The sequence below is a fragment of the Streptosporangium sp. NPDC000509 genome (genome assembly GCF_042898365.1).
Taxonomy (GTDB): domain Bacteria; phylum Actinomycetota; class Actinomycetes; order Streptosporangiales; family Streptosporangiaceae; genus Streptosporangium.
Genome location: NZ_JBIAYX010000001.1, coordinates 517,629 through 631,131 on the forward strand (window position 1 = coordinate 517,629; position 113,503 = coordinate 631,131).

The 113,503-nt window shown below is 70.4% G+C and carries 104 protein-coding genes and 1 riboswitch (1 of these 105 running past the window's edge); of the genes, 46 read left to right on the top strand and 58 right to left on the bottom strand.

Annotated elements, in window-relative coordinates; genetic code table 11:
• Positions 1–62 precede the first annotated feature (62 nt).
• Positions 63–1,070, top strand: a complete 1,008-nt coding sequence (locus ACFY3D_RS02020) for a LacI family DNA-binding transcriptional regulator (protein ID WP_389973682.1) — start codon at positions 63–65, stop codon at positions 1,068–1,070.
• A 121-nt stretch (positions 1,071–1,191) separates the two neighbouring features.
• On the opposite strand, the gene ACFY3D_RS02025 is transcribed toward ACFY3D_RS02020, so the two are convergent.
• Entirely contained in the window at positions 1,192–1,932 is a 741-nt protein-coding gene (locus ACFY3D_RS02025) for a lysophospholipid acyltransferase family protein (protein WP_350947499.1), read from the bottom strand.
• Positions 1,933–2,081: 149 nt separating this feature from the next.
• On the opposite strand from ACFY3D_RS02025, the gene ACFY3D_RS02030 reads away from it, so the two are divergent.
• Positions 2,082–2,846: an alpha/beta fold hydrolase gene (locus ACFY3D_RS02030; protein WP_362502170.1), complete on the top strand. Its 765-nt coding sequence runs from the start codon at positions 2,082–2,084 to the stop codon at positions 2,844–2,846.
• A gap of 66 nt (positions 2,847–2,912) precedes the next feature.
• Positions 2,913–3,389: a hypothetical protein gene (locus ACFY3D_RS02035; RefSeq protein WP_389973685.1), complete on the top strand. Its 477-nt coding sequence runs from the start codon at positions 2,913–2,915 to the stop codon at positions 3,387–3,389.
• Positions 3,390–3,459: 70 nt separating this feature from the next.
• On the opposite strand, the gene ACFY3D_RS02040 is transcribed toward ACFY3D_RS02035, so the two are convergent.
• The 7 genes from ACFY3D_RS02040 to ACFY3D_RS02070 all read right to left on the bottom strand — a co-directional run bounded on the left by ACFY3D_RS02040 (position 3,460) and on the right by ACFY3D_RS02070 (position 10,406).
• Positions 3,460–4,602, bottom strand: a complete 1,143-nt coding sequence (locus tag ACFY3D_RS02040) for a hypothetical protein (RefSeq protein ID WP_389973689.1) — start codon at positions 4,600–4,602, stop codon at positions 3,460–3,462.
• A gap of 119 nt (positions 4,603–4,721) precedes the next feature.
• Positions 4,722–5,570: an endonuclease/exonuclease/phosphatase family protein gene (locus ACFY3D_RS02045; protein ID WP_389973692.1), complete on the bottom strand. Its 849-nt coding sequence runs from the start codon at positions 5,568–5,570 to the stop codon at positions 4,722–4,724.
• A 124-nt stretch (positions 5,571–5,694) separates the two neighbouring features.
• Positions 5,695–6,639, bottom strand: coding sequence for an ROK family glucokinase (locus ACFY3D_RS02050; protein ID WP_350947494.1), 945 nt, complete (start codon positions 6,637–6,639; stop codon positions 5,695–5,697).
• 26 nt (positions 6,640–6,665) lie between these two features.
• Complete coding sequence (locus tag ACFY3D_RS02055; RefSeq protein ID WP_389973695.1) at positions 6,666–7,493, bottom strand: hypothetical protein; 828 nt, start codon at positions 7,491–7,493, stop codon at positions 6,666–6,668.
• 316 nt (positions 7,494–7,809) lie between these two features.
• Complete coding sequence (locus tag ACFY3D_RS02060; protein WP_389973698.1) at positions 7,810–8,982, bottom strand: ArsA family ATPase; 1,173 nt, start codon at positions 8,980–8,982, stop codon at positions 7,810–7,812.
• 61 nt (positions 8,983–9,043) lie between these two features.
• Positions 9,044–9,481: an SRPBCC family protein gene (locus ACFY3D_RS02065; RefSeq protein WP_389973702.1), complete on the bottom strand. Its 438-nt coding sequence runs from the start codon at positions 9,479–9,481 to the stop codon at positions 9,044–9,046.
• Positions 9,482–9,638: 157 nt separating this feature from the next.
• The gene (locus ACFY3D_RS02070; protein WP_389973705.1) at positions 9,639–10,406 is read right to left on the bottom strand and encodes a metallophosphoesterase; all 768 of its coding nucleotides are present in this window, start codon (positions 10,404–10,406) and stop codon (positions 9,639–9,641) included.
• 220 nt (positions 10,407–10,626) lie between these two features.
• Between ACFY3D_RS02070 and ACFY3D_RS02075 the strand changes: the two genes are divergently transcribed.
• Positions 10,627–12,420, top strand: a complete 1,794-nt coding sequence (locus ACFY3D_RS02075; RefSeq protein ID WP_389973708.1) for an AMP-dependent synthetase/ligase — start codon at positions 10,627–10,629, stop codon at positions 12,418–12,420.
• 244 nt (positions 12,421–12,664) lie between these two features.
• On the opposite strand, the gene ACFY3D_RS02080 is transcribed toward ACFY3D_RS02075, so the two are convergent.
• The 8 genes from ACFY3D_RS02080 to ACFY3D_RS02115 all read right to left on the bottom strand — a co-directional run bounded on the left by ACFY3D_RS02080 (position 12,665) and on the right by ACFY3D_RS02115 (position 21,602).
• Positions 12,665–13,789: a glycosyltransferase family 4 protein gene (locus ACFY3D_RS02080; RefSeq protein WP_389973711.1), complete on the bottom strand. Its 1,125-nt coding sequence runs from the start codon at positions 13,787–13,789 to the stop codon at positions 12,665–12,667.
• The gene (locus tag ACFY3D_RS02085) at positions 13,786–15,063 is read right to left on the bottom strand and encodes a M48 family metallopeptidase (RefSeq protein ID WP_389973714.1); all 1,278 of its coding nucleotides are present in this window, start codon (positions 15,061–15,063) and stop codon (positions 13,786–13,788) included. The genes ACFY3D_RS02080 and ACFY3D_RS02085 overlap by 4 nt, the downstream gene beginning before the upstream one ends.
• Positions 15,060–15,908: a hypothetical protein gene (locus ACFY3D_RS02090; RefSeq protein ID WP_389973717.1), complete on the bottom strand. Its 849-nt coding sequence runs from the start codon at positions 15,906–15,908 to the stop codon at positions 15,060–15,062. The genes ACFY3D_RS02085 and ACFY3D_RS02090 overlap by 4 nt, the downstream gene beginning before the upstream one ends.
• Positions 15,909–16,202: 294 nt before the next feature.
• Positions 16,203–16,775, bottom strand: a complete 573-nt coding sequence (locus tag ACFY3D_RS02095) for a C40 family peptidase (RefSeq protein ID WP_389973720.1) — start codon at positions 16,773–16,775, stop codon at positions 16,203–16,205.
• An 82-nt stretch (positions 16,776–16,857) separates the two neighbouring features.
• A riboswitch (cyclic di-AMP (ydaO/yuaA leader) is annotated at positions 16,858–17,017 on the bottom strand.
• Positions 17,018–17,354: 337 nt separating this feature from the next.
• Positions 17,355–18,053 carry a class I SAM-dependent methyltransferase gene (locus ACFY3D_RS02100; protein ID WP_362895676.1) on the bottom strand — a complete coding sequence of 233 codons (699 nt, stop codon included), beginning with the start codon at positions 18,051–18,053 and terminating at the stop codon, positions 17,355–17,357.
• A 232-nt stretch (positions 18,054–18,285) separates the two neighbouring features.
• Positions 18,286–19,236, bottom strand: coding sequence for an NlpC/P60 family protein (locus ACFY3D_RS02105; protein ID WP_389973723.1), 951 nt, complete (start codon positions 19,234–19,236; stop codon positions 18,286–18,288).
• A 310-nt stretch (positions 19,237–19,546) separates the two neighbouring features.
• Positions 19,547–20,179, bottom strand: a complete 633-nt coding sequence (locus ACFY3D_RS02110) for a hypothetical protein (protein ID WP_389973726.1) — start codon at positions 20,177–20,179, stop codon at positions 19,547–19,549.
• A gap of 100 nt (positions 20,180–20,279) precedes the next feature.
• Positions 20,280–21,602, bottom strand: coding sequence for an NYN domain-containing protein (locus ACFY3D_RS02115; protein ID WP_389973729.1), 1,323 nt, complete (start codon positions 21,600–21,602; stop codon positions 20,280–20,282).
• A gap of 178 nt (positions 21,603–21,780) precedes the next feature.
• On the opposite strand from ACFY3D_RS02115, the gene ACFY3D_RS02120 reads away from it, so the two are divergent.
• The 3 genes from ACFY3D_RS02120 to ACFY3D_RS02130 all read left to right on the top strand — a co-directional run bounded on the left by ACFY3D_RS02120 (position 21,781) and on the right by ACFY3D_RS02130 (position 25,181).
• Positions 21,781–22,911, top strand: a complete 1,131-nt coding sequence (locus ACFY3D_RS02120) for a phosphotransferase family protein (RefSeq protein ID WP_389973732.1) — start codon at positions 21,781–21,783, stop codon at positions 22,909–22,911.
• A 202-nt stretch (positions 22,912–23,113) separates the two neighbouring features.
• Entirely contained in the window at positions 23,114–24,838 is a 1,725-nt protein-coding gene (locus ACFY3D_RS02125) for a DEDD exonuclease domain-containing protein (protein WP_389973734.1), read from the top strand.
• Between the two features lie 55 nt (positions 24,839–24,893).
• Positions 24,894–25,181 (top strand): Lrp/AsnC ligand binding domain-containing protein, encoded by a 288-nt coding sequence (locus ACFY3D_RS02130; protein WP_350947478.1) that lies wholly within the window; start codon positions 24,894–24,896, stop codon positions 25,179–25,181.
• Positions 25,182–25,428: 247 nt separating this feature from the next.
• Here ACFY3D_RS02130 and ACFY3D_RS02135 read toward each other — a convergent pair whose 3' ends face one another.
• The 3 genes from ACFY3D_RS02135 to ACFY3D_RS02145 form a co-directional block, all read right to left on the bottom strand.
• Positions 25,429–26,379: a sensor histidine kinase gene (locus ACFY3D_RS02135; RefSeq protein ID WP_389973737.1), complete on the bottom strand. Its 951-nt coding sequence runs from the start codon at positions 26,377–26,379 to the stop codon at positions 25,429–25,431.
• 92 nt (positions 26,380–26,471) lie between these two features.
• A complete protein-coding gene (trpD, locus tag ACFY3D_RS02140; RefSeq protein WP_389973740.1) occupies positions 26,472–27,536 on the bottom strand; it encodes an anthranilate phosphoribosyltransferase in 1,065 nt (354 codons plus the stop codon).
• A gap of 30 nt (positions 27,537–27,566) precedes the next feature.
• Complete coding sequence (locus tag ACFY3D_RS02145; protein WP_350947507.1) at positions 27,567–27,965, bottom strand: hypothetical protein; 399 nt, start codon at positions 27,963–27,965, stop codon at positions 27,567–27,569.
• A 195-nt stretch (positions 27,966–28,160) separates the two neighbouring features.
• On the opposite strand from ACFY3D_RS02145, the gene ACFY3D_RS02150 reads away from it, so the two are divergent.
• Genes ACFY3D_RS02150 through ACFY3D_RS02165 form a run of 4 tightly spaced genes read left to right on the top strand, consistent with a single transcriptional unit; the run spans position 28,161 to position 32,407 of the window.
• Positions 28,161–28,778: a heme-copper oxidase subunit III gene (locus ACFY3D_RS02150; protein ID WP_350947475.1), complete on the top strand. Its 618-nt coding sequence runs from the start codon at positions 28,161–28,163 to the stop codon at positions 28,776–28,778.
• Positions 28,779–28,794: 16 nt separating this feature from the next.
• A complete protein-coding gene (locus ACFY3D_RS02155) occupies positions 28,795–29,610 on the top strand; it encodes a c-type cytochrome (RefSeq protein ID WP_350947474.1) in 816 nt (271 codons plus the stop codon).
• Positions 29,607–30,719, top strand: coding sequence for a Rieske 2Fe-2S domain-containing protein (locus tag ACFY3D_RS02160; protein ID WP_389973743.1), 1,113 nt, complete (start codon positions 29,607–29,609; stop codon positions 30,717–30,719). The genes ACFY3D_RS02155 and ACFY3D_RS02160 overlap by 4 nt, the downstream gene beginning before the upstream one ends.
• A complete protein-coding gene (locus ACFY3D_RS02165; protein ID WP_389973746.1) occupies positions 30,719–32,407 on the top strand; it encodes a cytochrome bc complex cytochrome b subunit in 1,689 nt (562 codons plus the stop codon). Before ACFY3D_RS02160 ends, ACFY3D_RS02165 begins: the two co-directional genes overlap by 1 nt.
• A 450-nt stretch (positions 32,408–32,857) precedes the next feature.
• Here ACFY3D_RS02165 and ACFY3D_RS02170 read toward each other — a convergent pair whose 3' ends face one another.
• The 4 genes from ACFY3D_RS02170 to coxB all read right to left on the bottom strand — a co-directional run bounded on the left by ACFY3D_RS02170 (position 32,858) and on the right by coxB (position 36,971).
• Positions 32,858–34,087 (bottom strand): Ig-like domain-containing protein, encoded by a 1,230-nt coding sequence (locus tag ACFY3D_RS02170; RefSeq protein WP_362895697.1) that lies wholly within the window; start codon positions 34,085–34,087, stop codon positions 32,858–32,860.
• Positions 34,088–34,246: 159 nt separating this feature from the next.
• Complete coding sequence (locus ACFY3D_RS02175) at positions 34,247–34,642, bottom strand: cytochrome c oxidase subunit 4 (protein ID WP_350947470.1); 396 nt, start codon at positions 34,640–34,642, stop codon at positions 34,247–34,249.
• Positions 34,639–36,300 (bottom strand): cytochrome c oxidase subunit I, encoded by a 1,662-nt coding sequence (gene ctaD, locus ACFY3D_RS02180; RefSeq protein WP_389973749.1) that lies wholly within the window; start codon positions 36,298–36,300, stop codon positions 34,639–34,641. The genes ACFY3D_RS02175 and ctaD overlap by 4 nt, the downstream gene beginning before the upstream one ends.
• Positions 36,297–36,971: a cytochrome c oxidase subunit II gene (gene coxB, locus ACFY3D_RS02185; protein WP_389973752.1), complete on the bottom strand. Its 675-nt coding sequence runs from the start codon at positions 36,969–36,971 to the stop codon at positions 36,297–36,299. Before coxB ends, ctaD begins: the two co-directional genes overlap by 4 nt.
• Before the next feature lie 295 nt (positions 36,972–37,266).
• Here coxB and ACFY3D_RS02190 point away from each other — a divergent pair, with 295 nt between their 5' ends.
• The 3 genes from ACFY3D_RS02190 (at position 37,267) to ACFY3D_RS02200 (ending at position 39,182) form a co-directional block, all read left to right on the top strand.
• The gene (locus ACFY3D_RS02190) at positions 37,267–38,403 is read left to right on the top strand and encodes a cysteine desulfurase family protein (RefSeq protein ID WP_389973755.1); all 1,137 of its coding nucleotides are present in this window, start codon (positions 37,267–37,269) and stop codon (positions 38,401–38,403) included.
• 25 nt (positions 38,404–38,428) lie between these two features.
• Positions 38,429–38,698 carry a sulfurtransferase TusA family protein gene (locus tag ACFY3D_RS02195; protein ID WP_389973758.1) on the top strand — a complete coding sequence of 90 codons (270 nt, stop codon included), beginning with the start codon at positions 38,429–38,431 and terminating at the stop codon, positions 38,696–38,698.
• Positions 38,699–38,759: 61 nt separating this feature from the next.
• Positions 38,760–39,182, top strand: coding sequence for a CBS domain-containing protein (locus tag ACFY3D_RS02200; RefSeq protein ID WP_362502106.1), 423 nt, complete (start codon positions 38,760–38,762; stop codon positions 39,180–39,182).
• Positions 39,183–39,480: 298 nt separating this feature from the next.
• Here ACFY3D_RS02200 and ACFY3D_RS02205 read toward each other — a convergent pair whose 3' ends face one another.
• Together ACFY3D_RS02205 and ACFY3D_RS02210 are read right to left on the bottom strand one after the other, a co-directional pair.
• On the bottom strand, positions 39,481–40,467 hold the full coding sequence (locus ACFY3D_RS02205; RefSeq protein WP_350947465.1) for a carbohydrate kinase family protein: 987 nt from the start codon (positions 40,465–40,467) through the stop codon (positions 39,481–39,483).
• Positions 40,468–40,677: 210 nt separating this feature from the next.
• The gene (locus ACFY3D_RS02210; protein ID WP_030910261.1) at positions 40,678–41,031 is read right to left on the bottom strand and encodes an iron-sulfur cluster assembly accessory protein; all 354 of its coding nucleotides are present in this window, start codon (positions 41,029–41,031) and stop codon (positions 40,678–40,680) included.
• 211 nt (positions 41,032–41,242) lie between these two features.
• On the opposite strand from ACFY3D_RS02210, the gene nadA reads away from it, so the two are divergent.
• Positions 41,243–42,397, top strand: a complete 1,155-nt coding sequence (nadA, locus tag ACFY3D_RS02215) for a quinolinate synthase NadA (protein WP_389973761.1) — start codon at positions 41,243–41,245, stop codon at positions 42,395–42,397.
• 209 nt (positions 42,398–42,606) lie between these two features.
• Here the strand turns inward: nadA and ACFY3D_RS02220 are convergent, their stop codons facing one another.
• The 7 genes from ACFY3D_RS02220 to ACFY3D_RS02250 all read right to left on the bottom strand — a co-directional run bounded on the left by ACFY3D_RS02220 (position 42,607) and on the right by ACFY3D_RS02250 (position 49,739).
• Positions 42,607–43,332, bottom strand: coding sequence for an SIMPL domain-containing protein (locus ACFY3D_RS02220; protein ID WP_389973764.1), 726 nt, complete (start codon positions 43,330–43,332; stop codon positions 42,607–42,609).
• A 134-nt stretch (positions 43,333–43,466) separates the two neighbouring features.
• Entirely contained in the window at positions 43,467–44,219 is a 753-nt protein-coding gene (locus tag ACFY3D_RS02225; RefSeq protein WP_389973768.1) for a maleylpyruvate isomerase family mycothiol-dependent enzyme, read from the bottom strand.
• 1 nt (position 44,220) lies between these two features.
• Positions 44,221–46,734: a protein kinase gene (locus ACFY3D_RS02230; RefSeq protein WP_389973771.1), complete on the bottom strand. Its 2,514-nt coding sequence runs from the start codon at positions 46,732–46,734 to the stop codon at positions 44,221–44,223.
• A 322-nt stretch (positions 46,735–47,056) separates the two neighbouring features.
• Positions 47,057–47,647: a hypothetical protein gene (locus ACFY3D_RS02235; protein WP_389973774.1), complete on the bottom strand. Its 591-nt coding sequence runs from the start codon at positions 47,645–47,647 to the stop codon at positions 47,057–47,059.
• Positions 47,648–47,703: 56 nt separating this feature from the next.
• Positions 47,704–48,609 carry a zinc metalloprotease HtpX gene (htpX, locus tag ACFY3D_RS02240; RefSeq protein ID WP_350947459.1) on the bottom strand — a complete coding sequence of 302 codons (906 nt, stop codon included), beginning with the start codon at positions 48,607–48,609 and terminating at the stop codon, positions 47,704–47,706.
• A gap of 9 nt (positions 48,610–48,618) precedes the next feature.
• Positions 48,619–48,897: a hypothetical protein gene (locus ACFY3D_RS02245; RefSeq protein ID WP_362895714.1), complete on the bottom strand. Its 279-nt coding sequence runs from the start codon at positions 48,895–48,897 to the stop codon at positions 48,619–48,621.
• On the bottom strand, positions 48,894–49,739 hold the full coding sequence (locus tag ACFY3D_RS02250) for a PspA/IM30 family protein (RefSeq protein WP_350947457.1): 846 nt from the start codon (positions 49,737–49,739) through the stop codon (positions 48,894–48,896). Before ACFY3D_RS02250 ends, ACFY3D_RS02245 begins: the two co-directional genes overlap by 4 nt.
• A gap of 148 nt (positions 49,740–49,887) precedes the next feature.
• Between ACFY3D_RS02250 and ACFY3D_RS02255 the strand changes: the two genes are divergently transcribed.
• Positions 49,888–50,496, top strand: coding sequence for a DUF3043 domain-containing protein (locus ACFY3D_RS02255; RefSeq protein WP_350947456.1), 609 nt, complete (start codon positions 49,888–49,890; stop codon positions 50,494–50,496).
• Between the two features lie 126 nt (positions 50,497–50,622).
• Here ACFY3D_RS02255 and ACFY3D_RS02260 read toward each other — a convergent pair whose 3' ends face one another.
• Complete coding sequence (locus ACFY3D_RS02260) at positions 50,623–52,044, bottom strand: SMI1/KNR4 family protein (RefSeq protein WP_389973777.1); 1,422 nt, start codon at positions 52,042–52,044, stop codon at positions 50,623–50,625.
• A gap of 55 nt (positions 52,045–52,099) precedes the next feature.
• On the opposite strand from ACFY3D_RS02260, the gene ACFY3D_RS02265 reads away from it, so the two are divergent.
• Positions 52,100–53,098 (top strand): aldo/keto reductase family protein, encoded by a 999-nt coding sequence (locus tag ACFY3D_RS02265; RefSeq protein ID WP_350947454.1) that lies wholly within the window; start codon positions 52,100–52,102, stop codon positions 53,096–53,098.
• A 90-nt stretch (positions 53,099–53,188) separates the two neighbouring features.
• Here the strand turns inward: ACFY3D_RS02265 and ACFY3D_RS02270 are convergent, their stop codons facing one another.
• Positions 53,189–53,395, bottom strand: a complete 207-nt coding sequence (locus ACFY3D_RS02270) for a hypothetical protein (protein ID WP_350947453.1) — start codon at positions 53,393–53,395, stop codon at positions 53,189–53,191.
• Positions 53,396–53,922: 527 nt separating this feature from the next.
• Here ACFY3D_RS02270 and ACFY3D_RS02275 point away from each other — a divergent pair.
• Both ACFY3D_RS02275 and ACFY3D_RS02280 read left to right on the top strand, forming a co-directional pair.
• Positions 53,923–54,975 (top strand): bifunctional adenosylcobinamide kinase/adenosylcobinamide-phosphate guanylyltransferase, encoded by a 1,053-nt coding sequence (locus ACFY3D_RS02275; RefSeq protein WP_389973780.1) that lies wholly within the window; start codon positions 53,923–53,925, stop codon positions 54,973–54,975.
• Positions 54,976–55,074: 99 nt separating this feature from the next.
• Positions 55,075–56,013 carry an adenosylcobinamide-GDP ribazoletransferase gene (locus tag ACFY3D_RS02280; RefSeq protein ID WP_389973783.1) on the top strand — a complete coding sequence of 313 codons (939 nt, stop codon included), beginning with the start codon at positions 55,075–55,077 and terminating at the stop codon, positions 56,011–56,013.
• Between the two features lie 151 nt (positions 56,014–56,164).
• Here the strand turns inward: ACFY3D_RS02280 and ACFY3D_RS02285 are convergent, their stop codons facing one another.
• The 3 genes from ACFY3D_RS02285 to ACFY3D_RS02295 all read right to left on the bottom strand — a co-directional run bounded on the left by ACFY3D_RS02285 (position 56,165) and on the right by ACFY3D_RS02295 (position 58,726).
• Positions 56,165–57,088: a CPBP family intramembrane glutamic endopeptidase gene (locus ACFY3D_RS02285; RefSeq protein ID WP_389973786.1), complete on the bottom strand. Its 924-nt coding sequence runs from the start codon at positions 57,086–57,088 to the stop codon at positions 56,165–56,167.
• 256 nt (positions 57,089–57,344) lie between these two features.
• Complete coding sequence (locus ACFY3D_RS02290; protein ID WP_389973789.1) at positions 57,345–58,340, bottom strand: DUF1648 domain-containing protein; 996 nt, start codon at positions 58,338–58,340, stop codon at positions 57,345–57,347.
• 38 nt (positions 58,341–58,378) lie between these two features.
• Positions 58,379–58,726: a GntR family transcriptional regulator gene (locus ACFY3D_RS02295; protein WP_350947448.1), complete on the bottom strand. Its 348-nt coding sequence runs from the start codon at positions 58,724–58,726 to the stop codon at positions 58,379–58,381.
• 90 nt (positions 58,727–58,816) lie between these two features.
• Between ACFY3D_RS02295 and ACFY3D_RS02300 the strand changes: the two genes are divergently transcribed.
• Positions 58,817–60,373, top strand: coding sequence for a leucyl aminopeptidase (locus ACFY3D_RS02300; RefSeq protein ID WP_389973792.1), 1,557 nt, complete (start codon positions 58,817–58,819; stop codon positions 60,371–60,373).
• Between the two features lie 66 nt (positions 60,374–60,439).
• Here ACFY3D_RS02300 and ACFY3D_RS02305 read toward each other — a convergent pair whose 3' ends face one another.
• The gene (locus tag ACFY3D_RS02305) at positions 60,440–60,571 is read right to left on the bottom strand and encodes a hypothetical protein (protein ID WP_389973795.1); all 132 of its coding nucleotides are present in this window, start codon (positions 60,569–60,571) and stop codon (positions 60,440–60,442) included.
• Positions 60,572–60,582: 11 nt separating this feature from the next.
• On the opposite strand from ACFY3D_RS02305, the gene lpdA reads away from it, so the two are divergent.
• From lpdA to ACFY3D_RS02345, 8 genes are all read left to right on the top strand, one after another.
• Positions 60,583–61,962 carry a dihydrolipoyl dehydrogenase gene (gene lpdA, locus ACFY3D_RS02310; RefSeq protein ID WP_389973798.1) on the top strand — a complete coding sequence of 460 codons (1,380 nt, stop codon included), beginning with the start codon at positions 60,583–60,585 and terminating at the stop codon, positions 61,960–61,962.
• A gap of 37 nt (positions 61,963–61,999) precedes the next feature.
• The gene (gene sucB / locus ACFY3D_RS02315; RefSeq protein ID WP_389973801.1) at positions 62,000–63,478 is read left to right on the top strand and encodes a 2-oxoglutarate dehydrogenase, E2 component, dihydrolipoamide succinyltransferase; all 1,479 of its coding nucleotides are present in this window, start codon (positions 62,000–62,002) and stop codon (positions 63,476–63,478) included.
• A gap of 155 nt (positions 63,479–63,633) precedes the next feature.
• Positions 63,634–64,530 carry a TIGR01777 family oxidoreductase gene (locus ACFY3D_RS02320; RefSeq protein WP_389973804.1) on the top strand — a complete coding sequence of 299 codons (897 nt, stop codon included), beginning with the start codon at positions 63,634–63,636 and terminating at the stop codon, positions 64,528–64,530.
• A gap of 49 nt (positions 64,531–64,579) precedes the next feature.
• Positions 64,580–65,317: a Type 1 glutamine amidotransferase-like domain-containing protein gene (locus ACFY3D_RS02325; protein ID WP_389973807.1), complete on the top strand. Its 738-nt coding sequence runs from the start codon at positions 64,580–64,582 to the stop codon at positions 65,315–65,317.
• 28 nt (positions 65,318–65,345) lie between these two features.
• Positions 65,346–66,023 carry a lipoyl(octanoyl) transferase LipB gene (lipB, locus tag ACFY3D_RS02330; RefSeq protein WP_389973810.1) on the top strand — a complete coding sequence of 226 codons (678 nt, stop codon included), beginning with the start codon at positions 65,346–65,348 and terminating at the stop codon, positions 66,021–66,023.
• Between the two features lie 130 nt (positions 66,024–66,153).
• Complete coding sequence (gene lipA / locus ACFY3D_RS02335; protein WP_350947440.1) at positions 66,154–67,083, top strand: lipoyl synthase; 930 nt, start codon at positions 66,154–66,156, stop codon at positions 67,081–67,083.
• Between the two features lie 199 nt (positions 67,084–67,282).
• Complete coding sequence (locus ACFY3D_RS02340; protein ID WP_350947439.1) at positions 67,283–67,963, top strand: DUF4191 domain-containing protein; 681 nt, start codon at positions 67,283–67,285, stop codon at positions 67,961–67,963.
• The gene (locus tag ACFY3D_RS02345) at positions 67,963–68,775 is read left to right on the top strand and encodes a class I SAM-dependent methyltransferase (RefSeq protein ID WP_350947438.1); all 813 of its coding nucleotides are present in this window, start codon (positions 67,963–67,965) and stop codon (positions 68,773–68,775) included. The genes ACFY3D_RS02340 and ACFY3D_RS02345 overlap by 1 nt, the downstream gene beginning before the upstream one ends.
• Positions 68,776–68,813: 38 nt before the next feature.
• On the opposite strand, the gene ACFY3D_RS02350 is transcribed toward ACFY3D_RS02345, so the two are convergent.
• From ACFY3D_RS02350 to ACFY3D_RS02365, 4 genes are all read right to left on the bottom strand, one after another.
• Entirely contained in the window at positions 68,814–69,941 is a 1,128-nt protein-coding gene (locus ACFY3D_RS02350) for a serine hydrolase domain-containing protein (protein WP_389769207.1), read from the bottom strand.
• A 160-nt stretch (positions 69,942–70,101) separates the two neighbouring features.
• Positions 70,102–70,389: a hypothetical protein gene (locus tag ACFY3D_RS02355; RefSeq protein WP_362502051.1), complete on the bottom strand. Its 288-nt coding sequence runs from the start codon at positions 70,387–70,389 to the stop codon at positions 70,102–70,104.
• The gene (locus tag ACFY3D_RS02360) at positions 70,389–71,435 is read right to left on the bottom strand and encodes an RNA polymerase subunit sigma-70 (protein WP_389973813.1); all 1,047 of its coding nucleotides are present in this window, start codon (positions 71,433–71,435) and stop codon (positions 70,389–70,391) included. The genes ACFY3D_RS02355 and ACFY3D_RS02360 overlap by 1 nt, the downstream gene beginning before the upstream one ends.
• A 164-nt stretch (positions 71,436–71,599) precedes the next feature.
• Positions 71,600–72,061, bottom strand: a complete 462-nt coding sequence (locus tag ACFY3D_RS02365) for an RDD family protein (RefSeq protein WP_350947434.1) — start codon at positions 72,059–72,061, stop codon at positions 71,600–71,602.
• Positions 72,062–72,187: 126 nt separating this feature from the next.
• On the opposite strand from ACFY3D_RS02365, the gene ACFY3D_RS02370 reads away from it, so the two are divergent.
• The 5 genes from ACFY3D_RS02370 to ACFY3D_RS02390 all read left to right on the top strand — a co-directional run bounded on the left by ACFY3D_RS02370 (position 72,188) and on the right by ACFY3D_RS02390 (position 77,244).
• On the top strand, positions 72,188–73,201 hold the full coding sequence (locus tag ACFY3D_RS02370; RefSeq protein WP_389973816.1) for a hypothetical protein: 1,014 nt from the start codon (positions 72,188–72,190) through the stop codon (positions 73,199–73,201).
• Between the two features lie 170 nt (positions 73,202–73,371).
• On the top strand, positions 73,372–74,796 hold the full coding sequence (gene glnA, locus ACFY3D_RS02375; RefSeq protein ID WP_350947432.1) for a type I glutamate--ammonia ligase: 1,425 nt from the start codon (positions 73,372–73,374) through the stop codon (positions 74,794–74,796).
• A gap of 406 nt (positions 74,797–75,202) precedes the next feature.
• Positions 75,203–75,406 carry a hypothetical protein gene (locus ACFY3D_RS02380; RefSeq protein WP_389769220.1) on the top strand — a complete coding sequence of 68 codons (204 nt, stop codon included), beginning with the start codon at positions 75,203–75,205 and terminating at the stop codon, positions 75,404–75,406.
• A 324-nt stretch (positions 75,407–75,730) separates the two neighbouring features.
• A complete protein-coding gene (locus ACFY3D_RS02385; RefSeq protein ID WP_389973819.1) occupies positions 75,731–76,264 on the top strand; it encodes a C40 family peptidase in 534 nt (177 codons plus the stop codon).
• Positions 76,265–76,407: 143 nt separating this feature from the next.
• Positions 76,408–77,244, top strand: a complete 837-nt coding sequence (locus tag ACFY3D_RS02390) for an LLM class flavin-dependent oxidoreductase (RefSeq protein WP_350947429.1) — start codon at positions 76,408–76,410, stop codon at positions 77,242–77,244.
• 24 nt (positions 77,245–77,268) lie between these two features.
• Here the strand turns inward: ACFY3D_RS02390 and ACFY3D_RS02395 are convergent, their stop codons facing one another.
• The 3 genes from ACFY3D_RS02395 to ACFY3D_RS02405 form a co-directional block, all read right to left on the bottom strand.
• Complete coding sequence (locus ACFY3D_RS02395; protein ID WP_389973823.1) at positions 77,269–78,489, bottom strand: hypothetical protein; 1,221 nt, start codon at positions 78,487–78,489, stop codon at positions 77,269–77,271.
• A gap of 284 nt (positions 78,490–78,773) precedes the next feature.
• Positions 78,774–81,755 carry a bifunctional [glutamine synthetase] adenylyltransferase/[glutamine synthetase]-adenylyl-L-tyrosine phosphorylase gene (locus tag ACFY3D_RS02400; RefSeq protein ID WP_389974353.1) on the bottom strand — a complete coding sequence of 994 codons (2,982 nt, stop codon included), beginning with the start codon at positions 81,753–81,755 and terminating at the stop codon, positions 78,774–78,776.
• A gap of 258 nt (positions 81,756–82,013) precedes the next feature.
• Entirely contained in the window at positions 82,014–82,724 is a 711-nt protein-coding gene (locus tag ACFY3D_RS02405) for a type 1 glutamine amidotransferase (protein ID WP_389973825.1), read from the bottom strand.
• Positions 82,725–82,962: 238 nt separating this feature from the next.
• Between ACFY3D_RS02405 and ACFY3D_RS02410 the strand changes: the two genes are divergently transcribed.
• On the top strand, positions 82,963–83,844 hold the full coding sequence (locus ACFY3D_RS02410) for an alpha/beta hydrolase (RefSeq protein WP_389973828.1): 882 nt from the start codon (positions 82,963–82,965) through the stop codon (positions 83,842–83,844).
• 35 nt (positions 83,845–83,879) lie between these two features.
• Here ACFY3D_RS02410 and ACFY3D_RS02415 read toward each other — a convergent pair whose 3' ends face one another.
• Positions 83,880–84,614: a hotdog fold domain-containing protein gene (locus ACFY3D_RS02415; RefSeq protein ID WP_350947425.1), complete on the bottom strand. Its 735-nt coding sequence runs from the start codon at positions 84,612–84,614 to the stop codon at positions 83,880–83,882.
• Between the two features lie 262 nt (positions 84,615–84,876).
• Complete coding sequence (gene glnA, locus ACFY3D_RS02420) at positions 84,877–86,238, bottom strand: type I glutamate--ammonia ligase (protein ID WP_350947424.1); 1,362 nt, start codon at positions 86,236–86,238, stop codon at positions 84,877–84,879.
• Positions 86,239–86,434: 196 nt separating this feature from the next.
• On the opposite strand from glnA (ACFY3D_RS02420), the gene ACFY3D_RS02425 reads away from it, so the two are divergent.
• The 9 genes from ACFY3D_RS02425 (at position 86,435) to ACFY3D_RS02465 (ending at position 98,767) form a co-directional block, all read left to right on the top strand.
• Positions 86,435–87,316 (top strand): hypothetical protein, encoded by an 882-nt coding sequence (locus ACFY3D_RS02425; protein ID WP_389973831.1) that lies wholly within the window; start codon positions 86,435–86,437, stop codon positions 87,314–87,316.
• Between the two features lie 35 nt (positions 87,317–87,351).
• Positions 87,352–87,897, top strand: coding sequence for an EF-hand domain-containing protein (locus ACFY3D_RS02430; RefSeq protein WP_350947422.1), 546 nt, complete (start codon positions 87,352–87,354; stop codon positions 87,895–87,897).
• Positions 87,898–88,046: 149 nt separating this feature from the next.
• Positions 88,047–88,994 carry a terpene synthase family protein gene (locus tag ACFY3D_RS02435; RefSeq protein WP_389973834.1) on the top strand — a complete coding sequence of 316 codons (948 nt, stop codon included), beginning with the start codon at positions 88,047–88,049 and terminating at the stop codon, positions 88,992–88,994.
• Positions 88,995–89,132: 138 nt separating this feature from the next.
• Positions 89,133–91,094, top strand: coding sequence for a histidine kinase (locus tag ACFY3D_RS02440; protein ID WP_389973837.1), 1,962 nt, complete (start codon positions 89,133–89,135; stop codon positions 91,092–91,094).
• An 85-nt stretch (positions 91,095–91,179) separates the two neighbouring features.
• The gene (locus tag ACFY3D_RS02445) at positions 91,180–92,655 is read left to right on the top strand and encodes a BTAD domain-containing putative transcriptional regulator (protein WP_389973840.1); all 1,476 of its coding nucleotides are present in this window, start codon (positions 91,180–91,182) and stop codon (positions 92,653–92,655) included.
• A gap of 2 nt (positions 92,656–92,657) precedes the next feature.
• Positions 92,658–94,787, top strand: a complete 2,130-nt coding sequence (locus ACFY3D_RS02450) for a histidine kinase (RefSeq protein WP_389973843.1) — start codon at positions 92,658–92,660, stop codon at positions 94,785–94,787.
• A gap of 60 nt (positions 94,788–94,847) precedes the next feature.
• Positions 94,848–95,870, top strand: a complete 1,023-nt coding sequence (locus ACFY3D_RS02455) for a TolB family protein (RefSeq protein WP_389973846.1) — start codon at positions 94,848–94,850, stop codon at positions 95,868–95,870.
• Positions 95,871–96,158: 288 nt separating this feature from the next.
• The gene (locus tag ACFY3D_RS02460) at positions 96,159–96,548 is read left to right on the top strand and encodes a hypothetical protein (protein WP_389973849.1); all 390 of its coding nucleotides are present in this window, start codon (positions 96,159–96,161) and stop codon (positions 96,546–96,548) included.
• Between the two features lie 434 nt (positions 96,549–96,982).
• Entirely contained in the window at positions 96,983–98,767 is a 1,785-nt protein-coding gene (locus ACFY3D_RS02465; protein WP_389973852.1) for an NAD+ synthase, read from the top strand.
• A 63-nt stretch (positions 98,768–98,830) separates the two neighbouring features.
• On the opposite strand, the gene ACFY3D_RS02470 is transcribed toward ACFY3D_RS02465, so the two are convergent.
• The 3 genes from ACFY3D_RS02470 to ACFY3D_RS02480 all read right to left on the bottom strand — a co-directional run bounded on the left by ACFY3D_RS02470 (position 98,831) and on the right by ACFY3D_RS02480 (position 102,340).
• The gene (locus tag ACFY3D_RS02470) at positions 98,831–99,457 is read right to left on the bottom strand and encodes a TetR/AcrR family transcriptional regulator (RefSeq protein ID WP_389973855.1); all 627 of its coding nucleotides are present in this window, start codon (positions 99,455–99,457) and stop codon (positions 98,831–98,833) included.
• Positions 99,458–99,464: 7 nt separating this feature from the next.
• Positions 99,465–101,027 (bottom strand): MFS transporter, encoded by a 1,563-nt coding sequence (locus ACFY3D_RS02475; protein ID WP_389973856.1) that lies wholly within the window; start codon positions 101,025–101,027, stop codon positions 99,465–99,467.
• 110 nt (positions 101,028–101,137) lie between these two features.
• Positions 101,138–102,340, bottom strand: a complete 1,203-nt coding sequence (locus ACFY3D_RS02480; RefSeq protein ID WP_389973859.1) for an MFS transporter — start codon at positions 102,338–102,340, stop codon at positions 101,138–101,140.
• Between the two features lie 327 nt (positions 102,341–102,667).
• Between ACFY3D_RS02480 and panB the strand changes: the two genes are divergently transcribed.
• Complete coding sequence (panB, locus tag ACFY3D_RS02485; protein WP_389973862.1) at positions 102,668–103,513, top strand: 3-methyl-2-oxobutanoate hydroxymethyltransferase; 846 nt, start codon at positions 102,668–102,670, stop codon at positions 103,511–103,513.
• Positions 103,514–103,781: 268 nt separating this feature from the next.
• Here the strand turns inward: panB and ACFY3D_RS02490 are convergent, their stop codons facing one another.
• The 3 genes from ACFY3D_RS02490 to npdG all read right to left on the bottom strand — a co-directional run bounded on the left by ACFY3D_RS02490 (position 103,782) and on the right by npdG (position 106,805).
• Positions 103,782–104,693: a threonine/serine dehydratase gene (locus ACFY3D_RS02490; RefSeq protein WP_389973864.1), complete on the bottom strand. Its 912-nt coding sequence runs from the start codon at positions 104,691–104,693 to the stop codon at positions 103,782–103,784.
• Between the two features lie 82 nt (positions 104,694–104,775).
• Positions 104,776–105,948, bottom strand: coding sequence for a trans-sulfuration enzyme family protein (locus ACFY3D_RS02495; RefSeq protein WP_389973867.1), 1,173 nt, complete (start codon positions 105,946–105,948; stop codon positions 104,776–104,778).
• A 179-nt stretch (positions 105,949–106,127) separates the two neighbouring features.
• Complete coding sequence (gene npdG / locus ACFY3D_RS02500; protein WP_389973870.1) at positions 106,128–106,805, bottom strand: NADPH-dependent F420 reductase; 678 nt, start codon at positions 106,803–106,805, stop codon at positions 106,128–106,130.
• 123 nt (positions 106,806–106,928) lie between these two features.
• On the opposite strand from npdG, the gene ACFY3D_RS02505 reads away from it, so the two are divergent.
• A complete protein-coding gene (locus ACFY3D_RS02505) occupies positions 106,929–107,507 on the top strand; it encodes a hypothetical protein (RefSeq protein WP_350947407.1) in 579 nt (192 codons plus the stop codon).
• 73 nt (positions 107,508–107,580) lie between these two features.
• Here the strand turns inward: ACFY3D_RS02505 and ACFY3D_RS02510 are convergent, their stop codons facing one another.
• The gene (locus tag ACFY3D_RS02510; RefSeq protein ID WP_350947406.1) at positions 107,581–107,769 is read right to left on the bottom strand and encodes a hypothetical protein; all 189 of its coding nucleotides are present in this window, start codon (positions 107,767–107,769) and stop codon (positions 107,581–107,583) included.
• A gap of 44 nt (positions 107,770–107,813) precedes the next feature.
• Here ACFY3D_RS02510 and map point away from each other — a divergent pair, with 44 nt between their 5' ends.
• Entirely contained in the window at positions 107,814–108,662 is an 849-nt protein-coding gene (map, locus tag ACFY3D_RS02515; protein WP_350947405.1) for a type I methionyl aminopeptidase, read from the top strand.
• Positions 108,663–108,789: 127 nt separating this feature from the next.
• Here the strand turns inward: map and ACFY3D_RS02520 are convergent, their stop codons facing one another.
• The 4 genes from ACFY3D_RS02520 to ACFY3D_RS02535 all read right to left on the bottom strand — a co-directional run.
• Entirely contained in the window at positions 108,790–109,203 is a 414-nt protein-coding gene (locus tag ACFY3D_RS02520; RefSeq protein ID WP_389973874.1) for a sensor histidine kinase, read from the bottom strand.
• A 178-nt stretch (positions 109,204–109,381) separates the two neighbouring features.
• The gene (locus ACFY3D_RS02525) at positions 109,382–111,424 is read right to left on the bottom strand and encodes a cytochrome c oxidase assembly protein (protein WP_389973877.1); all 2,043 of its coding nucleotides are present in this window, start codon (positions 111,422–111,424) and stop codon (positions 109,382–109,384) included.
• Positions 111,421–112,020: a copper resistance protein CopC gene (locus ACFY3D_RS02530; protein ID WP_389973881.1), complete on the bottom strand. Its 600-nt coding sequence runs from the start codon at positions 112,018–112,020 to the stop codon at positions 111,421–111,423. The genes ACFY3D_RS02525 and ACFY3D_RS02530 overlap by 4 nt, the downstream gene beginning before the upstream one ends.
• 233 nt (positions 112,021–112,253) lie before the next feature.
• On the bottom strand, positions 112,254–113,503 hold the 3' portion of the coding sequence (locus ACFY3D_RS02535) for a helix-turn-helix domain-containing protein (protein WP_389973884.1). It continues 43 nt past the right edge of the window; the window shows 1,250 of its 1,293 coding nt (coding positions 44–1,293); its start codon lies beyond the right edge, outside the window; the stop codon is at positions 112,254–112,256.

Here is a 113,503-nt window from a genome sequence, read left to right on the forward strand (position 1 = left end):
GTGGGACGAAAGTACCTGAACTCACTAGCGAACCGAAGGTTGTTACGTTTTAATCAGTGCACATGAGCTCGGTGAGCATTAAGGAAGTCGCGACACGCGCCGGGGTCTCCCCAGGAACGGTATCCAACGTGCTCAACTGGCCGGACAAGGTCGCCGAGTCCACCCGCGCCCGGGTCGAGGAGGCCATCCGCGACCTGGGCTTCGTCCGGCACGGTTCCGCCTCCAGCCTGCGCGCCGGGCACAGCCGCACCCTCGGCCTGTCGGTCATCGACATCGGCAACCCCTTCTTCACCGACGTGGCGGCGGGGGTCGAGGATGTGGCCAGCGAGCGCGGGTACGCGGTGATCCTGGGCAACTCCTCGGGCGAGTTCCTCAAGGAGGAGCGCAACCTCCTGGTCTTCGCCGAACAGCGGGTCCGCGGGGTGCTCATCACGCCCGCCGGGGCGAATTTGACCAAAATCGACCAGCTCAAGAAGCGTGGCATCAGCGTGGTCCTGGTGAGCCACCCCGCCGAACACGCCGACCAGTGCTCGGTCGCGGTCAACGACATCGCCGGCGGCTCGCTCGCGGTCTCCCACCTGCTCTCCACCGGAGCCGAGCGGATCGCCTACGTCAGCGGCCCGCACACCGTCCGCCAAGGCGCCGACCGCCTGATCGGCGCGGAGCGGGCGCTGACCGCCGCCGGCCGCGACCCCGGGGAGGCACTGCAGGAGATCACGATGAGTGCGATGAACACCAGGGCGGGGCAGCAGGCGGCGGAGAAGCTGATCTCCGAGGGGCGGCTGCCCGACGCCGTGTTCTGCGCGAACGACCTGCTCGCCCTGGGCATGTTGCGCGGGCTGCTCCAGGCGGGCGTACGGGTCCCCCAGGACGTCTCCCTCATCGGTTACGACGACATCGACTTCGCCTCGGCGTCGACGGTCTCGCTCAGCTCCATCCGGCAGCCGACCCACCGGCTGGGCCGGGTCGCCACCGAGCTGCTGCTGGACGAGTGCGACAACCCCGGCTCGCACGCCCATCAGCAGATCATGTTCCAACCCGAGCTGGTGATCCGCGAGTCGACCCGCTGACTCGCCTCACCGGTCACCCTGCCTCACCCTTTTGATCCTGATTCGCCGGTCACTCCGCCCAGCCCTCGGATCGGCTTCACCGCCCTTTGATCCCGCCGCACCGGTGACGCCGCCGGCCCGGTCAGGAGCGCTTGCGCGCCTCCTTCGCGGCCTGCCTGGCGGCCTCCTTCGCCTCCTTGGCGGCGCGGGCGGCCTCGACCTTGGCACTCGCGGCGTATTTGTCGACGTACTCCTGGCCGGAGAGCTCCATCAGCGCGTACATGATCTCGTCGGTGACGGCGCGCAGGACGAGGCGGTCCTCCTCCATCCCGTAGTAGCGGCTGAAGTCGAGCGGCTTGCCGAACTTCACCCCCGGGCGGATGCCCAGCTTGGGAAGGACGCTGCCCGGGGGCATCATCTCGAAGGTGTTGACCATCGCCCACGGGACGACCGGCACCCGCGCCTCCAGCGCGAGGCGGGCCACACCGGTCTTGCCCTTGTAGAGGCGGCCGTCATGGGAACGCGTACCCTCGGGATAGATGGCGAGCACGTTCCCCTCGCCGAGGATGCGCTTGCCGGTGCGCAACGCCGCCTCGCTCGCCTTGCCGCCGGAGCGGTCGATGGGCACGGTGCCGACGCCGCTGAAGAAGGCCTTGCTCAACCGCCCCTTGAGACCTCGCCCGGTGAAATAGTCGGACTTGCCGAGAGAGATCACCTTGCGCCGCAGGAACAGCGCCCCGAAGAAGTGGTCGGCGAACGACAGGTGGTTTCCGGCGAGGATCACCGGCCCTTGCTTCGGCACGTTCCCCACACCCTCCACCCAGGGGCGGAAAATCAGATGAAGTAAGGGCGAGAGGATGGCCTTCACCACCCAGTAGAACACTCGATGCTCCTTCGATTGACAGCCGAGAATCTGGAGTTATCCTCCCACTTCAGATCCCGGCCACCTACCCCACCGAACCACCCAAATCGACCTCTCGCAAAACATGTCCCAGTCGTGCGACGATCAGGCGAACCTTACTAGGAGCCGCGATGCCAGTCATGCCCGGTGCGGAGGCGTACCACCATGCGGGAGGACAGATCGGCGTCCTGCTCTGCCACGGATTCACCGGATCGCCGCAGTCGTTGCGTCCCTGGGGCGAATACCTTGCGGCGGCGGGCCTGACGGTGGCGCTGCCGAGGCTGCCCGGCCACGGCACCACCTGGCGGGAGATGGCCCGCACCGGCTGGGAGGACTGGTACGCCGAGCTGGACAAGGCCCTGGCGGACCTGCGCGGCAGCTGTGCCGAGGTCTTCGTGATGGGCCTTTCACTGGGCGGGTGCATGGCGCTGCGGCTCGCCGAGGTGCACGGCGACGGAATCAAGGGAGTGGTGGTCGTCAACCCGTCGATCGTCAACGACGTGCCACTGCTCAGACTGGCTCCCCTGCTCAAGTTCGTGGTCGCGTCGGTGCCGGGCGTGGCCGGGGACATCAAGAAGGAGGGGGCGGCCGAGCTCGGCTACACGCGTACACCGGTCAAGGCCGCGGCCACCCTCCTGCGGCTGTGGTCGCTGACCCGATCGGAGCTGGGTAAGATCACCCAACCCGTCCTGGTTTTCCATAGTCCGCAGGATCATGTTGTGAAACCGATGAGTGTGCGTATTCTGCGGGAGAGGCTGACCAAGGGGAATCTGAATGTGGTGGAGCTCGCCGACAGCTACCATGTCGCGACGCTTGACAACGACGCTGAACGGATCTTCGCGGGGAGCCTGGAGTTCATCACCTCGAACGCGTCTGTACCCTTGCAGAGAGACTGATCGCGAGCGGGGGATGCGCGGTCTTCGGGAGAAAGTGATCGACCGATGAGCAACGAGCCCAACTAGGTGACACCTCAAAGCGATGAGGACGAGGTCTGGCGTCAGATCGTCGCGTCCTTCAACGACACCGCCGAGCGCGACTCGGCAGATCAGCCGTGGCCGGACAGCGAGAACCTCCCGGCCGAGCCTCCGCGACGGGTGATCAAGCAATCGGACGAGGAAGACCTCCTGCGTGAGGACGATCCCGCCGACGAGGCCGAAACCGGCACGGAGCAGTCCGGCGGCGAGGACGAGGAGGGGCACTACGTGCCTCCGCCCCCGCCCCCGCTGCCCAAGACCGACGCCACCACCAAGATCGCATGGCTCGCGCTGTTCGGCGGCCCCGCCTACCTGCTGATCAGCGCCGCGCTCGGCTGGAACCTGCAGGGATGGATGCTCTTCACCGCGGTCGCGGCGTTCATCGGCGGCTTCGTGGCGCTGGTGGTCCGCATGGGTGACGGCCCGCCCAACGACTCCGGCTGGGACGACGGCGCGGTCATCTGAGCGGCCTGCTGCTCGGTGCGCCCCGAGTCCGCCATCGCTTGGCGCCCTGAGTCGGTGCGCCCCGAGTCCGCTACTGCTTGGTGCGCGCCGAGCCGGCACGCGCCGAGTTGCCGAAGCGCTCGATCACGTCGGTGTACTTGCCGGAGGCGTCGACCACGTGGCCGACGGTCCACACGGTGTCGGTGCCCGGCAGGTAGGCCACCGACTGGAGCCGCACCGTCCGGGGAGCGGCGGTCTCAGGGCCGCGCAGCGTCTTGACCTTGCGCCCGTCGTACCGGAGCAGGAAGGCCTCCCCCGGTCGATCCAGATCGACCCCGGAGATCCAGTAGCGGCCCTTGCGGTCGCCCGTCACCCCGTACAGCCGGACGTCTCCCTCGGGGAGGGAGACCCGAGACCACTTCTTGCCGTTCCACGACAGGGCGAGCGGGACGATCCCCCCGTTCTCCCGGTAGACGCCGCCGACGGCGAGGGCCCGCTTGGGGCCGTCGAGGTGGACGTCACGCAGGTAGCCGCCCGGAATCCGGGGGATCTTGTAGGTCTTCCAGCGCCCGCCGGACTGCTTCATGATCAACGGCTTGCCGCCGGTGTCGCCCACCGCCCACCCGTCGCTCTTGCCCGACAGCGCCACCCCGTACAGCGCGCCCTTGTCGGGAAGCTGGGTGAGCTTCCACTTCGAGCCGGTGCCGGTCACGACCATGGGCACCTTGTCGCGCCGCCCGACGGCGACCACCCGGCCCGGCACGGCCGCCACCCCGCCCAGCCAGTCGCCGGCGTGCAGCTTGTCGACGATGACCCTGTCGAAGGACGCCCCGTCTCCCCTCGCCAGGTAGGGGAGGCCGTCGTGCCCCTCGCCGACGGCCCACAGCTCGGTCGGCGAGGCCGCCGCGACCGAGCGCAGCGGCCCGGCGCCGGTCGGGTCGTTGCGGATGCCGACCTCGCTCCACGAGGAGCCGTCCCAGTGGGTGATCGCGCCCCGGCTCTGCCAGACGTCCCAGACACTCTGCTGGCCGACCGCCCACACGCTCGTGGCCGAGACCCCCACCACGTCGGACAGCGACCCGTCACTGCTCAGGCCCGCGCTCACCGGAGCCTGCCACGCCTCGATCGCGGGCGGGCTGACAGGGTCGGCATGGGCTGGGAACGCTTGCGAGGACAGCAGGAGCAGGCCTCCCGCGCAGAGAACCAGCGCACGCCGCGGAAGGCGACGGGTCATGTTTCAAATGGTACGGGGCTCATCCACTCCCCGCGTGCCGGTCTTCTCACTTGACGGGCGCTATCTGGAAAGACGTCCTTTCCCCGTCACGGAAATTTTCCCTGGCACGGAACCGCTCGTCATCCGGGCTCCCTCATAGGACCCGCGTCCGGCTCCCCGGAAAGGCCCGTATCGGGGTCGCCCCGCGTGGCGCCCCGCGGCCCGCCCACATCGGGTGACCTCACCGGACCCGTACCGGAGCCGGTACCCGTGGCCGGATCCGGTCGGCCGGTCTCGGGGCGCGAGTGGTCAAGCTCGGCGATCACCGGCAGGTGGTCGGTGGCGGCCACCAGGTCGGCGGGGTCCGCGTCGGCCCCGCCGCAGGAGACCACCGAGAGGCCCTCCACCGCGAAGATCGCGTCGATCCGCTTGTGCGGGCCTTTGGCGGGAAAGGTGAATCCGTCGCCGCTCGGCGAGACCGGGTAGCAGTCGGTGAGCCGCTCGGTGAGGTAACGCCAGCTCGGCTGACCGGACTGCTCGTTGATGTCTCCCGCCAGCACCGGCAGCGCGTCGAACCGGTCGGCCACCGCCCTGAGCAACCTCACCGCCTCGTCCGCGTGGCGGCGCCGGGCGGTCTCGTCGAGATCCAGATGGACGGAGCCGACGGCGACCCGCCGTCCCCCCGACTCCACCACGGCGATCGCGATGGCGCGCCGCTCCAGGGGAAAGAAGGACTCCAGGAGACGGCCCTCCCCGTGCAGCAGCCGCACCCCGGGGCCGGTCAGCACCGCGACCCCGCCCCTGCGGCGGCCCGCGGCCACGGCGAGCCCGCCGAATGAGGCGAGCCGCCTTCTCCTGCGACGCCAGAACAGGAAACGGGGCGCCTCCTGCACGCAGAGCACGTCGGCGCGGAGCGCGGCGACCACCCGTCCCAGCGACGGGACGTCGTCCTTCATGGAGCGCACGTTGTAGCTGGCGATCCTGAGCACCCGGCCACCTCGATTCGCGACACGTGCCGCGAGGATAACCGCGCACCCCGGGGCATACCAGGGGCATACCAGTCGCCCGCTCCGATTGGCATGCGGGCGACCGGTACGGATGGCGAGGAAGCCGTCAGCGCCTGCGGGCGAGGTCCGCGGCGCCCACCAGGCCCGCCGAGGGGCCGAGTTCGGCGCAGCGGACCTCGGCCAGCGGGCGGTGCCCCCGTCCGCTCAGGTGGGTGTTGAAGAACTCGCGGGTCTCGTCGATCCACAGGTCCGCGGCGCGCGAGACGCCGCCGCCGAGGACGAAGCAGCCCGGGTCGAGGACGGCGGCGAGGTCGGCCAGGCCCTGGCCGATCCAGCGGGCCATCGAGGAGAACGCGGCGAGCGCGGCCGGGTCGCCCTGCCTGGCCGCCTCGGTGACCTCCTGGCCCTCGATCTGGTCGGGCGTTCCTCCGGCGATCTCCAGGAGCTTGACGGCCCGGTCCGGTTCGGCCTCGGCGATCAGCTTGGCCTCCATCACGAGGGCGCTGCCGCTCGCGTACCGCTCCCAGCAGCCGAGGTTGCCGCACCCGCACAGGCGCCCGTCGGGGACCACCTGCATGTGGCCGAGTTCGGCGCCCATGCCCCAGCGCCCCCGGTACAGGGAGCCGTCGAAGACGATGCCTCCGCCGATGCCGGTGCCGACGGTCACGCACACCAGGTGGGTCTCGCCGCGTCCCGCGCCGAACCTCGCCTCGCCCCACGCCATCGCGTTGGCGTCGTTCTCCACCACGACGGGAAGGCCGACCATGTCGGAGACCTTCTTCTGCAGCGCCTCCTCACGCCAGGCGAGGTTGGGGGCGAAGCGGACAATGGACCTGGTCTCGTCGACGAACCCGGCCGCGCCGAGTCCGACGGCCTCGATCTCCCGGTCCTTGGAGAGCTCCAGGATCACATCACCGATCGTGTTGGCCACCTGGTCCGGATTCTCCGCCGGGGTGGGTCGCAGAGCATGCTCGATGATCAGGCCGTCCTCGTCGACGACTCCCGCCGCGACCTTCGTACCGCCGATGTCCACACCGATGGTCAGCGCCATTGTCCATTCATCCTCTCCCCCTGGGCTCACCCCAGGTCGATGTGCTCCACGGGGGTGTCTCCTCGCTCGCGCTCCCGCTGTGCGGGCGCGGGCTTGCCGAGTCCGTCGACGGCCGACTTGAAGGCGGCGAACAGCTCGGTGCCCGCCTGCATGAGGTGGTCGGTGACGGCGCCGCCGCCCGACTCACGCTGCGCGGCCATCGCGCGGCAGACGGGGCAGGCCCGGCAGATGTACTCCTCATGCTCCGAGACCGCCTCCTCCCACACGTCCCGCTCTCTTCTTCCGCGCCCGCCACCGGAAAGCGCGCTGCCGACCCCGGTCATCGTGCCCTTGATCAGATTCTTGCGCAGTTCCCTGGTGGCTTTCTGCTGCAGGGTGTCGAAGAGTTTGAACGCCTCCTCGGCGGCGGTGCCCAGCGGGTCCTTGCCCCCCTGGGACCGCTCCTCCCGTGCCCGCCGCTCCTCACGCGCCCGCTCGTCGCGCGCACGTTCCTCACGTGCCCGCTCCTCACGCGCTCGTTCTTCGGCGGCGGTGTCCTTCTCCCGGCTCGTGGCCTCGGCGCGGTCGCCCGGCCGGGACCAAGGGGTCCATCCGGCCGCCCGCTCCTCACGCCTGGCCCGGTCGGCGCGCTCGAACCACTCGGCGCGCGCGTCGCGCTCGGCCTGCTCGGCGGGCGAGACCTGCTCGGAACCCGGAGCCTGGCCGGAGCCCGGGGGCCGCTCGGAGGGCGCGGCCTCGGCCACGGTCTCCACCTCGACCGCCTCCAGGCGCGCGACCTTCTCGACGCGCTCGGCCCGCACGGGCGCTTCCTCGTCCTGCTGTCGCTCGACGGCCTCCACCGGCTCAGCCCGCACAACGGGCTCGACGGGCTCGGACGACCCGGCAGGTCCTCCCTGCGGGGATTCCTCGACCGGCTCTACGGGCCGGCTCTTCCTGGCCGTCGTCTTCGCCGGTCGGCGGCTCCTCTGAGCCTTGCCCGCGGCCCCGGCGCCCCCAGCGGCCTCGACGTTTCCTGTGCTCTCGGTGCTCTCGACGCCCCCGGTGCTCTCAGTGCCCGCGGCGCCCCCGGCGCCCCCGATGTCTCCGGCCTCGGGCGGCGGTTTCGCGGCGGCACTCTTCCGCGGCTTCCTCGGCGCACGCGGCTTCGGGGTCTTCTCAGCGTCATTCGTGTTATCGGTCATCAGGCCCTCCCGATTCGAACCGTACCCGGAGAAACCCGTCTCGGAGCGCGGCGTCCCGCACCGGCCTGCGGGCCAGTGCGGCGGGCAGGGCCAGGACACGGCGGTAGGAACCGGCGTTGACGATCAGCTCGTCGCCCTTGCGCGCCAGATCCACCTCGTCCTTGTCCGCGAGCGGCAGGGCGAGAAACAGCTCGCCGTCGGCGGTGATCCGCAGCGGCGGGTCGACGGAGGGCGGCGCGAAGGGGTCGCTCTCGCCGTACATGGCCTCGGCGACGGCGATGAGGGCGTCGAGGCCGACGGGCTCGGCTTCCAGGTACGGCACGATGTGCACGGGCAGCGGCGCGAACGACTCCTCGACCTCGGCCAGGTGGCGGGCCTGGGCTCGCACCCATCTCTCCCGCCACGGGTCGGCGCCCTCCGCGGGGAAGACACGGTTCGCGACCACCGCGTCCACCCGGTAGCCGTACAGGCTGAGGGAGGTCAGCGTGCGCCGGGCCTCGGCGAGCACGACGGCCTCGGGGGTGAGCACCAGCCGGACGCTCGCGTCGGGTCCGGTGAGCAGTTCGCGAACCTCCAGCAGGCCCCGGTGGAGCCGCTCGCCCGCGCCGATCACGTGGTCTTCCGGCATGCTGACCTGCGCCAGACGGCGGACCAGCGGGGAAAGGGCGCCGAGCAGCCGCCTGCCGACGGGCAGCAGCCGGTTCACGTGCCAGTCGAGGGCCTCGGGCAGAGCGAGCAGCCGGAGTGTCTCGGCGGTCGGGGCGCAGTCGATGACGATGACGTCCCACAGGCCGGTGCGCGCCTGCTCGCGCAGTTCGAGGAGCGCGATGATCTCCTCGGCGCCGGGCAGCACCGTGATCTCCTCGGCGGTCACCTCGTCGAGGCCGAGCTCGGCGAAGACGCCCCTGGCGTAGTCGCGCAGCTCGCCCCACTGGCGTTCCAGCACCTTCTGGGTGTCGACCTGGTAGAGGGAGAGACCGGGCGCGATCTCCGTGGGCTCCCCGCCCGCGCGCACGCCGAGGGCGTCGGCGAGCGAGTGGGCGGTGTCGGTGGAGACCACCAGGGTCTTGAGCCCGGACCGGGCGGCGAGTGTGGCCGTCGCGGCGGCGGCGGTCGTCTTGCCGACGCCGCCCTTGCCGGTGAAGAGCAGGACCCTGCTCACGCCACCTCCCGGCGGAAGGACGTGGAGCCGCGCTCCGCGCCGTGCCGCGCCTCCCCCACCCTCATGGGGTCTCGACGCGCTTCTTCAGCCCCTTCAGGGCGGTGTCGATGATGACCTTCTCCGCCTTCCGCTTGATCATGCCGATCATCGGGACCTTGAGATCCACGGCGAGCTCGTACGTCACCTCGGTGCCGTTGCCCGCGTCGGCAAGACGATAGCTCCCGGTGAGCCCGGAGACCATCTTTCCGGCCTCGGCGATGCTCCAGTCGACGGCCTCCTCACCGTGCCAGGTGTAGCGGAGGGTGTACTCGTCGCTGATCACACCCGCGTCGAGGACGAACCGGACCGTGGCGGGCCGGCCGTCCTCCCCCGTGGACAGGACGCGCGCGGCCTTCACCTGACCGGCCCACTCCGGGTACGAGGGGAAGTCGGCGATGACCGTCATGACGGTCGACCGGTCCGCGCCGATCTTGATGCTGGAGGTGGTGCGATCAGCCATGGGGCAACCGTACTGCCTCACGATCGCCGATGTACGCCCGGCGGGGCCGGGCGTGGCCAGGTGGGGACACCACGACGGCGGTGGCCGGTGACGGGCCGGTGACGGGAACCCGACGACGGGAAGCCGCCCCCGAGGCGCCCGTCCGGCGCCGGATCGGCTACAGCTCCAGCACGTAGGGGACGCCTTTGTTTCTGAAGTGCCCCACATTGAGGCATTCGGTCCTGCCGATCCGGGTGCGGGCGGCCAGGGGCTGGTGGACGTGGCCGAACAGGGCGTAGCGCGGCTGGGTCCGTCTGATCATCTCCAGGGTGGCCTCACTGCCCCGCTCGAAGCGCCGGGCGACCACGTCGTAGAGCAGTTCGGGGATCGCGGGAGGGATGTGGCAGCAGAGCACGTCGACCTCGCCGACGGCCTCGACCTTGCGGGCGAACTCCTCGTCGTCGATCTCGTACGGGGTCCGGTACTGGGTGCGCAGCCCGCCCCCCACGAAGCCGAACCGCAGCCCCCCGATCTCCACGGTCTCGCCGTCGAGCACCCGGTGCCCCTCCCTGACGTACTCCGGCCAGTAGACGGGCAGGTCCACGTTGCCGTAGGTGATGTACGCGGGGGTCGGCATCGCGGCGAAGATCTCGCCGTACTGCCGCCGGACGGAGCGCTCGATGTGGTCGCGCGGGTCGCCCTCCAGCGAGGCCCACAGCGCGGAGGACATGGCCCGCGCCTCCTCGAACCGCTTGGCCGTACGCAGCGCGATGAACTCCCCCGCCCGCTCGGCCCCGAAGAGCTCGGCGAAGATGCCCTGGGAGTGGTCCTCGTAGTCGACGAACAGGATGAGATCGCCCAGGCAGATGAGCGCGTCGGCGCCGTCTCCCGCGCGGGCCAGCGCGTCGGCTCTTCCGTGTACGTCACTGACGACGTGAACCCGCATGTCAGGCATCCTCACCACCAACGAGTAGGGCCATATGGGATGAACCTCGCAGGGCGTGAGCCCGGCGTGAAGGCGTACGGCGCGGCCGACGGTCCGCTGCGACGGTACTTGCTACGGTGAAATCAGTCTTCATAACGCCTGGGTGACGAATTTACCCACACGTAACTTATCGCGATAACTTCCAGACAGCCCATCGATCGTGCGTCTCCAGGAGTGACCCGTGCGCGAGTACAGCGTCCCCGTGCTGGTGGATGTCCCCGCCTCCGCCAACCTCACCGACACCGTGTTCCGGCGCGCGGAGGAGGAGCCCGACGTCGTCACCCTGCGGCGCAAGGTCGGCGACGACTGGATCGCCGTCACCGCCCGTGAGTTCCGCGACCAGGTCGCCGGGGTGGCCAAGGGCCTGATCGCGGCCGGGGTGGAGCCCGGCGACCGGGTGGCCCTGATGTCGCGCACCCGCTACGAGTGGACCGTGATCGACTACGCGATCTGGACCGCGGGCGCGGTGGGCGTGCCGATCTACGAGTCCTCCTCCGCCGACCAGGTCGCCTGGATCGTCTCCGACAGCGGCGCGAAGGCCGTGTTCGCCGAGTTGGAGTCGCACGAGGAGACGATCCGCGAGGACGCGTCCGGCCTGCCCGGCCTCAAGCACATCTGGCGTATCGAGGGCGGCGCCCTGGAGGAGCTCACCGCGCTCGGCGCCGAGGTCACCGACGAGACGCTCGCGGAGCGCAGGTCGAGTCGCGGCATCGCCGACCTGGCGACCATCGTCTACACCTCGGGGACCACCGGCAGGCCCAAGGGCTGCAGCCTCACCCACGACAACCTGCTGTTCACCGCGAGGAACGTCGCGAAAGGCCCGCTGGAGCGGCTGTTCGTCGTGGAGGAGAGGGCGGCGCTGCTCTTCCTGCCGCTCGCGCACGTCTTCGCCCGCATCATCGAGATCGTGCTGATCGAGACGGCCACGATCCTCGCGCACACCCCCAACATGAAGAACGTCGCCCCCGACCTGCAGGCCTTCAAGCCCACGTTCCTGCTGGGCGTGCCCCGTGTGTTCGAGAAGGTCTACAACGGCGCCGAGCAGAAGGCGACCGCCGAGGGCAAGGGGAAGATCTTCCACGCCGCGGCCGACACCGCCGTCGCCTGGAGCAGGGCCGAGTCGGCGGGTGGCGCGGGGCTGGGCCTTCGGCTCAAGCACACCCTGTTCGACAAGCTCGTCTACGGCAAGATCCGCGCCGCGACCGGAGGCAGGCTGACGACGGCGGTGTCCGGCGGTTCCGCCCTCGGCGAGCGGCTCGGCCACTTCTTCCGCGGCGTGGGCATCGAGACCCTGGAGGGCTGGGGCCTCACCGAGACCTCCGCGCCGTCCTCGGTCAACATGCCGGGAGCCAACAAGATCGGCACCGTCGGCAAGCCGTTCCCCGGCGTCACCATCGGCATCGGCGACGACGGCGAGGTGCTCGTCAAGGGGCGCCACGTCTTCAAGGGCTACTGGAACAACGAGGCGGCCACCGCGGAGGCGATCGACGCGGACGGCTGGTTCCACACCGGCGACATCGGCGAGCTCGACAAGGACGGCTATCTCCGCATCACCGGCAGGAAGAAGGAGATCATCGTCACCGCCGCGGGCAAGAACGTCGCCCCGGCCCCGATGGAGGACCACATCCGGGCCCACCCGCTGATCAGCCAGGCGATGGTGGTCGGCGACGACAGGCCGTTCGTCGCGGCGCTCATCACGCTCGACGTCGAGGCCCTGGAGCAGTGGAAGGCCGCCAACGACAGGACCGGCGCGGACCTCGCCACCCTCAGCTCCGATCCGGCGATCGTCGCCGAGGTGCAGAAGGCGGTGGACGGCGCCAACAGGTCCGTCTCCAAGGCCGAGCAGATCAAGAAGTTCGTCATCCTCGACGTCGACATCAACGAGGAGAGCGGGCACCTTACCCCGACCTTGAAGATCAAGCGCAATATCGTGATGCGCGACTTCGCCAAGCAGGTCGAATCCCTCTACGGCTGATCTTCACGGCCCCGCTTACAACCGGATGCCCGCTGGGGCCTCTCACGAGAGGTCCCCGTCGAATCCCTCTACGGCTGAGAGGTCCGCGCGGCCCCGCTCACGGCCGGATGCCCATCTGAGACCTCTCACGAGGGGTCTCAGCGGGATCCCTTCACGGCCCCAGGGCCGCGTGTCTCTCCACCGCCAGAGGTCTCAGCGGCCCCTGCACGGCCAGGAGGCAGGTCCTCGCGGAGCCCCTCTGCCGTCAGGGGGTCTCCGCCGGTTCCAGGAGGCGCGCGAAGCGGGAGGCCGCGAGATCCCAGCTCCACTCGCGCGCCACCCACTCGCGCCCGCGTTCCCCCATGGCACGCGCCCCGGCCCCGTCCTTGAGCAGGCCGATCAGGGCCGCCTCGACCTCCCGCGGGCGGGTGCCGTCGACGACCAGGCCCGTCTCCCCGCGCAGTACGGCGTCGGGGGCGCCGCCCGAGGAGCCGGCCACCACGGGCAGGCCGCTCGCGGAGGCCTCCAGGTAGACGATGCCGAGCCCTTCCACGTCGACGCCGCCCAGGCGGGTGCGGCACGGCATCGCGAACACGTCGCCCGCGGCGAGGTAGCCGGGCAGTTCGGCCTCGGACACGGGGCCGGTCATCCTGACCGAGCCGCCCAGCGGCCGGGCCAGCCGCTCCAGGGTCCTGCGGTACGGGCCCCCGCCGACGATGAGGAGCACCGCGCCGGGCACGTCCCTGAGCACGCCGGGCCAGGCCCGCAGGAGCGTGTCCTGCCCCTTGCGCGGCACCAGCCTGGACAGGCAGACCACCACCGGCCGCTCTCCCAGGCCGAGTCTCGCGCGCACCCGCCCTCCCCCGGCCCCCGGGTGGAAGACCTCGGTGTCGACGCCGGGAGCGAGCCGGACCAGCTTGTCCTCGGCTATCACCCCGGCCAGCCTGCGCCGGGTGTACTCCCCCAGATAGGTGACCACGTCCGCGCTCGCCCCGATCCTGGCGAGCACCTGGCGGCCGACCGGTATCCCGGTCCAGCCCGCCTCGTGGCCGTGGGTGACCATGACGACGCGGTGGGCCCCGGCCTCGCGCATCCTGGGCGCGATCAGCCCGAGCGGCGCCGCCGCCCCGAAGACCACGGTGTCGCACCCGAACTCGGCGACCAGCTCGGCGGCCCGGCGGGCGACGGCGGGCGTGGGCAGCATCAGCGAGGTGGGGTGCCGTACGACGGGATACGGCTGGCGCAGGTCGAAGGCCGCGCTGCCGGTCCACCGGGGCGCGTAGACGACGACCGAGCCGGGCGGGCGTCGGGCGATGAGACCGTACACGAACGACTGGATCCCTCCCGCGCGGGGCGGGAAGTCGTTCGTGACGACCAGCGTGCGGCTCACGGCTCGGGGAGGCCGTTCAGCCCGGCCCAGGAACGTGCCATGGCGATGCGCTGCGGTGCCGTGGGATGCGATACATAAAGTACATACTCAACGAAATCAGGCGACAAATCCGAAATATTGGTTAATGCCAGCCGTTTCTGCATGGCCACGAACGTCGCGGGATCCCTCGTCAGGTCCAGCGCGTGCAGATCCGCGCGGGCCTCGATATGCCTGCTCACCAGGTTCTGGGCCGGCCCCGACAGGACCGTGGCCAGGCTCAGCACCCCCATCACCAGTCCCACCGCCCTCGGGTCGCCGAGTGAGGTGACCCCGGCCCTGCGCCGCACGCCTCCCGCCGAGGTCACCACGTACAGCAGGCACGCCCCGAACGCCGCGCCCAGGCCGCCGACGAGGGTGCCCCACAGCACGTCGTCCGCCTTGGCATGGCCCAGCTCGTGCGCGACCACCAGCTCGACCTCGTCGGCGGGCGCGCGCAGCAGCGTGTCGTAGACCACGATCCTGCGGGTCGCGCCGAATCCGGAGACGTACGCGTTGAGCGCGGTGGTCCGCCGGGAGGCGTCGGCGACGAGCACGTTCTCGACCGGCACGCCGTCCCTGTCGGCCATCGCGAGCAGGTCGTCGCGCAGTGGCCCGGCCTCCAGCGGCCTGAAGTCGTTGAAGACCGGTTCGATGAGCACCGGGTAGGCGAAGGAGGCCGCGACGGTCAGGACGAACGCCCCGGCCGCCGCGGGGATCCACCAGCGCCGGTAGCGTCGCGCCAGGCCGATCACCGCCACCACCATGATCGCGGTCAGCCCGGCGCCGATGCCGGTGCTCTTGGCCCGGTCCGCCGCCCACGCGGGCCAGGCCTGGGTGGACAGCCCGAAGTCGCGCAGGTAGCCCTCCGACCACATCCCCAGGGGCCAGCGCAGGATCGCCACGGCCACCGACAGCGCCAGCACGCCGAGCAGCGTCCGCAGCCACCACGGCCCCGGCAGCCGGTCGACGAGCCGCGCGCCCAGCGGGGTGGCGATCAGCACCCCCGCCACGACCAGCGTCAGGCCGAGCGACAGGTAGCCGGGAAGGCTGACCAGCGCGTCGAACGTCTCGGCCCTGGCGATCTGCTCGGCGGTGAAGTCGCGGGCCGGATCGGGGGTGACGGGCGGAGCTCCGTCGGGCAGCACCCTCCAGGGCGTGGTGAACGCCACGACCGCCAGCGTGACCGCCCCCAGGCCGGCCGTCGCCCATCCCGCCGACCGCACGCCCGAGGGCGCGTCCTTCGTGCTCAGCGTCACGTGAGTTCCTTCCCGAGGTAGTCGCGCCAGGATGCGGTGAACTCGGCCGGCGACAGGCCGAGCGCGCTCCCGACATCGCTACCGTAGAGCCTCACCAGCGCCTTCTCCCCGAAGCGCTCCGCGACGAACCGGCAGGCGAGCCACGCCTCCTCGTACGCCTGCGCGAGCCTCGGCGCCCCGGGAGCGAAGTCGGCCGGTCCCGGCAGGCGCTCGGGCAGGACGCCCGCGCGCACCTCGGCGGCCAGCTCGGCGGCGGCCGTGCGCACCGCGATCCCGGCGTCGCGGTAGCCCACGTAGTCGGCGAAGCCCTCCGACAGCCACATCGGCACCCGGCCACCACGGCTCGCGCCGGTGGCCACGTGGGCGAGCTCGTGGGTGATCACCACGTCCCTGCCGGTCTCGGTGAGCCTGGCGTATCCCGAGGGCAGGACGATCACCCGGTCCGCGGTCGCCATCGCGGCCAGGCCGCGGGTGCTGCCGGCTCCGGCGAGCGTCGCGGCCTCGGCGTCGCCGGCGGGAAAGAGGATCACCGCGGAGACCGGCCCCCAGATCTCCGCGATCGTCGCGCGGGCGCGGTCGGCCCTCGCCGCCAGATCCCGCAGGACGGCGTCGGGGACGCCGTGGCCGATCACGAGGGAGTGCTCGCCCCTGACGGTGACGGCGGCACCCGGCCACAGGTCGCGGAGGTCGCTCGGGTCCCGGAGGAGGCGCCGGGCGTCGTACGGGCCGTGCGGGAGGAGCGGGGCGGCTCCGGCCAGGAGGGGGCCCGTCCCGGCGAACGGACCGGCGCTCATCAGCGCCAGCATCCCGGCGAGCACGGCGCGGCGCCCTTTCGGGACGGACATACGAGCCGATGGTACTTGACCGGCATCTCGACCGGCATGGAGCGGCCCCGGCCCTCCTGGTGGAGGGCCGGGGCCGCTTTTCCGTGCTCGGGCGTGTGCTTTCGGCACGTGCTTTCGACGCGCCTCCGGCATGTGCCCGGACGCGGGCTCGGGCTCCCGTACTCGGGCGCGGTGCTCAGGCACCGTGCTCGGGTCCGGCGCTCGGGCTCGGGGTCGGATCCGGCGCTCGGGTTCGGGTTCGGGTCTCGGGAGCCGCGCTCGACGCGGTCCCGGGTCCCCCACCCGGGCGCGGGCTCAGGCTCCGGGCCGTACCGCTCCGGCGAAGGAGGACTTGTAGTAGCCCGCCAGCTTCACGACACGAACCGTCTTGCCACTGCTCGGCGAGTGGACCATCCTGCCCTTGCCGACGTACATGCCGACGTGGCCCTTCCCGCTGAAGAACATCAGGTCACCGGGGCGCAGCTTGCTCCACGAGACCTTCTTCTTGATCGCCCTGTACTGGCTGTGCGTGACCCTGGGGAGGGACACACCCGCCTTCTTCCAGGCGTACCGGACGAGCCCCGAGCAGTCGAACGCTCCGGGCCCGGAGGCTCCCCAGCGGTAAGGGGTGCCGATCTGCTTCTTGGCCGTCGAGACCGCCTTACCGGCCCGTACCTTCTGTCGTGCCGCCTTGCTCATCTTGGCCTTGGCCTTCACCTTGGCCTTCGCCGTGGCTGTGGCCGAGGCCGAGGCCTGAGTGACGGTCTTGGTGGTGCTTTCGGTCTTCTCAGAGACGCCGGCCGCGCCGTTGACCAGGATCTCGGGGGGACCGTCCGCCGCCTGCGCCGCCGTGGGCCCGAGGGTGACCGCTCCGGCTGAGGCGGTCAACGTGAGGGCGATACCGCCGAGGGAAAGGCGGAAAAGGCGCGACAGACGAGGGTTGTGCAGGGTGCTGGACAGGATTTCTCCTTGAGGCTTCCACTGATGCCTACCGGGTTAGCTGACGGATTCGGGCTTGGAAGATGCCCTACGGCATAAACATGCCGATTCACCCCTGGCCGCAGCGTGCTGGGCCTTTTGGGTCCCCGGTTCCATACCTCCTGGCTGCATGGATTCGGCGGGCCGCCGTAATGATCTCCACCCCCGACCGGGGGCACGGCGGCCGACTGGATTCTTATAAGGGAACCGGCCCGAAGACCGACATTCGCCGCGACGGCGTGGCTCGCACGTCGCGACGCCAGAAGTTACCCCGATCCCCAACGTTCGGCAAAGCATTCCCCAAATCCGGGAGAGCCGGCACCCATCTTGATCTTCCCGTTATCCCTGCTTAATGGCTATTTATGCTAATGAGATATGACTCTCGTCACATCTTTCACATCAAGCCGGACAGATCACGGTTTCGTAATGTTCGTCACACTCGTTGCGATCCGGTGAGGATGGATCGTTCCCGGGCGGTCGCGGACGCTCTCAGCGTCTGACACAGGTGTAGGCCCCGTAGATCGACTGCTGGAAGTCCGCCTCGACGATCTCGAAGCCGGCGGCGTCGAGCATCGGTTCGAGCAGCCATCTGAAGGTGCTGTACTCGGTGCGCAGATGCTCGGCGTAGTCCTCCCGTGTGTAGCCGAGCGCGGGGTCGTCCGCCGCGCCGTCGAGCCAGCGGCCGAACACGGCGTCGGCCTCGTCCGGCCGGAAGTCGAAGATCAGGTCACGCAGGCGCAGGACGCCCCCCGGCCGTACGATCCGCGCGACGCGGTCGAGCGCGACGGCCTTCCAGAGGTCGGGGAGCTGATGGAGTGCGTGGCGGGTGTAGACCGCGTCGGCGGGCGGCCCGGTGTGCTCGTAGGACAGGAAGCCCGCCCGCACGCACTCAACGGCGGAGAGCCCGTTCTCGGCGGCACGGGCGGCCAGGAAGTCGTGCATCGCCGGGGAGACGTCCACCGCCACCACCCGCGAGAACCGCCGCGCCGCGGCCAGGGCGAACTGTCCGGTCCCCGCGCCGAACTCCACCACCGTCGCGCTCTCCCCCACGCCGTGCCTCGCGAGCACGGCGAGGTCCTCTTCGGGGTCGGGCCTGCCCTGCTTCCGGTCGAACCCGGCGACGAACGCGGCGTCGAGGTGCTCAGGTCCGGCGTACGCGAGCTCGTCGGGTATCCATGGTTTGATCATGTTCCGATGCTCGCAGCAGCACCGCGCCCGGCACATCCGGTTTTTCCGGCACCTCACCCGGCGCGGGAGCCGCGCCGTCGCCTCGCAGGCCACTGCGGACGGAGCCGCCGTGGAGCCGCTGAGCCACAGGGAGCACCAGGGGACCGGCTTGGGGCACCGGGCACCACCGGGGGCCATGGCGGCCACTGACGGCCACTGACAACGCTGCGGGGCAACGCTGCGGGGGCAACGCTCAGGGGCGGACGGCTCCGACGATGCGGCGCCCGTAGGACGACAGCGGGACGGTCTTGACGACGTCGCCCGTCTGCGGGGCGTGCACGATCTGGCCGTTGCCCGCGTACATGCTGACGTGGCCGAGGCCCTCGCTGAAGATGAGGTCGCCGGGCTGGAGGTCACTCAGGGAGACCTTGCGGCTCGCACCCCAGCTCCACTGCTCCCAGGTCGTCCGGGGAAGGGAGACTCCCCCGTTGCGCCAGGCGCCCTGGACCAGGCCGGAGCAGTCCCAGCCGCTGGGACCCGTGCCGCCGTACCGGTAGGGCTTGCCGATCTGGGCGAAGGCGAACTGCAGGGCGGCCCGGGCGTTGCCCGAGGCGGAGCCGGTGTACTGGACGCCGGTGCTCTGCGGGTTGCCCACCTTGAAGGCGTTGAGCTCGCGCAGGAGCTTCGTCTGGGCCCTGACCATCTTTTCGGCCTTGGCCTTCTCCTCGGCCAGCTCGTCGCGCGTCTCGTCGGCCTCTACCAGGGCCTTCTTCGCCTCGTCCCGGCCGATCCGCAGCGCCTTGGTGGCCTCGTCGAAGGCGTTCAGCGACTGGGCGCGGGAGGTGGACATCTGGTCGGCGGCCGCCAGGCCGCTCAGCAGGGCACCGGGGTCGGACTGGTAGATCATGCCTTCCCAGCCGTTGATCGACCCGACCTGGTAGCTGCTGACGGCCATCGAGACGAGCTCCTTGCGCAGCCCGGCGACCTGCTTGTTCTGGCGGGTCAGATCGGCGTTCAGATCGCCGTACTTCTTCCTGGCCCGCTTCCACTTCTCCGAGGCCTGGTTGTACTTCTCGACGATCTGGTCGGCCTGCTCGTTGAGCTTCTCCAGCTTCTTCTTCGCCTCGGCGGGGGTCGGCCTCAGCTGGGCGGACGCTCCGCTCACCGGCATCGTCAACAGCGCGAGAGCGAGCCCTACCGCCACCGGTATCCGAATCAGTCCAACCGGCAAACCCGCCACGGCCACGTCAACGCCTCCCGACTGCACCAGACCTGCGGCGAATAGTACAGAAGAAGTAATGGTTGACTCACCTTTTCACCGGGTTTGCTCCTTGTTCGCAGGTGACCGCTTTACCCGCGGCCGACGGTTTTCTCCCCGGAGGGCGTCGTCGGCCGCGGGAGACGGCCCTGTCAGGAGCGACACCTCGGCCGCAGGGGGGCACCGCGGGAAGCGTCCCTTGGGAACAGGTGGTGTCCCGGCCGCGGGAAGCACCCCCGCCGGTACTCCGGTCGCACTACCCGCAGGCGGCGATGTCGCAGATCTTGGCGGTCATCCTCCTGGCGTCGCGCAACTGGACGCTCCAGTCGCCCTTCCCCGGCTTGTCGTACTCCCCCGCCCAGAGATAGACCAGGACGGCGTTGCCCTTCCTGACCAGCACGCTCCGGTCACCGCCCACCCCGGCCTTCCTGCCGTAGTAGACCTGGCCGGAGATCCTCAGCGCCTCGTCGCCGAGTCCGGTCAGGCGCGAGGAGGCGTAGCGGTAACTAGCGCCGGAGTCGGTCTTGGCCGCGCACTTGACCAGGGCGGCACGCACCTGGGCGACGGCCGAGGCGGCCGAGGCCGGTGAGCCGTACAGGATCACCTGCTCGACCTTCATGAAGTCCGGCACACCGGTGAAGGTCACCGTCCGGGCGGCCACGCGGCCGGTCGCGGCCAGCGTGCGCCTGTCGCACGGGTTGACGGCGAGCCTGGCCTTCGCCGAGTTGCCGACCGTCCAGTTGGTCTCGGGATCGTTGTCCTTCTTGGCGGCGTCCTTCTCGTACAGCAGGAAACCTCTGGGAATGGCGGCCGCCTCGGCCGTCGCGGGGGTGGTGACGGTCGCCCCTGCGGCCAGGACGGCGAGGGCGAGCGTTATGATCTTCTTCATCTGGACCCTTTCAGCACGGAGGCCCCCGCCTTCAGCCGTGGGGAGAAAGTCAACGAATCGAGCCTCCTGGGTGATCCGATGCCCAACGACCTCAAAAGGTTTACGCGCGGCCCAGACGTCTGAGAAGAAGCACCGAGGGCACCGGCCTCGCGCCCATCCTGCGCACCGACTCGGCCACCTCGCGATCCGAGGAGACCACCGCGATCGCGCGTCCCGCGGGCTCGGCGCGGACCAGCTGGCGGATCAGGTCGTCGGCGATCTGGTTCGGGGCGCTGAACAGCACGCGCACCCCCCTGGGTGCCGACACCGGGACCGGCCCGTTCAGCTCGGCGCCGTCGAAGACGCAGGTCAGCTCGGTGCGGGTCTGCGCGTAGAGCGCGCCGAGACCGGTGAGAAGGCGGCTTCGCTGGTCGGCCAGGGTGAACGTTCCGTAACCGGCCTTGGTCACGTTGTAGCCGTCGACGATCAGATGGATCTGCGGCAGCGCGAGCAACTGGTCGAGCAGGGCGGGGTCGTCGTCGGCGAGCGCCCGCGCGGGAACCGCCTGGACCCCCTGCCTGCCCGGCGCCACCGAGGCGACCGAGTCGGCGGGACGGTGGATGCCCGAGGGCAGGGCGAGCTCCCTGCGCAGCCCGGCGGCGGCGTCCTGCAGGGCGTCGAGCAGCATCCGGACCTTGGTGTCCTCCACGCTGCGGCCCTCGCGCGCGGCCCTGCGCGTCGACTCCAGCTGCCGCTCGGCGTCGGCGAGCCGCTCGCGCAGGCGCCGCAGCTCGCTCTCCACGGTGCTGCCCGCCGAGAGCGCGGCGGCCTTGGCCTCGTCGGCCACCTCCTGGGCCGCGGCGGCACGCGCCTCGGCCGCCTTGGTCCGCTCGCGGGCCTCGTGCAGCCTGCGGCGCAGGTCGGACACCTCCGAACGTGAGGTCTTGAGCTGCTCGCGCAGCCGCTCGGACTCCTCCTTGGCCGCGGCCTTCTGGGCGGCCAGCTGCTCGCGCAGCCGGGAGACCGTCTGCTCCTGGGCGGAGCCCTCGGCCGCGACGGCCGACCTCTCCAGCTCGGCGCGGGCCGCCTCCACCATGTCCGCCCAGCCCGGCGGCCTGGTCAGGTATGCGGCGGCGGCCACCATGACGGGCTCGGCCGCCGGCGGGACCGTGCCCTCGGCGAGGCTCGCGACCAGCTCGGGCCAGCCCGCGGTCAGCGTCTCCGCGACCAGCTCGCGGAACTTCTTGTCGACCTCCAGCTGCGCGGCGATCGGGGCGCCGCCCAGCCTGGCCCTCTTGCGGGGATCGAACCTGGCGATCCCCTTCAGCGGCAGCGGCACCGAGGCCGCAGGCATCGAACCGAGGATCTGGGCGGCCAGCTCCACGACGTGTAAGCGAACCTGCTCGGGTAACGGACGAGACAGGCCCTCTCCGGCTGAACTCATCACGGCCCCTACTCGGATCGGTCTTCCCGTCAAGGGTACGGCTACCGCACCGTGACCCCGACCTGACCGTACGTGGGCCGGTGATCGACGAGGCCGTGAACGCTTTATGGACAAGCGCTTGCTGCTGGGTTACGACTGTGCGGATCACCTTGTGACGTACGCCACCCGGGAGAGCGCGATGCATGAGCCGACGAACGAGCACGACCGGCGGAGCGAGAAGATACGGACCTCGACCCGCGACCTCGGGGAGTTACGCGAGCGGATGAGGTCGTGGCTCTCCCTGAGGGTGGGAGGCCCGGTCACGATCTCTCCGCTTTCCCGTCCCCTGAACAACGGCATGTCCAGCGAGACCCTGTTCTTCGACGCCTCCTGGACCTCGGCCGAGGGCGGGTACGACCTTCCGTGCGTCGCCAGGATGGCCCCGGCGGACGAGGCCGTCCCGGTCTTCCCCGGCTACGACCTCGGCAGGCAGTACGAGGTCATGCGGCTGGCGAGGGAGCGCGCGGGCGTGCTCGCGCCCCGGACCCTGTGGTACGAGCCCGACCCCGGCCCGCTGGGCGCCCCGTTCTTCGTGATGGAGCGGCTCACCGGCGACATACCGCCGGACGTGATGCCCTACACCTTCGGGAGCCGGCTGCTGGACGCCTCCCCCGCCGACCGCGACCGGCTGCAGCGCGGCAGCGTCGAGATCCTGGCCACGCTGCACGACGCCCGCTTCACCGCGGAGGAGCTACGCCCCCTGCGGAGCCCGGGGACGGGCGAAACGGCGTTGCGCAGGCACGTCGAGGAACAGCGGGCCTACTACGAGTGGGCGCACGGCTCCATGCCCGTGCCGCTGCTGGAGCGGGCGTTCGCCTGGCTGGAGGAGCACTGGCCGGCGGATCCCGGACCCGACGTGCTGAACTGGGGTGACGCCCGTATCGGCAACGTGATGTACCAGGACTTCACCCCCGTGGCGGTGCTCGACTGGGAGATGGCCGCGATCGGCCCCCGTGAGCTGGACATCTCCTGGATGATCTTCCTGCACGCCTTCTTCCAGGAGATCACCGAGTTCATGGAGCTGCCGGGGATGCCGGACTTCATGCGGCGCGAGGATGTGTGCCAGACGTACTACGAAATAACGGGATACAAGCCTCGGGACATGGAGTTCTACGAGACGTACGCCGCCCTCAGGCACGGCATCATCATGGCCCGCATCGAGCACCGCAGGATCCACTTCGGCGAGCGGGTCATGCCGGGCGATCCCGACGACCTGGTGATGCACCGGGCCACCCTCGAACGGATGCTGGACGGAAGCCACTGGGGCTGAGGCCCCGGAGAGAACACCCGTGAAAGTCCCCCTGAAGGCACTCGTGAAGGCACTCGAAAGCCCGTCGGAGGCCCGATCGAAGGCCCGTCGGAGGCCCTCGCGGATCCGTGGAGGCCGCGGGCTCTCCCCGCGCCCGGCGCGCACCGGGCGCGGAAGGGGCCGGTGCGGTAAATGTCGGTCGAGGCTTCTATGGTCGTGAATCGTGGACTACGCCGTACAGGGAACACTCGACGAGCTGGGCACCCCGCTCAGCCAGGTCACCTTCGTCGTGTTCGACCTGGAGACCACCGGCGTCTCCGCGGGCGAGCACGCGATCACCGAGATCGGCGCCGTCAAGGTCAGGGGCGGCGAGGTGCTCGGCGAGTTCGCCACCCTGGTCGACCCCGGCTCGCCGATCCCGCCGTTCATCTCGGTGCTGACGGGCATCACCGACAGCATGGTGGTGGCCGCGCCGAGGATCGAGTCGGTGCTGCCGTCCTTCCTGGAGTTCGCCACGGGTTCCACCCTCGTGGCGCACAACGCGGGGTTCGACCTCGGGTTCCTCAAGGCGGCCTGCGCCGCGCACGGGTATCCCCCGCCGGCCCACCAGGTCGTCGACACCGTCGATCTCGCCCGCAAGCTGCTCACCCGTGACGAGGCGCCCAACTGCAAGCTGTCCACCCTGGCCAGGATCTTCAGCGGCACCGAGCCCTGCCACCGGGCGCTCGCCGACGCGCAGGCCACCGTCGACGTGCTGCACGCCCTGCTGGAGCGGGCGGGCTCCTTCGGGGTGCGGACGCTGGAGGAGCTCAAGGGCTTCGTCCGCGCTCCCACCCCCGAGCAGCGTCGCAAGCGGCACCTGGCCGACGCGGTTCCCGCGGGTCCCGGCGTCTACGTGTTCGAGGACGAGGGCGGTGACCCGCTCTACGTCGGCAAGAGCACCAACCTGCGCAACCGCGTGCGCGGTTACTTCACCGCGAGCGAGACCAGGCCCCGCGTCCGCGAGATGATCGGCATCGCCGCGAGGGTGCGGACCATCGGCTGCGCGACCTCGCTGGAGGCCGAGGTGAGGGAGCTGCGGCTGATCGGCTCGGCCAAGCCCCGCTACAACCGCAGGTCGCGCTTCCCCGAGAAGATGTTCTGGCTCAAGCTGACCGACGAGCCGTTCCCCCGCCTGTCGGTCGTCCGCGAGGTCAAGGACGACGCGGCCTCCTACCTGGGCCCGTTCAACAGCGTCCGCGCCGCCGAGGACGCCCGCACGGCCCTGCACGAGACGGTCCCGCTGCGGCAGTGCACCGAACGGATCACCCCGCGCACCAGGCGTTCCGCCTGCGCCCTCGCCGAGATCGGGAGGTGCGGGGCGCCGTGCGAGGGCCGCCAGAGCCCGGACGAGTACGCCGTGCACGTCGTGGCGGCCCGCCGGGCCATGGAGCTGGACGCGGCCCCGGTCTTCTCCGCGATCGAGGCCAGGATGGAGCGCCTCGCCCTGGACCAGCGCTACGAGGAGGCCGCGGCCGACCGCGACCGGCTCGCCTCCTACGTCCGCACCTCGGCCCGCATGCAACGGCTGCGATCGCTGACCACGATCTCCCAGATGGTCGCCGCCGCCCCCCTGCCCGACGGCGCCTGGGAGATCCACGTCGTCCGCTACGGGCGGCTCGCCTCGGCCGGGGTGATGCCGAGAGGCGCCCACCCCACCCCGTTCGTCGAGGCGCTGACCGCCACCGCGGAGACGGTGGCGCGAGGGCCCGGGCCGGTCCACGCCGCCAGCGCGGAGGAGACGGAGTGCGTCCTGCGCTGGCTGGAGTCGCCGGGGGTGCGACTGGTGCAGGTGGAGGGCACCTGGAGCCTGCCCGTCTCCGGCGCGGGCCGGCTCAAGGCCCGCATCGACCGCGCCTACCAGACGGCCGAGCCGCGCAGGGCACGTGAGGGCCGCCCGCTGCGCTGACGGCCGCGCTGATAGCTTCTGAGGCGGCAAGCCGCACTCAACGAGGAGGAAGCTCGTGGTCACCGCGATCGTTCACATCAACGCCGAGGTGGACCGGATCCCCGAGGTCGCCCAGACGGTCGCCGAGATCGACGGGGTGAGCGAGGTCTACTCCATAACCGGGGAGTACGACCTGATGGCCATGGTCCGCGTCACCTCCTACGAGGAGATCGCCGAGGTCGTCCCCGGCCGGATCAACAAGGTCGACGGGGTGCTGCACACCGAGACCCACGTCGCCTTCCGCGCCTACTCGCGGCACGACCTGGACGCCGCCTTCTCGATCGGCCTCGGCGAGTCCGACTGACGGAGACGATGTAGGCGAGCACCTCCCGCCGGGGTATGACCTCGGCCCGCACGGGCCGAGCCGGAGCGCAGGCCCGGCATCCTCTGCCCGTACCGGCCTCCCACGGACGGCCGCGTCCTCGTCCGTACGGGCGGAACGGCGCGTGGGGCGGGCCCTGCGGATCCCTCACCCCCTGCCGGGACCGGAGAGGGCGGCATCCCCACCCGTACGGGCCGAGGCAGAACGCGCAGCGGGCCCGGCGGCATCCTCACCCCGTGCCGGGGCTTGAGGCATCCTCCCCCGTACGGGCCGAGGCGGGGCGCGAGACCGGGACCGTGTCGTCCTCGTCCGGCTCGCCGACCCCGGCGAATCCCCGGAGCGGCCCGACGACGGTGACGTCCCCTTCGTCCGCCTCACCCGTGCGGCCTCCCACCTCGCCCGCGGTGGGCAATCTCGCCCGCACCTCGAACCCACCACCGGGCAGGGTCCCCGCCGCCAGCGTCCCGCCGAACAGGGTGGCCCGCTCGCGCATGCCGAGCAGGCCGTGCCCCGCGGCGGCCGAGGGGACGGTCCTGCCGTCGTCCCGTACCAGGACGTCGAGGAAACCCGGCCGCCAGCGCAGGGTGACGCGGGCCGAACGGGCACCGGCGTGCCGCAGGGTGTTGGCGAGCGCCTCCTGGACGATGCGGTAGGCCACCAGTTCGAGGGCGAGCCCGACCTCGGCGGGCCTGCCGTCCTCGACCACGTCCACCCGCAGGCCCTTCTCCCCGACCTCGGCGAGCAGGTCACGAAGGTCGGACAGTCTGGGCTGGGGTGCCCTGCCGGTCGAGGGTCCGTCGAGGTCGAGCAACGAGAGGGTGCGCTGAAGCTCGACGAGTGCCTGGCGTCCCGTCTCCTCGGCCACCCGCAGGGTCTGCCTGGCCCGCTCGGGATCCTTGTCCATGATCATCCGTCCGGCGCCCACCCCGAGGGTCATCATGCTGATCCCGTGGGCGACGACGTCGTGCAGCTCACGGGCGATGCGTGCCCGCCGCTGCGCGAGCTGGGCACCGGCCAGGGCCTCCCCCTGGTCGGCGAACCTGGCCTCCCAGGACCTGAGCCTCAGCAGCAGGAGCCTGCGCTCCCACACCAGGCTCGCCACGGCCACGCCCAGTGCGAGCGCCGCGCACGACAGCAGGATGGGGAGCACCTGCTCGTCCAAGGGGTCAACACGCCACATGGCCGCAATCTAGAACGGCCCCCCTCGGCGACACATCCTCTCTTGGGCGGATCTTCCATCCGCCCAAGAGGGGAGGACCTGTCGATCGAGGGTCAGGACGGCGCGAGCGCCCGGCTGACCTCGACCCAGCGGTCGAGGGTCTCGGCGGCGGCGCCGGAGTCGACGGCCCGCGTCGCGCGCTGGTAGCCCGCGGCCATCGCGGCGTTCAGGTCGTCACCGGCGCCCGCCCCCTCGCCCGCGCCGTCGAGGGCGACCAGCGCGGCGGCGGCGTTCAGCAGCACCGCGTCACGGACCGGTCCCGTCTTGCCGCCGACCAGGTCGCGGACGGCCTGGGCGTTGAACTCCACGTCCCCCCCGCGCAGCGCGTCGGGCGCCGCCCTGGGGATGTCGAGGGCGGCCGGGTCGAAGACCACCTTCTCCATCACGCCCTGGCGCACCACCCAGACCGTGGAGGTCGTCGCGATGGTGAGCTCGTCCAGCCCGTCGTCACCCCTGAAGACCAGGGCGGAGACTCCGCGCTCGGCGAAGACGCCCGCGACGACGGGGAGCATGCCCTCGTCGAAGATGCCGATCGCCTGGGCCGCGGGCCTGGCCGGGTTGGTCAGCGGGCCGAGGAAGTTGAAGACCGTGGGGATGCCGAGCTCCTTGCGCGGCGGGCCCGCGAAGCGCAGCGCCGGGTGGTAGACCGGCGCGAAGCAGAAGGCGATCCCGGCCTCCACGGCGACCCTCGCGGTGTCGGCCGGGGCGAGGTCGAGCACGATCCCGAGGTGTTCCAGGACGTCGGCGGCGCCGCAGGAGGAGGAGGCGGCCCGGTTGCCGTGCTTGACGACCCTCGCCCCCGCCGCGGCGGCCACGATCGCGGCCATGGTCGAGACGTTGACGGTGTGTGCCCGGTCGCCGCCGGTGCCGACCACGTCGACGACGGGACCGGCGACCGAGAGCGGGGTGGCCCGCTCCAGCATCGTGCGCGCCAGGCCGGTCACCTCCGCGACCGTCTCGCCCTTCGCCCTCAGCGCCACCGCGAAGCCCGCGATCTGGGCGGGTGTGGCGGAGCCCGACATGATCTGGTTCATCGCCCAGGCGGTCTCGTCGGCCGTCAGGTGCTCGCCCGCGAGCAGGGCGGACAACAGCGCGGGCCAGGTGGTGCGCGCGTCCATCAGAGGTCTCTCCAGGGGGGTTCCGAGGGGCTAGCGGGCGGACAGGCGGGTGGAGGAGCGGCGGCGCATCAGGTCGGCGACGGTCTCGGCGAGGACGACCGGGTCGATCGGCTGCGGCACGACGGCCTCGGCGCGCGACCACTCGGCGAGCCAGCGGTCGTCGCGGCGGGCGATCAGCAGGCAGATCGGCGGGCAGTCGTGGACCTCGTCCTTGGCCTGGCGGGCCACGCCCATGCCCCCGGCCGGCTGGGCCTCGGCGTCGAGCACTGCGACGTCGATCTCCCCGGAGTCGAAGTGCTGGACGACCTTGGCGTGGGTGGCGCACTCCACGATCTCCACGAGGGGCACGTCTCCGGCGGGGCGGCGGCCGATCGCCTGCCGCACCTTCTCGCGGGTGCTCGCGTCGTCGCTGTAGACGAGAACCCTCATCTTGTCGTCGGTGCTCACGGTCGCGCTCACTATCCCTCGTCGATGTATGGTCACCTGGGATGCTACCGGTCGGCCGCTCCGGAGACCCAGGCCGGAGCCAGCGCCGAGAAAATTGCCCTATACGTCCACTTTGAGGGGGCGTATGCACCCCCTAACGGGGGGTCGTGCGGCGACCCGAGCAGGAGAGCCGCAATAATGCTGCCCGTGGCGACAGCATCCGCAATTTCAACGACGACGACAGCACACTCGTCCCGCCGGCCCGATCTGGTCAGCGTCGGGACGATCGTCTGGCTGTCCTCCGAGCTCATGTTCTTCGCGGCGCTGTTCGCGATGTACTTCACCATCCGGTCGGTGAGCATCGGCCAGGGACTGCCCTGGCCCGAGGCCCACCTGAACATCCCGTTCGCCCTGGGCAACACGATCATCCTGGTCCTGTCCAGTGTGACCTGCCAGCTGGGCGTGTGGGCGGCCGAGAAGGGCCAGGTCGCCAAGCTGCGCTTCTGGTACATCGTCAGCTTCGTGCTGGGCTCCGTGTTCGTGGCCGGCCAGCTGTACGAGTACAGCGAGCTGGTCCACGAGGGGCACACGCTGTCGCACTCCGCGTACGACTCCGTGTTCTACCTCACCACCGGCTTCCACGGCCTGCACGTGACGGGTGGACTGATCGCGTTCCTGTTCATGCTGGGACGCACGTACGCCGCGAAGCGCTTCACCCGTGAGCAGGCGACCAGCGCGATCGTCGTGTCCTACTACTGGCACTTCGTCGATGTGGTCTGGATCGGACTTTTCGTAACCATCTATGGCATTCACTAAGGAATCGGGGATCTCTGTGAATAGGATCACCGCTGGGCGGCGGCATCCCCTCGCGAGATACGCCGTCCTGCTCCTGGCCCTGGGCCTGATAGGCGGTGTCTACACCGTCGTGCTCTCGATCTCTCCGAGCCGGCAGGCCGACGCCGCCATCGCTTCCGGCAGGGCCGACGACGTGGCGGAGGGCAAGAAGCTCTTCGAGCAGAGCTGCTCCAGCTGCCACGGTCTCAACGCCGAGGGCACCGCCCAGGGTCCGACCCTGATCGGCGTCGGCGCCGCCTCCGTGGACTTCCAGGTCAGCAGCGGCCGCATGCCCCTGGCCAACCCCGGCGCGCAGGCACCGCGCAAGCCCCCGGCGCCCTGGGTCAACGAGGACACCGTCCGGCAGCTCGCCGCCTACGTGCAGTCACTCGGCGGTGGCCCGACCATCCCGACCGACGAGCAGGTCGACGCCTCCAAGGGCGACAAGGCCAGGGGTGGCGAGCTGTTTCGCGCGAACTGCATCCAGTGCCACAACTTCGTCGGCTCCGGCGGCGCCCTGACCCAGGGCAAGTACGCACCGCCGCTGCACGAGGCCACCGAGAGGCAGATCTACGAGGCGATGATCACCGGTCCGCAGGCGATGCCGGTGTTCAACGACAGCATCATCACCCCCGAGCAGAAGCGGGACATGATCGCCTACATCGTGGGCGTGCGTGAGGAGCCCAACCCGGGTGGCGCCGGTCTCGGCCGCATCGGCCCGGTCACGGAGGGTCTGGTGGCCTGGATCGTCGGCCTCAGCCTCCTCTCCCTGGCCGCCATCTGGATCACCGCGAAGAGGCGACAGGCCAAATGACTGACAACAATCACGACATCGAGCAGCCGGAGGAGCGCGCGCCCAAGCGCGTGATCGGCACCCCCTCCCCGGCGGCGAGCACCTCCCTTCTCGGCCATGAGGAGCCGAGGAGGGCTGAGTCCGTCCAGGTTCCCGGTGTGACCCCGCAGGACGAGGCGACCGCGAAGAAGGGCGAGCGATACGCCGCCCTGTGCTTCCTCGTCGCCTTCCTGGGCGGCATCGGCTTCGTGGTGTCGTACGTGGTCTTCCAGGTCGGCGACCTCGAGACCACGCAGGTCTCCAACCTCGCGCTGGGCGCCTCGCTCACGCTCGCGCTGCTCGGGCTGGCCGCGGGCATGACGACCTGGGCCCGCATGGTCATGCCCAAGTACAACCTGATCCAGGAGCGCCACCCGATGGCCTCCGACTCCGGGACCAGGTCCTACGTGGGCACGACCTTCGTGCAGGGCGCGAACGAGAGCGGCATCCTCAAGCGCCCGCTGCTGCGCCGCACCCTGCTGCTCGCCGCCGCCCCCCTCGGTCTCGCCCCGCTGGTCCTGCTGCGCGACCTCGGCCCGAGCTACTCGGACTTCCCCGCCAAGCTCCGGCACACCGTCTGGGGAGAGAAGACCAAGGACGGCAAGCAGCGCAAGCTCATCGTCGAGGGAAGCGGCTCCCCCATCAGGGCCGCCGACTTCAACTCCCCGGGCGGCATCCTCTCCGTGGTGCCCGAGGGATACGAGCACGACCTGAACGCGCTGGCCAAGGCCACACTGATCCTGATCAAGTTCCGTCCCGAGGAGCTCAAATCAGGCACTAACCTGAACTGGACACACGACGGGATCGTGGCGTACTCCAAGATCTGCACGCACGTCGGCTGCCCCGCGGCCCTGTACGAGCAGACCACCCACCACATCCTGTGCCCGTGTCACCAGTCGACCTTCGACGCCGCCGACGGCGCCAAGGTCATCTTCGGCCCGGCCGCCCGGCCCCTGCCTCAGCTGCCGATCGCCGTCGATAATGAGGGATACCTCGTCGCAACGGCGGACTTCCCGGTCCCCGTCGGCCCCAGCTTCTGGGAGCGCGGCGACGCCGAGGCCGAGGTCCGTGAGAACGGAGCCCAACAGTAATGAGCATGGAGACCGTTCCCAAGCCCATCGAGGGCGCGAGCACCTACGTCGACGACCGTATCGGCGCGGGAAACTTCCTCCGGCGCAACCTCCGGAAGATCTTCCCCGACCACTGGTCGTTCCTGCTGGGTGAGATCGCCCTCTACTCGTTCATCGTCGTGCTGCTGACCGGCACGTTCCTGACGTTCTTCTTCAAGCCCGGCATGGGCCACGTCGAGTACACCGGGTCCTACGGTCCTCTGCAGGGCGTCGTCATGTCCGAGGCGTACGCCTCGGCGCTGAGCATCAGCTTCGACGTGCGCGGCGGTCTGCTGATGCGGCAGATGCACCACTGGGCGGCTCTGCTGTTCATCGCCGGCATGATGGTCCACATGCTGCGGGTGTTCTTCACCGGCGCCTACCGCAAGCCCCGTGAGTTCAACTGGCTGATCGGCGTGCTGCTGCTGACGCTGGCGCTGCTCGCGGGCCTGACCGGTTACTCCCTCCCCGACGACCTGCTCTCCGGCGCCGGTCTGCGGATCACCGAGGGTGTGGCGATCTCGCTGCCGCTGATCGGCACCTGGCTCACGTTCTTCCTCTTCGGCGGCGAGTATCCGGGCGAGGACGTCATCGCCCGCTTCTACTCGATCCACATCCTGCTCATCCCGGCCATCCTGCTGGCGCTCATCTCGGCCCACATGATCCTGATGTGGGTCCAGAAGCACACGCAGATGCCGGGCAAGGGCCGCACCAACGAGAACGTGGTGGGCGCGCCGTTCTACCCGGCCTTCATGATCAAGGCCGGCGCCTACTTCATGTTCACCTTCGGGGTCATCGCGCTGCTGGGCACCTTCGCCCAGATCAACCCGATCTGGCTGTACGGTCCCTACACCCCCGCCGACATCTCGGCGGGCTCGCAGCCCGACTTCTACATGGGCTTCCTCGAAGGCTCGCTGCGCCTCATGCCCGCCTGGGAGCTCAACCTCTTCGGCACCGGGGGCGGCACGATCGCGATGAGCGTGCTCATCCCGGCCCTGGTGCCGATGGGCATCGTGATGACGGGCCTGGCGCTGTATCCGTTCATCGAGCAGTGGGTCACCGGGGACCGCCGCGAGCACCACGTCGTGGAGCGTCCCCGCAACAACCCGCACCGCACCGCGATCGGCATGTCGGCGGTCACGTTCTACGGCGTGCTGTGGCTGCTGGGCGCCAACGACGAAATCTCCGCGTTCTTCCACATCTCGCTGAACTGGACGACCTACGCGGGCCGGTTCCTGGTCATCGCGGGTCCCGTGATCGCCTACATCGTCACCTACCGGATCTGCCTCGGCCTGCAGCGCAGCGACGCGGCGATCATCGGCCACGGTGTCGAGTCCGGTGTGATCAAGCGGCTGCCCCACGGCGAGTACATCGAGGTCCACGTACCGCCGCACGAGGCGATCGAGGCCCACATGCGGGGCAAGGAGGCGGTCCCGATCGTCTCCGGAGACGGCGCGGGTCCGAAGGGTCGCGACGACATCCCCTCCAAGGGGATGCGCGGCCCGCTCGGCCGGCTCCGCGCCAAGATGAGCGCGGCGTACGGCGGCGAGAAGATCCCGCTGGACGACGGCCACGGCCACGGCGAGGGTCACGGCGCCATCGGCGACGGGAGCCACGAGGAGCACGCGACGGTCGGCAAGAGCGGCGAGGACAAGTCCCTGACCCGCTGATCCGTCACGGCCTGCGCCACCGGCCACCCGAGGGGCCCGGACACCACACGGTGTCCGGGCCCCTTGTCGTTCGGGGTCGTTCGCGAGGTCGCTCGCGGGTCGTTCACGGGATGATGTCCACGAACCGCCGGCCCCTCTCGGCACCACGAAGGCGATGCCGGTGAGCCGCCGGGAGCACCGAGGCCGCGCGGGCTCACGCGGCGGCACCCGTCACGGCGCGGGAGGGCGTCTCCGCGCCGCCGGGAGCACGGCGACACCTCGGACGGAGACATCTGAGCTGCCATGATGCCCCCGGAAGGCCCTCAGAGGGCTTCTCGGGGGCTTTCGTGTACCAGACCGGGAGTCGGGGGCGCCCAAGCCGCGTCTCCCGCCCTCGGCGGATTTCAGGGCGCCGCGGCCGGTGGCCGTCCCCGCCCCGAGGCGCTCAACCGCGTCCTCGCACCGGGGCCGTCAGACGTCGTCGGTGGTGAAGTGCTTGAGGCTGCTCCACTTGAGCCATTCCTTCCAGCTCTCCTGCCAGTGGCCCCACCCGTTGGTGGGCTCCAGGACGCGGGGCGAGCCGGTGATGATGATCGGGTCCCCGATCAGGGTGTTGTCGAGGAACCACTTGGCGTTGCTCGGGCTGACGTTGACGCATCCGTGGCTGACGTTGGAGTTGCCCTGGGAGCCGACCGACCACGGGGCGCTGTGGATGTACTCGCCGCTGTTGGAGATGCGGACGGTGTCGTAGACGGTCAGCTGGTAGTAGCCGGGGGAACCGGGACCGATGCCCGGGGAGGTCATCACGGTGACGTTCTCCCTGGACATGGCGAGATGCACCCCGCTGGTCGTGTGGTACTTCCAGTCGCCGCCCTGCCCGGCGCTCATCGGCATCTCGCGGACGACCTTGCCGTTGCGTTTCACCGTGAGGTTGTGCGACTGGATGGTGCCCCGGGTGATCTGCGAGCGGCCGATCTTGAAGTTGACGACCTTGTTCGCGGCCCCGTACAGGCCGTCGCCGCCGCGCACCCCCGCGAGGCGGGCCTCGACCCTGACCTTGGTGCCCGAGGGCCAGAAGTTCTTCGGGCGGAAGTGCACGTTCCGGTTGTCGAACCAGTGCCACGCGCCCAGGACCGGCCTGGAGGTGCGGACGAGAAGGTTGCGCTCGATGGAGACGCGGTCGGTGACGTCCCGGTCGAAGGTGATCATCACCGGCATGCCGACGCCGACGGTGAGGCCGGTCGAGTCCCTGCCCGGCATGAAGCTCTCGATCGTGAAGGTCTCGTTCCCCTTCACCGTGGAGAAGGTGGAGGTCTTGGTGGTGACGGCGCCCTCCGGGTTGACGGCCGTCACGGAGACCTCGTAGGAGGCTCCAGGAGCCGCCAGGCCGCTGCTGCGCCACTGTGTGCCGTCGGCGCTGAGAACGCCCGGCAGGGAGCCCTTGGCGCCCTTCACGGCCTTCACGGCGACCTGCTTGAGGGTGCCCCCCTGCGCCGCGACCAGGACGGGCGTGTCCGTGGCGACCCCCGTGGCCCTGTCGAGGGGGGCCACGGTGACGGCCGCGGCCGCGGCGGCCGGGTTCTGTGACGCCTGCGGCGCCTTCTCGCCCTGTACGGCGGTGTTTCCCGAGCAGGAGGCCGTCACCAGTGCGAGGGCAAGCAGTCCCGCTCCCTGGCTCCGACCACGGATCGCGTGCCCCACATGAACTCCCCTGTCCCGGACTGAACCACTGAGTCAGTTATTACCCGGAGTAAGCGGTTCGCCACATAAGACGACCGCCTGGAGCGTCCAATAAACGCCAAAAAGCGGGCCACGGAAGTTTTTCCGTGGCCCGCCCGGTTTGTGGTGAGAAGCGCGGGGTCAGTGCGAGAAGTTGCCCCGGTAGTACTCGAAGACGAAACCGATCATGCTCATCACGATCGCGAAGACGCCGATCAGGAACAGCCACCAGCCGATGACCAGGCCGACCCCACTGAGCGCGACGGCGAGGCAGACGAAGAGCGGCCACCAGCTGTGCGGGCTGAAGAAGCCGAGCTCCCCCGCGCCGTCGCTGATCTCGCCCTGCTTGTCGTCCTCCGGCTGGTCGCCGATGCGGCGGGCCGTGTACATGAGGTAGTAACCGATCATGAACGCGAAGCCCACCGAGATGGCCATCGCGGTCGTGCCGACCGGCTCCTTCGACCAGTACCAGTAGACGACGTCCACGGCGGCGAAGAAGACGCCGCAGAGGATGAACAGCCAGCCCTGGACCTTCATCGGTTCTCCTCCAGCTCACGGGCCGGGATGTGCGGGTGCTTGAGGTCGAACGCCGGGCGCTCGGACCGGATGCGGGGCAGCGAGGTGAAGTTGTGCCTCGGCGGCGGGCAGGACGTCGCCCATTCGAGGGAGTTGCCGTAACCCCACGGGTCGTCCACGGTGACCTTCGGCGCGGTCTTGTGGGTCTTCCACACGTTGTACAGGAACGGCAGCGTGGAGGCGCCCAGCAGGAACGCGCCCACCGACGAGATCATGTTGAGATCGGTGAACCCGTCGATCGGGCTGTAGTCGGCGTAGCGGCGCGGGAAGCCCTGCGCGCCGAGCCAGTGCTGCACCAGGAAGGTGGTGTGGAAACCGATGAACAGCGTCCAGAAGTGGATCTTGCCCATCGTGTCGTTCAGCATCTTGCCGGTGAACTTGGGCCACCAGAAGTAGAAGCCCGCGAACATCGCGAACACCACGGTGCCGAAGACCACGTAGTGGAAGTGCGCGACCACGAAGTAGGAGTCGGAGACCTGGAAGTCCAGCGGCGGGGAGGCGAGGATGACGCCGGTCAGGCCACCGAACAGGAACGTCACCAGGAAGCCGATCGAGAACAGCATCGGTGACTCGAACGACAGATGGCCGCGCCACATGGTGCCGATCCAGTTGAAGAACTTCACCCCGGTGGGCACCGCGATGAGGAACGTCATGAAGGAGAAGAACGGCAGCAGCACCTGTCCGGTGGGGAACATGTGGTGCGCCCACACGGTGATCGACAGACCCGCGATCGCGATCGTCGCGCCGACCAGGCCGATGTAGCCGAACAGCGGCTTGCGGCTGAAGACCGGCAGGATCTCGGTCACGATGCCGAAGAAGGGCAACGCGATGATGTAGACCTCAGGATGCCCGAAGAACCAGAACAGGTGCTGCCAGAGCAGCGCGCCGCCGGTCTCGGGGGCGAAGATGTGCGTGCCGAGCTTGCGGTCGGCCTCCAGCGCGAGCAGCGCGGCGGCCAGCACCGGGAAGGCCATCAGCACCAGGATCGAGGTGAGCAGGACGTTCCAGGTGAACATCGGCAGGCGGAACATCGTCATGCCGGGCGCGCGCATGCAGATGATCGTGGTGATGAAGTTCACCGAGCCGAGGATCGTGCCCAGACCGCTGATGGTGAGGCCCACGATCCACAGGTCGCCGCCGATCCCGGGCGAGCTGATCGCGTTCGACAGCGGGGTGTAGGCGAACCAGCCGAAGCTCGCCGCGCCGCCCGGGGTGATGAAGCCCGACAGGGCGATGAGGCTGCCGAAGGTGAAGAGCCAGTAGCTGACCATGTTCAGCCGCGGGAACGCGACGTCGGGGGCGCCGATCTGCAGCGGCATGAGCTCGTTGGCGAAGCCCGCGAACAGCGGGGTCGCGAACATCAGCAGCATGATCGTGCCGTGCATGGTGAACAGCTGGTTGAACTGCTCGTTGCTGGTGAACTGCAGACCGGGCTGCGCCAGCTCCGCCCTCATGATCAGCGCCATCACGCCGCCGATCAGGAAGAAGATGAACGAGCTGATCAGGTAGAGGTGTCCGATGATCTTGTGATCGGTGGACGACGCCCACTTCGTGATGATCGAGCCCTTACGGGTCGGCGGCACCGGGGAGTGGACGAGGGGTTCGTTAAGTGCGGTCACTGGGCACCCGCCTGGCTAGCGATGTACTGGTCGAACTCATCCGGGGTGACGAGTTTCACCGAGAAGAGCATCCGGCTGTGGTCGACGCCGCAGAGCTCGGCGCAGCGCCCGGCGTGGACGGTGCCGGGCTTGTCCAGGGTGTCGACCTCGAACTTGTTGTTCACCCCGGGGATCACGTCGAGCTTGAAGTGGAACGCCGGGACCCAGAAGGAGTGGATGACGTCCGGCGAGTGCAGGTCGAACCTCACCTTCCTGCCGGCCGGCAGCACCAGCTGCGGCCCCTTGGTGTAGTCGGAGGCGGGCTGGCCGACCACCTGGGCGGTCTTGCCGTTGTACTCCGTGGTGAAACGCCAGCTCCACTGGAAGCCCTCGACCTTGACCGTCACGTCGGGCTTCTCGGACATGCTGGTGATGTAGTTCTGGTCGCGCGCGGTGAAGAAGAAGAAGACGCCGACCATGATGATCGGCACCACCGTGTAGAGGATCTCGATCGGGAGGTTGTACCGCACCTGAGGCGGCAACTCGTCCTTGGAGTTCTTCTTCTTACGGTGGAAGGCGACGGACCACAGGATCAGGCCCCACACGACCACACCGGTGGCGAGGGCGGCGATCCACGATCCGTTCCACAGACTCTGGACGGCTTCGGACTGCTTGGTGACGCCCTCGGGCAAGCCGGCTCGGGACCAGTCTTCGGCACTGCACGCCGTCAGGGAAACCAGCAGCAGTGCCAGAGCGGCAGCGCGCGGCACCCGGCGGCGGGCCAACGGACGCCGTGCAGAACGGCGGGTCGGACTCACGGATCGCCTACCCCACAGATGAAGCCCAGGAGTCGCTCCTGGGCGGTCGTTTGTTCACGTTCAAGATTTCGTAGTTCACAGCTTCACGCTGGGGGACACATTAGCGCGGACCACCCTCGCCCTCCCCCGCAGCCCCCGTGCGCACCGCGCGTGGTGCGACGATTGAGAGGTGGCGTACTTCGACGCGGCCTCCACGGAGCCGCTGCACCCCCAGGCTCGCGAGGCTCTGATCGCGGCCCTCGACGTCGGCTGGGCCGACCCCGCGAGACTGTACGGTGCCGCCCGCCGGGCAAGGATGTTACTGGAACAGGCGCGTGTCGAGGTGGCCGAGGCGCTGGGCGCCAGGCCCGACGAGGTCTCCTTCACCACCTCCGGCACCCAGGCGGTGCACCTGGGCGTCCTCGGCACCCTGCACGGACGCCGCAGGACGGGCCGCCGCCTGGTCACCTCGGCCGTGGAGCACTCCAGCGTGCTGCACGCGGCGGGCGTCCACGAGCGCGACGGCGGCTCGGTCGAGACGGTCGGCGTCGACATCACCGGCGCGGTCGACCCCGGCGCCTTCGGCGAGGCGGTCCGCGCCGAGGGCACGGCGCTGGCCTGCCTGCAGAGCGCCAACCACGAGGTCGGCACGCTCCAGCCGGTCGCCGAGGCGGCGGCGGCGTGCGCGGAGGCGGGGGTGCCCCTGCTGGTGGACGCTTCCCAGACGGTGGGCAGGATGCCGCCGCCCCCCGGCTGGTCGGTGCTCGCCGCCGGCGCGCACAAGTGGGGCGGGCCCGCCGGGGTCGGCGTGCTGGTGGTCCGCAAGGGCACCCGGTGGCGCACCCCCCTGCCCGAGGACGACCGCGAGCGCCGCCGGGTCCCCGGGTTCGAGAACGTCCCCGCGATCGTCGCCGCGGCCGCCGCGCTGCGCGCCATGGTGGCCGAGTCGGCCGTGGAGTCGGCCAGGCTCTCGGCGCTGGTGGATCGCGTCAGGGCCGAGGTGCCCCGGCTCGTCCCCGACGTCGAGGTCATCGGTGATCCGGTCGCTCGGGCACCGCATATCGTCACCTTTTCGTGTCTTTACGTGGAAGGTGAGGCATTGCTCACCGAGCTGGACAAGGCCGGGTTCTCGGTGTCGTCCGGCAGTTCCTGCACGGCGAGTACGCTTCGTCCGTCGCATGTTTTGGAGGCCATGGGCGTGCTCACGCACGGGAACGTCCGCGTTTCGCTGCCCCGGGGCACCTTGACGGCGGATGTCGACCGCTTCCTCTCCGTCCTGCCGGGCATGGTGCGCAGGATCCGCGAGGAGGCGGGGGTCAAGCTTTGATCAACATTCGGGGAGTGAAGACGCGATGACCTCCAGCCAGGCCACCCCGGCGGGATCGGCGCAGCCGGTAGCCCTCACGATCGACGCGCTGGGCAAGAAGTGCCCGATCCCGATCATCATGCTCGCGGCCCAGATCAACGACGTGCCGCGCGAGGGGATCGTCGCGGTCCTCGCCGACGACCCGGCCGCCTTCACCGACATCCCGGCCTGGTGCCGGTTGAAATCGCACCACCACGTGGGCAGCCACGAACGCCCCGAGGGCGGCTGGGCCATCCACGTGCGCCGCAATTACTGACATGTCCCGAAATTGGGTATGACCCTCCCGGAAACACGCCCAAACAGTTCGGGGGGACGACATGAGTGGTGAGACGGCGAGAGACCTGATGCACACCGGGGTCAGGTGCGTCGAGGCACACGAGACACTCGACCGGGCGGCGCAGATGATGCGGGACATGAACGTGGGCGCCCTGCCCATCTGCGGCAGCGACGACCGGCTGAAGGGGATCATCACCGACCGCGACATCGTGGTCAAGTGCGTGGCGCACGGCCTCGACCCCTCCACGACGACCGCGGAAGACCTCGCCACCGGCCTGGTCTGGGTGTCGTCGGACGCGAGCGTCGAGGAGGCGCTCGCCAAGATGGAGGAGAACCAGATCCGGAGGCTGCCGGTGATCGAGGACGGCCGCATCGTCGGCATGATCACCGAGGCCGATCTGGCGAGGAAGCTGCCCGACGACAAGATGGCCGAGTTCGTGCATCGCGTCTACGCGAATCTCTGACACCCGGCACCCGGCCGGCACCAGACCGGCACAGGTGCCTGACGGTGGCCGCCGTACCGGCGGCACCGGCCGGGGCCACCGCCGGGCGACGGCCCGGCGGTGCTCCGATCGGCGGCTCGAACACGGTGCCCGGGAAAGACATGGGTCCGAAGAGACGCCGTGGCGCAACGGCTCAGCCGAGGCGTCGCGGCCGTGATGGCTCAGGGATGACCGTCACGGCCGTGGCGACTCGGGAGGAGCGTCACAGGCCCGGTGGCTCAGGCCTGGTGGTCAGGCGCGGCGGCTCAGGCGCGGTGGCTCAGGCGTGGTGGCACTTCACGAAGGCGGCCACCTCGGCCGCGGCGTCGGCACCGTAGGCGTCGGCGAGGCGCTCCAGGAAGACCTTCTGGCCGAGCTCGTACTCCTGGCCGCCGACACGCTCCAGGACGTGGGTGGCGGTGAGGTTGCCGACCTGGCCGCAACGCTCCAGGGACAGCCCCCAGGCCAGGGCGGCGAGGAAGCCGGAACGGAAGGCGTCGCCCACGCCGGTGGGGTCGACCTTGCCGAGCTCGGGCGCCGAGGGGACGTGCAGGGACGGCTCGCCCTCGCGGTCGATGACGACGCCCTTGGGACCGAGCGTGGTGACGCGGACGCCGACCCGGCCGAGGATCTCCTCGTCGCTCCAGCCGGTCTTCTGCTCGATCATGCCCTTCTCGTAGTCGTTGCCGAACAGGTAGGCGGCGCCGTCGACCAGCTCACGGATCTGCTCCCCGGGCATACGGGCGAGCTGCTGGGAGGGATCGGCCGCGAACGGGATCGCGCGCTGGCGCGCCTCGGCGGTGTGCCTGAGCATCGCCTCGGGGTCGTTGGGGCTGATCAGCACCAGGTCCAGGCCACCGATCCGCTGGGCCACCGGACCGAGCTCGATGAGGCGGGCCTCGGCCATCGCGCCGGTGTAGAACGAGGCGATCTGGTTGTGATCCTCGTCGGTCGTACACAGGAAGCGCGCGGTGTGGTGCGTCTCGGAGACGTGGATGGAGTCGCAGTCGACGCCATGGCGCTCCAGCCAGGAGCGGTAGTCGGCGAAGTCGGAGCCGACCGCGCCGACCAGGACGGGCCTGAGGCCCAGGCAGCCCATTCCGAACGCGATGTTGGCCGCGCAGCCGCCGCGGCGGACCTGCAAGTCGTCCACGAGGAACGACAGGGAGACCCGGTGGAGCTGATCGGCGATGAGCTGGTCACTGAAGCGGCCGGGAAAGGTCATCAGTTGGTCGGTCGCGATTGAGCCGGTGACGGCGATGCGCACGGGGTTCTTCTCCTCGTTGTCAGCATCTCTGGAAACGCGGGCGGTTGGTCCACGCGGGAAGATGAGCCACGCAAGAATACGCGACCTTGCTCGCGTCCCGCTCGTGTCAGCGTGCTACCGCGGCCGCGCACGCGAAAGCCCCGCGAGGGTGACCGATGTCACCCCCGCGGGGCCGGGCGTTCTCGCTCGCCCGCCTCGCGGAGAACTCGCCTAGTTGAACGAGTCGCCGCAGGCGCACGAGCCGGTGGCGTTGGGGTTGTCGATCGTGAAGCCCTGCTTCTCGATCGTGTCGACGAAGTCGACGGTGGCGCCCACGAGGTAGGGGGCGCTCATCCGGTCGGTGACCACGCTCACGCCGTCGAAGTCGGAGACGACGTCGCCGTCCATCGAACGGTCGTCGAAGAAGAGCTGGTAGCGCAGGCCGGAACAGCCGCCGGGCTGCACGGCCACGCGCAGCTGGAGACCTTCCTCGCCCTGCTGCTCCAGCAGGCTCTTGACCTTCGCCGCGGCCGCGGAACTGAGGATCAGGCCCTGCGCCGTGGTCTCGCTGCTCTCAACCGACATGTTGGTGACTCCCGCGTCTGCGTCGGCCGCTCCCCGGGAACGGCTGTCTGTTTTTGACGTCCTTCTCAGACGCTACCAACACCCGTCCCCCGGCACACATTCCTCAGCCGCCAGAACCATCCACCTTTGGACAAAGACCCCTCCCCCGGAATAAAGCCCCAATCCTGTGTGTCATCATTAGTCGTCACTTAGACGATAAGGGGGTGTGGCCATGACGACCACCGAGACCGGGCTTCCGCTCTTCGTCCTCGGCAGGGGGGTCGACCCGCACAGCGAGCGCGGCGTCGACTGTCCCGGCGAGCTGCCGTCCGCTTCCGATCCGGCGCTCGTCGAGCGCGCCAGGAGGGCGAAGGCGGCACTCGGCGACAGGGTCTTCGTGCTGGGCCATCACTACCAGCGTGACGAGGTCATCCAGTTCGCCGACGTGACCGGCGACTCGTTCAAACTCGCGAAGGAGGCCGCGGCCCGGCCCGGCGCCGAGTACATCGTCTTCTGCGGTGTGCACTTCATGGCCGAATCCGCCGACATCCTCACCTCGGACTCCCAGAAGGTCGTGCTGCCCGACCTCGCGGCGGGATGCTCGATGGCCGACATGGCCACCTTCGACCAGGTCGAGGAGTGCTGGGAGGCCCTGGAGGACGCGGGGATCGCCGGGGTCACCGTCCCCGTCACCTACATGAACTCCAGCGCCGACATCAAGGCGTTCTGCGGGCGCAACGGCGGCGCCGTGTGCACCTCCTCCAACGCCAGGCGCGCCCTGGAGTGGGCCTTCTCCCGCGGGGAGAAGGTGCTCTTCCTCCCCGACCAGCACCTGGGCCGCAACACCGCGGTGCTGGAGATGGGCCTGTCGCTGGAGGACTGCGTCGTCTACAACCCGCACCGGCCGAACGGCGGCCTCACCGCCGAGCAACTCGAGAACGCCAAGATGATCCTGTGGAAGGGGCACTGCTCGGTGCACGGCCGCTTCAGCCCCGAGTGCGTGGACGACGTCCGCGCCCGCATCCCCGGCGTCAACGTGCTGGTCCACCCCGAGTGCAGGCACGAGGTGGTCACCAAGGCCGACCACGTCGGTTCGACCGAGTACATCATCAAGAAGATCGAGGAGGCTCCGGCCGGATCCTCCTGGGCGGTGGGCACCGAGCTGAACCTGGTCAAGCGGCTCGGCGCCATGTTCCCCGACAAGAACGTGACGTTCCTGGACCGGACGGTCTGCTACTGCTCGACGATGAACCGGATCGACCTTCCGCACCTGGTGTGGGCGCTGGAGTCGCTCGCCTCCGGTCAGGTCGTCAACCAGATCACCGTGGACGCCGACACCGCCCACTGGGCCGGGGTCGCCCTGGACCGGATGCTCGCCCTGCCCTGACCTCATGGCCAGGCCCCGGCCGGGGAAGGTCTCGATCCCTGATCCTGCCGGGCTCGGGGTCCCTGCGGCTCCACCCCGACCTCAGGGACCTCAGGGACCTCAGGGACCTCAAGTGGACGGGCCCCGGCGGGTGGTGACCCGCCGGGGCCCGTCGCGTGCCGGGGACCTGTCGCGTACCCGGGGTCGGGGGAGCACCGCGTGAGCGGGGCCTATTCGAGCTCGTAGACCACCCTGACGCTGACGGACACGTTCTTGGTGCCGGGGCTGATCGACGCCCTGTCGACAGCCGCGGCGAAGCCGACGAACGGCGTCGGCGGGGTGACGTTCTGCTCGGTGATCTCCATGACGCGGCCGAGCCCTCGGCCCGCGAGCCTGGCGTACTGCGTGGCACGGCTCTTCGCGTCCCTGAACGCGATATCGCGCGCCAGCCTGAGCGGCACCCGGTTGTCGGACACCTCGAAGGTGACACCGTTGAACCGGACCGCCTCTCCGGCGGCGGCCGCCGCGTCCACCACGTCGTCCGCCTTGTCAAGGTCGCGCACTATCGCCTCGATGCCCTGCGTGGCCCGGTATCCGGAGATCGTGGGGTAGTCCTTGTACTCGGGGGCGAGGGTGAGCTCGTCGGTCCGCAGGTCCTTCGGCGCGACCCCGGCCGCGAGCAGTGCCTGCGTCAGGTCGGCGGCGGCGGCACGGGCCGCGGTGAACGCCTCACCGGGGGTGGGACGGCGCGCCTCGACGCCGGTGTCCAGTCGCATGATGTCGGGGGTGGTGGACACGCTGCCCTCTCCCACGACCGTGATGTGAGGGCGGCCGCCCTCCACGGTCGCCACGGAGGAATCGGAATCCGCGAGCGCGGTGCCGCCGGACAGACCGGCGAAGAACAGTCCCGTGGTGACGAGCACCGCCGAGGTGATCGCCTGAGACATCCTGATCATGGAGTCATGACACCACGGGACCGTGATCGCGGCGGCGAGCCCCGCGCGCTCCCTGTCGTGTCTTGGCCGAACCTCGGACGGCTGTTTTGCCTTCGCCCCACGGGTCGGGGACCTGCCGGGGAAGCCGGGCGAGCCTAGATCCGGGCGAGCCCCCGCCACCAGCCCAGCAGCCCGCCGTCCCCCTCGATCGCGTAGTCGTCGGGGCTGCGGCGTCCCCACACGACCTGGAGCAGGTCGGCCGACGTGGCGGCGAGCACGGTCACGGTGCCCGGTCGCAGGGACCGCTGGTAGTGGAAGCGGTCGGGGTCGAGAGTGATCACCCACCCGGCTCCGGTGTCGGCCTGCAGCGAGATCGTCTCACCACCGCCCCTGATCTCGGCCACGTCCGGGTTCCACTTCACATGCGGCAGGATGTCGAGAAACTCCTCGACCCCGTCGGCCGCCACGTGCTCGTCGATCGCGACCGGGACGCCCAGCGCGAGCTCGGCGTCCACCCGGTGCACCAGGGTCTCGTACAGCATCCGCCTCGACCAGAACCGCACCCGCCGCTCCCCTCCCCAGGACCACATCGGCTCCTGTGGATCCCGCGACAGCAGCGCCTCGGGCAGGAAGGAGGTGCCCTCGCCGAGCCAGGCGGCATATCCGGCCGGGTCGGCGGGCAGGCCCATGTCCATGCCGTCGCGGTCGTAGCGCCTCTCGGCCAGGTCCCGCACCATGGCGGCCACCCACCGATGCACGCCTCCGGTGTGGGCGGTGAGCCTCGCCAGATCCCAGCCGGGACAGGTGAGCACGGAAACGGAGAGGTCACGTCCGCGCAGCACGTCGGCCATCCGGGTGATCTCCGCGGCGGCGGCCGCGGTGTGCTCGGCGTGGGTCCACTCCCTCATGTCAGCCCTCTCGTGTGAAGCGCATGAACTGCTTCTCGTACTCCTTGGCGTCGGTGCTGGTGGCCAGCACCCGCTGTGCCTTCCCCTTGAAGTCGAACACCACCGCCTCGTAGCCGGAGCCCTTGCGCCGCCAGCCCGCGATGTGCTCGTCGTCGTACCAGCCGATGAGCCGTTCCGTCTCGAACGGGATCCTGACCTTCGCGGGTGCGTCGGAGCCGGTGGACCAGACGCAGATCTCCTTCTTACTCTCCTTGCAGTACGTCAGCAGGGAGGAGCCGGACGGGGAGATGTCGTCGCCCTCGACCGTGATCGGGGTGCCCACGTCCAGCAGGGTCTGCAGCACGGTGCCCTGGGTGTCGTAGAAGCGGATGCGCTGGGTCTTGCCGGTGAGCGCCCAGGTGCCGACGGCCCGGCCGTCCCCCCTCCAGAAGTAACTCCACGTGCCGGCGTCCTTCTCCTTCACGCGGACGACCCTCGCCTTCTTCGTGGCGACGTCGATGATCGCGAAGCCGTACTCCTTGCTGGTGTCGCCGACCGCCTCATACAGGGTGACCAGACCGCGCTTGCCGTCCGGTGACCACTGCGGCAGCGTCGGGTAGACCGGCGCCTTGGTGACCCTGATCCTGGTCGCCGCACCGGATCGATGATCGATGACCGAGACGATCGCGTAGCTGTCCGTGTCGTAGATCCGGTCGGTGCCCAGCGCCTGGGTGCCCGCGGCGTTCACCGTGTACTGGAAGTACTTGTCGTTCTTGACGAACCGTTCGGTGCCCTGCCGACGAACGTAGAGGGTCTTGTCCCACTCCAGGCTGTAGGAGCTCAGCTTGATCGGGTCCTGCGTGCTCTCGTGGAGGGTGATCGAGCTGCCGGGCAGCTTGATCGTGCTCGTGTCCTGCGGCACCGTCGGGACGGTGGGGGTGGGGGTGGGCGCGGGGGTGCTCACGCCCTTCGTGACACCTGCCTGTGTGCCCCCCGGCGTCTCCGTGGTGTCGCGCGTCGCCAGTACGACGCCCCCGGCCACGAGCGCGGTGACCAGCACACCCCCCACGATCGCCGGCCACATCTTGCGCCCGCGCCGCTCGGGGGCCGACCGGCCCGGGTACGTCGGCCCGGGGTTCTGGTACTGGGGACCCGCGGAGGAGGGGAAGGCCGCGGGAGCGCCGTAGGACTGAGGTGCGGGCTGTCCGGGATATCCGGGCTGCGGATGCCCGGGGCCCTGCGGGGGGTAGCCGCCCGCGTAGCCGTCGTGACCGGGATACCCGCCGGGGAAGTGCCGGGTGGGCGGCTCCTGCTGCGGGTAACCGTGCGGCCCGGACTGCTGGGCGTGGCCACGTGGGTCCGACTGTTGAAGGTGCTGGGGATACGCAGCCTGGCCGCGCGGATCGGACTGCTGGGGATTCGGCACATGACCGTGCGGGTTCGACTGCTGGAGGTGCGGGACATGACCGGCGGGGCCACCCTGCGGACTCCCCATCGGGTAGCCCACGCCGGGCCCGCTCTGCTGGGGATAAGGCTGCGGCCCCGAGTGCTGCCCCTCGCCCTGCGGACGCCGCTGCCCGTACGCGGTGTGCTCGGGATCGTTTCCGCCCGGATGTCCGCCGGGGCCGGTCCGCTGCGCCGCGGCGGCCGAGCCCTCGGCGAGGATGCCGCGCGGCGCGGTGGGCAGGGCGGCGCCGGTCGCACCGCCCGTGTCACCGGGACCACCGGCGTGGCCGAGCAGCCTCAACAGCGCCTCTCCCGCGGTGGGACGCTGGGTGGGGTCCTTGGACAGGCACTGCCCGACCAGGTCGCGCAGCGCCGGATCGGCGATCGCTCCCAGCTCCGGCTCCATGTTCATGATCCGGTTGAAGATCGCCGGAAGGCTGTCCGTGCCGAACGGCGGCTGCCCGGTGGCCGCGAAGACCATCGTGCAACCCCACGCGAACATGTCGGCGGGCGAGCCCGCGTTCTCCCCCGCCAGTTGCTCGGGGGTCATGTAGGAGGGGGTGCCGATCGCCATCGCGGTCAGCGTGGAGGTCCGGTCGAGCGCCTTGGCGATACCGAAGTCGATCACTCGGGGGCCGTCGGAGGCGAGCAGCACGTTGGAAGGCTTGAAGTCGCGGTGCACGATCCCCGCCTGGTGGATCGCGACGAGCGCGGTGACCGTGCCGATCGCCAGGCGGTGCAGGCCCGCGCCCTCACGAGGTCCCTCGCCGGTCACGACCGCGTCGAGCGTCGGACCGTCGATGTACTCGCTGACGATGTACGGGCGATGCTCGTCGACACCCGTCTCGATCACCGCGGCGGTGCAGAAGGGCGCGACACGCTGGGTCGTGCTGACCTCGCGGACGAAGCGTTCCATCGCCTCCTCGTCCTGCGTGAGATCCGCGCGGAGCAATTTGACCGCGACACGCGCTCCCGTCGGGGAAACGCCCAGGTAGACCGTTCCCTGGCCTCCCTCACCGAGCCGGGCGGTGAGCCGATACTCCCGCACCCTCTCGGGATCCCCGGGCCGCAGGGACACGAGGTCCGCCATGGTCACACCCTTCTCCCGTGATGATTTCCGGTCCCATTGTGGGGGCAAAGGGTCACAGGACGTACATCAAACCGCAAGCCGGACGGGCCGGTGTGGCACGCTCCATGCGTCCCACCGGTCACACGGCAGGGCCTCGCGGGAAAGGGGTTCGCGGGAGAACCTCCCCGAGACCGGGCACACCTCGCCGGGCGCACGAGCACGGCGCCGGAGGGCGAACGTCTCGGAGGCCGGGCACACTTCACCGCGCCACGCGGGCACGTCACCGGGGGTGGCGAACCCTCCAGGCCAGGCGCGTACCTCGCGGGCACGTGGTGGCGGGCCTTCAGAGGCCGGGAGCGCCCCAGAGGGGAAACCAGCGGCCGAGATCGGGCTCGATCTCCAGCTCGCCGCCGATCGCACCGCGTACCTGCAGCTCCAGGGCGTTGTCCCTGCGCTGCGTCTGCCCCGTCCCATGCTCGGCGGGCAGCGGAGCGAACGGGTAGAAGGTGCCCTGCTTGTAGAGGTAGACCAGGGCGAGGCCGCGACCGCCGGGGTCGGTGAAGGAGATGAGCGAGCAGAGCAGGGAGGGGCCGAAACCCGCCGCCTCAAGGGAGGAGTTGACCGCGTGCAGGTCCGTGACGAGATCACCGAGCATGTCGGGACCACGGCGCACCAGCAGCCACGTGTAGCCGAAGGAGTCCTTCGAGAACTCCACCGGGGGGCCGCCTCCGGCGTTCAGCAGCTGGGTGATGTCGCGCTCCAGCTCGGCGAACGCCCCGCCCTCGGCCGAGCGGAAGCAGACCGCCCCCACGCCCGTCGGCGCCAGGCCGGTGGCGGCCTGCAGGGTCACCGCGGCCGAAGGCAGCGCGAACAGCGCGTCCAGGTCGGCCTTGGCCGGTTCGCTGCGCCCCATCAGCACGTTCCACCAGCGCATCGATCACTCCTCCGTCTCGTCCCCGCACGGCGTGGCGCGCCTGTCCGCGCGTCCGGTCATCCACCCTGCCCGAGCTGGGCGGAGATCCTGTTGAGCTGATCCAGGCGCTGGTTCAGCGGCGGGTGGGTCGCGAAGAGGGCGGACAGGCCCGCCTTGCCGGACAGGGCCGGCGCGAAGAAGAAGGCGTTGAACGGCTCGGCCTCGCGCAGATCCCTCGTCGGGATACGGGCCATCTCACCGCTGATCTTGACGAGGGCGCTGGCCAGGGCGGAGGGACGCTGGGTGAGCAGCGCTCCCGCGCGGTCGGCGGCCAGTTCGCGGTAGCGCGACAGGGCGCGGGTGAGCAGGAAGCTGACCGCGTACACCAGGGCCGAGACGAGCAGGATGATGAGGCCGATCGGCAGGCCGCCTCTGTCGTCGCGCCCGCGTCCGCCCAGGCCGCTGTAGAGCGCGACCCTGGTCATGAGCCCGGCGACGATGCCGAGGAAGGACGCGATCGTCATGACCGCGACGTCGCGGTGGGCCACGTGGGACATCTCGTGGGCCAGCACGCCCTCGAGCTCGCCCCTGTCGACCCGCCGCAGCAACCCCGTGGTCACGCAGACCACGGAGTTCTTCTGGTTGCGGCCGGTGGCGAACGCGTTCGGGACGTCCGAGTCGGCGATCGCCACCCGCGGCTTGGGCATGTCGGCGAGTGCGCACAACCTGTCGATCATGCCGTGCAACTCGGGAGCCTCCTGCGGGGAGACGACACGCCCGTGCATCGCGAACAGCGCGATGCGATCGGACATGAAGTACTGCACGAGCAGGATGCCACCGGCGATCACGAGCACCACGACGGCCCGGACGCCCAACGCGATCAACACGGCCACGAAGATCACGTAGAGCAGTCCGAGCAGGAACATGGTGATCACCATGCGCCTTGTCAGGCCCCGGTCCGGGGCAAACCGGGTTTTTGCCATATCCCCAATCTAACCGGGGATCAGTCCTTCGTTGCCGAGCATCTCCCGCACTTCGTCCATGGACGCGTCAGCGGGAGGCAAAATCAGCTCCGAGGACTCCAGGCTGTCGTCGGGCAGTGCCTTGCCGACGTGACGGACCTTGTCGAGCAGGGCGTGCAGCCTCACCCGGAAGGCATCCTCCTCGCCGGCCTCGATCGCGGCCTCCAGCTCGGCGTCCAGCGCGTTCAGCACGTCGAGGTCGGCGGGGGCGATGTCGATCTGCCCCTCCCCCATGATGCGGACGATCACAGGCCCTCCCCCGGCTGGCGCAGCTGCTGGGTCTGGTTGGACTCCGGCTGCTGCTGAGGCTGCTGGTGCTGCTGCTGGTACTGAGGTTGCTGCTGCTGGTGCTGAGCCGGTCCGGGCGTGATCGCGCCCTGCGGCGCGGGACCCTGACCCAGCTCGGCCTTCATCCGGGCGATCTCCAGCTCCACGTCGTTCCCGCCGCCCATGCGGTCGAGCTCGGCCTGGATGTCGTCGCCGCGCTGCCCGCTGAAGTCGTCGAGCGCGCCGCTGGCCAGCAGCTCGTCGATGGCACCCGCGCGGGCCTGCATGGAGGCGGTCTTGTCCTCGGCGCGCTGGATCGCCAGGCCGACGTCGCCCATCTCCTCGGAGATGCCGGAGAAGGCCTCGTTGATCCGCGTCTGCGCCTCGGCGGCGGTGTAGGTCGCCTTGATCGTCTCCTTCCTCGTCCGGAAGGAGTCGACCTTGGCCTGCAGCCTGTGAGAGGCCGTGGTGAGCTTCTCCTCCTCGGCCTGCAGGTTGTCGTGCTGCACGCGGAGGTCGGCGATCTGGGTCTGCAGGCTGCCGCGCCGGGTCAGCGCCTCACGGGCCAGGTCCTCACGGCCGACCCCGAGCGCTTTACGGCCCTGCTCCTCGAGCTTGCGCGCCTGCGCCTCGATCTGGTTGATCTGGAGCTCCACGCGCTTGCGCGAGGTGGCGACGTCCGCCACACCCCGGCGCACCTTCTGCAACAGCTCCAGCTGTCGCTGATATGAGTAGTCCAGGGTTTCGCGAGGATCCTCCATCTTGTCCAACGCGTTGTTCGCCTTGGACCTGAAGATCAGCGAAAGTCTCTTCATCACGCTCATGCGCGTCGGCCGTCCCCTTCTTCAAGTGCGCTTCGGGTCACCCCAAGTGATTCCAGCCCCACCGAAAAGCACCGGAGCCACCATAGGGTTCACCCTACGCATAACGCGCGGGGGCGTCACTAAGTTGCAGTCCCGGTAGGCTGACGTTGTGTTCCGACGTACCCAGACCACCGCGGACGACTCCCCCGCCTCCGCTAACGATCCTAAGCCTGCGGGCAAGGGGCGTCCCACACCCAAGCGACGGGACGCCGAAGGCCGTCGCCGGCAGCCGGTGAACGCCCCTCAAAACCGCAAAGAGGCCTACAAGAACCTCCGCGAGCGTCAGGCCAACGAACGCGTCAAGGCGCGCGAGGGCATGTTGCGCGGCGACGAGCGCTACTTTCCCGCCCGCGACAAGGGCCCCGTCAGGAAGTTCGCGCGCGACTGGGTCGACTCCCGTCGTCTCGTCAGCCAGTACTTCCTGCCGTTCTCCCTTCTCATCCTGCTGCTCACCTGGATCCCGTTCCCCCTCGAGGTCCGCGGTTACATCTACGCCGCGGTGATCACGGTCGGCTGGCCGCTCATGATGGTCACCGTGCTGCTCACCTCGATCTGGGTGTCCTGGAAGGTGAAGAACCTCGCCGCCGAGAAGTTCCCCAACGAGAACCTCAAGGGCGTCGGCTTCTACGCCGCCATGCGCGCGCTGCAGATCCGCAAACTGCGCTTCCCGCCGCCCGCCGTGCTGCCCGGCGGCAAGCCCGTCCCGCCGAAGAACTGACGGCGGCGGAGCCCGACCCGAGGAGCACCGCGGCCGAGCACATCCGTCCCCGAGTCCCGTCCCCTCCATGAGGGGACGGGACTTTTCACTTCTCTCCCGCCGGAAGGGCGTCTCCCCCGGGCGATGTCAGCCCTCGACGACGTTCCAGTCCAGCTCGCCGTCGGTGACGACCGGTTTCCAGTGGCCGATGGACCCGCCGGTCTCCAGGGCGCGCGCCGTCGCCCTCAGCAGGCCGTAGTACGAACGGAGCCGGACGCCCCCGGATGTGAGGCTCGTCCTGCCCTCGTGATGGACGGCACCGACATCGCGCGCCACAGAGTCGATCACCAGGTAACCGCCTCCGCTGTCGTCGGCACCGAACGGGATCATCCGTCCGTCCCACCACTCCGCCCGCGCCACGGTGCCGGCCCCGTCCCCTGTCTCCCCGTCCGTCGCGCACAGCCGCCGCCAGGTGTCGCGGATCCCGCGGACCCCCAGGTTCCAGGCGTTCGGGAACCCGAACGGCGAGATGCCGGGCACGACGGAGGATCCGTTGTGCCGCAGCAGGGAGGCACGCAGGTCGTCGGGGAAGCGCAGGCCCATCTGCGCCTCCGCGACGGCGATCGTACGGGCGCGGGCGGGTTCGCCCAGCGTGCGAAGGGTCGCGGGTGCGTTCGCCTCCAGCCACCTCTCGATGCGACGCCACTCGCGGTTCACCGCCCTCGTCACCTTCGGATCGAGCGCCCGCACCCGCGGACTCGACGCCCGCGGGCGGCAGTCGGCGTCGGGAGCCTCGACACTCTCGTACGGGGGCGAAGTCTCGTACGTCTCGTTTGGGGGCGAGGTCTCGTACGGCCAGGTGGGTCCCGGACTCCTCTCGGCGGCCTCCGCGAGTTCCCGCAGGTTGGACACCTCGCCGCACAGGTCTCCCTCGCACGGACGGTGCCCGCATACGGAACCGATCACGACCGTCCCCGTCTCCCCCTCTTCGACGTAGCGCGCCACCGAGTCGTCCTGGTCGACCGGTCCCGGCCCACACCGTTCGTCCGCGCCGGGCCGGCTCCCGACCTCGATCACCTCCATGGTCTCCCCTCCGTTCGAGAAGACCGCGCTCTCCAGGACCTGCGTGCCCGCGGCGAACAGGCACAGTCCCGCTCCCACGGCTCCCCAGCGGACCAGAAGGCGCCGGGTGGTCTCGTCCAGCGGCTCTCTCGGCGTCCGCCTCCGCTCGAACGTCCGCTCGACGGCGGCCTGGAAGGCGGAGGGGGTCCTGGCGGCGTACCGCCTGAGGTCCTCGTCCGTGGGGGTGCCGAGGATCGGCGCGGGAGGCCATCTCGGTGCGCGCTCCGCTCCGGGGGCCGCCCTCTCGGCAGAGCCGGACTCCGTCCCCTCCACGCGGGAGGCGGTCTGCGGCCCCGGTGGGGAGACGCTCCGATCTCCCCCGCGTGGGAAGCCGGCTCGGCGCTCCTCGGCTCGCCGCCACAGGCGTGCGACCGCCACGACGGCCGCCGCCAGCGTCACGACGGCGAGCGCGAGCCGTACCTTCCGAGAAGTGATCAACCGCAACACATCCGGCAAGGTATCCCGAATCATCGCGAAGCATGGCGCCTACTAATCTCGAATCATGGAATTCCGCCACCTTGGCCGCAGCGGTCTCATGGTCAGCGAGATCAGCTACGGCAACTGGATCACACACGGTTCCCAGGTAGAGGAGGACGCCGCCAAGCAGTGCGTGCAGGCGGCACTCGACGAGGGGATCACCACCTTCGACACCGCCGACGTGTACGCGGGCACCAAGGCGGAGGAGGTGCTCGGCCGCGCCCTCTCCGGAGTCCGCCGCGAGTCCCTGGAGATCTTCACCAAGGTCTACTGGCCGACCGGACCCGGCCCCAACGACCGAGGGCTCTCGCGCAAGCACATCACCGAGTCGCTGCACGGCTCGCTGCGCCGTCTGCAGACCGACTACGTCGACCTGTACCAGGCGCACCGCTTCGACAACGAGACACCGCTTGAGGAGACCCTCAAGACCTTCGACGATCTCGTACGCCAGGGCAAGGTCCTCTACGTCGGCGTCAGCGAGTGGACCGCCGACCAGATCGGCCGGGCACTGAAGATCGCCGACGAGATGGGCTTCGACCGCCTGGTCTCCAACCAGCCTCAGTACTCCATGCTGTGGCGGGTCATCGAGACCGAGATCGTGCCGCTGAGCGAGAAGGAGGGCGTCGGCCAGGTCGTCTTCTCCCCCATCGCCCAGGGCGTGCTCACCGGCAAGTACCGGCCGGGGCAGCCGCCCCCCGCCGGTTCACGTGCCACCGACCCCACCGGGGGCAACTTCATCGCCCGGATGCTCAACGACGACGTGCTCACCCGCGTCCAGCAGCTGGAACCGATCGCCTCCGACCTCGGCCTGAGCATGGCCCAGCTCGCGGTCGCCTGGGTGCTGCAGAACCCCAACGTGGCCTCGGCCATCGTGGGGGCCAGCAGGCCCGAGCAGGTCCGCGACAACGTCAAGGCCTCCGGGGTCAAGCTGGAGTCCGAGGTGCTGAAGAAGATCGACGACATCCTCGGCCCGGTTGTCGAGCGCGACCCCGCCAAGACCGTGAGCCCCGAGCGGCGCCCCTAGCGGCAAAAACCCTTCGGCTTCTCGTTCTTCAACGAGAAGCCGAAGGGTTTCCGTTCACCCACGTCATTCAGTGCGCCGAATTCGGGGCACTCATTCGGGGCGCAGTGACATTCCCTCGTACTCGACACGTTCGCCTTCGATCAGGGTGACTCTCTCGACCCCGGCCTCCAGCAGCTCACGCCAGCTTTCACCCAGCCACGACTCGGCGTCCGCCTGGCTCGGGAACGTGTCGGAGGGCGAAACACCCTCGACCACCTCGCCGCCGTTCGCGTCTTCGTAACGCCAGCGCCACGTCATGCCACAACTCCTTCTCGCAGGTCCTGCCGGTGCCCCTCGGCGGCCTCAGCGAACCCTACCTCTCCATGACGCTCCCGGGCATGAAGGCGAGATCTTGATTTCCTTCTCACGACCGAAGCCGGGGGCTTCCAGCTGAAGGCAGCACCCGAGGTCCAGGACACCGGAGTGTTCACCTGTCGGCGGCCGGCACCGGGTGCCTGCCGGACGGCTTACTCCCGCGAACCGATGAGAAACACGATGACCGCTCTTCACCGCCGGGACGTTCCCCCGGTACGCCGACCGCTTCCTCCCGGAGGCGAGGGCTCGCGGTTTCTCGACCAACCTTTCAACGCGACAGGAGACCGGGTGTGAAGGTTCTGATCTCCGGCACGGCGGGCCCTGGCGGGTGGCCGTCCCCGGACTGCGGGTGTGCCTCCTGCGCCCGTGTCACGCCGGGCCGTCGTGCCACCTCTGTGGTACTCGGCGTCTCGGCGCCAGCGGACGGCCCTCTGCCGCTCGACGGCTCCCCCTCGCCCGACGACCCGGCAGTGCCCGACACTTCTACGCTCTCCGACAGGCCGACCGCACTCGGCGGTTCGACGACCCCCGGCGACTCGATGACACCCAACCGTTCGATGCCGCCCAACGGTCCCGCACGGCTGCCGCTGTCCGGCCCGCTCCCGCCCGGTTACCGCGCCTCGCCCGGTCCTGACGGCCTCACCGTCACCACCTCCGATGGCCGGCGCGTCCTCTATGCCGCATTCACCCATCCCTTGTACGGCGAGTCTCCGCACGATGGGTCCTCATATGACGAGCGGGGTGAGCGGACGCTGGACCTGGTGCTGCTGGACGTGCTGGACCGGCCGGAACGGCTCGGGGACCTGCGCCGGCGAGGTCTGGTCGGCGAGCGGACGCACGTGGTGGCCGTCGATGTCGACCACCGGGTGCCGACGGAGACGGAACTGACCCGGCGGGCCGCGCTGTGGGGGGTGCGCGTCGTACCGGACGGCACGGTCGTCGACACGAGCGAGCCCCCTCCCGCTCCGGCTCCCCCGCCCAGGAGAACCCTGCTGCTCGGGGGAAGCCGGTCGGGTAAGTCGGCGGAGGCCGAACTGCGGCTGGCGGCCGAGCCCAAGGTGCTCTACGTCGCGACCGGTCCGTCCGGCGACGGCGATCCCGAATGGCTGCGCCGAGTCCGGGCGCATCGCGACCGAAGGCCCGCCCACTGGGACACCGCCGAGACCACCGGTCTGTCCGAGGTGCTGCGGTCCGCCGACACCCCGCTGCTGATCGACGGGCTCGGCACCTGGGTGGCCGCGGTCTTCGACGAGTGCGACGCCTGGCCGGGCGGAGCGGGCGGCGACGCCCCCGGCGCCCTGGAGGCTGTCGCCGCCCGGTGCGACGACCTGGTGGCGGCCTGGAGGCAGACCCGCTCCCGGGTCGTCGCGGTCTCCGACGAGGTCGGTCTCGGTCTGGTGCCCGACACCGCCGGCGGGCGGATGTTCCGTGACACCCTCGGCCGCCTGAACCAGCGCCTCGCCCTGGAGTCGGAGGACGTCACCCTCGTCGTCTCCGGCCGTCTCCTGCCCCTCCCCCTCTGACCCCTCGGCTCTGCCCCCTCAAGCTCCCCGGGCCCCATCAAGAACGGTGAACGGATGCGAGCACCGTGCCGGGAGCCGCAAGAACTACGATCGTCGGTCATGTCCCAGCCCTCGCCCCCGCCCGAGAACGGCCCGTCCGGCTTCATCGACGGAGTGCGTCTCGCGATCGGCACTCTGAGCGTGTTCCCGGTCCGTCCCGGGGTGGTCGACCGCCGGGCAGGGGGGATCGCGATGGCGGTGGCCCCGCTGGTGGGCGCGGCGATCGGGGCCTGCGGCGGGCTGGTGCTGGTGATCTCACTGTGGCTGGGGATGACGTCGCTTCCGGCGTCGGTGCTGGCTGTGGCGACCGTGGCACTGCTCACCCGGGGGTTGCACCTGGACGGGCTGGCCGACCTCGCCGACGGGCTGGGCAGCGCCAAACCCGCCGAGCGGGCGCTGGAGATCATGAAGCGGTCGGACATCGGCCCCTTCGGCGTGGTGACGCTGATTCTCGTCCTGCTGGTCCAGGTGGCGGCTCTACAGGAGGCCATCACCTGGGCCGGAGCGGGCGCGGCCGTGATCATCCTGGTCGCGGCCTGCACCGCCGGACGGCTCGCCCTTACCTGGGCCTGCCGCACGGGCATCCCCCCGGCACGCCCCGACGGACTCGGCGCGATGGTCGCGGGCACCGTGCGGCGGAGCGTCGCGGTGGTCGTGACCGCGCTGGTGCTCGCGGGAACGACGGCGCTGGTCTATCTCCACGGCATCGGCGCCTTCAGCCCGTGGACTTCCGGGTCCTCCGGCGAATTCGGCTATTTCGCCTACGTGGAAGCCGACGACCTGACGGGCATCACCGATGTGATTCCCGTGGCGGGCGTGGGGCGGTTCCTCGCCCCCTGGGGTCTCCCCCTCGCCATGCTCGTGGGGCTGCTGGCGGCCTGGGCCGTACGGCGCAGGGCCGCACGGCGACTCGGCGGCGTCACCGGCGACGTGCTCGGCGCCCTCGTCGAGATCGCCACCGCGACGACCCTGCTGGCCTGCACCATCCTCACGAACTGACCGCCTTCTTCCGTCTTCCGCCCGGACTTCTCCTGCCCGAACAAAGCGTGCGATCGCTCTCGCCCCGTCCAGCGGACGCCGGCCGAACGGGTCCCGTCCAGCGGACGCCGGCCGAACGAAGGAAGAGCGTGAGGCAACACTCGCCCGGCTCTCACGCGGCGACGGTGGCCGGGGCCGGTCGCTCGACCGGACGGTACTTGAACAGCAGTGCCGAGACCACGGCCAGCAACACCGAGCCGACCAGACCCGTGATCCCCGCGACGACGAACACCGGCGGGTCTGCCGCGTCACCGAGGATTATCGCCAGGCCCGCGGAGGCGTTCAGTGACCCGTGCCCGACGACCGCGGGCCAGACGCTTCCCGAATAGAGGCGGAGCCAGCTGAGCAGGGCTCCGAAGCCCACGCAGAAGACGATGAACATCGGTGCGGCCCACGCCCCCAGCTCGGGATAGTTGTATCCGCGCAGGGTGAGCGGGAAGTGCCAGAGCCCCCAGATCACTCCGGACACCAGCAGGGCCCGCCAGGTGCCGAGCGGCATCAGGCGCGGCAGCAGCCACCCCCGCCACCCCCACTCCTCACCGAAGGCCGCGATCGAGTTGATCACTGGGGCGACCAGCACCATCGACACGATCTGCGCGATCACCAGGACTCCGACCTCCACCGGGGGCGGCCCGCCCGGCGCGGCCGCCAGACTCTGGCGGAACAGGCTGAACTCCCGCAGGTCGACGGAGAGCAGGCCGAAGGCGACGCTGAGCGCGGTCGCGACGACGACCAGCACGGGTACGCCGAACCAGGCGAGTGCGACCAGTGCGAACATGCGGCCCCGGCTTCCGCCCGCCGACAGGCCGGTTCGCACGGCCCACTCACGCCTGGTGGTGACGTCTCCACGGCGCCTGTCGCGCAGCCGGACGGCGAGGACTGCGAGCGTCGGGGTGAACATCATCGCCACCCCCATCGCCATGAATACGGACGCGCTGGTCGAGGCGTCCATCAGCCAGATGGGGAGGGCGAACAACCAGGACAGGCCGAACGCGACGAGCAGGAACAACCACAGATCAGGGAGTCGGCGAAGCATGACACCACCTTCGGGGGCTTGAACGCGGGGGAACGGGAGGAGCGGAAAGCAGCGGAGACGACCGCAGGAGAGGGCCGGGACACCGCGGGGAGCGGGGACAAGAACATGCGAAGGACGAAGCGGGATGGACGGACGGGTGGAGGACGGAGCAGCGGGCGAAGGCCAGAGGACACCCAGCGGACAGGACGTCAAATGACGAAGGTCAGGGGAGGTCGGAGAGGGTCGAAGAAGAGAAGACGGGACGGAGGGCAGGAGGTCAGCGGGCGGACGGCCCGGTGGCCGCCCGGTCCACGAGGGTGTTCAGCAGGGCGGCCCCGCTCTCCGCGTCGTCGATCGAGACGGCGAAGCGGCCACCGGAGACGTAACCCACCACGAGGCACTCCCCGCCGCGGATCATGACCGTCACGGCCCCTGGCAGGCCCCTGACGCCCCAGCCTCCGACGTCGGACGGGAACCGCCGCTCCGACCAGGCCCGCTCCACCCGCTCGATCGGGATGTGCTTGCGGGGCAGGCGGAGCGGCCCGTAGAAGAGCACGACACCCTCCTCGGCGATCTGCACCCGCACCGAGCTGAAGGTCAGTGCCAGCAGACCCGCCAGGAACGTGATCGTCGCGGGGACCCACAACGCGCTGTCGCCACCGATCAGGGCGAGCACGGCGAGCCCTCCTCCCACGGCCAGCACGGAGCCGCTGAGCGCGACGAGAGGGCCGCTGCTCACAGAGGAGACCCACACCGCGCGCTGGCCGGGGCGGAGCGGGACCCGCCGGGTGGGGACGGCGGACGGCTCAGGGCGCTCGTCGGGCCCGGGGCGGGCGGCGAGCGCGCCGAGCCAGCCGCCCAGCACCAGCCCCGCGACCGCGAGCAGCGCGCCCCACCCCAGGTCGTCGGCCTGCCTCCAATGAGGGGCGTCGAGGTTGGCCATCAGCGTGACGATCTGCAACCCCGGGAAGAACAGGCCGGCGCCTCCCAGCGCGGCGCCGAGCGCCATGCGGCTCGTCCTGCGCCTGAACATCGCGGTGTTGACGAACGCGAACCCCAGTGCGCCGCCCGCGAGCAGCGTCCACAGGCCCACCTGGAACAGCAGTGACACGAGGAACGGCATCGAGTTGTCGGGCGCGCCGGACGCCCCCCAGTGGGTGGCGACCGGATCGGGCAGCCGGTCCCGCAGCGCCAACGGCGCCGCGATCAGCGCGACGGTTACCAGCCCGAACCAGCCGGTGGCGATGGACAGGAATCGGGCTCGCAGACCCACGTCGGTCCCCTCTTCGAAGGACCGGGCACCCGGCCCGGTCATGACAGTTCTCTGATGAGCTCGATGACGTCGTCGTGGCGGTAGCCGTACTGGACGGCCTCGTCGAGCAGGGAGCGCAGCTTCTCCTCGATGACGCTGCGCGGATTCGGCCGGCTGAGCACGGTCACGCCGCGGCCCCGGCGGAACTCCAGCACCCCCTCGTCGCGCAGGTCCCTCAGGGCGCGCAGCACCGTGTTGGCGTTGATGCCCAACGCGGCGGCCAGATCGCGAGCCGGCGGGAGCCGGTCTCCCGGGGCGTACGACCCCTCGGCGACGGCGCGCCTGATCGCCTCGGCGACCTGCTCGTGCAGGGGCCGGGGATCGTTCAGATCCAAGGTGAGCAACATGATGCTAGCGACATTAGCACCAATGCATCCGATGGTGCCACCCCGAATAGCACCATCGAAGAACACGATTCGTAGGATGAACCCTCGTTTATGCGTACTGCCCCAGCCCGACTAGCATCGGCATACGTGACCACTGTGCGGCTTACCCCAACTGACAACGGTGTCTCGTACGACACCGACGCCTTGGTCGTCGGCGTCCACACCGGACCTGACGGCCTGCTCCCCGCTCCCGGGGCCGAAGGCCTCGACCAGGCGCTCGGTGGCAGACTCGCCGCCACGCTGGAGAGCGTGGGGGCCAAGGGTAAGCCCGGCGAGATCTCCAAGATCCCCACCTTCGGCGCGCTGACCGCGCCCCTGCTGGTCGTCGTCGGCCTGGGCGAGGCCCCCGAGGCCCCCGACGACGGTTCCGGTGACGGCTACGACGCCGAGGTCCTGCGCCGCGCGGCGGGCACCGCGGTCCGCGCCCTGGCCGGCACCGGCCGGGTGACGCTCGCCCTGCCCGCCGCGAGCGCCGAGCACGCCGGCGCCGTCGCCCTGGGCGGGCTTCTCGGCGCCTACTCCTTCACCAAGTACCGCACCACCTCGGAGCAGGTCTCCCCGGTGTCGGAGCTGGCCGTGGTGACCGACGCCGAGGGGGCCCAGGCCGCGATCGAGCGCGCCGGCACCCTGGCCGAGTCGGTCTCCCTCGTCCGCGACCTGGTCAACACCCCGCCGTCGGGCCTGTGGCCGGCCCGCTTCGCCGAGATCGCCGAGCGGGTGGGCTCCGAGGCCGGCCTGTCGGTGGAGGTCCTGGACGAAAAAGCGCTCAAGGAGGGCGGTTACGGCGGCATCGTCGCCGTCGGCCAGGGATCGGCCAACCCTCCCCGGCTGGTCCGCCTCTCCTACAGCCACCCCGAGGCCGGCAAGAAGCTCGCGTACGTCGGCAAGGGCATCACCTTCGACTCGGGTGGCCTGTCGCTCAAGCCGACGGCCTCGATGGACTGGATGAAGTCGGACATGAGCGGCGCGGGCGCGGTCCTCGGCGCCCTCCTCGCGATCGCGAAGCTGGGCCTGAAGGTGAACGCGGTCGGCTACCTCTGCCTGGCGGAGAACATGCCGAGCGGCACCGCGCAGCGCCCCTCCGACGTGTTCACCAGCTTCGCGGGCAAGACCGTCGAGGTGCTCGACACCGACGCCGAGGGCCGTCTGGTCCTCATCGACGGCATCGCCCGCGCCGGGCAGGACGACCCCGATGTGATCGTCGACGTCGCCACGCTCACCGGCGCGCAGATCGTCGCGCTGGGCTGGCGGACGGCGGGCGTGATGGGCAACGACGACGACCTGCGCGCGGAGATCGTCGCGACGGCGGGCGAGCAGGGCGAGGCCGTGTGGCCCATGCCCCTGCCCGAGGAGCTGCGCAAGGGCCTCGACTCCCCGGTGGCCGACATCGCCAACCTGCACCCCGAGCGTTTCGGCGGGATGCTGACGGCCGCCGTCTTCCTGCGGGAATTCGTGCCCGACGGGGTCCGTTGGGCACATATCGACATGGCCGGCCCCTCCTTCAACAAGGGCGAGGCCCACGGCTACACGCCGAAGGGCGGCACCGGGGCGATCACCCGGACCCTCGTCGGCCTGGCCGAGCGTTACGCGGGCGAGCCTTCGCGCTGACCGTCGACTCCGCGCGAGCGGGGTCACAAGCAACTCTGGACAAATGAAAAGATGCGGTTGCCGGGGTCAGGCCGAGGGCGGGCACCGGTGCGGCGCCGAGCCGGGTCCGGTGGCGGCGTGGATGCGATCGAGGATCCACGCGGCCACCCAGGGCACGACGAGGGGTGCGACCGTGAAGACGGTATTACGATCCGACAAGGAGCTTTCCTGTGGCTGATGGCAGCGGCCCCTACGACATCGTCGTCCTAGGTGGCGGTAGCGGCGGGTATGCCTGCGCTCTGCGGGCCGCCGAGCTGGGCAAGACGGTCGCGCTGATCGAGAAGGACAAGATCGGCGGTACGTGCCTGCATCGCGGGTGCATTCCCACCAAGGCGCTTCTGCACTCCGCGGAGGTCGCCGACGAGACTCGCGAAAGCGCGACCTACGGCGTCAAGGCCCGATTCGAGGGCATCGACGTGCCCGCGGTCCACGCGTTCAAGGACAAGATCGTCACGCGCGCCTGGAAGGGCGTGCAGGGCCTTCTCAAGAGCAAGGGCATCACGATCATCGAAGGTGAGGGCCGTCTCGCGGGCCCGAACCGGGTCGCGGTGGGCTCCGAGGTCTACGAGGGCCACAACATCGTGCTGGCGACCGGCTCCGCGCCCAGGTCCCTGCCGGGCCTGGAGATCGACGGCGAGCGGATCATCACCAGCGAGCACGCGCTCAAGCTCGACCGGGTGCCCACCTCGGTGGTCGTCCTGGGCGGTGGCGTCATCGGCGTGGAGTTCGCCAGCGTCTGGCGCTCCTTCGGCGCCGAGGTGACGATCGTCGAGGGACTGCCGCACCTGCTGCCCCTGGAGGAGGAGTCCAGCTCCAAGCTGCTGGAGCGCTCTTTCCGCCGCCGCGGCATCAAGCAGGAGCTGGGCGTCTTCTTCGAGAGCGTCAAGACCACCGACACCGGCGTGGTCGTCAGCCTGGCCAACGGCAAGACCCTCGACGCGGAGCTGCTGCTGGTCGCGGTCGGCCGCGGCGCGGTCTCCGCGGGCATGGGCTTCGAGGAGGCGGGCATCGCGATCGAGCGCGGCACCGTCACGGTGAACGAGTTCTGCCAGACCAGCGTGCCGGGCGTGTACGCGGTCGGCGACCTCATCCCGACCCTTCAGCTCGCGCACGCGGGCTTCGCCGAGGGCATCCTGGTGGCCGAGCACATCGCCGGCCTGAACCCCGTGCCGATCGACTACGACGGCGTCCCCCGGATCACCTACTCCGACCCCGAGGTCGCCTCGGTGGGCATCACCTCCGCCCAGGCCAGGGAGCGCGGTCACGAGATCGTCGAGATGACCTACGACCTCGCGGGCAACCCCAAGAGCCAGATCCTGCAGACGCAGGGCGCGGTCAAGATCATCGCGGAGAAGGACGGCCCGGTGCTCGGCGTGCACATGGTCGGCCGCCGCATCGGCGAGCTGGTGACCGAGGGACAGCTGATCTACAACTGGGAGGCCCTGCCCTCCGAGGTCGCGCAGCTCATCCACGCGCACCCCACCCAGTCCGAGGCCGTCGGCGAGGCGATGCTGGCGCTCGCCGGCAAGCCGCTCCACGTCCACAACTAACGCAAGCCCTCACTCGGAACGCGAGAGAAGACAACCTATGCCGAAGTCCGTACAGATGCCCCAGCTCGGTGAGAGCGTCACGGAGGGCACCGTCACCCGCTGGCTGAAGAAGGAGGGCGAGCGCGTCGAGGCCGACGAGCCCCTCCTCGAAGTCTCCACCGACAAGGTCGACACCGAGATTCCGTCCCCGGCCGCGGGCATCCTCACGAAGATCGTGGTGGCCGAGGACGAGACCGTCGAGGTCGGCGCCGAGCTCGCCGTCATCGACGAGAACGGCACCGAGGGCGCGGCCCCCGCGCAGGAGAAGGCCCCCGAGCCCGAGCCCGAGCCTGAGCCCGCCCCGCAGCAGCAGGCGCAGCCGGCCTCCTCGATCCCGCAGCCCGCGCCGCAGCAGCAGCCCGCGCCACAGCAGCCGGCCCCGCAGCAGCCGGCCCCCGCGCAGGCGCAGCAGGCCCCGGCTCCGCAGCAGCAGGCTCCCCAGCCCTCCCAGGCCGCGCCTCCGTCCCCGATCGCGGTGTCCGAGCCCGCCGCGCAGCCGTCGGGCGACAGCCCGTACGTCACCCCGCTGGTGCGCAAGCTCGCCGGCGAGCACGGCGTCGACCTCGACTCGCTCACCGGCACCGGTGTCGGCGGGCGCATCCGCAAGCAGGACGTCCTGGAGGCGGCCCGCGAGCAGCGCGAGCGGGCCAGTGCTGCCCAGCAGCAGGCCCAGCCGCAGGCCGCCGCCCCGCAGGCCGCCGCCCAGCCGTCCGCGCCGCAGGCGCCGGAACCGGTCGCGGTGGACACCACGCTGCGCGGGCGCACCGAGAAGATGTCGCGGCTTCGCCAGACCATCGCCAAGCGCATGGTCGAGTCGCTGCAGGTCTCGGCCCAGCTCACCAGCGTGGTCGAGGTCGACGTCACGAAGATCGCGCGGCTGCGCGAGCAGGCGAAGGCCGAGTTCCAGCGGCGCGAGGGCGTCAAGCTCACCTTCACGCCGTTCTTCGCCCTCGCCACGATCGAGGCGCTCAAGCAGCACCCCAAGCTGAACGCCACGATCAACAGCGAGACCAACGAGGTCACGTACTTCGACACCGAGCACCTCGGTTTCGCGACCGACACCGAGCGCGGACTGCTCGTCCCGGTGATCAAGGACGCCGGCGACCTCAACATCGCCGGGCTCGCCCGTAAGATCGCCGACCTCGCCGAGCGCACCCGCACCAACAAGGTGAGCCCGGACGAGATCACCGGCGGCACGTTCACGCTGACCAACACCGGCAGCCGTGGCGCGCTGTTCGACACGCCGATCCTCAACCAGCCGCAGGTCGGCATGCTGGGCACCGGTGCCGTCGTCAAGCGTCCCGTGGTGCTGGACACCCCTGAGGGCGAGGTCATCGCCGTCCGCTCGATGATGTACCTGGCGCTCAGCTACGACCACCGCCTGGTCGACGGCGCCGACGCCGCCCGCTTCCTGACGACGATCAAGCGTCGTCTCGAGGACGGCCGTTTCGAGAACCAGCTGGGCCTGCACGGCTAGTCACCCGTTCTCTCCTTCCGGGCCGGTCCGCGATCTCGCGGGCCGGCCCGGCTCGTTCTCCCCCGGCGGCGGACCGGCCGGGAGGCGGGGCGACGCGAATCCGGTGGACGCCCGGTTTCCGAAGCCCTTGGGGGAGGTCGATTACATTGGACGACATGACGATCATCGTGACCGGGTCCTCCGGGCTGCTGGGAACGGCTCTGGTCGAGGCTCTGCGGGACGACGGCGCCCGGGTGGTCCGTCTGGTCAGGCGAGTGCCGGAAGGCGATGACGAGGCCTTCTGGAACCCCGCGAAGGGGGGCGTCGACCAGACCGCGCTGGAGGGCGCGGAGGCGGTGATCCACCTCGCGGGGGCGGGCATCGGCGACCGGCGCTGGAGCGAGGGCCACAAGCGCGAGCTGATCCGCAGCCGGGTCGAGGGGACCAGGACCCTGGCGGGCGCGCTCGCCGGTCTGGGGGCGAAGCCCGCGGCGCTGCTGTCCGGCTCGGCGATCGGCTTCTACGGCGACACCGGGGACGTGGCCGTGGACGAGACGGCGCCCGCGGGCGAGGGGTTCCTCGCCCAGGAGGTCGTGGTGCCGTGGGAGGCGGAGACCGCGCCCGCCGAGGAGGCGGGCATCCGGGTGGTGAGACTCCGTACCGGCCTGGTGCTGAGCGGCCGGGGTGGCATGCTGTCGCGGATCCTTCCCGTCTTCAGGATGGGGCTGGGCGCCCCGCTGGGATCGGGGCGGCAGTACTGGTCGTGGATCTCCATCGACGACTGGGTCCTCGCCGTACAACACATCCTGAAAAATCCGGAGATCTCGGGACCGGTGAACGTGACGGCACCCGAGCCGGTCACCAACGCCGAGTTCACCAAGGCTCTCGGCGCGGCCCTCCACCGGCCCACGATGCCGCTCGCCGTGCCGGGGTTCGTGCTGCGCACGGCCATCGGGGAGTTCGCCGAGGAGGGGGTGCTGACCGGTCAGCGGGTGCTCCCGCGGCGCCTGCTGGAGAGCGGCTACGCGTTCCGGCATACCCGTCTCGACGAGGCACTCGCCGCCGTAATCTGAAACCCCCGTTTTCAGCGTTCCGGTCGATGAAACCACTTGGGAGACAGACATGGGCAGCCCCGGGCAGTCGCACATCCTCGCGATCGGAGGCGGCTCGTTCCGCCTCTCCACGCGTCAGGGGACCATGGAGGCGAGCCCGCTGCTCAGATACGCCCTCGATCTCACCGGCCAGGACCGGCCCCGCCTGGGCCTGCTCGCCACCGCCACGGGCGACGACGCGGAGTGGCTGCTGCGGATGTACGGCGCCTTCGGCGCGTGGGACGTCGAGGTGAGCCACCTGAGCGTGTTCCCGATGCCCAACGTCGAGGACCCGCGCGAGTGGATGCTCAGCCAGGACATCGTCTACGTCAGCGGCGGCAGCGTGGCCAACCTGGCGGTCCTGTGGCGGCTGCACGGCCTCGACGAGATCTTCGAGGAGGCGTGGCGGGCGGGCGTGGTCCTCGCGGGCCAGAGCGCCGGGGCGCTCTGCTGGCACGTGGGCGGCAACACCGACTCCTTCGGGCCGACACTGCGGGTGTGGTCCGACGGCCTGGGCATGCTGCCCTACTCCTGCGGAGTCCACTACAACTCGGAACCGCAGCGCCGGCGGCTGCTGCACGAGGCGGTCGCCTCCGGCGAACTGCCCGAGGGCTACGCGGCCGACGAGGGCGTCGCCCTGCACTACGTGGGCACCGAGTTCATCCAGGCCGTCAGCGTCCACCCGGACGCCTACGCCTACAAGGTGGAGCACGACGGGGCGGGTGGAGCCAAGGAGTTCCGCATCGAGCCTCGGCTTCTCACGTCTTAACCACGGGCGGGTCAACTACTCTTGAGGCGTGAGTGACCTGGCAGTCGTCCGTCTTGGCGTTGACTTCCCCTACGAGCAGGCGTGGGAGCTTCAGCGGCGCATCCACGCGCGCCGGGTGGCCGAGGAGATCCCCGACACCTGCCTGATGCTCGAACACGCGCCGGTCTACACGGCGGGCAAACGCACCGCGCCGCACGAGAGGCCCTCCGACGGCACCCCTGTCGTCGAGGTCGACCGGGGTGGGCGGATCACCTGGCACGGCCCCGGCCAGCTGGTCGGCTACCCGATCGTCAAACTCGGTGGCTCCCTCGACGTGAACGCCTACGTGAGGCTCCTGGAGGAGACCCTGGTGCACGTCTGCGCCGACTTCGGGGTCCAGGCGGGCCGGGTGGAGGGGCGCGGCGGCGTCTGGGTGGCCGGCGACCCCTCGCACGGCCTGCCGGACAGGAAGGTCGGGGCGATCGGCATCCGGGTCTCCGGCGGCGTCACGATGCACGGATTCGCGCTCAACTGCTCCAACGACCCGAGCTGGTACAACCGGATCGTCCCGTGCGGCATCAGCGACGCCGGGGTCTCCTCGCTGTCGGCCGAGACCGGCCGCCGGATCGTGGTCGACGAGGTCCTGCCGTACGCCGAGAAGCACCTGGCGGAGGCGCTCGGCGCGCAGGCCTTCGAGCTTTTCGAGGAAGACCTCTTCCGGCGCTGATCCGGGCGCCGCGCCCCGGGGCCGCCGCAGCTTACGGCGGGACATAAGCTGGTGAGGTGAGCGAGCGTGACGACATTTACAGCACCTCGATATGCACCACCTCGGTCCCTCGACCGACGAAGGAGCTCGCATGACCGTCGCCCCCGACGGGCGGAAACTCCTCCGCCTTGAGGTCCGCAACGCCGAGACCCCCATCGAGAAGAAGCCCGACTGGATCAAGACCAAGTTCAGGACGGGCCCGAACCACACCGAGCTTCGGGAACTGGTCAAACGCGAAGGGCTGCACACGGTCTGTCAGGAGGCCGGGTGTCCCAACATCTCCGAGTGCTGGGAGGACCGCGAGGCCACCTTCCTCATCGGCGGTGACCAGTGCACCCGGCGGTGTGACTTCTGCCAGATCGACACCGGCAAGCCCAAGGCGTACGACACCGACGAGCCGCGCCGCGTGGCCGACTCGGTGCGGCAGATGGGGCTCAACTACGCGACCGTGACCGGTGTCGCCCGCGACGACCTGCCCGACGGCGGCGCGTGGCTGTACGCCGAGACCGCGCGGCAGATCCACGCCCTCCTGCCCGGCTGCGGCGTCGAACTGCTCGTGCCCGACTTCAACGGCGACCAGGCCCAGCTGGAGGAGGTGTTCTCCTCCAGGCCCGAGGTGTTCGCGCACAACATCGAGACCGTGCCGCGGATCTTCAAGCGCATCCGGCCCGCGTTCCGCTACGACCGGTCCCTGGGAGTGATCACCAAGGCCCGCCAGGCCGGCCTGGTGACCAAGTCCAACCTGATCCTCGGCATGGGCGAGGAGCGCGAGGAGATCGTCCAGGCCATGCGCGACCTGCACGAGGCCGGGTGCGACCTGCTCACCGTGACCCAGTACCTCCGGCCCACCCCGCGCCACCACCCCGTCGAGCGCTGGGTGAAGCCCGAGGAGTTCGTGGAGCTCCAGAAGGAGGCGGAGGCGATCGGGTTCGCGGGGGTCCTCTCCGGGCCGCTGGTCCGCTCCTCCTACCGGGCGGGGCGCCTGTACAAGCAGGCCGTCGAGGCTCGCCAGCACGTCTGAGCCCTCTTCGGCCGGTCAGGGAAACCTGAAAGGACCCCGCTCGGGCCTTGGGTTCACGTGGTCGTCGCAACATCTCGATCCGAGGAGTCGCGACGACCGCTTGAAACCGCTGGCGAGCGGGGTCCTTCCGGTTTCACGAGTCGGCGTCCGGCAGATTACGTTTTCACATCTTGACCCCTGGATTTGTATCCTTCAGAACATGGCCAAGAAGCCCGAAGACTCAGAGCGCCCGGGGCGCATCAAGCAGCTCCGCATGATCGCGAAGATCATCAAGGAGGCCAATCCCAAGGGGATGCCGATCGTCTACGCGTCGGCGCTGGGCACGCTCGCGCTGTGCGTGGTGATCGGCCTGGTCACGGGCTGGTTCTGGTATCTCCTCTTCATCGGGATCATGCTGGCCCTCACCGTCGGGCTGGTGGTGTTCGGCCAGCTCGCCCAGAGGGCCCAGTACTCCATGTTGCACGGGCAGGTCGGCGCCGCCGCCGCGATCCTGCAGGGCATGCGCGGCAACTGGGAGGTCACCCCCGCCGTCGCCGTCACCCGCGACCAGGACATCGTGCACCGCGTGGTCGGCTACCCCGGCATCATCCTGGTCTCCGAGGGGCCGGGCAGCCGTGTGCAGAAGATGCTGGTCGCCGAGAAGAAGCGCGTCCAGCGGGTCGCGCTGGACGTCCCGGTCTACGACATCCAGTCTGGCGACGGCGACGGGCAGGTTCCGCTCGCCAAGCTGCAGCGCCACCTGATGAAGCTGCCCCGCAACCTCAAGAAGCCCGCCCTGTACGAGATCAACAACCGGCTGAAGGCCCTCCCGCAGACACTGCCGATGCCCAAGGGCCCGCTGCCGCGCGGCGCGAAGATGCCCCGCCCGAAGATGCGCTGATGAGCCTCGCCGGGTTGGGGCGCCACCGGGTGGACGCCGCGGCCACCTCCCGGGCCAACCGTGGCTGGTGGGACGCCTCCGCCGACGAATACCAGGCGGAGCACGGGGAGTTCCTGCGCGACTCGGGGTTCGTCTGGGGCCCCGAGGGCCTGGACGAGGCCGACGCCCGCCTGCTGGGCGACGTCGCGGGCAAGGACGTGCTGGAGATCGGCTGCGGCGCCGGACAGTGCGGGCGCTGGCTGGCCGGGCAGGGCGCCAGGGTGGCCGCCTTCGACCTGTCCTTCAGGCAACTGCAGCACTCCGGCCGGATCGACCTGGACGCCGGGTCGGCGCTGCCGGTGGTCCAGGCGGACGCCGAGGTCCTGCCCTTCGCCGACCGGACGTTCGACCTGGCCTGCTCGGCGTACGGCGCGCTGCCCTTCGTGGCGGACGCCGGGGCCGTGCTGGCCGAGGTCCACCGGGTGCTGCGCCCCGGAGGCCTGCTGGTCTTCTCGGTGAGCCATCCGATCCGCTGGGCCTTCCCCGACGACCCCGGCCCCGCCGGGCTCACCTCCGACCGCTCCTACTTCGACCGTTCCGCGTACGTGGAGATCGGCGAGGACGGGCGGCCCTCCTACGTCGAGCACCACCGCACGATGGCCGACTGGGTCGGGCTCATCACCGCCTCAGGGCTGGCGCTGCGAGGGCTGGTCGAGCCCGAGTGGCCGCCGGGTCACGACCGCGAGTGGGGTGGCTGGAGTCCGCTGCGCGGCCGCCACCTGCCCGGCACCGCGATCTTCACCTGCGCACGCCAGGCGCGCCATCCCGCCTGAACAGCCGGTGGGATGGCGCGCTCGCGCCGGGCGACGCCCTAACGGTCGCCGCCGAGTTCCATGACGAGTCCGCCGAGGACGTCGAAGGTGGTGAAATCCCCGGCGGAGACGAGGTTCTTGGTCACAGCGACCGAGATCCCGGTGGCCGTGTCGGCGTACGCGGCCGACCCTCCGCTTCCCGCCATGCCGAACAGGGTGGGGCCGTTGAGGAGCTCGGTGGCACCGAGGGCGTATCCGAGTGACCGGGTGGCCGGGAAGGCGGTGATCTCGTCCGTCCCGCTGAACTCCACCGCGGTGATCTCGCGGAGTCGTTCCCGCGAGACGAGCCTGACGCCGTCCACCTCGCCCAGCAGGGCGGCGTACATGCGGGCCACGGCGCGGGCGGACATGGTGCCGCCCGCCGGGATGTCGGAGGTCAGTACGTCGGCGCGGTTGCCGAAAGCGGCGTCGGGCATCGCCGCCATCGGCGCCGCCGTGTAGCCGTCCACGACCCTGAAGAACGGGATGTCCGCGAACATCTCCGGGGACATCTCGAAGTCGCTCGGGGCGTCCTCCAGGCGGGCGAGCCTGCCCAGCTCGGATTCGGGGACGCCGAAGAACAACTCGTCGGCCACGCCCAGCGGTCCGGCGACCTCCTCCCGCAGGACCTGGGAGATCGGCCTGCCGGTGGCCCGGCGGACGATCTCTCCGACGATGTAGCCGAACGACTGGGGGTGGTAGCCGCTGCCGGTGCCCGGCTCCCACCAGGGCTTGGCGTCGGCGATCACCGCGCACATCCCCTCCCAGTCGCACAGGTCCTCCGGCGTGGTGGCCACCGGTACGCCCGGCACGCCCGTCGAGTGGGTGAGGGCGTGCCGTACGGTCGCGCGTTCCTTGCCGTGGGCACCGAACTCCGGCCACAGCTCGACGATCGGCGTGTCGTAGCCGAGGACGCCCCGTTCCACCAGCACGTGCACCACCGTCGAGGTGACGCCCTTGCCGGTCGAGGCGCTCCAGATCGGCGTGTCCGGCGTGACGGGACGCCCGGTGGCCGGATCGGCGACGCCCGCGACGACGTCGACCACCGGCTCGCCGTGCCGGTACGCGGCGACCTGCAGGCCCCGCTCGGCGCCGGACTCCACCAGCTTGTCGGCCGCTTCCTGGACCCGCTTCTGCATATCGTTCATCGTCCTGCCCTTCGTGATGAGGTGTGTGACCCGTACGACGGCGGAAGGCCGGGAAAGGAATCGGTCCGGGAGGAGAAATTCGCTCCGAGGTCCGGCGCCGCCCGGCCACGGGAGGTCGGCGCCGGAAAACCGGGAGGGGAGGGGAAACAGCGCAGGAAGATCAGCGCCGGGAGATCGCGAGCAGGACGGCGGGTTCCCGCCCCGGGTTGCGCAGGGCCCGCACGGTGAGCCCGTCCAGCCACAGCACGTCACCGCGCAGGAAAACCCGGCGATCGCCGTCGGAGCAGACCAGTTCGATCCGCCCTCGCTCCAGCAGGACGATCGCCCCCCGCCACTCGTCCCCGTCGCGGACGTGCGAGTCCCCGGGCGCGACGACGACCCTGCGCACGTCGAACGCCGGCCCGGCCCCTCCGGGAGGGATGGGCGCCGGGTCCTCACCGGCGCCCATCACAACGTCGGGGGAAGGTCGAAAGCCGGGAAGATCTCGGCGCCGAAGGTCGTGATCTGGGTGACCAGCCCTTCCTCGACCCGCAGGACCCCGAGCCACGAGCCGTGGTACTCGGACTCGCCGGGACGCCTGACGTACGCCGCCGCGGCGGGCTGCCGGTTGGCGCGGGTGGGCAGGACCCGCCAATCCCCCCACGCCTCGGGGCCGATCATGGCGGGGCGCCACGTGTCGACGATCGAAGGTCCGCCCAGGATCCAGATCGGCGCCGGCGGCATCGACTGCCACGCGTCCGCGCGCAGCACCCCGGCCAGGACGGCGGGATCGGCCTGCTCGACGGCGTCGATGTAGCGCTGCAGCACCGCGCGTTCCTCACCGGTCGGATCCGACGACGGCGCCCATTCCAGCCGTCGCGCGGGCAGGTTCTCCCGCATCGTCGACCGGGCCCGCTGCAGGGTGCTCTTCACCGAGACGACGCTCACCTCCAGCAGGGCGGCGGCCTCCTGCGCCGACCAGCCGAGCACGTCGCGCAGGATCAGTACCACCCGCTGCCGGGGAGGCAGGTGCTGGATGGCGGCCATGAACGCCAGCTCGATCGTCTCCTTGGCGACCACGGCGGCGTCCGGCTCGGCGTCGGCGGGCGCGGCGGGCTCCAGGAGGCGGTCCGGGTAGGGACGCAGCCAGAAGATCTCGGTCGAGGACGGCGACGGCACGCCCGGAGTGGCGAGCACCGGCGCCTCGCGAGGGCGCGGGCGACGCGGGTGACGGTCGAGGAAGTCCAGGCACGCGTTGGTCGCGATCCGATACAGCCAGGCCCTGAACGTCGAGCGCCCCTGGAAGCTCTCCCGCCTGCGCCAGGCGCGCAGGAACGTCTCCTGCACCATGTCCTCGGACTCCTCGAACGAGCCGAGCATCCGATAGCAGTGCACCCGCAGTTCTCGCCGGTACCTCTCGACTAGCGCGCCGAACGCCGGCTCGTCACCCGCCAGCGCCGCGACCAGGACCTCGGCGTCCTCCGACCGCTCCCGGCCTGTCTCGTCTCCGCTCACGATCTCATACCTCCCGTACGGCGTCCCGCCCTGCGCGGGCGCCCACGGTATGACGACCGCCGGGCGGAAAAGGAATCGGCGGTCTCGGCCCGCACCGGGGGCCGAGAACGAGCACCGGGAACGGGAGAGCGGAGAAGGGGAAAAGAAACCGGGCGCGGGCCGGCTCAGAGGCGTACGACCACGGTGTTCGCCGCACGGTCGTGCAGGCCGCGCTGGTCGCGGTCCCAGACGAGGGCGGGCACGGCGAGGCAGAGCAGGAAGGTCCGCGCGAGCACCGAGACGAACCCGGGGGCGCCGCCGCCGAGCGCGGCGACCCGGATGCCGAACAGGCGCATCCCGAAGGTCATCCCCATGGTGCCCACCAGCAGGAGGTATTCGACGGCGAGGATCAGGACCGGCACCCAGGGCGTCGCGGCGGCGTCGATCCGCAGGAGCCCCTGGGTGATGGCCCAGGTGCAGATCAGCCAGTCGACCATGATGGCGCCGATCCTGCGGCCGAATCCGGCCACCGCGCCGCTGCCCTCCTCGGGCATCCCGAGCCGCTCCCCCGGGTAGCCGAGATCGACTCCGGCCGACCGGACGCCACCGAGCCAGGTCTGGGTCCAACGCGGCTGCTTGCTGCTCATGGTCCCAACGGTATCCGCCCCGGGTACCGCCCTCGTACTCGCCCGGAACGACTGGCGAAACCAGGCGAAAGCCATGGATCATATGCGTCGGTATCTCAACAAGCACATTTCCCCCCGGAGCCCCCCGTGCCTGACAACGACGACATCGACCAGCGGTTCAAGACGCTCACGGACCAGATCAGCGCGCGGGAACGCAAGCGGATGACCAAGATCGCAGAACAGGAGTGGGCGCGGCAGCCCCGCCTCAGGCGGGCCCGCAGGCGGCGGAGGGCGGCGATCGCCGTCGCCGTCCTGGTGGCGGCGGCCGGGGGGTTCGTCGTCTACCGGCCCGACGTCGTCGAGGGCGTCCGCGCCTCGGTCTTCGCGGGGTTCGCGGACTCCGGCACCGCCCCGACGGCCCAGAGCCCTGAGCAGGCGCAGGTGAAAGCGGCGGACGTCTCCCCCTTCCACGGCTCCCCCGCCCAGGATTACGCCAACGGCGCCAAGGGGTTGGTCATGCCGAAAGCTCGGGCGCTCGGCGGGCTGAGCCGCAAGGATGTGTCGGCGGCCCTGCGGCACACGAGAAAACTCCTGATCGCCTCGAACCTGGACCGCAAGGTGCTGCTGGGCGGCAGGCCGAACGCGCTGATCCGGCTGCTGGACCCCGAGCAGCGCGCGCCCTTCGTCAAGGGACTCAAGCGCCCTGACGGGAAAAAGGGGTACGAGAGCCGGAGGTGGGTGACCAGCCTGGCTCCGAAGAGCTCGGAACTGGCCAGCGAGACCTTCAAGGTCAACGGCAAGACCCGGCTCACGGCCTTCAAGGAGGACGGGTTCGTTCGCGTCCGGATCAAGGTCAACTACCTGTTCGTGTACGCGATCCAGCGGCCTGGCCGGCCGGAGACCCTCACCCGGCTCGTCGCACACAACCTCGGCACGCTGGACGTGTGGCGGGTGGGCGATCGGCTGCGCCTCTGGATCGTCGACTGGAACGGAGGAGGAGTGGCCCCGGCGCGGTGCGACGTCGACGACACCTTCGTACACCCGTTCTATCCGGACTCGCCCGCCGACCTGACTCTGAAGGCCGACGCGAAGGCCGTGGACGCCTACTCACAGGAGGAGGAGACGAACGAGGAGTGCAGCCCTCTGAAGTCGGACACGTGAAAATCCGGCAAAACCGGGCAAAGGAAACCTTCCGTATACCCGTCCACGCGAGGTCCGAGAACTAGCGTGGAGGCGACTTTCGCTTAACACGGGTGAAACAAACGAGACACGGGGCGGTAACGGCACAGGCATACTTTCGGTCCTGTTAGCCCGTCCCATGGGAGGTTCGCGTGTTCAACTCCGCCGACGACGTCCTGAAGTTCATCAAGGACGAAGGGGTGCAGTTCGTTGATGTCAGGTTCACCGACCTGCCGGGGACGACGCACCACTTCACGTTCCCCTCGGAGAACTTCGGAGCCGCTGTCTTCACCGACGGCCTGATGTTCGACGGATCGTCGATCCGCGGATTCCAGGCCATCCACGAGTCGGACATGCTGCTGCTGCCCGACCCGTCCACGGCCGTGCTCGACCCGTTCAGGCAGCACAAGACGCTCAACATCAACTTCTTCGTGCACGACCCGCTGACGGGCGAGGCCTACAGCCGCGACCCGCGCAACGTCGCCCGCAAGGCGGAGGAGTATCTCAAGGGCACCGGCATCGCCGACACGATCTACTTCGGCCCCGAGGCCGAGTTCTACATCTTCGACGACGTCCGGTTCGAGACCAACGCCCACTCGAGCTACTACCACATCGACTCGATCGAGGGCGCCTGGAACAGCGGCAAGGCCCAGGACGGCGGCAACCTCGGTTACAAGCCGCGCTTCAAGGGCGGCTACTTCCCGGTCCCGCCGATGGACCACTTCACCGACCTGCGTTCGGAGATGGTCCGCAAGCTCATCGACGCCGGGATCGACGTCGAGATGCAGCACCACGAGGTGGGCACGGCCGGCCAGGCGGAGATCGACTTCCGCTTCAACACGCTGCTCAAGGCCGCCGACACCATGATGCTGTACAAGTACATCGTCAAGAGCACGGCCCTGGAGCACGGCCACACGGTCACCTTCATGCCCAAGCCGATCTTCGGTGACAACGGCTCCGGCATGCACTGCCACCAGTCGCTCTGGAAGGACGGCGAGCCGCTCTTCTACGACGAGGTCGGCTACGCGGGCCTGTCCGACACCGCCCGCTACTACATCGGCGGCCTGCTCAAGCACGCCCCGTCGCTGCTGGCGTTCACCAACCCGACGGTCAACTCCTACCACCGCCTGGTGCCCGGCTACGAGGCCCCGGTCAACCTGGTCTACTCCCAGCGCAACCGCTCGGCGTGCATCCGCATCCCGATCACGGGCTCCAACCCGAAGGCCAAGCGCATCGAGTTCCGGGTCCCCGACCCCTCCTGCAACCCCTACTTCGCCTTCGCCGCCCAGCTCATGGCGGGCATCGACGGCATCCGCAACAAGATCGAGCCGGTCGAGCCGGTCGACAAGGACCTCTACGAGCTTCCCCCGGAGGAGGCCCGCAACATCCCGCAGGTTCCCGGCACCCTGTCGGACGTGCTCGCGGCCCTGGAGGCCGACCACGAGTACCTCCTGGAGGGCGGCGTCTTCACGCCGGACCTGATCGAGACCTGGATCGCCTACAAGCGCGAGAACGAGATCGACCCGATCCGCCTGCGCCCGCACCCCCACGAGTTCGAGCTCTACTACGACGTCTGAGCCGCTGAGCTTCCGACCTGCATAAACGCCGGCCGGTTGAGCCCAGGGCACTCGGGCCTCCCACGAAAGGCCGCCGACCGCCCCTCCACCGAGGGGACGTTCGGCGGCCTTTCGGCATGTGCCCCGCGCACCGGACCTGGGCGACAGAGCTATTGGAGGACGGCGCGTCATGTTGCGTCACCTGTCGCATCCAGGCTTCGATGCCTCTCCGGGACCGGACTCCGACACCTCCATGCCCATCGCGTCCTCCACAGCGGGCTTCACCAACTCGACCATGACGCGCCTCCTGCAGTCCTCACGATCAAGAAGCGGGCCTTTCCGCCGTTAGATCGCCGACAAATGGGACAGAGGGAGTGAGCCGGGCGGCGAACGAGTCCGGTCGGTGATCACTATCTGGAGGTTGCGCATGCTTGCTCAGTCCATACGGAAGGCGGCCATCGCCGCGGCGGCGATGACGGCGCTCGTCGGCCTGGTCGGCGGTTGCGGGGGCGACGGTGACAACGACAGGGATGACAGCCCGGATGTGGTCAACACGACCGGACCCGGTGTGGACGACGACGGCGGCGTGGACGACGACGGTGGTGTCGACAACGACGGGGACGGCAACTGACCGACACCGGCCAACGTCCACCAGCACAGACCGATACCGGGGCGGCGAACGACGTCGCCCACCTCACCGCGACCCGCGTGCCCGGCACGCGGGTCGCGGCGTGCCGGGCGCTCCCCGGTCGGTGTCCGCGGATCGTCCGGGAAGGTGAGCGGGCGAAGAGCCTTCCGGAAGCCCTCATGAGACGCGCGAGGCCGGGTTGTTGGGCAGACTGGTCGTGACTTATGTGGATAAATCAGGCGAGGTGACGTGACAGACGCCGGTCCTCACCGACTTCGCGATCTTCTCGGGCACCGGCGGCAGGCCGCGACGGCCGCACTGCTTGGAATGCTTCTGCTGCTGAGCGCCTCGACACCGACCCTGCCGGCCGCCCTCAACCGGATCACCACCATCGCGTACGCGATCGAGGCCGGATCACACCAACCCGGCTGGTGGGGCGGCGCGATCCCGTACTCCTGGGGCGGCGGTCACGGCGAGGAGCCGGGCCCCTCCTTCGGCACCTGCCGGGGCTACACGGGGGCGATCAAGCCCTGCCCGGCCACCCGGACCCTCGGCCTGGACTGCTCCGGTCTCACCCGCTGGATCTACCACCTCGCCTACGGGCGCGACGTCCTGGGGCCCGGCAACACCGACGACCACGTGAAGCGGCTCAAGAGGGTCCCCGCCGCCGTCGCCAAGCCGGGCGACCTCGTCTTCTACGGCAAGGTCGGCAAGCGTAAGGTCCGCACCCACCATGTCGGCGTCTACGTCGGACAGGGCAAGATGATCAATGCGCGGAGGACCGGGACCGAGGTTCGGGTCGATCGCGTCGCGGCCCTCGACGACCTCGCGGGCTACTTCCGCTACTCGGGACCCCTCTGAGCCGCCCTCCAGAAAACGGACCGCCCGGAAAACAGCAGGGTCTCGTGGAAACAGGAGAATGCCCTACAAGGGGGCTGCCGTGAAAACCGCACGGCGGAATCCCCTGCCTTCCACACCGGAAAGACATCGACCGTAGGAGAGACATGCGTCTGGGTGTCATGTTCGACCGCGACCTTCCCCCCGAGTCGCTCGTCCCCTTCTGCCGCCATCTGGACGCGGCCGAGGTGGACGACGTCTGGGTGGTGGAGGATCTCGGCTGGACCGGGGCGATCTCGTCCGCGGCCACCGCGCTCGCCGTCACCGAGCGCCTGCGGGTGGGCATCGGGATCACCCCCGCTCCCCTGCGCAACCCGGCACTGCTCGCCATGGAACTGGGCAACCTGGCCCGTCTGCACCCCGGCCGGCTCGCGGCCGGCATCGGGCACGGCGTCCAGGACTGGATGCGCCAGGTGGGTGCCCTCGCCCCCTCCCCGCTGGCGCTGCTCGGGGAGACGATCACGGCGGTACGCGGGCTGCTGCGCGGTGAGACGGTCACCCTGGAGGGCAGGGCGGTGCGACTCGACGGGGTGCGTCTGGTGCATCCTCCCGCCGTCGTGCCGCCGGTGCTGGCCGGGGTGCTGCGGCCCCGCTCGCTGGAGCTGTCGGGACGGGTGGCGCAGGGCACGATCCTGCCCGAGGGCGTCGGCCCCCGGCAGATCGAGGAGGCCCTGAAGCTGACCGGTGAAGATGATCACGAGATGGTGGTCTTCGTCAACCTCTACATCGGCGACGACGCCGCGACGGTCACCGCCCTGGCCGAGGGGTCCGCCGGGTTCCTGAAAGTCGCCCCCGACGAGGTGGTGATGGCGGTGGGTTCCGCCGAGGAGGCGGCCGACCAGGTCAGGTCACTGTGGGAGGCGGGTGCCCGCACCGTCGTGGTCCGCCCGTTCGGACCCGACCCGCTCCCCCAGGTCGATCTTCTGCTGGCCGAGCTCCGCTAGCGCCGGACAGCGGCTGGACCGAGGCTAGGAACGACTGCCCCGTACGCCGGTGAGGCGGCGCAGGACGTCCCACCAGAACGAGGCGCCGAACAGCAGCGCGACCATGGTGAGCAGGTAGCCGGGCCAGTGCCCGAGGGTGATGAGCCGGTCCCACCAGGCTTCGCCGTTCCAGTTGAAGGACGGGTCGGCGGAGCCGTCGGGCGGGATCGTGATGCTCACGATCGCGTGGTCGAAGATCTTGACCAGCGCCGGGGAGCTGAGGGACTCGGTCACGCACTGGTACGGCTCGGCGAGGCCGGCCTCGCTGCCCGCGCACTTGTCCTTGAGGGCCGTGTAGCCGTCGTCGCCGCCCGCGATGGCGCTCACCCCCGCGCGGTAGGCGTTGTCGCGCAGCAGGGTCTTGCCGTACTCCAGCGCGTCCATGCTGAACGCCAGCGTCAGGACCACTCCCAGCACGAAGACCACCCACTTGACGTAGCGGGCGTAGAGCGTGGACAGGCGCTGCATCTCCCCGTTGAACCAGTCCTCGACCCCCTTGCGGAACCTCGGCAGATCCCGCTGCGCGCCCTCCCAGACTCCCTTGAGGTGACCCGCGAGAGGGCTGTTGATCGCCTCCAGCTTCGCGAGCAGGCCGTCGATCCCCCCTTCCTCGGCGGCGACCAGCTCCATCACCGCGCCGGAGAACCGCGCGGGCGGGATGTTGGCGATGCTGGTACGGGAGCCCTTGGGGTGGTCGATCTCCTGGAGCCGCTCGTACAGCCGCGCGGTCATGTCGACCGACGGTTCCGACCTCCCGTCCGCCGAGAGGCCGGACGAACCAGAAGAGTCGGAGGGGCCGAGGGACCCGCCGGCACCCGCCTCCCCGGTGGCCTCCCCCGGGGCGATCCCCTCGGCGATCTCCGCCGAGACCTTCTCCCTGGCCTGCTCCGCGGCGAGGACGGCCGCGGGGTCGACCCGCATCGGCTCGACGACCGAGGGCGCGGGGTCGGAGCTGTGCACCGGGCGCGGATCGTCCCTGGAGAAGGGCAGCCTCGCGAAGACGTCGGCGATCTTCGACGGGATCCACGACCTGCCGTCCTCCGAGCCGTCCAGGGTGTCCCTGAGGTAGGCCCACAGGAACTTACTGCGGATCCCGAGCAGCCGGACGAAGGCCTCGTTGATCCCGCTCACCAGGAGCGACAGGAGCAGGAAGGCGAGGATCAGGCCGATGGCCAGATCAATGTAAACGGATATCAAATGGATCACCCGGACCGTTGATACACGCCCGTCCCAGGCGGCGCAACGCGATCACCCAAACAGGTTGGTTTTCGTGATCGGGGAACACGCGAACGAGCGGTTCTCCCCTTCGGTGCGGGCCGGTCCCCGATCCGCACCGAACACGCCGGCCCCCGGGAACTCCGGACAGACCGGCCCTCCGGAGAAGGCCGGGGAGGACCGGGGAAGAGCGGCCTTCGGAAAGGGCCCCCGGAGGGACCGGTCCTTCCGATCCGACCGGAGCCGGACCCGAAGGACCCGGAGAACCGGGTGGATCAGTCCTCGTAGAAGACGCGCTCCACGACCCGGCGGGCACGGCGGGTGACGCGGCGGTAGTCGTCCACGAAGTCCTCCGTACCGTCGGGCGGGTAGCCGAGCGCGCGGGCGAGGAGCGTGCGCTCGCGGGCGTCCACCGGGATCGCGTCGGAGGCGCGTCCCCGCACCGCGACGATGGCGTCGCGGATGCGCGAGGCGAACCGCCAGGCTTCGGCGAGCACGGCCTCGTCGGCCTCGGCCAGCAGGCCCTCCGTGACCGCCGCGCTCAGCGCCTCCAGGGTGCGGGTGGTGCGCAGCGACGGCCGCTGTCCCGCATGGCGGAGCTGGATGAGCTGGGCCACCCACTCCACGTCGGACAGCCCGCCGGGACCGAGCTTGGTGTGCAGGGCGGGGTCGGCGCCGCGCGGGAGGCGTTCGGCCTCCATCCTCGCCTTGAGCCTGCGGATCTCCAGCACGGCCGCGTCGGAGATGCCCCCCTCCGGGTAGCGCAGCGGGTCGGCCAGGTGCAGCAGCCCGATACCGAGTTCGGCGTCCCCCGCGGAGAAGCGGGCGCGCAGCAGCGCCTGCGACTCCCACGGCGACGACCACCGCTCGTAGTAGGCGGCGTAGGAGGCGAGGGTACGGACCAGCGGCCCCGCCTTGCCCTCGGGACGCAGGCCGGGGTCGATGAGCAGCGGTGGGTCGGGGGCGGGCAGGGCGAGCAGGCGGCGCAGCTCGTTGGCGACCTCGAACGCCGTCTCGGTGGCCTCGCGTTCGGACACGCCCTCGCGCGGCGAGTGGACGAACATCACGTCGGCGTCGCTGCCGTAGGAGGACTCGATCCCGCCCAGGCGACCCATCGCGATCACCGCGAACCTCGTGCCCAGCGGGGTGCGGCGCTCCATCTCGACCTTGTCGATGGCGGCGTCCAGCGCGGCCTGGATCGTCACGTCGTTGAGCCCGGACAGCGTCTGGCCGACCTCCTCGATGCCGATGATCCCGGAGAGGTCGGCGACGGCCGTGCGGAGCAGTTCCCTGCGGCGCAGCGCCCTGACCGCGGCCACCGCGCCCTCGGCGTCCCCCGGATGGCGGGCGACCACGGTCCGCGCCTCGGACAGCACCGCCTCGACGGGTCTGGGGGCGAGTTCCGTGTCCGAGCCGAGCATCGCGACCGACTCGGGGGCGTTCATCAGCAGGCCCGTCACGTAGCGGCTGGTACCGAGCATCTTGGCCAGGCGCGACGCCACGGCGGTCTCGTCGCGGAGCAGCCGCAGGTACCAGGGGGTGGAGCCGAGCTTGTCCGAGACCTGGCGGAAGCCGAGCAGGCCGGCGTCGGGGTCGGGGGCGTCGGCGAACCAGCCGAGCATGACCGGCAGCAGGGTCCGCTGGATCGCGGCGCGGCGGGAGACGCCCGTGGTCAGCGCGCTGATGTGGCGCAGCGCCCCGCCGGGGTCGGCGTAGCCGAGGGCTTCGAGGCGGGCCTTGGCCGCGGCCGTGGAGAGCCGGTCCTCCGACTCGGGCAGCCGGGCCACGGCCTGCAGCAGCGGCCGGTAGAACAGCTTCTCGTGCAGGCGCCTCGCCTCCATGGCGTGCCGCCGCCACCTGGTGGTGAACTCCCCCACCGGGTCGGCGGTCATGCCCAGGCTCCGGCCGAGGCGGCGCAGGTCGGCGTTGCCCTCGGGCACCACGTGCGTGCGGCGGAGCCGGTGCAGCTGGATCAGGTGCTCGACCTGGCGCAGGAAGGTGTACGCCTCGGCGAGGGCCTTGGCGTCGTCCCTGCCCACGTAGCCGCCGCGGGAGAGGGCGCCGAGCGCGGGCAGCGTGGCCCTGCGGCGCAGCAGCGGGTCGAGGCGGCCGTGGACGAGCTGGAGCAGCTGCACCGCGAACTCGATGTCGCGCAACCCACCAGGCCCGAGTTTCAGCTGACGGTCGGCCTCGCCGCTGCGGACGTGGGCCTCCACCCGGCGGCGCATGGCCTGGACGTCCTCGACGAACTTGTCACGGGTGGCGGCCTGCCAGACCATCTCGTTCATCGCGGCGACGTACTGCTCGCCGAGTGCGGTGTCGCCCGCGACCGGCCGCGCCTTCAGCAGCGCCTGGAACTCCCAGGTCTTCGCCCAGCGCCGGTAGTAGGCGAGGTGGCTGGCGAGGGTGCGGACCAGCGGCCCGGCCTTGCCCTCCGGGCGCAGCGCCGCGTCGACCTCCCACAGCGCGCCCTCCGGCGTGCTGGTCGAGCAGGCGCGCATCATGCCCTGGGCGAGCCGGGTGGCGAGTTTGATCGCCTCGTGCTCGTCGAGGGAGCTGTCGGATCCCTCACGCGGCTCGGCCACGAAGATGACGTCGACGTCGCTGATGTAGTTGAGCTCGCGCGCCCCGCACTTGCCCATGCCGATGACGGCCAGTCTCACCGCCCCCGCCTCAGGGTGCTCGGACCTGGCGACGGCGAGCCCCGCCTCCAGCGCGGCCCCCGCCAGGTCGGACAGCTCGGCGGTCACCTCCGAGAGCGAGACGACCCCGGTGACGTCGCGGGCGGCGAGATGGAGCAGACGGCCCCGGTAGGCGGCGCGCAGCGCCGACAGGGTGGCGGTGGAGGCGTCGACGGCGACCGGCTCGGGCTCGTCCGGCTCGGCGCCGACCGCGAGCAGCAGCTCGGAGCGGAGCTCATCCTCGGTCGGACGCTCCACGGCCGACGCCCCGCCGAGCGTGCGCCAGTGGTCGGGGTGCCTCACGACGTGGTCGCCGAGCGCGGCGCTGACGCCGAAGACGCCGATCAGCCGCTCGCGCATCCCGGGGTCGGCCCGGAGCGCTCCAAGAACGCTGGGATCCTGTTCGGCCAGCCGGTTCAGCGAGGTGAGCGCCAGGTCGGGATCGGCTGCGGCGACCAGCGAGGTCAGCAGGTCGATGTCACCGACGGCCTCCGGCCCCAGTTCGTCGAGCAGTCGCTCGGCCCTGGCACCGTCGGCGAAGCCGAGTCTCGCCAGGCGTCCGGCGGTCGTCTGCATCCGGGGCACGGTTTCCACCGACCCTCCATGGTCCTCGATCACAAGCACGGGTGCCCTTCCTCAATCCCTACCCCGAGCGATCAAAGGTGCACGCTCCCACACTCGCATGGGCCTCGCTTCCCCGGCGAACCGGGAGGGGCGGTGCATCTGCTTCCGGGTCCCCACCCTGGTCCGCATCCCAGCGTTCGGAGCGTCGCCGCACAGGTTAATCCTGAAACTGTGCGACGTCGTTAGCGGATTCGGAACGTAATCGCGCAGTCACGCGGTTTGGACGGCGATGACGACGGCTGCGAAACGTTCGGCGAGAGGTCTCCACGCGTCGACCAGGTCGTTCCTCGCCTCCTTCACCCGCGTGTTCAGCTCCTCGACCGAGTGGCCCAGGCCGGTCAGGGTCTCGGCCGATCCGGCCGTCCAGTCGACGAAGATCTCCGGGGTGGCCTCGGGGTGAAACTGCACCGCCCAGGCGTTCTCCCCCAGCCGGTACGCCTGGTTGGGGTACGGGTCGCCGGTGGCGAGCGGAACCGCGCCCGGGGGAAGCTCCGTGATCGCGTCGCGGTGGTACTGCACGGCGAGCGAGGGGCCGAGACCGGCGAACAGCCGATCCGTTCCGGCCGCGGGAAGAGGGACGACCTCGGTCACGCCGACCTCGAGTCCGTACTCCCCGCGCTCGACGGCACCGCCGCAGGCGAGCGCCATGAGCTGTGCCCCCAGGCAGATCCCCAGGGTCGGCACGCCCCGCTCGACGCAGACGCGGATCAGGTCACGGGTGGCGGGCAGCCAGGGACACCTCTCGTCCTCCCAGGCCGCCGCCTCGCCACCGAGGACGATCAGTCCCCCGGTGATCCGCTCGGGCACCGCCTCGCCCAGGTAGGGGCGGACGACCTCGCAGACGGCCCCGGCCTCGGACAGCCATCCGGCGAGGAACCCGAGCCCCGCGTCGGCCTCGTGCTCGATGACGGTGATCCTCATACCGTAATTATGGGTTGACATGGGCACGAGACGGTCACAGCGGCAGGGAGATGCGAGATCACCGCGCTCCCTGCCGCCCGTACGTGGACCGTGCGCCGGCCGTATGCCGAGCCCGTACCACCGCCCGTGCTGTCGGCCCTGTGTTCGGCGGGGACATTGACCTCGGACGCGAGTACCCGCCACCTTGGCATCAGCCCCGCCGGAACCGAAGGCGAGGCTCCACCCGCAAGGAGAACCGATGAATCCCGTCCTGAGTGATGTCGAGGTCCCCGGCGGCGCGTTGCGCGTCGCCCGGTTCGGCACCGGGTCCCGCGTGATCGTGGCGGTGCACGGCATCACCGCCTCGCTCATGGCCTGGGCCGGCGTCGCCCGCAGGCTCCCCGCCGAGTGGTCGCTGGTCGCGATGGACCTACGGGGCCGCGGCCACAGTGCCGGGCTCCCGGGCCCGTACGGCCTGGCCAGGCACGCCGAGGATGTGAACCTCGTCGCCCGGTCCGTGGGCGCCGAGTCCGACATCGTGCTCACCGGTCACTCGATGGGCGCCTACGTCGCGGCCCTCGCCGCCGCGGGGCACGACTACGCCAGGGTGGTGCTGGTCGACGGCGGACTCCCGAGACCGCTGCCCCCCGGCGCCGACCCCGACGCGGTGCTGGAGGCCACGCTCGGCCCGGCCATCGCCCGGCTGGACCAGACCTTCCCCGACGCCGACGCGTACGTGGACTTCTTCAAGGCCCACCCCGCCTTCGCCGACGCGTGGACCGAGGAGGCGGAGGAGTACGTCCGCTACGACGCGTCGGGGCCGGAGGGCACAGAGGGCACAGAGGGCACGGTGCGCTCGCGGGTGCGGCGGGAACCGGTCCGCGAGGACGGCCGGTGGATGCTCACCGAGGGCGAGACGGTCGACGCCGCGCTGCGCGCGATCACCTCGCCCCTGTCCCTGCTGCGCGCCCCGCGCGGACTGCTGAACCAGCCGGTCGGCTTCATGCCCGACGAGCTGGCGGCCGCGTGGACCGGATGGCTGCCCGCGCTGGAGGACGAGGTGATCGACGACTGCAATCACTACACGATCCTCTTCGACGACCGCTGCGCCTCGCTGGTCGCCAAGCACCTCTCCCGCTGAGCCCTCGGCGCCGACCCGCGCCGCCCGAGGCCGGGTCAGCCGGTCTTGGCGGGAGTGATCCAGGTGGCCTTGGCCGCGGCGACCAGGGTGCCGTCGGCCTCGTAGACGGCGCTCTCGCCGAAGAGCTTGCGGCCCTCGCGGCCGGTGGCGCGGGCCACGACGGAGTAGATGCCTCCGGGGTAGACCCGGCGGTGGATCCGTACGGTCAGACGGCCGAGCAGGGCGAACTCGCCGGGTCCGAAGTGCGCCCAGCCGGTGGGGCAGTCGAGGGCGGCCCAGACGACCGTGTGGGGGACGGTGCCGTCCGCCTCGGTGATGGTCATCGGGACCCGCCAGCCGGCGGCGATCAGGTCGGTGCCGGGCACGGGACCCGGGAAGATCCGCAGGCCGTCGCCGGGGGCGCGCAGGCCGCACGCGAAGCAGCCGGGGAAGGCGTGCTCGACGAGACCGGCGAAGCCGACCTCGGCCCGCGCGGCCTCGGTGAAGGGCACGAAGTCCGGGACGTCGAACTCCTCGGCGACCGTGACGGCCTCGACGAGGAGCCTGTCGCCGTGGGTGAGGGTCGCGGTGTTGGCGAGGTGGCGCAGGGAGAGCTCGGTGTCCAGTGGCGTGGGTGCGTGCAGCGTGACCTCGATGGCCGAGTCGTGCCGGGCGCCGTGCAGCGCCTCCGAGACCGTGCCCGCGATCCAGCCGCCGTTCGCGGACCCCTCGGGACCACGGAAACGCGCCGGAACGGTGAGCACGGTCTGCAGCTCGGACGTCATTGTCATGCCGCACCTCCTGTCGCCTTTATGGCGATCGATCCTCATAAATCACGTTAATTGGACCGACCGATTTTATCGGACTGCTTGTACATACAGCCAACTCGGGTTCGATGACGCGCTCGTTAGCCGCGAGTAACACCGGTATGACGTTCGGCGGGCGCTCCCGGATCGCCCGCCGTGACGACCACGGCGGGCATCCCGGGCGCATGCCTCACGGGCACGGCGGACGCCCCGGAGGCCCACCGGGCCCGTGAGATCGTGACCGCGGTCAGAGGACCGGCAGGTAGCGGCCGAGCTCGAATTCGGTGACCTGCCTGCGGTATTCGTTCCACTCGGCGCGCTTGTTGCGCAGGAAGTAGTCGAAGACGTGCTCGCCGAGGGTCTCGGCGACGAGCTCGCTGCGCTCCATGACCGCGATCGCCTCGTCGAGCGACTGGGGCAGCGGCTGGATGCCCAGCGCCCTGCGCTCGGCCGAGGTGAGCGCCCACACGTCGTCCTCGGCACCCGGGGGCATCTCGTAACCCTCCTCGATGCCCTTCAGCCCGGCCGCGAGGATCACGGCGAAGGCGAGATAGGGGTTGCAGGCGGAGTCGAGCGAGCGGAACTCGATGCGGGTCGAGCCGCCCTTGTGCGGCTTGTACATCGGCACCCGGACGAGGGCGGAGCGGTTGTTGTGACCCCAGGAGACGTAGCTCGGGGCCTCACCGCCCGCTCCGGCGATCGCCTCGGCGCCGCCCCACAGCCGCTTGTAGGAGTTGACCCACTGGTTGCAGACCGCGGTGATCTCGGCGGCGTGCGTGAGCAGGCCACCGATGAAGGAGCGGCCGATCTTGGAGAGCTGGTAGTCGGCACCGGGCTCGTAGAAGGCGTTGCGGTCGCCCTCGAAGAGCGACATGTGGGTGTGCATGCCCGAGCCGGGGTACTCGGTGAAGGGCTTGGGCATGAAGCTCGCCCAGATGCCCTGCTCCAGCGCGACCTCCTTCATCACCAGGCGGAAGGTCATGATGTTGTCGGCGGTGGTGAGCGCGTCGGCGTAGCGCAGGTCGATCTCCTGCTGGCCGGGGCCGCCCTCGTGGTGGCTGTACTCGACGGAGATGCCCATCGACTCCAGCATCATGATCGCGTTGCGCCGGAAGTCGTGGCCGGAGCTGTGCGGGGTGTGGTCGAAGTAGCCGCCGCCGTCGATCGGCTCGGGGCGCTCGGCGCCCTCCGGCCGGCTCTTCAGCAGGAAGAACTCGATCTCAGGGTGGGTGTAGAAGCTGAAGCCCATGTCGGAGGCCTTCGCCAGGGTGCGCTTGAGCACCCAGCGCGGGTCGGCGTGCGAGGGTGAGCCGTCCGGCATGAGGATGTCGCAGAACATCCGGGCCGCACCCGGCGTCTCGCTGCGCCACGGAAGGATCTGGAAGGTCGACGGGTCGGGCTTGGCGAGCATGTCCGACTCGTAGACCCGGGCGAAGCCCTCGATGGCCGAGCCGTCGAAGCCGATGCCCTCGGCGAAGGCCCCTTCGAGCTCGGCCGGGGCGATGGCCACCGACTTCAGGAACCCGAGCACATCGGTGAACCACAGCCGGATGAACCGGATGTCGCGCTCCTCAAGGGTACGGAGAACGAACTCCTGCTGGCGGTCCAAGGCTTCTCCTTCATTGCCGACGTGCCGCAACACGCCTAGTGGTCTCCCAGTTTGCCCTCTCAGTGTTTCGCACACGTTACGAGGAAGAACGGTGAGATGTGGCACAGGGACCGTCGCGCCTCCACACGCCCGTCCCTCTCTCCTCTTACAGTGTGCGACCGGAGCCGCTGGGAACCCGGTCCGGGGGGAGACGACGATGACGCGTACCGAGGTCCACCGACCACCGCACGCGGTCCCGCCACCGGCCAGGCTCGCCGAACGCCTCGCGGCGCTGGCGATGCCCTGCCCCGTCCACCCGTCGATACACCTGGTCGAGGCCGCGACCTCCGACTGGGCGCGCACGTCGGGCCTGGACCCCGATCCCGCCGCCGCCCGGCTGGCCGGACGGGCGTTCGCCCGTTGCGAAACCGGCGCGGTGACGCGGCTCGCCCGCTGGCTGACCTGGATGTCGTGCCTGCGGCGGGCTCCCGAGGCCCTCACCCCGGTCCTCGCCGTGGCCGCGGGCGGCGAGCCGGGCCGGGCCCCGCTGGAGCGGGCCTTCTCCGGTCTGTGGACGGCGTGCGCGCCGGAGATGGGCGACGCCTGGCGCGAGCGTTTCACGGCCGGGCTCACCGCCCAGCGCGAGGCGCTCCTCTCCCCTGGGACGACCTCGGCCGAAGATCGTACGCGGTCGCCCGTGGACGCCTTCGGCCGCTACCTGTTCGACCTGGTGGAGCCCTGCCTGGGGGTGGAGGTGCCCGCTCCGGTGTGGCGGAGCACGCACTGGCGGGCGCTCGTCGAGGTGAGCGGCGAGGTGGCCGCCCGGTGTGAGGAGGCGGTGGCCGGACCGGGCCACACGGGCGCCATTTCTCTGGAACGCTCCAATTCCGGGGCGGAAGAGTGGAAGATCGACGGGGTCGCCACCCGCATGGAGGAGCTGTGGACGGCCGCCCGCGCGATCCCGGCGCTCGTGGAGCGGCACGACCTGGGCTTCACCGCCGGCCGCGAGGCGACGCGGGTGGCATGCGCTTTCTTGACCATCCCGAGGGCCTACCTGGAGTGGCTGCTGGAAACGCCTCGCTATCGTCACTTGGCGTAACTGTTCTTCTTCGATGAGTAATGCTGGAGTAAGCGATGAGCACCACGCTCCTCAACCACAAGCTCGACCGTGCCTTCGGGCATATGGACGTCGACGGCGACGGATCGATCGAGCGCGAGGACCTTCTCGGACTCGGCGCCCGGATCCTCGTCGGCTTCGGCGAGGCGCCGACCTCCCACGCCGGCAGCAGGCTCGCCCAGGGCTTCGAGGAGATCTGGCGGACCCTCGCCGCGGAGATCGACACCGACGGCGACGGCGTGATCTCGTCCGAGGAGTTCCGCGCCGGCATGACCTCGGCGTTCGTCGAGGGGGACCGGTTCGACACGGTGTTCGCGCCCGCGGCCGAGGCGTTGGCGGGGCTGTGCGACACCGACGGGGACGGGGCCGTGGGGCCGGACGAGTTCTGGATCATGATGGCCGCGTTCGGCACCCCGCGCGAGGACGTGCGGGCCACCTTCGAGCGGCTCGACGGCGACGGTGACGGCGTCGTGTCCGTGGGCGAACTGGTCGAGGCGACCCGGCAGTTCTACACGAGCGCCGATCCCGACGTGGTCGGCAACTGGCTGTTCGGTCCGCTCTAGTGGCCCTCATCCCGACGTTCGGCGATCCTCTGACCCGTCCCCGACCCCACCCACAGCCCTTGTCATCCTCGACGCACCTTTCCCCGCCTCCTTCCCCCGTCCCACCGGCCGGACCGCGGAGACCCGCCGGGCCGCCGAGGTCCTCCGGGGTGGCCGCGGCCCTGCTGCTGCCCCTCACCGAACTCGTGCCGGTGATGTCGGCGCCGTGCCCGATGCACCCCTCGATCGACCTGATCGGCGCCGAGCTCGCCGTCTGGGCCCGCGCGGTGGAGCTCGAACCTCCCCCCGGCGCCGGATTCGAGCGGATGGCCGGCCGCGCCTTCTGCGGATTCGGCGTGGAGTCGGCGCTGCTGTTCGCCAAATGGCTGACCTGGCTGTTCCACTTCGACGACGAGTGGGACGAGAAACCCGCCGGGCGCGCGACCGAGATCGTCAAGGACACCTTCGCGCGGCTCGACCTCGTCGCGCGTTCCCCCGCCCACGCCTCCTCGCCCGTCGAGCTGGCCTTCGGCGACCTGTGGAAGGCCACCACCGAGCGGATGAGCACCCGCTGGCGGCACCGGTTCCTGGCCGGGCTGGCGGCCCAGGGCGAGGCCTGCCGTACCGAGGCCGAGAACCGGTGCGCGGGCCGCGTACCCTCCCCCGCGGAGTACCCGCGGCTGCGGCGGGGCACCGCGGGTCCCTATCTGTTCGACCTGGTGGAGCCCTGCCTGGGGACGGAGGTGCCCGCGGGGCTGCGCGAGAGCACGACCTGGCGGACGCTGGTGGACGCCTGCAACGACGTCACCGCCTGGTGCAACGACGTCGCCTCGCACCACAAGGAGCGGGCCAACGGTGACGTGCACAACTACGTAACGGTCGCCGCGACCGCGTTCGGGCTCTCCGACGCCGACGCCGTCGCCTGGGTGAACGACCGGATCGCCGCCCGCGCCGAGGACCTGCGGACCTCCGCGCGCCGGCTGCCGACACTGTTCGACCGGTTCGGGTTCTCGACCGGCCAGGCCAGGGACATCAGCAAGGTCGCGTGCGCGTTCCTCACGGCGCCGAGGGCCCAGCTGGAATGGCTGCTGGAGTCCAGCCGGTACGACGTACCCTGACCGGCCGCCTCCGGGCGGATCCGCCCGGGGGCCCGCGGGCGTCGTACGGTGCCCACCGGCGTTGAGTATTCGTTGATTGAATTGCGGTCTTCGCCGGTTAAGGTCCTTTTAAGCACGAAATGAAGGGCCGAAACCATCATGCGCGGGCTGTACCGTGTGGTCCCGACGGTGACGCCCGTCCAGAGCAGGGTGGCGGCGGTGCTCACCGCCACCGCGTCCATAGCGATGGTGTGCGTCAACGTCTGGGTCACGGCACGGCTCCCGCAGCCCTCCTACACACCGCTGCCGTTCTCACCCGAGGACGTGGCAGGCGTCGCGTTCCCCATCCTCGGTGCGCTGCTGGTGTTCCAGCGGCCCCGGCTCGTCATCGGCTGGCTGCTCTGCCTGGGCGGACTGTGCTCCGCGCTGAACAGTCTCACGATCAACCTCGCCCTCCTTGACGCGGGGCACCGGCTGCTCCCCCGGGAGGCGGTCTGGACGGTCGCCGGGGTGAGCTGGAAGCTGGCCATCCTCTTCCTGGTCGTGCTGCTGCCGCTGCTCTATCCGGACGGGAGGCCGCCGTCGCCGCGCTGGCGGGCGCTGGTGTGGGTCTCCATCGCCGTCCTGTGCGCCGACGTACTCCTCATGGACCTCATGCCTCTCGTCGGGCAGCGGTACACGAGTTCGGGCCCCCACCCGCTGCGGTTCTCGCTGGACATGCTCACCAACGCGATCATGATCCTCGCCTTCGCCTCGCTCGCCGTGAGGTTCCGGCGGGCCGGCCGCGAGGAGCGCCGGCAGATCCTCTGGACGCTGATCGCGCTCGCCACCGTCATCGTCCCCTGGGTGGTCGGCAATCCGGTGTGGTGGCTCACGTCGTTCACGATCCCGCTCGTCCCGGTCGCGATCACCTTCTCGGTGCTGCGGCACCGCCTCTACGGGATCGACACGCTCATCACCAGGACGCTGGTCGGCGCGGGCCTCGTCGGCGTGATCGGCGGGGTCTACGTGGCGGTGGGCACCGCCTCCAGCCTGTTCCTGTCGGATGTGGACCGGATCGGCGGCCTGGTCGCCGCGCTCTGCGCGGGGGTGTTCTTCCATCCGATGCGGCGGCTGCTTCAGCGTGGCGCCGACCGCCTCCTGTACGGCGGCAGGGGCGACCCGGTGGCTCTGGCCGCCGGACTCGGCCGCAGGCTCCAGCGCATCGCCCCCGAGGCCGGCCTGTCCGCGGCCCTGGACGTGCTGCGCGACGGCCTGGCGGTCACCGGCGCCGGCGTGCGCTTCCAGGGCGGCTGGCCGGAGGAGGTGACGGTGGGGACGCTGGAGGAGGTGACGCGCGACATCCGGCTGGTCTGGCACGGCGAGCCCGTCGGACGTCTGCTCATCGGCCCGCCGGGGGCCCGGCGCCTGCCCGCCGCGCACAACGAACGGGTCATCGCCGCGCTCACACCGTACGTGGCCGACGCGGCCCACGCGGTCCGGCTGGTCGGCGCGCTGCGGCGCTCCCGGGAGCGCATCGTCACCACCCGCGAGGAGGAGCGCCGCCGTCTCCGCCGCGACCTGCACGACGGTCTCGGCCAGTCGCTCAGCGGGATGGCGATGGCCATCAACGCGGCCAGGATCTCCCTGCGCACCTCCCCCGAGACGGCCGAACGCATGCTCGCCGAGCTGCGTTCCGGCATGGACAGCGTCACCGGAGACATCAGGCACCTGGTGTACGGCCTGCGCCCGCCCGCGCTGGACGATCTCGGCCTGGCCGGAGCCGTGGCGGAGATGGCGGGCCCCGGCGTCACCGTCGAGGTGAGGGGCGAGCTGCCGGGACTGCCCGCCGCGACCGAGGTCGCCGCGTACCGCATCGCGCAGGAGGCGCTGACCAACGCGCGCAGGCACGCGGGGGCCGCGACCGTGCGAGTATCGCTGGAACGGGGCGAGGACGACCTGAGCGTCCGGGTGCGCGACGACGGGATCGGCCTGCCCTCCGGACGTCGTTCGGGGGTCGGGCTGGCGTCGATGCGCGAGCGCGCCGCCGAACTGGGCGGGACATGCGTGATCACCACGCCCCCCGAGGGGGGAACCGTGGTCGAAGCGATACTTCCGGTGAACTTGAATGTGGAGATCTGACCACGGATGATTTCTTACGGCTTGCGAACGATGGTGAGTATTGCTCTATGAGGTTGGTCCAGGTAGCCCTACCCTTACGCCTGCAATGCTGACATTTCGTGCTCTCGGACCGTTCCAGGCGCGTCACGGCGAGACGTCACTCGACCTCGGAGGCCAGCGCCAGATGGCGGTGCTGGCCCGGCTCCTCGTGGCCGGGGGCCGCGCCGTCCCCGTGACCATGCTCATCGACGAGCTGTGGCCCGGTGAGCCTCCCGCCCAGGCCCTGTCGACCATCCAGGGATACGTGTCGCGGTTGCGGCGCGCCCTGGAGCCCGGCCGCGCGCCCCGTGAGGAGGCCGAGGTCCTGGTCTCCGCCCCACCGGGGTACGCGCTGCGCGCCTCGCCGGGCCAGGTGGACGCCTGGAGTTTCGAGAACGCGGTCAAGGCGGGCGGCGCGCCCGCCCAGGTGTGGGAGCGCCTGGAGGCCGCCCTCGCGCTCTGGCGCGGCCCGGCCCTGGCCGAGTTCTCCGACCTGTCCTGGGCCGTGAGCGAGGCCGGCAGGCTGGAGGAACTGCGGCTGATCGCGGTCGAGCGCCGCGCCGACGCGGGACTCCTGCTGGGGCACTCCGGCGCCCTGGTCGCGGACCTGGAGGCACACGCCTCGGCGCACCCGCTGCGTGAGGAGGCCTGGCGGCTGCTCGCGCTGGCCCTGTACCGCAACGGCAGGCAGGGGGACGCGCTGGGAGCGCTGCGGCGCGCCAGGGCGCTGCTCCGTGACGAGCTCGGCCTCGACCTGGGCGCCCCTCTGCAGCGCCTGGAGTCCGACATGCTGGCCCAGGCCGTCCACCTCGACCCGCCCGCCGAGGCCGTGCGGGCCGCGAAGCCCGCGACGCACACCGTGGAACGGAAACCGGCACCGCCGGGCCTGCGGGTCGTCGTGGTGGACGACCAGGCGCTGGTCCGCACCGGCCTGCGCGTGGTGCTCGACAGCGAGCCGGGCTTCGAGCTGGTCGGGGAGGCGGAGAACGGCGAGCAGGCGATCGCGGTCGTCAAGGAGACCTCTCCCGACCTGGTGCTGATGGACATCCAGATGCCCAGGCTGGACGGGCTGACCGCGGCGCGGAGGATCCTGACCGACGAGGCGCCGCCGAAGGTCATCATGATGACCACCTTCGGCACGGACGACAACCTCTACGCGGCGCTGCGGGCCGGGGTGAGTGGATTCGTCCTCAAGACGTCGGCGCCCGAGCAGCTCATCACCGCGATGCGGGCCGCGCAGGCCGGTGACGCGCTGATCGACCCCGCCGTCACCACCCGCCTGATCGCGGCCTTCGCCGGCCGCACCGACCCGTCTGCGCCGCCGGGCCTCGCCGGTCTCGGCGACGCCGAACTCGACCTGATGAAACTGGTCGCCAGAGGACTGACCAACCGGCAGATCGCGGCGACCCTCGCGGTCCCCGAGGGGGCGGTCTCGCGGTCGGTGGTCAGGCTGCTCGACCACCTCGGGCTGTTCGACCGCGCCCAACTCGTCGTCACGGCGTACGAGTCCGGGCTGGTCAACCCCGGCGACGTGGGCAGATAGCGATGCGACCACGGCCACGCGACCACGACCGGGGCCGGACGCTCGACGGCACCGGCGGTGTGCCCAGGCCGGTCGTGGACGCGGTCACCGTGGCCGAGGACGCCCCCGCCTGGCCCGTCGTCTCGCCGGTGCGCGCTCTGCTGCGCTCCCCGGCCCGGCTCGCCGCCGTCTCGGCGGCGATCCTCTCGGTGGGGCTCTCCGTCGTCGGGATCGTGCTCGGCCTCGGCCTGCCGCCCGAGTGGCGACCACAGGTGCCCGCCACTCCCGACCTCGCGGCGGGGCTGACGTTCCCCGTGGTGGGCGCGTTCCTGCTGGCACACCGCTCGCGCCCGGTCACGGCGTGGCTGATGTGCGTGGGCGGCCTGATGTGCGCCGTCAACGCGTTCTCCGAGGCGGCGATGTTCACCTTCGCCGCGGCGGGCGAGATGGAGGCCGCGGGCTACCTCCGCATGAGCATGGTCACGGGGAAGGCTCTCGGCGGACTCCTGCTGGCGATCCTGTTCCCGCTGTACTCCCCCGACGGCCGGCTGCCCTCGCGGCGGTGGCGGCCGCTGGTGGCGGTCAGCCTGGTCGTGTTCGCGACGCAGTTGCTGCTGCACCTCACCCGCCCCGACCCCGACCCCGCGCTCTACCCCTGGCCGCGGGTCATCCCCAGCCCGCTCGCGCTGGACCTCCTCGCCCCGTACAGCACGGTGGCGCGCGAGGTGGCCTCCATCCTGATCTCGGCTCTCGCGGTCCTCGCGCTCGTCTCCATGGTGCTGCGCTTCCGGCGGGCGGGCCCGGAGTTGCGCCGCCAGATCGCCTGGCCGATCTTCGCGTTCGCCGTCTACGTCGCCTTCCTGCTCGCCGGACCCGACTGGTGGCTGGCCGCGACGATCTGGACCGGGCTCATCCCGGGGGCCATCGTCTTCTCGGTGCTGCGCTACCGGCTCTACGGCATCGACACCGTGGTCAGCCGCGCCTTCGTCGCCGCCGGGCTGATCGCCGCGGTCAGCGCCATGTACGCGGTCGGCGCGGTCGCCGGGCTGGCGTTGTCGGGATACGACCGGATCGGCGGCCTGATCGCGGCCCTGCTCGCCGGGGTCGTCTTCCATCCGCTCCGGCACAGGCTCAGGCGCCTCGTCGACCGGCTCATGTACGGCACGCACGGCGACCCGCGGGCGTTCGCCGCGCTCCTGGCCAGAGAGGTCCGCGAGACCGAGCCCGCCAACGCGCTCGCCGCCGTCGCAGCCGTGATCAAGGACGGGCTGAGCGTCACCGGCGTCGCCGTCGAGGTCTACGGGCCCGGCTCCAGGCAGATCCAGGTCGGCCCGCTCGGCCAGGCGCCGCGCGAGGTACCGCTGGTCTGGCACGGCGAGCCGGTCGGGCGGCTGCTGCTCGGCTCCCCCGGGCCTCGCAGGTTCGCCGCCGCGCACAACGACCGCCTGGTCGCGGTGGCGGTCCCGTACGTCGCCGACGTGGCGCACGCCGTACGGATGACCGCCGACCTGCAGCGTTCCCGGGAACGCATCCTCACCGCCCGTGAGGAGGAGCGTCGCCGCCTGCGCCGAGACCTGCACGACGGGCTCGGCCACGCGCTGACCGAGATGGCCATGTCGATCAACATGGCCAGGATCAGCCTGCGCACCGCTCCCGCCTCGGCGGACAGGCTCCTGCTCGAACTGCGAAGCGGCATGGACGCGGTCAGCCAGGAGATCAGGGAACTGGTGTACGGCCTGCGCCCGCCCACCCTCGACGAACTCGGCCTGGCGGGGGCCGTGCGTGCCCTCGCACAGGAGGGTGGCCCCCGGGTGGCGGTGGAGATCGAGGGCGACCTGTCGGATCTGCCCGCGGCGGCCGAGGTGGCCGCGTACCGCATCGCGCAGGAAGGACTCACCAACATCCGCAAGCACGCGGGGGCCAGTTCGGCGGTGATCTCGCTGCGACGCGGGGAGTCACTCGTGGTCCGTGTCCAGGACGACGGAAGCGGGCTGCCCTCGGGACCTCGCTCGGGGGTGGGACTGCTCTCCATGCGCGAGCGGGCCGCCGAACTGGGCGGCACCTGCGTGATCGAGTCGGCGCCCGAGGGCGGAACGGTCGTGGAGGCCGTGCTGCCGATCCCCTCGACTCCGATCGCGGCGGGCCGCGTGTAAACCTTTTCGCCTTCTCGGGGCTCTAACCAGCCGTTGAGTAATTCACCCGAGGAGATCCCCTTGAAGCACTGGGCCCTGGCCACCGGCGTCGCACTCGCCCTGACGGCCGTCGTCACCACTCCCGCCTTCGCCGAGGGCGCCGGGGCGGCCGGATCCTTTGGTGAGACCGGAGGAACGGCCCGATCCACCGGGAACGTCGACGCTGCGGCCGAGTCCACCGGAGGCACCGCGCCCAAGGCGATCTCGAACGCGACCGCGGCCCCGGTCTCGGGCGCCGTCTACTTCCGCCACGGGGGAAGCGGAGTCGAGGTGCTGACGTACCGGGGAGGCCGGAGCAGCGGCGGCCTGACCGCCGGCGCCGGCGCCTTCGCCGGCCAGTTCGCGGTCGCGCCCGACGGCCGGAGGATCGCCTGGATCGACGACAAGAACAGGCTGCGCGTCACATCGGCCAACGGACCCCGCGTGGGCACGGTGATCGCCAAGAACGCCGCCTACGGCGGCCCGTGCCTCACCCCCGCCTGGTCCGCCGACGGCAAGCGGATCGCCTACCCGGTGAAGGGCAACGGCGAGGCGATGACGGTGGCCGTGATCGGCCCCGACGGCAGGGGCAGGTTCAACGCCGGGAAGACCTCAGGCCCCTGCCATCTGACCTGGTCGGCCGACGGCAGGACCCTCGCCGGGTACGCGGGCGACACGGACGGCGTCCACCTCCTGGACACCAGGCGGCGGATCTCCAGCCGCGCCCCGGGTGTCAGGCTCGCCAACCACGTGGAGAGCCTGTCACCCGACGGCCGCAGGGTGGTGGTCAACGCCATCGGCGCGAACGCCCCGGGTGGCGACGGCTCCTGGCCCCTGTCGTTCACCCCGTCGATCTACGACACCAGGACCGGCGCGAAGGTCGCCATCCCGGTCAAGGGGCGACTGCTGGGCGCGCGCTACCTGCGCGACGGACGCCTCGCGGTCCGCGTCAAGGGCACGGCCGCCAACACGATCGTGGTCCTCTCCCGCTCGGGCAAGAAGATCCAGCGGATGACCGAGCCCGCCGGGGCGAAGAACCTCGGACTGCTCTGGCTCCTCGGCTGACAGGTCCCCCGCCGTGTCTTCCTCGCGGCGTCACGAATGGCACCCGGATCTCATCGCGTCTTCGCGCCTCACAAGTCGATTAATGCCTACATGCATTAAGAAATCACATTTCCCGGAAAGTTGTCACAGTAAATAAAAGCCAGGCAAAATCAGCCCCCTCTTAACTTACTCCGAAAATAAGGAAATGAGAGCTCGGGTCCTTTGGCCCGATACGGCTTACCTATATGTTTCCCCCTAGATCATGGCCGTGGGCGGACTCCGCCCACGGCCCGAGCAAAGGGGAAAACCATGTACGGCAAGCGGCAGCTGATGGTGATCGGCCCAACACTTCTCGCGGCACTCGCCCTCGGGCCTGTCTCGTTCTCCCATGCCTCGCCCGCGCCGGATCCCGAGCAGGCCGTGACGGTGAACACCGCGCAGAACGAGACCACGACGGCCCCGATCACATCGGCGGAAACATCGGATTCGGCGGACTTGATGGAATCCGGGGAATCCGGGGAATCCGCGGAAGACCCGAGCGACTACTGGCGGGGATACAGGAACGGTTACCGGACCGCCGCACAGGACTGTCGCAGGACCATGCCGCGGAGCTACGCCGGGCCGCCCAGCGACTACGACAGGGGCTGGCTGGACGGCTACGACGCCGGATACGCCCGCTTCTGCTGGTCGACGAACTGAGAACGCCGTCACCGACGCATGGCTCTCGACCGTGATCGGGAGGCACCGCCGCGCTCAAGGCGAAGCGAGACGAGCACGGGCGTGACGGTCCGGGCGATCCCGCGGCCTCGGTGGCCTTCCTCGTCCCGGTGCGCCCCGGGTATCCCATTGATTCCGATGCGATCCGGGTGATCCGGACGATCCTGGGAAAGACAGGAACGGCCGATCGCGAAACCCGATGGCAGGCCTCGCCCGGCGGGTCCGAATGTTCATTGAATGTCGGTGGACGCCGCGGAGTCGCGAACGGCCTCGCCGGAAACCCGCCGGGCGTCGGCGAGGCCGGCGCCGGAGGAGCGCGGGACGGTCCCACGGCGGAGGTCCGTGCTCATCCACCGGTCACCGAGCAGGGATCACCCAAAGGGCACCTTCCGGGCACGCCCTCATAGGATGGCCACGTGGCTCAACTCCGTATCGCCCTGGCCCAGACCAATCCCGCTGTCGGCGACCTGGCCGCCAACACGGACAAACTCGTCGAGTGGACCCGCCGCGCCGCAGACCGAGGCGCGCACCTGGTCGTCTTCACCGAGATGTTCCTGACCGGATATCCCGTCGAGGACCTCGTGTTGCGCACCTCGTTCGTGGAGGCGTCGATCGCCGCGATCGAGGAGGCCGCGCGACGACTGGCGGAGGCGGGACTCGGTGAGATCCCCGTGGTGGTCGGCTACGTGGACCGCGCGAAGCTCGCCCCGCGCGTCGGCCAGCCCAAGGGCGCCCCGCTCGACGCGGCCGCGCTGTTGCACCGGGGCCGGGTGGTCGTCAAGAGCGCCAAGCACCACCTGCCGAACTACGGCGTCTTCGACGAGTACCGCTACTTCGTCCGCGGCGACCGGCTGCCGATCTTCCGGCTGCACGGTGTCGACGTGGCGATCGCGGTCTGCGAGGACCTCTGGCAGGAGGGCGGCCCCGTCGCGGTGGTGGCCGAGGCCGGAGCCGGGCTGCTGGTGGTACCGAACGCCTCCCCGTACGAGAAGGAGAAGGACGACGTACGCCTGGAGCTGGTGGCCAGGCGCGCCCGCGAGGCCGGATGCGCCCTCGCCTACGTCAACCAGGTCGGCGGCCAGGACGAGCTGGTCTTCGACGGAGACTCACTGGTCGTCTCCGCCTCCGGCGAACTGGTCGCGCGCGCGGCGCGGTTCTCCGAGGAACTGCTGATCACGGACCTGGAGTTGCCCGACGCCAGGTACGGAGGTCTCGGCACCTTCCAGATGGACGCCGCGGACGGCACCGTGATCACGGTGGATCGGCTTGAGCTGTCGGCCCGCCCCGTCGAGCCGTACCAGCCGCAGACCCCCACGATCGCCGAGCAGCTCGACGACACCGCCGAGGTCTACTCCGCGCTCGTGCTCGCGGTCCGCGACTACGTCACCAAGAACGGCTTCCAGTCGGTGATCCTCGGCCTGTCCGGCGGCATCGACTCGGCGCTCACCGCCACGATCGCCTCCGACGCCGTCGGCCCCGACCGGGTGCACGTGGTGCTGATGCCCTCCCGCTACTCCTCCGACCACTCGGTGAGCGACGCCCAGGAGCTGGTCGACCGGCAGGGGATCAACGCCACGACCGTGCCGATCGCCGAGATCGTGAGCGGCTTCGAGAAGGAGATCGAGCTCACCGGCCTGGCCTCGGAGAACCTCCAGGCCCGGGTGCGCGGCATGATCCTGATGGGCCTGTCCAACGAGCACGGCCACCTCGTCCTCACCACCGGCAACAAGAGCGAGCTGGCCACCGGTTACTCCACCCTCTACGGCGACTCCGCGGGCGGCTTCGCCCCCATCAAGGACGTGCTCAAGACCTTCGTCTGGGAGCTGTCACGCTGGCGCAACGCCCAGGCGGGCCGGTCGGGCGAGTTCCTGCACCCCTTCACGGTGCCGCCGATTCCGGAGAGCTCGATCGAGAAGGAGCCCAGCGCGGAGCTCCGTCCCGACCAGCGCGACACCGACTCCCTGCCGGAGTACGGGATCCTGGACCGGCTGCTGGACGACTACGTCGAAAAGGACATGGGCTCCGCCGAACTCGTCGCCGCAGGGCACGACCCGGCCCTGGTCGCCAGGGTGATCCGCCTGGTCGACCTGGCCGAGTACAAGCGCCGCCAGTATCCTCCGGGTCCGAAGATCACCCCCAAGAACTTCGGCCGCGACCGCCGCCTGCCCATCACCAACCGCTGGCGCGAGCCCACCGTCTGACACCCGGGCAGGGGCCCGGCGGGAAAAGCGCGGGAGAACCGTACGCGGCCCGTACGGGAACCCTCAGGGGCCGAGGCCCGCCAGGAGGTGGTCGACGATCCGTTCGGCCAGGTCGGAGGACCCGGCGGCCTCGCCGCCCCCCTCGGTGCGGACGTACCACATGACGGTGCCGACCAGGTTCGCCATCGCGATGGGGACGTCGAGGTCGGCCCGCAACTCGCCGGTGGCGACGCCGCGCCGCAGCAGGGCGGCGATCGCCGCCCTGCGCGGCTCGATGGTCGCCCGGTGGATGCGCTCCACCAGGCGGGGGTGCCGTTCGGCCTCGTTCATCGCGATGTTCATCACGCAGCGGTTGCGCGCGTCGCACGCGTCGCGCAGCAGCACCCGCGCGTAGACGATGAGATCGTCTCGGACCGAGACGCCCGCGAGCGGAGGCAGCGGCGTCTTGAGGGTCGACAGCGCGTCGACGAGCAGGTCTTCCTTGTTCGACCATCGCCGGTAGATCGTGGTCTTGCCGACTCCCGCGCGGGCGGCGATCGCCTCGATCGACAGCTCGGAGAGGCCGACGCTCTCCCCGACCAGGTCGAGGGCCGCGTCGATGATGGCCTTCTCCGCCCTGGCGCTGCGGGGACGGCCCGCGGGGCGGGGCGTCTGAGCTCCGGCTGCCTGAAACTCGTCGGTGGTCGTCATGGCGTCTCTACACTACCGCCGCTTCCTTCTTGGGGCTGATCTCGTCGGGAACGGCGGCTCCGGAGGACTTGCCGGGCAGCCACCTGAACACCACCAGGGCTCCGAGCAGCGCGATGACCGCGGAGACGAGGGCGGTGATGTGCATGCCCTCGATGAAGGCGAGCTTGGCCGGTTCGATGAGCGCCGCGCCCTGGGCGCCGAGGCCCTGGGCCACGCCGAGCGTGCCGGTCAGAGACTCGCCCGCGATGTGCTTGAGCTGGTCGGGCAGACCGGTCAGGGCCGGGGCGATCTGGTCGCGGTAGGTGGCCGAGAGCAGCGAGCCGAGGAGCGCGACGCCGAGCGCACCGGCCACCTGGCGGACGGTGTTGCTCATGGCCGAGCCGACGCCGGCCTTCTCCCTGGGGAGCGCCTCCATGATCGCGGTGGTCGCCGGGGGCATGATGTTCGCCATCGCCGCACCCTGGACGAAGAACACGATCTCCAGCAGGACGATCGGGGTGCTCTCGTCCATCAGCGCGTACGAGGCGAGCGCGCCGGCCACGACGACCATGCTGACGGTGGCGCTCAGCTTGCCGCCGAAGCGGGCGGCCATCTGCTGGCTCAGCGGGGCGAAGATCAGCTGCGCGGCGGCGAAGGGGATCATCAGGGCGCCCGCCTGCAGCGCGCTGAAGCCCAGCACGATCTGCAGGTAGAAGACCAGGAAGAACATCGCGCCCATCATCGCGAAGAACACGATGCCGATCATGCCGACCGCGGTGGCGAAGCGCGGGTCGCGGAAGTAGCCGACGTCGAAGGCCGGGTGGTCGATGCGACGCTCGTACCAGACGAAGGCGGCGAGCACGAGGATGCCGAGGATCGTGGGGACGAGCACCTCGGCGCTGGCGATCGTGGCCAGTTCCCCGCCCCGGATGATGCCGTAGGTGACGGCGACGAGGCCGACGATGGAGAGGATCACGCCGATCGGGTCGAGCCTGGAGGGCTTGGGGTCACGCGACTCGGGCACCACCACGCTGATGAGCACCATGCTGATCAGCACGATCGGCAGGTTGATCAGGAAGACCGAGCCCCACCAGAAGTGCTCGATGAGCAGGCCACCGGTGATCGGGCCGATCGCCACGGCCAGGCCCACCCCGCCGGCCCAGATCCCGATCGCCTTGCCGCGCTCCCGTGGGGGAAAGACGTTGGAGATGATCGCCAGCGTGGCCGGCATGATCGCGGCCCCGCCGATGCCCATGAACGCGCGGGCGACGATCAGCTGCATGGGGTCCTGAGCGTAGGCGCTGGCCAGCGAGGCGAGCCCGAAGAGGACCATGCCGACCATGAGCATGCGCTTGCGTCCGGTGCGGTCGCCGATCACCCCGAAGGTGAACAGCAGGCCCGCGAACACGAGCGTGTAGGAGTTGATCGCCCATTCCAGCTGGCTCTGGGTGGCGCCCAGACCCGCTTCGGGGTCCGCGATCGTCTTCAGTGCGACGTTGAGGATGGTGTTGTCGATCACGACCGCGAGGAGGCTGAAGACCAGCACCCCAAGGATCTGCCACCGCCGCGGGTGGCCGAGCTGTTGTTCCACGAAAGGCCCCGTATTCGATACGCTTAAGTTTCGAAACACCACCGTAGCGCCAGCTTTTACGATACGCAACCGTATCGTTTCGTATTTATCGTGAAATGTCGTGACCCAGGTCAGGCGGCCATCGGGACAGGCTCCTGGACCACGGCCGCGGTGCGCCGCCAGAACGGCAGCGCGACCAGCACCATCAGCACACCGACCAGCCCGGCGGCGGCGAAGGCCCAGCCGGGGCCGGAACCGTCGATGATCACGCCCGCGATGGGCGCCGCGGCCCCCCCGCCGATCAGCAGCGCCGTGCCGTGCAGGCCCATCGCCTCCCCCCGGGCCTCGACGGGCACCCAGCGGCTCACGGTCTCGATCGTGGAGGAGAGCGCGGGGGCGCACAGCACCCCGGCGGGCAGCAGGGCGAGGACCAGCCAGTGCCAGTCGCCGCCGACCAGCCCGACGGGGACGGTGAGGGCGCCCATGGCACCGATCAGGACCAGTGGCGACACCCCTCGGGGCAGCATCCCGTACACGAAGCCGCCGATCAGCGAGTAGGCGCACCACAGGCCGATCGCCAGCCCGATCCACGCGGTGTCACCGCCCCGCTGCATCGTCGCGACCAGGGAGAGCTCGGTGGCGGCGAGCACGAAGGTCGCCGCGGCGACCGTGCCGAGCAGACCGAGCATGCCCGGGGTGAGCCACCGGCGCCGGGGGATCCTCCCCTGCGGCCTCCGGAGTTCCTCGTCCGAGCGGACGGGCGGGTTCAGCACGATCAGCGTCGTCCCCGAGACGACCAGACCGGCCGCGACGATACCCATGGTGGGCACGCTGCCGAGGAGGGTCACCCCCGCGACCGCCAGAGCGGGACCCGTCATGTAGGAGACTTCAACGATCATGGAGTCGAGGGAGAAGCCCATCCTGCGCTGGTCGACCGGGACCAGCGCCGCGAGACACTGCCTGATCACGCTGAACACCGGGAGGCTGAGCAGGCCCGCGGGCACCGCGGCCGCGAGCAGCAGGGGGAACGGCATCGCCCACGCGGTGGACCAGAAGGCGAGCTGGGCGAGTGTGGTCACCACCAGCACCGGGCGCAGGCCATGACTGTCGACGAACCTTCCGGCCAGCGGAGAACCGACGGCCATCCCCACCGTGCTCGCCATCGTCACCAGACCCGCCGCGGCGAACCCGAGGCCGAGCCCACTGGGATCGACGACGTGCATCGTCAGCGTGATGGCGATCGCGGTCGAGGGGATGCGGGCGACCATCCCGACCAGCAGCAACGACCGCACGCCCGGAATCGCCAGCAGGCGGCGGTAAGGTTCGAAAGCCATTGTGATTACTTACCTCCGCGAGCATTGTGCCGCACCCCCCCGGTACTTCCGCCACCGGATTACCGCGCCCACACCCTCGAAGGGCGGCGTGCACCGCCCCGGCCCCTCACGTACGCCGCCCATCACCTGCACAGCCCCACAAAAACACGATCTGTCACGATAAATAACAGTGTGTCACAGGATCAACCGTACGAACACGTCGCACTCCCCCCATACCTCTCCGGATTACCAGACCGATCGGGGCTGTTGCACCTGTCGTACGCGTGCAATCATCGGAACCGTCCGGGGACGCCACTGGGGCGCCTCGAGACTTCATTGGAGGGTCCCATGTCCTCTTCCGTCTCCAACCGGCCGACCTCCCTCTACGGCGGCCAGGCTGGACGAAGGGTCACCGTGCGCGACGTCGCCGCCGCCAAGGAGCGCGGCGAGCGGTGGCCGATGGTCACCGCGTACGACGCCATGACCGCCAGGGTCTTCGACGAGGCCGGCATCCCCGTGCTGCTCGTCGGCGACTCGGCCGCCATGGTCGTGTACGGGTACGACTCGACGCTGCCCGTCTCCGTGGACGATCTCATGCCCCTGACGGCAGCCGTGGTCCGCGGCTCCTCCCGGGCGATGGTCGTGGCCGACCTGCCGTTCGGCTCCTACCAGTCCTCTCCCCAGCAGGCCCTGGAGACGGCCGCCCGCTTCATGAAGGAGGCGGGAGCCCACGCCGTCAAGCTTGAGGGCGGGCGACGGGTGCTCCCCCAGGTCGAGGCCCTGGTCTCGGCCGGCATCCCGGTGATGGCCCACCTGGGTCTGACCCCCCAGTCGGTGAACGCCCTCGGCGGTTACCGCGTACAGGGCCGCGGCCAGTCGGGCGACGAGCTGATGGCCGACGCCAAGGACCTGGAGTACGCCGGCGCGTTCTCCGTGGTCCTGGAATGCGTGCCCACGGACCTGGCCGAGCGGGTCACCGCGTCCCTGTCGATCCCCACGATCGGCATCGGTGCCGGGCCCGGCACCGACGCGCAGGTCCTCGTCTGGCAGGACCTGATGGGCCTGACCGCGAGCCCCGCCAAGTTCGTCAAGAAGTACTTCGACCTCGCCCACGAGATGGACAGGGCCGTGCGCAGCTTCGCCGACGAGGTGTCGACCGGCGCCTTCCCCGCCGCCGAGCACAGCTACCGCTGACAGTCCCCGGGCCCCGGGCCCCGCGGCCCGGTGACCGTGTCATCGAGTCATCGAGGTCACCGGGGTCACCCGGGGGCAACGAGCCGCCTCGGCCGGCCCGAGGCGGCTCCTCCGCGTGGTCCACGCGCCGCGTCCGGTGAGTGCGGACGAACGCCTCCCGGCCGAGGTCGGCAGATCCCGCCGAAGACACCGAAGACACCACGGTCGGTCGGACGACGAGCCGGACCTCACCGGGAGGCGTTAACCTCCATCCTCACTGTCAGAACTGTCAGACGAGCGTGGCGGGATCGGTGTTGGCGCCGCACACGACGACGGCCACCCGCTCGCCGGGGGCCGGGGAGTAAACGCCGGACAGCAGGGCCGCGTACGCCGCGGCCCCCGCGTGCTCGGCGGCGATCCTGTGGCTCCGCCACAGCTCGCGCCGCGCCTCGACGATGGCCTCGTCGGAGACGAGAAGGCTCCGTACCCCCGCCGCGCTCGTGATCTCGTAGGCGATCTCGCCGGCCCGGCTCGCGCCCAGGGCGTCGGCCCCCACCCCGGAGACCTCGACGCCGACCGGCCCGCCCGCCTCCAGCGCCCGGTGCAGGGTCGGGATGAGCTCGGGCTCGACGGTGATCACGCGGGCACGGCCACCGAGTGCGACGGTGATACCGGCGACGAGCCCACCGCCGCCGACCGCGACGATCACCGTGTCGACTCCCCCGGTCTGCTCCAGGACCTCCAGGCCCACCGTGCCCTGTCCCGCGACCACCTCGGCCTGGTCGTAGGCGTGGATGTCCAGGGCACCTGTCTCGGCCGCGCGCTTGACCGACGCCTCGTACGCCTCGGCGTAGACATCGCCGATCCGGGTCACCCTCGCGCCGAGCGCGCGCAGCCCGGCGACCTTCACCGGGCTGGCGACCGTCGGCACGAACACCTCCGCCCGGACGCCGAGGCTGCGTGCCACGTACGCCACCGCCAGGCCGTGGTTGCCCCCGCTCGCCGCGATCAGCCCGGCCTCGGGGATCTCTTCGCAGGCGAGAGCGCGGTTGAAGCCTCCCCGCGCCTTGAACGATCCCGAATGCTGAAGCCCCTCCAGCTTCAGGAACAACCCCGGTGCCACCTCGACCACCGGCGTGCGCAGGACATGTCCCGCGATGCGCTCGGCGGCCCGTTCCACATCCCCGACGGACACCCTCATGCGTGCTCCCTCCCCGGAAACGATCAGAAAACGGCCCCGTGCCGCGGTGCGGGAGTCACCGATGATCGGGTTTCCCACGGTTTCAGGCAAGAGCCTGTTCGAAGTCGGCCCACAGATCCTCGACGTGCTCGATGCCGACCGCCACCCGCACGGTACCCTCACCGACCCCGTGCCTGGCGAGTTCCCCGGCCGTGAGGGTGTGGTGGGAGGTGGTCGCGGGATGCAGGATGAGCGTCTCGACGCCGCCGAGGGACGGGGCGAGCAGGGCCAGCCTCACCGAGCTCATGAACCGCTCCCCCGCCTCCCGCCCGCCGACCAGGTCGAAGGAGAAGACTCCCCCGAAGTCGGGCAGGAGCTTGACCGCCAGCTCGTGGGAGGGGTGGGAGGGCAGTCCCGGCCAGTGCACGACGGAGACGGCGGGGTGGGCGTTCAGGCGGATGGCCAGTTCGCGGGCGTTGGAGCAGTGGCGCTCCATCCGCAGCGGCAGTGTCTGGATGCCCCGCAGGGTGAGCCAGGCGGCGAACGGGTCCGCGCTGGCGCCCAGCTTGACGTTGAAGGCCCATACCTTGCGGTACAGCTCGTCGGAGGCGAAGACGGCGATCCCGCCGAGCACGTCGGTGTGGCCGCTCAGGTACTTGGTCGTGGAGTGCACCACGATGTCGGCGCCGTGCTCTATCGGCCTGCACAGGATCGGAGAGGCGAAGGTGTTGTCGACCACGGAGATCAGCCCGGCCTCGCGGGCCGCGGCGCACATGCCCGGCAGGTCGGCGACCTGGGTCACCGGGTTGGCGATGGTCTCCAGATAGACGAGCCTCGTCTCGGGCCTCACGGCCGCGCGCAGCGCCGCCGGGTCGTCCTCGGGCACGTAGGAGACCTCGATCTGGAACCGCCCCACCAGATCGTTGATCATCCCGGCGGTGCCGCCGTAGAGCGGCTTCTGCGCGATCAGGTGGTCGCCGGGCTTCAGCAATCCGAGCAGTACGGAGTTGATGGCGCCCATCCCGGAGCCGGTGGCCACGGCGCCGACGCCGCCCTCCAGCCCGGCGACGGCCTCCTCAAGGGAGCGGACCGTCGGATTCGACAGCCGCCCGTAGACGAAGGCTCCGTCCGGGCGGCCCATCCCGTCTGCGAAAACGGCCGGATCGTCGAAGACGAACCCGGAGGTCTGGTAGATCGGCACCGCGATGGGGCGGCTGCCGTTCAGTGGCGGCTGGGGCAGGTGAACGGTACGGGTCTCCGGACGGAAGTCAGTCATGCGCCTCTCCGGATGAGAATCAGTCATGTGTCAAGAATGTCCGGCCAATGAGCTACTTGTCAGATCCAATCAGGCAAGATTGGCTCGGTTTGAGGGTCGAATCCCGCCAAGCAGCCGCCGGACGAAACCATGGATCCCGCGCCGCCCCCGACCCCGTGATCATGGGCGGGGCCGCCCCGTCAGACGTCGGTGATGCGCAGACCCGCGTGAGCCTTGTAGCGGCGGTTGATCGAGATGAGGTTCGCGGTCAGCGCCTCGACCTGGTGGGCGTTGCGCAGACGGCCCGCGTACACGCCGCGCACGCCGGGGATCCGGCCCGCCAGCGCCTGGACGGTGTCGGTGGCCTCGCGGTCGTCACCCACCACGAGCACGTCCAGGGTGATCTCCTCGACCTCGGGGTCCAGCAGCAGGACCGCCGAGACGTGGTGGAAGGCGGCCACCACGCGGCTGTCGGGCAGGACGGCCGCGGCCTGCTGGGCGGCGCTGCCCTCCTCGACCGCGAGCATGTACGCCCCCTGCTTGTCGAAGCCGAGCGGGTTGACGCAGTCGATGACGATCTTCCCTGCCAGCTCGGAGCGGAGGGACTCCAGCGTGGAGCGGTGCCCGTCCCAGGGAGTGGCCACGATCACCACGTCGGCCTCCGCCGCCACGGCCGGGTTGTCCGCGCCACGCACCGAGCCACGCACAGAGCCGCCGATGCTCTCCGCCGCCGCCTGAGCCCGTTCCGCGCTCCGCGAGCCGATCAGCACGGTGTGCCCGGCGAGGGCGAACCGCCGGGCCAAGCCCTTGCCCTGGTCACCGGTTCCGCCCAGGATCCCGATCGAAATCCCGCTCACGTCCGGAATATCAATGCTCACTCAGCGCTCCTCATCGTCCCCCGGCCGCTCAGGACCGGACTCCAGCGACCATATCGCCTGCCCCGATCTTCTCAGGGGCGCGTTTCCAGGATCGGCGCGGGGTCTGTGGGGCACGATGGTGCGATGGACGCCGGGTCGGTGACACTGCTGCGCGAAATCCTCGCCTCGACCGGCTGGGTCGAGCGGACCCGCGAGCTGGGCCTCGCCCTTCGCGCGACGCGCTCCCCCGGCGGGCTGCTGGTGGTCGGTACACCCCAGGAGGAGCCCTGGCACCTGACCGCGCACCTGAGTGACGAGGCGAGGTTCTCCGGACTGCCCCAGCTCGCCCCGACACTGGTCCGCTGGGCGCCCGCCCCCGAAGCGCCCGCGCACCTGCGGGTCGGTCTGGAGCGGATCGAGCGGGCGGGGCGGGGCGAGACGCTGTTCGTGGTGACCGAGGAACGCGCCCCCGAGGCGCTGCTGGAACGGGTGAGCGACGCCCGCAGGACCGGCACGACGATCCTCGCCCTGGACGGCGGCGACCCGGATCTGGCGGGTCTGGCCCACGACGCGCTGACGGTTCCCGAGCGGGCGCCGTTCTCCTTCGACGGGGCCCAGCACCTGGTGAGCATGGCCGCGGGCGAGGTCGGGCGCCGTCCCGGCCTGCGCGACCGCCTGGCGAGACTGCTGGAGCGGATCAGCGGTCCTCAGGTCGCCGACTAGGTCCGCGGCTCGGCGCACCGCGACGGCCACGAGACGGCCCCGCGACGACCACGGTCCGCACCGGCCGGTGGCCTCAGTCGTCCCCGTCCCCGTCCCAGGCGCGGTCGCCCTCCTTCCACTCCTCGTTCCTGTCGGCCGCGGTCTTCAGCGCGGCGCCGGCGGCCTCGCGTGTCGGGTACGGCCCCATCCTGTCCTTGTTCGGGCATCCCTCGTCGGGTTCGACGGCCATGTGCCTCAGGCAGAACCACCATTGATCACTCATGCGGCAATACTGCCCAGTGAGAAGCACAACTAGACTGAGGGACCATGACGACACTGCTCCAGCCCGGGCGGATCTCCCCTATCCGCAAGGTGCCCTCTCACATCCGGCGGCCGGAGTACGTCGGGAAGAAAACCCCGAAGACCGGCGAGCCCGACGTCAAGACCCCCGAGATCATCGAGCGGATGCGGGTCGCGGGCAAGCTGGCGGCCCAGGCGCTCGAAGAGGTCGGCAGGCACGTGGCGCCCGGCGTCACCACCGACGAGCTCGACCGGATCGGTCACGAGTTCCTCTGCGACCGCGGCGCCTATCCCAGCACCCTCGGCTACCGGGGATATCCCAAGTCGCTGTGCACCTCGATCAACGAGGTGATCTGCCACGGCATCCCCGACGACACCGTGCTGCGCGACGGCGACATCGTCAACGTCGACATCACCGCCTTCATCGACGGCGTGCACGGCGACACCGACGCCACCTTCCTCGTCGGCGACGTGGACGAGGAGTCGCGCCTGCTCGTCGAGCGCACCCGCGAGGCCACCAACCGGGCCATCAAGGCCATCGCCCCCGGCCGTCAGCTCAACGTGGCCGGTCGCGTGATCGAGGCCTACGCCAAGCGGTTCGGCTACGGCGTGGTCCGCGACTTCACCGGGCACGGCATCGGCACCACGTTCCACTCGGGCCTGATCGTCCCCCACTACGACGACCCGTCACTCGCGGTCACGCTGGAGCCGGGCATGACGTTCACGATCGAGCCCATGCTCACGCTCGGCACCATCGACTACGAGATCTGGCCCGACGGCTGGACCGCCGTCACCAAGGACCGCATGCGGACCGCCCAGTTCGAGCACACCATCCTGGTGACCGAGACCGGCCACGAGATCCTGACACTCCCCTGAGTCCCGGCCCGCTCCATGGCCGCGTCTCAGGCCGGAGAGTCCCTGGAGTCCGAGGGCCTCAGGTCCGGAGCGACGCGACCCCCTGGGCCGACGCCTCCATCGGGGATCCGCCCGCTCGGTGTCCCGGTCAGTCCTGGCGGGGCACCACTCCGGTGACGGTGGTCCCCTCGCCGGGAACGCCGTTGACACCGAGCGTGCCGCCTAACTGCTCGAAGTGGGTGCGCATCGCGGTGATACCCCGGCCCCCGGCCTCTCCGAAGAAGCCGACACCGTTGTCACTCACCGTCATGCGCAGGCCGCCGCGCCCGAAGGTGACGGCGACGGAGACGACGCGGGCCCGGCTGTGCCGCTCGGCATTGGCCAGCGCCTCCCCAAGCGCGGCCAGCACGGCTCTCGCGACCCCGGGCGGAACGTCCTGGGCGGGCAGCGCCCAGATCTCGACGGCGATCCCGGTGCGCTCGGCCCACTCTGTGAGTTGCTCTTCGAGCGCTTGGGCGAGGCTTCGGCTTCGACCCTCGCGTACGCGCACTTCCTCGGACACTGCTCAACCTTCCTGATGCACATTGCAGCCCCCGGCCCCCCGACCGGATATGTGGATGGGCGTGGCGCGCGATGACGAAGCGCCGCACCCGCTGCGGTGAGCACGAGCCCCCTGAAAACTCAGGCTACCGGGAGGTGTCCTTAAGGGGGCTCGAAGATAGAAGGCCGTAGCTGTCCGGCTACTCCGCGCCGTCTCGCCTGTTGAGTTTGGCCAGGTAGTCATTGTACGCGTCGAGCTGGGCATCGCCACTGCCACCGTCTCTGGCCGCGACGGCGTCGGCACGGCGGTCGGCGCGGCGGGCCCCGCGATCGTCGTGGCGCCACCACTGGTAGGCGAGCGCGATAAGCACGATGAGGGTCGGGATCTCGCCGAACGCCCAGGCGATGGCGCCGCCGGTCTGCTGGTCCTCGATCGCGGACGCGCCCCAGGTCCGGCCGAGCTGGTCGTACCAGTCGGAGGCGAGCACGGTGCTCATGCTCATCAGCGCGATGCCGAAGAACGCGTGGAACGGCATGGTCACGAACAGCAGGATGAGCCTGGCCACGTGCGGCAGCCGGTAGGGGGCCGGATCGACACCGATGATCACCCAGAAGAACAGGGTCCCGCTGAGCAGGAAGTGCACCGTCATCACGATGTGACCGAGGTGCTCCTCCATCGCGGCGGCGAACAGCGGTGTGAAGTACAGCGCGTAGGTGGAGACGATGAAGATCGCGGTGGCGATCGCCGGATGGGCGATGAAGCGGACGAACCTGCTGTGCAGAATCGTCGTCAGCCACTCCCGCGGCCCCCGGTCGCCCCTGCGGGCGGCGGGCTTGAGCGCGCGCAGGGCGAGGGTGACGGGCGCACCGAGCACGAGGAAGATCGGCACCAGCATCGAGAGCGTCATGTGCTCGGCCATGTGCGCGCTGAACAGCACCTTGGCGTAGCGGGCGACACCGCTCTGGGTGGCGATCAGCAGAATCAGCACACCGGTGAACCAGGCGGCCGTACGCCCCTTGGACCAGGCGTCACCGCGCCGGGTGAGCCGTACGACACCGGCGAGGTAGAGACCGGCGAGCAGGGCGATGATCGTGCCGGAGAACAGGTCGAACCACCACAGCGAGGCCAGGTTGGCGAGCGAGATCTCCGGCGGCATGGTGTAGCCGAGCACCTCGAAGGCCCTGTTGACGGGCAGGATCGCCGGGGGCGGTGCGGTGCGGGACAGCGCGACGGCGAGGCCGACGGCCGCGAACATGACGACGATCTCGCCTCCGGCGAAGCGGAGGAACGTGCCGGATCCACCGGCCGCGAGCAACGGCAGGGTCCGGGTGCGGTGCCACCAGCCGACGGCGCCGAGCAGTGCGAACGCGGCCGTCTTGGCGAGCAGCAGCAGGCCGTAGGCGGAGGTGAACAGCTCGGAGATCGCGCTGAGCCTGGCCAGGACGCTGAACAGGCCGGACAGTCCCACCCCGACGAAGCACCACAGCGCGAGGGACGAGAAGCGTGCGGCGGCGATCTCCAGGTGCGGCTGACGGCGCAGCGCGTGCGCGCAGAGCACGCCGAGGCCGCCCACCCAGAGGGCGAGGACGACCAGGTGGACTGCGACGCCGGTGGTGGCCAGATCGTGGTTGGGCGAGGAGGCGGAGTGGCCGGTCAGGGCGGGCGGGAGCATGGTGGCCAGGGCGAGGACCAGCAGGCCGCCGGCCGCGCCGGCGGTGATCGCCCCGCGGGCGAAGAGCGCGATCGCGACCGAGAACAGCACGACCAGGGTGAGCGCGATGCCCTGGGAGACCTGGCTGGCGAAGCTGGTGAGCTCGTCGCCGCCGAGCACGTCGGCCACCGGCAGCCCGAGCGCCTCCGAGAGGCTGAACACCATCGTGGCCGCGGCGGCCCCGGCCCAGACGAGGGCGATCCAGGAGGCGGCCTTGACGTAGCCGAGGGCGGGTTTGCCCAGCAGGCCCTTGTCGTTGGGAAGCAGGAACGCGGCGGCCAGGAGCGTGCCGACGGTGAGCACGCCCGCCGCGTCCATCGTCAGCTTCGCCAGCGGCAGGCCCCAGCGGGTGAAGGAACCCTGGTCGGGCAGGCCGGGAATGATGCGCGGGCTCGCGGCACCTCCCGCGATCATGGCGATCACCAGGGCGGCGACGGCCGCCGCCGCGCCCGCCAGAGCGAGCTTCACGACCCGGCCGTTCGCCGGCGCCTCGGCCTGTGCCGCCTGCGCGGCCCGCGCGGTTTTGCTCATGTCTTCTTCCTGCCGCGCATGCTGAGGAACAGGCCGATGCCGATGCCGGTCAGGCCTCCGACGACGATCCACATCCAGCCGGGGACGCCTCCCGAGGAGCCGGATTCCTCCGACCGCCCCGCGGCGGCCGGGCTGAGCGTGGCGACCGGTGTGCTCTCGGCGGCCGTGCTCTCCGCGCTCTCCGCGGGTTCCGGGCTCGCCGAGGACGGCGACGGCGACGGGGACGGCTCCGCGGAACCGAGCAGGGTGAAGGGGATCTCCCCCTCGATCGGGTGGCCGTCGGAGGACACGACGCGGTAGGCGATGACGTACGCGCCGGGAGGTAGATCTCCCTTGACCTTCTGGGCCACCACGGGGCCGTCGGCGACGGGCTTGCCGTCCTGGTACGTCTCGTCGCCGGAGCGCACGACGACGTTCGGGAAGCGCACCGAGGCACTGAACGTCAGCTTCACCTCCTCCAGGCTCTCGACCTTCGCACCCTTGGCCGGATCACTGCTCTTGAGCCGGTCATGGGCGAGGGCGGGCGAGGCGAAGGCCGTGCCGAGAACGAGGGCGGCGAGAAGCGCGAGGGCGACCGCGACAGGGGAAGTCTTCATGGCAACCACAAGGCTACCGACGAGACCGCGCGGTCTCGACCCCCCTGTCCGATCCGCGTCCCCGCAGGGCGCCCTTACCGTCTCGATCTACCGAAATGTGGGGCAGTGCTCCGGCCTTCAGGTCGGGGGTGAAGGCGTGCCCGGGAGTGCCCGCCAAGGCGCGCGCCGACCCCCGCGCGCCGCTTGACCGCGACGCGACGGGGGAATCTCCGGTTTCCAAGCCGGGGAGGAGCTCAAAGCCCGACGCAGGCCATCGCCCGCTTGTAGGCGTCGACGCTCCGGTCGGGCTCGTCGATCCGCTCCAGGACGCGGGCCGCGGTCAGCCAGGCGTGGGCGGTGAAGCGGGTCTCCGGCGCCTGCTCCAGGCACTCGGCCCCGGCGGACAGCTCCCGCGACGCCTCGGCCTGCATGCCCAGCGCCGCGAGGGTCTCGCCGTGCAGCAGGCGGCCCTCCGCCTGCAGGGCCTTGGGCATCCCGTCGAGCAGATCGCAGACGAAGCGCATGTGCTCCTCGGCCCGGTCGGGGCGGGCGAGCAGCAGCTCCGCCCGGACGAGGCTCATCGCGCAGCGCATCTTGGTGATCGAGCCGGCGGAGCTCTCCGTGAGCTCCTTCTCCACCTTGAGCAGCACATCGCGCCAGGCCTCGGCCTCCATGGGCCGGGCGATCAGCATGACCTGGGCGTAGTCGCCACGCAGCCGGGCCAGCCGGCGGGGGTCACCGTACTCGGACTCGATGGCCAGGGCGCGCTCGGCGTGCGTGACCGCCTCGTCGGCGTGACCGGTCTCGATGGCGGCGATCGCGGCGCCCCAGTGCGCCAGGGTGAGCGCCGTCGGGGTGTCGAGGAGCTCGGCGGCGGCGATCAGCTCGGCGGCGAACTGACGGGCCCGCAGCAGGTCACCCCGCTCCACGTACGCGGCGAAGAGCTGGCTGCCCAGCCTCATGAGGCTGTCGGTCCAGGCAGGCCTGACCGCACCGGTGAGGATCTGCTCGGGGACCTGGATCGCCTGGGCCAGGTCTCCCTTCTCGCGATAGCAGCGCGAGAGCGCGACGGCGACCGCGATGTGACGCTCGGGGCTCATGACCGTCGTGTCGCTCTCGTGCAGCCCGCAGAAGAGGACGATCGCGCCCTCCAGGTCACCGCAGGCCTCGGTCGCGAGGGCGAGGCCGTACTCGACGTCCTGCCGCAGCTGGGGCAGGCCGGCCAGGCCGCTGTCGGCGAGAAGCTCGGCGTAACGGTTACGGGCCTCGACGACCTCGCCGTTGTCCAGGGCCATCTGCGCGTAGCTCAGCGCGAGCTCGATCTCCTGCATCTGCTCGGCGGTGACGCCGTTGATCAGATAGGTCAGGGAACAGTCGAGTTTTTCCGCGAGAAGCTCCAGCACCGCGGGGGTCGGAGTACGCTTGCCACTCTCGATGAGAGAGACGTAACTGTCCGACAGCTCTGGATGAGCGAGCTGCGCCTGAGAAAGACCCCGTTGCCGAC

Excerpts from the sequence above, each read along its gene's own strand:
- ACFY3D_RS02020 (WP_389973682.1), top strand. The coding sequence starts at position 63 with ATGAGCTCGGTGAGCATTAAGGAAGTCGCGACACGCGCCGGGGTCTCC.
- ACFY3D_RS02030 (WP_362502170.1), top strand. The coding sequence starts at position 2,082 with ATGCCAGTCATGCCCGGTGCGGAGGCGTACCACCATGCGGGAGGACAG.
- ACFY3D_RS02040 (WP_389973689.1), bottom strand. The coding sequence starts at position 4,602 with ATGACCCGTCGCCTTCCGCGGCGTGCGCTGGTTCTCTGCGCGGGAGGC.
- ACFY3D_RS02050 (WP_350947494.1), bottom strand. The coding sequence starts at position 6,639 with ATGGCGCTGACCATCGGTGTGGACATCGGCGGTACGAAGGTCGCGGCG.
- ACFY3D_RS02065 (WP_389973702.1), bottom strand. The coding sequence starts at position 9,481 with ATGGCTGATCGCACCACCTCCAGCATCAAGATCGGCGCGGACCGGTCG.
- ACFY3D_RS02070 (WP_389973705.1), bottom strand. The coding sequence starts at position 10,406 with ATGCGGGTTCACGTCGTCAGTGACGTACACGGAAGAGCCGACGCGCTG.
- ACFY3D_RS02090 (WP_389973717.1), bottom strand. The coding sequence starts at position 15,908 with ATGTCCGTCCCGAAAGGGCGCCGCGCCGTGCTCGCCGGGATGCTGGCG.
- ACFY3D_RS02100 (WP_362895676.1), bottom strand. The coding sequence starts at position 18,053 with ATGATCAAACCATGGATACCCGACGAGCTCGCGTACGCCGGACCTGAG.
- ACFY3D_RS02110 (WP_389973726.1), bottom strand. The coding sequence starts at position 20,179 with ATGAAGAAGATCATAACGCTCGCCCTCGCCGTCCTGGCCGCAGGGGCG.
- ACFY3D_RS02115 (WP_389973729.1), bottom strand. The coding sequence starts at position 21,602 with ATGAGTTCAGCCGGAGAGGGCCTGTCTCGTCCGTTACCCGAGCAGGTT.
- ACFY3D_RS02120 (WP_389973732.1), top strand. The coding sequence starts at position 21,781 with ATGCATGAGCCGACGAACGAGCACGACCGGCGGAGCGAGAAGATACGG.
- ACFY3D_RS02135 (WP_389973737.1), bottom strand. The coding sequence starts at position 26,379 with ATGTGGCGTGTTGACCCCTTGGACGAGCAGGTGCTCCCCATCCTGCTG.
- trpD (WP_389973740.1), bottom strand. The coding sequence starts at position 27,536 with ATGGACGCGCGCACCACCTGGCCCGCGCTGTTGTCCGCCCTGCTCGCG.
- ACFY3D_RS02145 (WP_350947507.1), bottom strand. The coding sequence starts at position 27,965 with ATGAGGGTTCTCGTCTACAGCGACGACGCGAGCACCCGCGAGAAGGTG.
- ACFY3D_RS02150 (WP_350947475.1), top strand. The coding sequence starts at position 28,161 with ATGCTGCCCGTGGCGACAGCATCCGCAATTTCAACGACGACGACAGCA.
- ACFY3D_RS02160 (WP_389973743.1), top strand. The coding sequence starts at position 29,607 with ATGACTGACAACAATCACGACATCGAGCAGCCGGAGGAGCGCGCGCCC.
- ACFY3D_RS02165 (WP_389973746.1), top strand. The coding sequence starts at position 30,719 with ATGAGCATGGAGACCGTTCCCAAGCCCATCGAGGGCGCGAGCACCTAC.
- ACFY3D_RS02175 (WP_350947470.1), bottom strand. The coding sequence starts at position 34,642 with ATGAAGGTCCAGGGCTGGCTGTTCATCCTCTGCGGCGTCTTCTTCGCC.
- ACFY3D_RS02195 (WP_389973758.1), top strand. The coding sequence starts at position 38,429 with ATGACCTCCAGCCAGGCCACCCCGGCGGGATCGGCGCAGCCGGTAGCC.
- ACFY3D_RS02200 (WP_362502106.1), top strand. The coding sequence starts at position 38,760 with ATGAGTGGTGAGACGGCGAGAGACCTGATGCACACCGGGGTCAGGTGC.
- ACFY3D_RS02210 (WP_030910261.1), bottom strand. The coding sequence starts at position 41,031 with ATGTCGGTTGAGAGCAGCGAGACCACGGCGCAGGGCCTGATCCTCAGT.
- nadA (WP_389973761.1), top strand. The coding sequence starts at position 41,243 with ATGACGACCACCGAGACCGGGCTTCCGCTCTTCGTCCTCGGCAGGGGG.
- ACFY3D_RS02220 (WP_389973764.1), bottom strand. The coding sequence starts at position 43,332 with ATGATCAGGATGTCTCAGGCGATCACCTCGGCGGTGCTCGTCACCACG.
- ACFY3D_RS02225 (WP_389973768.1), bottom strand. The coding sequence starts at position 44,219 with ATGAGGGAGTGGACCCACGCCGAGCACACCGCGGCCGCCGCCGCGGAG.
- ACFY3D_RS02230 (WP_389973771.1), bottom strand. The coding sequence starts at position 46,734 with ATGGCGGACCTCGTGTCCCTGCGGCCCGGGGATCCCGAGAGGGTGCGG.
- ACFY3D_RS02235 (WP_389973774.1), bottom strand. The coding sequence starts at position 47,647 with ATGCGCTGGTGGAACGTGCTGATGGGGCGCAGCGAACCGGCCAAGGCC.
- htpX (WP_350947459.1), bottom strand. The coding sequence starts at position 48,609 with ATGGCAAAAACCCGGTTTGCCCCGGACCGGGGCCTGACAAGGCGCATG.
- ACFY3D_RS02250 (WP_350947457.1), bottom strand. The coding sequence starts at position 49,739 with ATGAGCGTGATGAAGAGACTTTCGCTGATCTTCAGGTCCAAGGCGAAC.
- ACFY3D_RS02265 (WP_350947454.1), top strand. The coding sequence starts at position 52,100 with ATGGAATTCCGCCACCTTGGCCGCAGCGGTCTCATGGTCAGCGAGATC.
- ACFY3D_RS02270 (WP_350947453.1), bottom strand. The coding sequence starts at position 53,395 with ATGACGTGGCGCTGGCGTTACGAAGACGCGAACGGCGGCGAGGTGGTC.
- ACFY3D_RS02280 (WP_389973783.1), top strand. The coding sequence starts at position 55,075 with ATGTCCCAGCCCTCGCCCCCGCCCGAGAACGGCCCGTCCGGCTTCATC.
- ACFY3D_RS02285 (WP_389973786.1), bottom strand. The coding sequence starts at position 57,088 with ATGCTTCGCCGACTCCCTGATCTGTGGTTGTTCCTGCTCGTCGCGTTC.
- ACFY3D_RS02295 (WP_350947448.1), bottom strand. The coding sequence starts at position 58,726 with ATGTTGCTCACCTTGGATCTGAACGATCCCCGGCCCCTGCACGAGCAG.
- ACFY3D_RS02300 (WP_389973792.1), top strand. The coding sequence starts at position 58,817 with ATGCGTACTGCCCCAGCCCGACTAGCATCGGCATACGTGACCACTGTG.
- sucB (WP_389973801.1), top strand. The coding sequence starts at position 62,000 with ATGCCGAAGTCCGTACAGATGCCCCAGCTCGGTGAGAGCGTCACGGAG.
- ACFY3D_RS02320 (WP_389973804.1), top strand. The coding sequence starts at position 63,634 with ATGACGATCATCGTGACCGGGTCCTCCGGGCTGCTGGGAACGGCTCTG.
- ACFY3D_RS02325 (WP_389973807.1), top strand. The coding sequence starts at position 64,580 with ATGGGCAGCCCCGGGCAGTCGCACATCCTCGCGATCGGAGGCGGCTCG.
- lipA (WP_350947440.1), top strand. The coding sequence starts at position 66,154 with ATGACCGTCGCCCCCGACGGGCGGAAACTCCTCCGCCTTGAGGTCCGC.
- ACFY3D_RS02340 (WP_350947439.1), top strand. The coding sequence starts at position 67,283 with ATGGCCAAGAAGCCCGAAGACTCAGAGCGCCCGGGGCGCATCAAGCAG.
- ACFY3D_RS02345 (WP_350947438.1), top strand. The coding sequence starts at position 67,963 with ATGAGCCTCGCCGGGTTGGGGCGCCACCGGGTGGACGCCGCGGCCACC.
- ACFY3D_RS02350 (WP_389769207.1), bottom strand. The coding sequence starts at position 69,941 with ATGAACGATATGCAGAAGCGGGTCCAGGAAGCGGCCGACAAGCTGGTG.
- ACFY3D_RS02355 (WP_362502051.1), bottom strand. The coding sequence starts at position 70,389 with ATGGGCGCCGGTGAGGACCCGGCGCCCATCCCTCCCGGAGGGGCCGGG.
- ACFY3D_RS02365 (WP_350947434.1), bottom strand. The coding sequence starts at position 72,061 with ATGAGCAGCAAGCAGCCGCGTTGGACCCAGACCTGGCTCGGTGGCGTC.
- ACFY3D_RS02380 (WP_389769220.1), top strand. The coding sequence starts at position 75,203 with ATGCTTGCTCAGTCCATACGGAAGGCGGCCATCGCCGCGGCGGCGATG.
- ACFY3D_RS02385 (WP_389973819.1), top strand. The coding sequence starts at position 75,731 with ATGCTTCTGCTGCTGAGCGCCTCGACACCGACCCTGCCGGCCGCCCTC.
- ACFY3D_RS02390 (WP_350947429.1), top strand. The coding sequence starts at position 76,408 with ATGCGTCTGGGTGTCATGTTCGACCGCGACCTTCCCCCCGAGTCGCTC.
- ACFY3D_RS02400 (WP_389974353.1), bottom strand. The coding sequence starts at position 81,755 with ATGCAGACGACCGCCGGACGCCTGGCGAGACTCGGCTTCGCCGACGGT.
- ACFY3D_RS02405 (WP_389973825.1), bottom strand. The coding sequence starts at position 82,724 with ATGAGGATCACCGTCATCGAGCACGAGGCCGACGCGGGGCTCGGGTTC.
- ACFY3D_RS02410 (WP_389973828.1), top strand. The coding sequence starts at position 82,963 with ATGAATCCCGTCCTGAGTGATGTCGAGGTCCCCGGCGGCGCGTTGCGC.
- ACFY3D_RS02415 (WP_350947425.1), bottom strand. The coding sequence starts at position 84,614 with ATGACAATGACGTCCGAGCTGCAGACCGTGCTCACCGTTCCGGCGCGT.
- ACFY3D_RS02425 (WP_389973831.1), top strand. The coding sequence starts at position 86,435 with ATGACGCGTACCGAGGTCCACCGACCACCGCACGCGGTCCCGCCACCG.
- ACFY3D_RS02430 (WP_350947422.1), top strand. The coding sequence starts at position 87,352 with ATGAGCACCACGCTCCTCAACCACAAGCTCGACCGTGCCTTCGGGCAT.
- ACFY3D_RS02440 (WP_389973837.1), top strand. The coding sequence starts at position 89,133 with ATGCGCGGGCTGTACCGTGTGGTCCCGACGGTGACGCCCGTCCAGAGC.
- ACFY3D_RS02445 (WP_389973840.1), top strand. The coding sequence starts at position 91,180 with ATGCTGACATTTCGTGCTCTCGGACCGTTCCAGGCGCGTCACGGCGAG.
- ACFY3D_RS02450 (WP_389973843.1), top strand. The coding sequence starts at position 92,658 with ATGCGACCACGGCCACGCGACCACGACCGGGGCCGGACGCTCGACGGC.
- ACFY3D_RS02460 (WP_389973849.1), top strand. The coding sequence starts at position 96,159 with ATGTACGGCAAGCGGCAGCTGATGGTGATCGGCCCAACACTTCTCGCG.
- ACFY3D_RS02470 (WP_389973855.1), bottom strand. The coding sequence starts at position 99,457 with ATGACGACCACCGACGAGTTTCAGGCAGCCGGAGCTCAGACGCCCCGC.
- ACFY3D_RS02480 (WP_389973859.1), bottom strand. The coding sequence starts at position 102,340 with ATGGCTTTCGAACCTTACCGCCGCCTGCTGGCGATTCCGGGCGTGCGG.
- panB (WP_389973862.1), top strand. The coding sequence starts at position 102,668 with ATGTCCTCTTCCGTCTCCAACCGGCCGACCTCCCTCTACGGCGGCCAG.
- ACFY3D_RS02490 (WP_389973864.1), bottom strand. The coding sequence starts at position 104,693 with ATGAGGGTGTCCGTCGGGGATGTGGAACGGGCCGCCGAGCGCATCGCG.
- ACFY3D_RS02495 (WP_389973867.1), bottom strand. The coding sequence starts at position 105,948 with ATGACTGACTTCCGTCCGGAGACCCGTACCGTTCACCTGCCCCAGCCG.
- ACFY3D_RS02505 (WP_350947407.1), top strand. The coding sequence starts at position 106,929 with ATGGACGCCGGGTCGGTGACACTGCTGCGCGAAATCCTCGCCTCGACC.
- ACFY3D_RS02510 (WP_350947406.1), bottom strand. The coding sequence starts at position 107,769 with ATGAGTGATCAATGGTGGTTCTGCCTGAGGCACATGGCCGTCGAACCC.
- map (WP_350947405.1), top strand. The coding sequence starts at position 107,814 with ATGACGACACTGCTCCAGCCCGGGCGGATCTCCCCTATCCGCAAGGTG.
- ACFY3D_RS02525 (WP_389973877.1), bottom strand. The coding sequence starts at position 111,424 with ATGAGCAAAACCGCGCGGGCCGCGCAGGCGGCACAGGCCGAGGCGCCG.
- ACFY3D_RS02530 (WP_389973881.1), bottom strand. The coding sequence starts at position 112,020 with ATGAAGACTTCCCCTGTCGCGGTCGCCCTCGCGCTTCTCGCCGCCCTC.